97 protein-coding genes are annotated in these 86612 nt (G+C 50.7%); 85 read left to right on the top strand and 12 right to left on the bottom strand.

Features of this window, described 5'->3' with window-relative positions; genetic code table 11:
• From tuf to rplQ, 31 genes are all read left to right on the top strand, one after another.
• A partial coding sequence (tuf, locus tag J7L64_02475) for an elongation factor Tu (protein MCD6451220.1) occupies nt 1-127 on the top strand: 127 nt, incomplete at its 5' end.
• A 48-nt stretch (nt 128-175) separates the two neighbouring features.
• Nucleotides 176-502, top strand: a complete 327-nt coding sequence (gene rpsJ / locus J7L64_02470) for a 30S ribosomal protein S10 (protein ID MCD6451219.1) — start codon at nt 176-178, stop codon at nt 500-502.
• 12 nt (nt 503-514) lie between these two features.
• On the top strand, nt 515-1156 hold the full coding sequence (gene rplC / locus J7L64_02465; protein MCD6451218.1) for a 50S ribosomal protein L3: 642 nt from the start codon (nt 515-517) through the stop codon (nt 1154-1156).
• Between the two features lie 17 nt (nt 1157-1173).
• A complete protein-coding gene (rplD, locus tag J7L64_02460; GenBank protein MCD6451217.1) occupies nt 1174-1800 on the top strand; it encodes a 50S ribosomal protein L4 in 627 nt (208 codons plus the stop codon).
• On the top strand, nt 1797-2090 hold the full coding sequence (locus tag J7L64_02455) for a 50S ribosomal protein L23 (GenBank protein MCD6451216.1): 294 nt from the start codon (nt 1797-1799) through the stop codon (nt 2088-2090). The genes rplD and J7L64_02455 overlap by 4 nt, the downstream gene beginning before the upstream one ends.
• A gap of 27 nt (nt 2091-2117) precedes the next feature.
• A complete protein-coding gene (rplB, locus tag J7L64_02450) occupies nt 2118-2939 on the top strand; it encodes a 50S ribosomal protein L2 (GenBank protein ID MCD6451215.1) in 822 nt (273 codons plus the stop codon).
• 4 nt (nt 2940-2943) lie between these two features.
• On the top strand, nt 2944-3228 hold the full coding sequence (gene rpsS / locus J7L64_02445; protein MCD6451214.1) for a 30S ribosomal protein S19: 285 nt from the start codon (nt 2944-2946) through the stop codon (nt 3226-3228).
• 5 nt (nt 3229-3233) lie between these two features.
• Nucleotides 3234-3608 carry a 50S ribosomal protein L22 gene (gene rplV / locus J7L64_02440; protein ID MCD6451213.1) on the top strand — a complete coding sequence of 125 codons (375 nt, stop codon included), beginning with the start codon at nt 3234-3236 and terminating at the stop codon, nt 3606-3608.
• Nucleotides 3609-3625: 17 nt separating this feature from the next.
• Nucleotides 3626-4294, top strand: coding sequence for a 30S ribosomal protein S3 (gene rpsC / locus J7L64_02435; GenBank protein MCD6451212.1), 669 nt, complete (start codon nt 3626-3628; stop codon nt 4292-4294).
• 15 nt (nt 4295-4309) lie between these two features.
• A complete protein-coding gene (gene rplP / locus J7L64_02430) occupies nt 4310-4726 on the top strand; it encodes a 50S ribosomal protein L16 (GenBank protein MCD6451211.1) in 417 nt (138 codons plus the stop codon).
• Nucleotides 4727-4728: 2 nt separating this feature from the next.
• Nucleotides 4729-4935 (top strand): 50S ribosomal protein L29, encoded by a 207-nt coding sequence (rpmC, locus tag J7L64_02425; GenBank protein MCD6451210.1) that lies wholly within the window; start codon nt 4729-4731, stop codon nt 4933-4935.
• A gap of 3 nt (nt 4936-4938) precedes the next feature.
• Nucleotides 4939-5247 carry a 30S ribosomal protein S17 gene (gene rpsQ / locus J7L64_02420; GenBank protein ID MCD6451209.1) on the top strand — a complete coding sequence of 103 codons (309 nt, stop codon included), beginning with the start codon at nt 4939-4941 and terminating at the stop codon, nt 5245-5247.
• 3 nt (nt 5248-5250) lie between these two features.
• Nucleotides 5251-5619 (top strand): 50S ribosomal protein L14, encoded by a 369-nt coding sequence (rplN, locus tag J7L64_02415; protein ID MCD6451208.1) that lies wholly within the window; start codon nt 5251-5253, stop codon nt 5617-5619.
• A 14-nt stretch (nt 5620-5633) separates the two neighbouring features.
• Nucleotides 5634-5960, top strand: coding sequence for a 50S ribosomal protein L24 (gene rplX, locus J7L64_02410; GenBank protein MCD6451207.1), 327 nt, complete (start codon nt 5634-5636; stop codon nt 5958-5960).
• Nucleotides 5961-5977: 17 nt separating this feature from the next.
• Nucleotides 5978-6520, top strand: a complete 543-nt coding sequence (gene rplE / locus J7L64_02405; GenBank protein MCD6451206.1) for a 50S ribosomal protein L5 — start codon at nt 5978-5980, stop codon at nt 6518-6520.
• Between the two features lie 14 nt (nt 6521-6534).
• Nucleotides 6535-6720, top strand: a complete 186-nt coding sequence (locus J7L64_02400) for a type Z 30S ribosomal protein S14 (GenBank protein MCD6451205.1) — start codon at nt 6535-6537, stop codon at nt 6718-6720.
• A 32-nt stretch (nt 6721-6752) separates the two neighbouring features.
• Nucleotides 6753-7145 (top strand): 30S ribosomal protein S8, encoded by a 393-nt coding sequence (rpsH, locus tag J7L64_02395; protein MCD6451204.1) that lies wholly within the window; start codon nt 6753-6755, stop codon nt 7143-7145.
• 16 nt (nt 7146-7161) lie between these two features.
• Nucleotides 7162-7707, top strand: a complete 546-nt coding sequence (gene rplF / locus J7L64_02390) for a 50S ribosomal protein L6 (protein MCD6451203.1) — start codon at nt 7162-7164, stop codon at nt 7705-7707.
• Between the two features lie 23 nt (nt 7708-7730).
• On the top strand, nt 7731-8093 hold the full coding sequence (locus J7L64_02385; protein MCD6451202.1) for a 50S ribosomal protein L18: 363 nt from the start codon (nt 7731-7733) through the stop codon (nt 8091-8093).
• A gap of 22 nt (nt 8094-8115) precedes the next feature.
• Nucleotides 8116-8622: a 30S ribosomal protein S5 gene (gene rpsE, locus J7L64_02380; protein MCD6451201.1), complete on the top strand. Its 507-nt coding sequence runs from the start codon at nt 8116-8118 to the stop codon at nt 8620-8622.
• A 20-nt stretch (nt 8623-8642) separates the two neighbouring features.
• Nucleotides 8643-8843, top strand: coding sequence for a 50S ribosomal protein L30 (rpmD, locus tag J7L64_02375; protein ID MCD6451200.1), 201 nt, complete (start codon nt 8643-8645; stop codon nt 8841-8843).
• Between the two features lie 13 nt (nt 8844-8856).
• Entirely contained in the window at nt 8857-9303 is a 447-nt protein-coding gene (gene rplO, locus J7L64_02370; protein ID MCD6451199.1) for a 50S ribosomal protein L15, read from the top strand.
• Nucleotides 9300-10685: a preprotein translocase subunit SecY gene (gene secY, locus J7L64_02365; protein ID MCD6451198.1), complete on the top strand. Its 1386-nt coding sequence runs from the start codon at nt 9300-9302 to the stop codon at nt 10683-10685. Before rplO ends, secY begins: the two co-directional genes overlap by 4 nt.
• Nucleotides 10686-11354 (top strand): adenylate kinase, encoded by a 669-nt coding sequence (locus tag J7L64_02360; GenBank protein ID MCD6451197.1) that lies wholly within the window; start codon nt 10686-10688, stop codon nt 11352-11354.
• Between the two features lie 3 nt (nt 11355-11357).
• Complete coding sequence (infA, locus tag J7L64_02355; GenBank protein MCD6451196.1) at nt 11358-11576, top strand: translation initiation factor IF-1; 219 nt, start codon at nt 11358-11360, stop codon at nt 11574-11576.
• Between the two features lie 33 nt (nt 11577-11609).
• Nucleotides 11610-11723 (top strand): 50S ribosomal protein L36, encoded by a 114-nt coding sequence (gene rpmJ / locus J7L64_02350; GenBank protein ID MCD6451195.1) that lies wholly within the window; start codon nt 11610-11612, stop codon nt 11721-11723.
• Between the two features lie 20 nt (nt 11724-11743).
• Nucleotides 11744-12118: a 30S ribosomal protein S13 gene (gene rpsM, locus J7L64_02345; protein ID MCD6451194.1), complete on the top strand. Its 375-nt coding sequence runs from the start codon at nt 11744-11746 to the stop codon at nt 12116-12118.
• An 11-nt stretch (nt 12119-12129) separates the two neighbouring features.
• Nucleotides 12130-12525, top strand: a complete 396-nt coding sequence (gene rpsK, locus J7L64_02340; GenBank protein ID MCD6451193.1) for a 30S ribosomal protein S11 — start codon at nt 12130-12132, stop codon at nt 12523-12525.
• 39 nt (nt 12526-12564) lie between these two features.
• The gene (gene rpsD / locus J7L64_02335) at nt 12565-13194 is read left to right on the top strand and encodes a 30S ribosomal protein S4 (protein ID MCD6451192.1); all 630 of its coding nucleotides are present in this window, start codon (nt 12565-12567) and stop codon (nt 13192-13194) included.
• 36 nt (nt 13195-13230) lie between these two features.
• The gene (locus J7L64_02330) at nt 13231-14229 is read left to right on the top strand and encodes a DNA-directed RNA polymerase subunit alpha (protein ID MCD6451191.1); all 999 of its coding nucleotides are present in this window, start codon (nt 13231-13233) and stop codon (nt 14227-14229) included.
• 24 nt (nt 14230-14253) lie between these two features.
• Entirely contained in the window at nt 14254-14682 is a 429-nt protein-coding gene (rplQ, locus tag J7L64_02325) for a 50S ribosomal protein L17 (GenBank protein MCD6451190.1), read from the top strand.
• A 93-nt stretch (nt 14683-14775) separates the two neighbouring features.
• On the opposite strand, the gene fusA is transcribed toward rplQ, so the two are convergent.
• Both fusA and J7L64_02315 read right to left on the bottom strand, forming a co-directional pair.
• The gene (gene fusA, locus J7L64_02320; GenBank protein MCD6451189.1) at nt 14776-16869 is read right to left on the bottom strand and encodes an elongation factor G; all 2094 of its coding nucleotides are present in this window, start codon (nt 16867-16869) and stop codon (nt 14776-14778) included.
• Nucleotides 16870-16946: 77 nt separating this feature from the next.
• Nucleotides 16947-17900: an RluA family pseudouridine synthase gene (locus tag J7L64_02315; protein ID MCD6451188.1), complete on the bottom strand. Its 954-nt coding sequence runs from the start codon at nt 17898-17900 to the stop codon at nt 16947-16949.
• Between the two features lie 153 nt (nt 17901-18053).
• Here J7L64_02315 and J7L64_02310 point away from each other — a divergent pair, with 153 nt between their 5' ends.
• Nucleotides 18054-19436 carry a sodium:alanine symporter family protein gene (locus tag J7L64_02310; GenBank protein ID MCD6451187.1) on the top strand — a complete coding sequence of 461 codons (1383 nt, stop codon included), beginning with the start codon at nt 18054-18056 and terminating at the stop codon, nt 19434-19436.
• Nucleotides 19437-19451: 15 nt separating this feature from the next.
• Here J7L64_02310 and lgt read toward each other — a convergent pair whose 3' ends face one another.
• Genes lgt through ileS form a run of 3 tightly spaced genes read right to left on the bottom strand, consistent with a single transcriptional unit; the run spans nt 19452 to nt 23613 of the window.
• Nucleotides 19452-20312, bottom strand: a complete 861-nt coding sequence (lgt, locus tag J7L64_02305; protein MCD6451186.1) for a prolipoprotein diacylglyceryl transferase — start codon at nt 20310-20312, stop codon at nt 19452-19454.
• Nucleotides 20293-20802: a signal peptidase II gene (gene lspA, locus J7L64_02300; GenBank protein ID MCD6451185.1), complete on the bottom strand. Its 510-nt coding sequence runs from the start codon at nt 20800-20802 to the stop codon at nt 20293-20295. Before lspA ends, lgt begins: the two co-directional genes overlap by 20 nt.
• 12 nt (nt 20803-20814) lie before the next feature.
• Nucleotides 20815-23613: an isoleucine--tRNA ligase gene (ileS, locus tag J7L64_02295; protein ID MCD6451184.1), complete on the bottom strand. Its 2799-nt coding sequence runs from the start codon at nt 23611-23613 to the stop codon at nt 20815-20817.
• 121 nt (nt 23614-23734) lie between these two features.
• On the opposite strand from ileS, the gene J7L64_02290 reads away from it, so the two are divergent.
• Genes J7L64_02290 through J7L64_02275 form a run of 4 tightly spaced genes read left to right on the top strand, consistent with a single transcriptional unit; the run spans nt 23735 to nt 28422 of the window.
• On the top strand, nt 23735-24865 hold the full coding sequence (locus J7L64_02290) for a VanZ family protein (protein MCD6451183.1): 1131 nt from the start codon (nt 23735-23737) through the stop codon (nt 24863-24865).
• Nucleotides 24855-26033 (top strand): phosphopentomutase, encoded by a 1179-nt coding sequence (locus J7L64_02285; protein MCD6451182.1) that lies wholly within the window; start codon nt 24855-24857, stop codon nt 26031-26033. The genes J7L64_02290 and J7L64_02285 overlap by 11 nt, the downstream gene beginning before the upstream one ends.
• A 12-nt stretch (nt 26034-26045) precedes the next feature.
• Nucleotides 26046-27368, top strand: coding sequence for a thymidine phosphorylase (locus J7L64_02280; protein ID MCD6451181.1), 1323 nt, complete (start codon nt 26046-26048; stop codon nt 27366-27368).
• 16 nt (nt 27369-27384) lie between these two features.
• A complete protein-coding gene (locus J7L64_02275; GenBank protein MCD6451180.1) occupies nt 27385-28422 on the top strand; it encodes a deoxyguanosinetriphosphate triphosphohydrolase in 1038 nt (345 codons plus the stop codon).
• Here J7L64_02275 and J7L64_02270 read toward each other — a convergent pair.
• Entirely contained in the window at nt 28419-29156 is a 738-nt protein-coding gene (locus J7L64_02270; protein ID MCD6451179.1) for a sulfite exporter TauE/SafE family protein, read from the bottom strand. The two genes, J7L64_02275 and J7L64_02270, sit on opposite strands and share 4 nt — an antisense overlap.
• Before the next feature lie 37 nt (nt 29157-29193).
• Nucleotides 29194-29697, bottom strand: a complete 504-nt coding sequence (locus J7L64_02265) for a TlpA family protein disulfide reductase (protein ID MCD6451178.1) — start codon at nt 29695-29697, stop codon at nt 29194-29196.
• Nucleotides 29698-29832: 135 nt separating this feature from the next.
• On the opposite strand from J7L64_02265, the gene J7L64_02260 reads away from it, so the two are divergent.
• Nucleotides 29833-30960, top strand: a complete 1128-nt coding sequence (locus tag J7L64_02260; protein ID MCD6451177.1) for an alanine--glyoxylate aminotransferase family protein — start codon at nt 29833-29835, stop codon at nt 30958-30960.
• Here the strand turns inward: J7L64_02260 and J7L64_02255 are convergent.
• On the bottom strand, nt 30936-32171 hold the full coding sequence (locus J7L64_02255) for a DUF2029 domain-containing protein (GenBank protein ID MCD6451176.1): 1236 nt from the start codon (nt 32169-32171) through the stop codon (nt 30936-30938). The genes J7L64_02260 and J7L64_02255 overlap by 25 nt on opposite strands.
• A gap of 148 nt (nt 32172-32319) precedes the next feature.
• On the opposite strand from J7L64_02255, the gene J7L64_02250 reads away from it, so the two are divergent.
• Genes J7L64_02250 through uvrC form a run of 6 tightly spaced genes read left to right on the top strand, consistent with a single transcriptional unit; the run spans nt 32320 to nt 39413 of the window.
• On the top strand, nt 32320-32766 hold the full coding sequence (locus tag J7L64_02250; GenBank protein MCD6451175.1) for a hypothetical protein: 447 nt from the start codon (nt 32320-32322) through the stop codon (nt 32764-32766).
• Between the two features lie 17 nt (nt 32767-32783).
• Nucleotides 32784-33200: a Holliday junction resolvase RuvX gene (ruvX, locus tag J7L64_02245; protein ID MCD6451174.1), complete on the top strand. Its 417-nt coding sequence runs from the start codon at nt 32784-32786 to the stop codon at nt 33198-33200.
• Nucleotides 33197-34243: an endolytic transglycosylase MltG gene (mltG, locus tag J7L64_02240; GenBank protein ID MCD6451173.1), complete on the top strand. Its 1047-nt coding sequence runs from the start codon at nt 33197-33199 to the stop codon at nt 34241-34243. The genes ruvX and mltG overlap by 4 nt, the downstream gene beginning before the upstream one ends.
• The gene (locus tag J7L64_02235) at nt 34189-35556 is read left to right on the top strand and encodes a hypothetical protein (GenBank protein ID MCD6451172.1); all 1368 of its coding nucleotides are present in this window, start codon (nt 34189-34191) and stop codon (nt 35554-35556) included. Before mltG ends, J7L64_02235 begins: the two co-directional genes overlap by 55 nt.
• Nucleotides 35557-35614: 58 nt before the next feature.
• Nucleotides 35615-37615, top strand: a complete 2001-nt coding sequence (gene uvrB / locus J7L64_02230; GenBank protein ID MCD6451171.1) for an excinuclease ABC subunit UvrB — start codon at nt 35615-35617, stop codon at nt 37613-37615.
• Nucleotides 37616-37619: 4 nt separating this feature from the next.
• Nucleotides 37620-39413: an excinuclease ABC subunit UvrC gene (uvrC, locus tag J7L64_02225; protein ID MCD6451170.1), complete on the top strand. Its 1794-nt coding sequence runs from the start codon at nt 37620-37622 to the stop codon at nt 39411-39413.
• A gap of 69 nt (nt 39414-39482) precedes the next feature.
• On the opposite strand, the gene J7L64_02220 is transcribed toward uvrC, so the two are convergent.
• Nucleotides 39483-39896 (bottom strand): hypothetical protein, encoded by a 414-nt coding sequence (locus tag J7L64_02220; GenBank protein ID MCD6451169.1) that lies wholly within the window; start codon nt 39894-39896, stop codon nt 39483-39485.
• Nucleotides 39897-40165: 269 nt separating this feature from the next.
• Nucleotides 40166-40795, bottom strand: coding sequence for a hypothetical protein (locus tag J7L64_02215; GenBank protein MCD6451168.1), 630 nt, complete (start codon nt 40793-40795; stop codon nt 40166-40168).
• 394 nt (nt 40796-41189) lie between these two features.
• Between J7L64_02215 and J7L64_02210 the strand changes: the two genes are divergently transcribed.
• The 40 genes from J7L64_02210 to mutL all read left to right on the top strand — a co-directional run bounded on the left by J7L64_02210 (nt 41190) and on the right by mutL (nt 81261).
• On the top strand, nt 41190-41852 hold the full coding sequence (locus J7L64_02210; protein ID MCD6451167.1) for a site-2 protease family protein: 663 nt from the start codon (nt 41190-41192) through the stop codon (nt 41850-41852).
• Nucleotides 41853-41863: 11 nt separating this feature from the next.
• A complete protein-coding gene (gene trpS, locus J7L64_02205; GenBank protein ID MCD6451166.1) occupies nt 41864-42856 on the top strand; it encodes a tryptophan--tRNA ligase in 993 nt (330 codons plus the stop codon).
• Complete coding sequence (locus J7L64_02200; protein ID MCD6451165.1) at nt 42853-43584, top strand: segregation/condensation protein A; 732 nt, start codon at nt 42853-42855, stop codon at nt 43582-43584. Before trpS ends, J7L64_02200 begins: the two co-directional genes overlap by 4 nt.
• On the top strand, nt 43584-44168 hold the full coding sequence (gene scpB, locus J7L64_02195) for an SMC-Scp complex subunit ScpB (protein ID MCD6451164.1): 585 nt from the start codon (nt 43584-43586) through the stop codon (nt 44166-44168). Before J7L64_02200 ends, scpB begins: the two co-directional genes overlap by 1 nt.
• Complete coding sequence (locus tag J7L64_02190; protein ID MCD6451163.1) at nt 44149-44883, top strand: rRNA pseudouridine synthase; 735 nt, start codon at nt 44149-44151, stop codon at nt 44881-44883. Before scpB ends, J7L64_02190 begins: the two co-directional genes overlap by 20 nt.
• Nucleotides 44870-45955 carry a histidinol-phosphate transaminase gene (locus J7L64_02185; protein ID MCD6451162.1) on the top strand — a complete coding sequence of 362 codons (1086 nt, stop codon included), beginning with the start codon at nt 44870-44872 and terminating at the stop codon, nt 45953-45955. The genes J7L64_02190 and J7L64_02185 overlap by 14 nt, the downstream gene beginning before the upstream one ends.
• Entirely contained in the window at nt 45952-46644 is a 693-nt protein-coding gene (locus J7L64_02180) for a (d)CMP kinase (protein ID MCD6451161.1), read from the top strand. The genes J7L64_02185 and J7L64_02180 overlap by 4 nt, the downstream gene beginning before the upstream one ends.
• Nucleotides 46645-46793: 149 nt before the next feature.
• Nucleotides 46794-48746, top strand: a complete 1953-nt coding sequence (locus J7L64_02175) for a 30S ribosomal protein S1 (GenBank protein ID MCD6451160.1) — start codon at nt 46794-46796, stop codon at nt 48744-48746.
• Between the two features lie 16 nt (nt 48747-48762).
• The gene (locus J7L64_02170; protein ID MCD6451159.1) at nt 48763-49041 is read left to right on the top strand and encodes an integration host factor subunit beta; all 279 of its coding nucleotides are present in this window, start codon (nt 48763-48765) and stop codon (nt 49039-49041) included.
• 73 nt (nt 49042-49114) lie between these two features.
• Entirely contained in the window at nt 49115-49624 is a 510-nt protein-coding gene (locus J7L64_02165) for an HIT domain-containing protein (protein MCD6451158.1), read from the top strand.
• A 36-nt stretch (nt 49625-49660) separates the two neighbouring features.
• Nucleotides 49661-49987: a thioredoxin gene (gene trxA, locus J7L64_02160; protein MCD6451157.1), complete on the top strand. Its 327-nt coding sequence runs from the start codon at nt 49661-49663 to the stop codon at nt 49985-49987.
• A gap of 48 nt (nt 49988-50035) precedes the next feature.
• The gene (locus J7L64_02155; GenBank protein ID MCD6451156.1) at nt 50036-50572 is read left to right on the top strand and encodes a DUF177 domain-containing protein; all 537 of its coding nucleotides are present in this window, start codon (nt 50036-50038) and stop codon (nt 50570-50572) included.
• Nucleotides 50573-50582: 10 nt separating this feature from the next.
• Nucleotides 50583-50765 (top strand): 50S ribosomal protein L32, encoded by a 183-nt coding sequence (gene rpmF, locus J7L64_02150; protein ID MCD6451155.1) that lies wholly within the window; start codon nt 50583-50585, stop codon nt 50763-50765.
• A gap of 20 nt (nt 50766-50785) precedes the next feature.
• The gene (plsX, locus tag J7L64_02145) at nt 50786-51787 is read left to right on the top strand and encodes a phosphate acyltransferase PlsX (GenBank protein ID MCD6451154.1); all 1002 of its coding nucleotides are present in this window, start codon (nt 50786-50788) and stop codon (nt 51785-51787) included.
• Complete coding sequence (locus J7L64_02140; GenBank protein ID MCD6451153.1) at nt 51780-52763, top strand: ketoacyl-ACP synthase III; 984 nt, start codon at nt 51780-51782, stop codon at nt 52761-52763. The genes plsX and J7L64_02140 overlap by 8 nt, the downstream gene beginning before the upstream one ends.
• A 10-nt stretch (nt 52764-52773) precedes the next feature.
• On the top strand, nt 52774-53712 hold the full coding sequence (gene fabD, locus J7L64_02135) for an ACP S-malonyltransferase (GenBank protein ID MCD6451152.1): 939 nt from the start codon (nt 52774-52776) through the stop codon (nt 53710-53712).
• A gap of 15 nt (nt 53713-53727) precedes the next feature.
• Complete coding sequence (gene fabG, locus J7L64_02130; GenBank protein MCD6451151.1) at nt 53728-54465, top strand: 3-oxoacyl-[acyl-carrier-protein] reductase; 738 nt, start codon at nt 53728-53730, stop codon at nt 54463-54465.
• A gap of 64 nt (nt 54466-54529) precedes the next feature.
• Nucleotides 54530-54766, top strand: coding sequence for an acyl carrier protein (gene acpP / locus J7L64_02125; protein ID MCD6451150.1), 237 nt, complete (start codon nt 54530-54532; stop codon nt 54764-54766).
• A gap of 69 nt (nt 54767-54835) precedes the next feature.
• Entirely contained in the window at nt 54836-56080 is a 1245-nt protein-coding gene (gene fabF / locus J7L64_02120) for a beta-ketoacyl-ACP synthase II (GenBank protein MCD6451149.1), read from the top strand.
• Nucleotides 56081-56100: 20 nt separating this feature from the next.
• Entirely contained in the window at nt 56101-56868 is a 768-nt protein-coding gene (locus tag J7L64_02115; GenBank protein ID MCD6451148.1) for an electron transfer flavoprotein subunit beta/FixA family protein, read from the top strand.
• Nucleotides 56869-56878: 10 nt separating this feature from the next.
• Nucleotides 56879-57868, top strand: coding sequence for an electron transfer flavoprotein subunit alpha/FixB family protein (locus J7L64_02110; GenBank protein ID MCD6451147.1), 990 nt, complete (start codon nt 56879-56881; stop codon nt 57866-57868).
• A gap of 122 nt (nt 57869-57990) precedes the next feature.
• A complete protein-coding gene (gene lysS / locus J7L64_02105; protein ID MCD6451146.1) occupies nt 57991-59478 on the top strand; it encodes a lysine--tRNA ligase in 1488 nt (495 codons plus the stop codon).
• A 40-nt stretch (nt 59479-59518) separates the two neighbouring features.
• Nucleotides 59519-60751, top strand: a complete 1233-nt coding sequence (locus J7L64_02100; GenBank protein ID MCD6451145.1) for a lipoprotein-releasing ABC transporter permease subunit — start codon at nt 59519-59521, stop codon at nt 60749-60751.
• Nucleotides 60744-61427 carry an ABC transporter ATP-binding protein gene (locus J7L64_02095; protein MCD6451144.1) on the top strand — a complete coding sequence of 228 codons (684 nt, stop codon included), beginning with the start codon at nt 60744-60746 and terminating at the stop codon, nt 61425-61427. The genes J7L64_02100 and J7L64_02095 overlap by 8 nt, the downstream gene beginning before the upstream one ends.
• 64 nt (nt 61428-61491) lie before the next feature.
• Nucleotides 61492-63921, top strand: coding sequence for an ATP-dependent Clp protease ATP-binding subunit (locus J7L64_02090; protein MCD6451143.1), 2430 nt, complete (start codon nt 61492-61494; stop codon nt 63919-63921).
• Between the two features lie 35 nt (nt 63922-63956).
• On the top strand, nt 63957-66263 hold the full coding sequence (gene bamA / locus J7L64_02085; GenBank protein ID MCD6451142.1) for an outer membrane protein assembly factor BamA: 2307 nt from the start codon (nt 63957-63959) through the stop codon (nt 66261-66263).
• Nucleotides 66264-66311: 48 nt separating this feature from the next.
• Nucleotides 66312-66872, top strand: coding sequence for an OmpH family outer membrane protein (locus J7L64_02080; GenBank protein MCD6451141.1), 561 nt, complete (start codon nt 66312-66314; stop codon nt 66870-66872).
• An 18-nt stretch (nt 66873-66890) separates the two neighbouring features.
• A complete protein-coding gene (lpxD, locus tag J7L64_02075; protein MCD6451140.1) occupies nt 66891-67949 on the top strand; it encodes a UDP-3-O-(3-hydroxymyristoyl)glucosamine N-acyltransferase in 1059 nt (352 codons plus the stop codon).
• A 12-nt stretch (nt 67950-67961) separates the two neighbouring features.
• On the top strand, nt 67962-68423 hold the full coding sequence (gene fabZ, locus J7L64_02070; GenBank protein ID MCD6451139.1) for a 3-hydroxyacyl-ACP dehydratase FabZ: 462 nt from the start codon (nt 67962-67964) through the stop codon (nt 68421-68423).
• Complete coding sequence (gene lpxA, locus J7L64_02065; protein ID MCD6451138.1) at nt 68416-69228, top strand: acyl-ACP--UDP-N-acetylglucosamine O-acyltransferase; 813 nt, start codon at nt 68416-68418, stop codon at nt 69226-69228. Before fabZ ends, lpxA begins: the two co-directional genes overlap by 8 nt.
• A 3-nt stretch (nt 69229-69231) precedes the next feature.
• Entirely contained in the window at nt 69232-70041 is an 810-nt protein-coding gene (gene lpxI / locus J7L64_02060; protein ID MCD6451137.1) for a UDP-2,3-diacylglucosamine diphosphatase LpxI, read from the top strand.
• 10 nt (nt 70042-70051) lie between these two features.
• Complete coding sequence (locus J7L64_02055) at nt 70052-70990, top strand: Gfo/Idh/MocA family oxidoreductase (protein MCD6451136.1); 939 nt, start codon at nt 70052-70054, stop codon at nt 70988-70990.
• On the top strand, nt 70990-72102 hold the full coding sequence (locus J7L64_02050; protein MCD6451135.1) for a beta-lactamase family protein: 1113 nt from the start codon (nt 70990-70992) through the stop codon (nt 72100-72102). The genes J7L64_02055 and J7L64_02050 overlap by 1 nt, the downstream gene beginning before the upstream one ends.
• Nucleotides 72103-72205: 103 nt before the next feature.
• Entirely contained in the window at nt 72206-74230 is a 2025-nt protein-coding gene (gene ligA, locus J7L64_02045; protein ID MCD6451134.1) for an NAD-dependent DNA ligase LigA, read from the top strand.
• A 26-nt stretch (nt 74231-74256) separates the two neighbouring features.
• Complete coding sequence (locus J7L64_02040; protein MCD6451133.1) at nt 74257-74568, top strand: hypothetical protein; 312 nt, start codon at nt 74257-74259, stop codon at nt 74566-74568.
• 3 nt (nt 74569-74571) lie between these two features.
• Complete coding sequence (locus J7L64_02035) at nt 74572-75459, top strand: radical SAM protein (protein MCD6451132.1); 888 nt, start codon at nt 74572-74574, stop codon at nt 75457-75459.
• Nucleotides 75443-75934, top strand: coding sequence for a Mut7-C RNAse domain-containing protein (locus J7L64_02030; protein ID MCD6451131.1), 492 nt, complete (start codon nt 75443-75445; stop codon nt 75932-75934). The genes J7L64_02035 and J7L64_02030 overlap by 17 nt, the downstream gene beginning before the upstream one ends.
• On the top strand, nt 75934-76767 hold the full coding sequence (recO, locus tag J7L64_02025) for a DNA repair protein RecO (protein MCD6451130.1): 834 nt from the start codon (nt 75934-75936) through the stop codon (nt 76765-76767). Before J7L64_02030 ends, recO begins: the two co-directional genes overlap by 1 nt.
• On the top strand, nt 76767-79433 hold the full coding sequence (locus tag J7L64_02020) for a pyruvate, phosphate dikinase (GenBank protein ID MCD6451129.1): 2667 nt from the start codon (nt 76767-76769) through the stop codon (nt 79431-79433). Before recO ends, J7L64_02020 begins: the two co-directional genes overlap by 1 nt.
• A gap of 70 nt (nt 79434-79503) precedes the next feature.
• Complete coding sequence (mutL, locus tag J7L64_02015) at nt 79504-81261, top strand: DNA mismatch repair endonuclease MutL (protein ID MCD6451128.1); 1758 nt, start codon at nt 79504-79506, stop codon at nt 81259-81261.
• On the opposite strand, the gene J7L64_02010 is transcribed toward mutL, so the two are convergent.
• Entirely contained in the window at nt 81258-83060 is a 1803-nt protein-coding gene (locus J7L64_02010) for a DUF3352 domain-containing protein (protein ID MCD6451127.1), read from the bottom strand. The genes mutL and J7L64_02010 overlap by 4 nt on opposite strands.
• A gap of 16 nt (nt 83061-83076) precedes the next feature.
• Nucleotides 83077-83655 (bottom strand): orotate phosphoribosyltransferase, encoded by a 579-nt coding sequence (gene pyrE, locus J7L64_02005; GenBank protein ID MCD6451126.1) that lies wholly within the window; start codon nt 83653-83655, stop codon nt 83077-83079.
• Between the two features lie 227 nt (nt 83656-83882).
• Between pyrE and J7L64_02000 the strand changes: the two genes are divergently transcribed.
• Together J7L64_02000 and J7L64_01995 are read left to right on the top strand one after the other, a co-directional pair.
• Complete coding sequence (locus J7L64_02000) at nt 83883-85457, top strand: TolC family protein (protein MCD6451125.1); 1575 nt, start codon at nt 83883-83885, stop codon at nt 85455-85457.
• A 102-nt stretch (nt 85458-85559) separates the two neighbouring features.
• The coding region (locus tag J7L64_01995; protein MCD6451124.1) for an acetate--CoA ligase family protein at nt 85560-86612 on the top strand (1053 nt) is incomplete at its 3' end.

Here is an 86612-nt window from a genome sequence, read left to right as displayed (position 1 = left end):
GGGAGATAATGTGAATTTACGGATAGACCTGATCACGCCGATAGCGATGGAGAAGGGGTTACGGTTTGCTATTCGTGAGGGTGGAAGGACGATAGGTGCTGGCACCGTCACCGAAATAATCAAGTAGTTTTGGTTTTTAGGTAAAAGCTATATTAGTGGAAAGGCAGAGGAAGCGATGATTGGCGAGAAGATACGAATACGATTGAGGGCTTATGATCACCGGATCCTTGATCAGTCTACCTCTGAGATAGTGAAGACAGCGAAGAGGACCGGGGCGAAGGTGGTGGGTCCTATTCCTCTTCCCACCAAGATCACCAAGATCTGCGTCAATCGTTCTCCCCATGTGGATAAGAAGTCGCGGGAGCAGTTCGAGATCAGGACCCACAAGCGTCTTCTTGAGATATTGGAGCCCAATGCTCAGACGGTGGATGAGCTGATGAAGCTCGATCTCCCTGCGGGGGTGGATGTGGAGATCAAGGCTTACGGACCAGAGCGGGAATAAGGAGAGCGAGAGATGATAGGTGGTATTTTGGGGAAAAAGGTAGGTATGACCCAGATCTATACCCCTGAGGGGGAGGCGATCCCGGTGACCGTGATAAAGGCAGGTCCCTGTGTCGTCCTTCAGGTGAAAACGGAGGAGAGGGATGGCTACCGGGCGGTGCAGATCGGGCTCATCGAGGATAAGGTGAAGGAGAAGAGGCTTACCAAGCCACTGGCAGGCCATCTGGCTAAGGCGGGAGCTCCTCCGGTCAAGTTTATCCGTGAGGTGGAACTCCTCAATAAAGGTGAGGAGGTAAAGCCTGGGGACAAGATCTCGGTGGCCATCTTTGCTGAGGAAAAGGCGGTTGATGTCATCGGAACGAGCAAGGGACGTGGTTTTGCCGGGGTGTTCAAGCGGTGGAACTTCCGAGGGGGGAGAAATTCCCATGGCTCGATGTTTCATCGGGCACCTGGTTCCATCGGTGCTTCTGCTTTCCCCTCGCGGGTTTTTAAGGGGAAAAAGCTTCCAGGAAGAATGGGAGGCAGAAGGGTCACGGTGAAGAACCTGAAGATAGTCAAGGTGGATGAGGAAAAGAACCTCTTGTTGGTGAAGGGGGCTGTCCCTGGGGCTCCTGGTGGTTATCTGATAATCAGGAAGCCGAAAGGAAGAGAGTAAGGAAGGGTGAGAAGAAGATGGCTACGCTTACCGTGAAGAACTTAGAGAATAAAGAGGTGGGGAAGGTAGAGGTATCGGACAAGGTGTTTGCCGCCGAGGTGAAGCCTCATCTCATTTACGAGGCGGTGAAGCATTATCTGGCTAAACTGCGTCGAGGAACCGCTTCCACCAAGACCCGAGCTGAGGTCGCTGGTGGAGGGAAGAAGCCTTGGAGGCAGAAAGGAACGGGGCGCGCCCGCCATGGGAGCATTCGTTCCCCCATTTGGCGAGGAGGGGGGGTTGTTTTTGGTCCCAAACCGCGGAGTTATTATTATCGTTTGCCGAAGAAGGTTATAAAGGCTGCCCTTTGTTCTGCGCTCTCTCAGAAGAACAAGCTGAATAAGATCGTGGTCATCGATGAGTTTGCTCTCCCCTCGCCCAAGACGAAGGAGTTCGTAGCGGCGATTGAACGGCTTTCGATAGACTCCAAGGCATTGGTGGTTGATTTTCGCGATAATATTAATCTTATCCTTTCATCGAGGAATGTTCCTTATGTGAAGTTCCTCGACTCGACGCAGGTGAATGTATATGAGCTTCTGAAGCACGATACCCTGTTGATCTCGAAGAGGGCGGTGCTTAAACTTTCAGAGGAGTTGAGCAAGTGAGTGAGGAGTATAGGGTAATTCTTCATCCGATCATTACTGAGAAATCGACCGAGCTTAAAGACAGGGATAATATCCTTTGTTTTGCAGTTGATCCTCGGGCGAACAAGATAGAGATAAAGAAAGCAGTGGAGAAGTTGTTCAAAGTGCGGGTAGAGGAGGTGCGGATAGTGAATGTAAAGGGTAAGAAGAAGAGGCTCGGTCGGTTTGAGGGGAAAAGGCCTGATTGGAAGAAGGCTTATGTCAAATTGGTGAAGGGTGAAAAACGGGTGGAGTATGTCGAAGGGGTATAGGACAAGTAAACCATTGGGGTGGATGAGATGCCGATAATTAAGTACAAGCCAACCTCTCCGGCGAGACGGTTTATGACGGTGCTCAAGTCGGAGGAAATCACCACGGAGAAGCCCTATAAGCCGTTGGTTAAGGGGCTTACCAGGACTGGGGGGAGGAACAACTATGGTGAGATCACTGCCTGGCACCGGGGAGGAGGGCATAAGAGGAGATATCGGATAATAGATTTTAGGCGGGATAAGATAGGTGTTCCAGGAAAGGTGGTTTCGATAGAGTACGATCCAAACCGTTCCGCCAATATTGCCCTCATCTCCTACCGGGATGGGGAATGGCGTTATATCATCGCTCCCCTTGGTCTTAAGGTAGGGGATGAGGTTATGTCGGGACCCGATGCCGAGATCGCAGTGGGGAATGCCCTTCCTCTGAAGAGGATCCCCCTCGGTACATTTATTCATAATATCGAGCTCAAAAGGGGTAAGGGAGGGCAGTTGGTTAGGGCAGCCGGCACCGCCGCCCAGGTTGTTGCCAAAGAGGGGAAATATGTTCAGGTGAAGCTTCCTTCGGGTGAGGTGCGGATGGTCCATGAGGAGTGCTACGCTACTATCGGCCAGGTGGGGAACCTGGATCATGAGAATGTAGTTATCGGAAAAGCGGGGAGGATGCGCTGGCTCGGCTTTAAACCTCATGTTCGGGGGACGGCGATGAACCCGGTGGATCATCCGTTAGGTGGTGGTGAAGGACGGTCCCATGGCGGAAGGCATCCCTGTACTCCCTGGGGTAAGCCCACCAAGGGGTATAGGACGCGGAGGAAGAAACCATCGGATAAGTTCATCCTGAAGAGGAGAAAGTAGGAAGATGGCTCGGTCAATTAAAAAAGGTCCGTATGTAGACCCAAAGCTTCTTGAGAAAGTGCGCAAGATGAACGAAACCGGGGAGAAGAAGGTAATCAAAACCTGGTCCCGGCGTTCCACCATAGTGCCCGAGATGGTGGGTTATACATTCGCTGTTCACAATGGTATGAAGTTTCTTCCGGTTTACATTACGGAGAATATGGTTGGTCACAAGCTGGGTGAGTTTGCTCCTACTCGTACCTTTCGGGGGCATCCGGTTAAGTCGGGTAAGACCAAGGTGAGGAGGTAGGTGCTATGGTGGTAGCTAAGGCAAGCGGTCGTTATATCCGGATCTCTCCCCAGAAGACGCGGTTGGTTATAGATCTGATAAAGGGGAAGAGGGTATCCGAGGCGCTTACCATCCTCCGTTTCAGCAAGAAGCGGGCGGCAAAGGAGATAGAGCAGGTGCTCCTTTCAGCGATAGCCAATGCGGAGCAGAAGTTGGAGAATGTGGATGTGGATAACTTGGTGGTCTCTCGTGCCTATGTGGATCAGGGTCCTACGATGAAGAGGTACCGTTTTCGGGCGATGGGCAGAGTGTATCGGATACTGAAGAGGATGTCCCATATCACGGTGGAGCTTTCGGAATTGGTTCCCGCAACTGTCGCTAAGGGTAAGTCCAAGGAATAAAAACTGGAGGTAGCAAATTGGGTCAGAAAACTCATCCTCATGGGTTCCGGCTGGGATATACCAAAACCTGGCATTCAAGGTGGTTCGCCACTAAGGAGTATAAGGATCTCCTCTATGAGGACGTTCTTCTCCGGAGGGATCTGAAAAAACGGTTCGCCCATGCCGGGGTCTCGCGCATCGAGATCGAGAGAGCGGCAGACAAGTTGAAGATCAATATCCTTGCCGCAAAGCCCGGCATAATCATTGGAAGGAAGGGGGCTGAAGTGGAACGGCTGAATCAGGAGCTTCAGGAGAGGACGGGCCGTGATGTCTTTATAAATATTCAAGAGGTTGAAACCCCGGAGGTTGATGCCCAGCTCGTTGCCGAGTCGGTTGCTATCCAGCTGGAAAAGAGGGTTGCTTTTCGTCGAGCGATGAGGAAGGCGGTTGATTCCGCTCTCAGGTTTGGTGCTAAAGGGATAAAGATCCGCTGTTCCGGGAGATTGAACGGGGCGGAGATCGCTCGTTCTGAATGGTATCTCTACGGCAGGCTTCCTTTGCAGACGCTTCGGGCTGATATAGATTATGGATTTGCTGAAGCGTTCACCACTTACGGGGTTATCGGAGTGAAGGTTTGGATCTATCATGGCGACATCCTTGATGTCAGGAAGGCTATTCTGGATAAGTTCTATTCCGGTCGGCGATAGAAGGGGGGAGTTCCAATGTTAATGCCGAAGAAGGTTAAATATAGGAAGCAACAGCGGGGCAGAATGAAGGGGAAGGCGATTGCTGGTTCCACCGTCTCCTTCGGTGAGTATGGGCTGAAGGCACTTGAGCCGGGTTGGATCACTGCCCGTCAGATAGAGGCGGCGAGGATCGCTATTACCCGCTGCGTAAGACGAGGTGCCAAGCTGTGGATAAGGATTTTTCCCGACAAGCCGATCACCAAGAAACCAGCGGAGACCCGGATGGGTAAGGGTAAGGGATCCCCTGAGGCTTGGGTGGCGGTGGTGAAGCCGGGAAGGATCCTTTATGAGATCGAAGGGGTGTCCGAGGAACTCGCCCGGGAGGCGATGCGGCTCGCTTCCCATAAACTGCCGATAAGGACGAAGTTTGTAACCCGGTTTGAGGAGGTCTGAGGATGAAGCCAGCTGAGATCCGCGAACTTTCCGATGAAGAGCTCCTTCATAAGGAGCGGGAGCTTGCTGAACAGATATATAAACTTCGTTTCCAGTTGGCGGCGGGTCAGTTGGACAACCCGATGAAGCTCAGGTTGCTCAAGAGGGATCTTGCTCGCGTGAAGACGGTTATGAGGGAACGCGAGCTTCAGAGAGAAGTCAAAAAGTGAGGGATTATTATGAGGAGGAGGCAGACGAGAACGGGCACCGTCATCAGCTCCAAGATGGATAAGACGGTGGTAGTTCGCGTGGACACCTTGGTTCAGCATCCCCTCTATAAGAGGACGATGCGGAAGATCAGGAGGTTTATGGCTCACGATGAGGGAAATAGATGTCAGGAAGGGGATGTCGTCCTCATCGAGGAAACAAGACCATTAAGTCGGCATAAGCGCTGGGTGGTGAAGAAAATATTGATGAGAGGCGGCGAGAGATTTTCTCCCGGTGAGGAGACGGATTTGGTTCCTGAAGAGAAGGAGGGATGATCGATGATTCAGATGCGGACGATCTTGGAGGTGGCTGATAACTCGGGGGCGAAGAGGATCGCCTGTATCCTTCCGGTGGGTTCTGGGGTAGGAAGGACCGCTACGGTAGGAGATGTGATAACCGCTTCGGTAAAGGAGGCAGTGCCGAACTCCAACATAAAGAAAGGTCAGGTTGTACGAGCGGTGATCGTGAGGACGAAGAAAGAGGTGAGGAGGAAGGACGGGACCTATATTAGGTTTGACCAGAATGCTGCGGTGCTTATAAACAAGTATGGGGAGCCCTTGGGAACTCGTGTTTTCGGACCGGTAGCTCGTGAGCTCAGGGAGAAGAAGTTCACCAAGATCGTTTCCTTAGCCCCCGAGGTGTTATAGGAGGTATGGTGGAGATGGCTAAGGTCTCTATCAAGAAGAACGATATAGTGCTCGTTATTCAGGGAAAGGATCGGGGGAAGCAAGGGAAGGTGCTCCGTGTCTTTCCCAAGCGGGAGAGAGCGCTTGTTGAGAAGGTAAATATGGTCAAGCGTCATACCCGAGCCAATCCTCAGAAGAACATAAAAGGTGGAATAGTGGAGCGAGAGGCTCCGATTCATATCTCCAACCTGATGGTTATCTGTCCCGAGTGTGGTGAGCCCACCCGGGTAGGTCATATCTTTCTCGAGGACGGGAAGAAGGTTCGGGTGTGCAAGAAATGCCAAGGGGTGTTGGATAGATGATAGCCAAGGCGAAGATAATACCGAGATTGAAGGAGCTTTATGAAAAGGAGATAGTCCCCAAGTTGATGAAGGAGTTTGGCTATAAGAACAAGCTGGCTGTGCCTCGGTTGGAGAAGATTGTGGTCAATATGGGGGTAGGTGAGGCGACGCAGGACATTCGTATCCTTGATGGGGTGATGAACGATCTGGCGTTGATCACGGGACAGCGTCCTGCCATAAGGCGGGCGAAGAAGTCGATCGCTGCCTTCAAATTACGGGCAGGGCAACCAGTGGGTTGCACCGTGACCATCAGGGGGACACGGATGTGGGAATTCTTCGATCGGCTGGTCAATATCGCTCTCCCCAGGGTGCGCGACTTTAGGGGTCTTCCCACCCGTTCTTTTGATGGGAGGGGCAATTATACCTTAGGTCTTAGGGACCAGTCGATCTTTCCTGAGGTCGATTACTCCAAGATAGTGAAGATAAAGGGGATGAATGTGACCATATGCACCACCGCTAATACTGACGAAGAGGCAAGAAGGCTCCTTGAGCTCCTTGGCTTCCCCTTCAGGAGAAGATAGGAGGTTATAAGAAGGTGGCGAGAAAGGCGTTAATTGAGAAAGCTAAGCGTCCCCCAAAGTTCAAGGTGAGGCAGCGGAATCGGTGTAGGCTATGCGGTAGGCCCCGTGGATATCTGAGGAAGTTTGGCATTTGCCGTATTTGCTTCAGAAGCCTCGCCTTAAGGGGGGAGGTACCTGGAGTGATAAAGTCGAGCTGGTAGTTTTTAATTAGGAAAGGAGTAGCGGAAAGATGATGACCGATCCCATTGCTGATATGCTGACCCGGATCAGAAACGCACTTATGGCGAAGAAGGAGGAGGTATCCCTCCCCTCTTCCAAGATGAAGCTCGAGATAGCGAGGATTTTGAAGGAAGAGGGTTATGTGGAGAACTTCCGGTTTGAGGATGACGGAAAGCAGGGTATTCTGACCCTCAGGCTCAAATATACCCCGGAAGGGGAACCGGCTATTACCGGTCTCAAGCGGGTGAGTAAACCGGGGCGAAGGGTCTATTGTGGGAAGGAGGAGGTCCCCAGGGTACTGAACGGGTTGGGCATTGCCATCCTTTCTACCTCCAAAGGGATCCTTACCGATGCTGAAGCGCGGAAGAAGGGGGTAGGAGGGGAAGTTCTCTGTGAGGTGTGGTAGGGGAAGGAGGCTGCAAATGTCGAGGATAGGAAGGAAACCGATATCCATTCCCGCTGGGGTTAATTTAGAGATAGGCAGGAGTGAGGTGGTAGTCAAGGGTCCTAAGGGGGAGCTTCGTACCCCCCTTCCTGAGGGGATCACGGTGCGGGCGGAGAATTCGGTGGCGGTTGTTGAGCGTTCCGGTGATTCTCGGAGCCAACGGATGTTTCATGGTCTCACAAGGAGTTTGCTTGCCAACGCGATAAAGGGGGTTAGTGAAGGGTTTTCTAAGGAGCTTGAGATCGTTGGGGTGGGTTATAAAGCGGAGCATAAGGGAGATAAAGTGATCTTCCAGCTCGGTTATTCTCATCCCATCGAATTCTCCATTCCAAAAGGCATCTCCATTCAGGTAGAGGGAGGAACGAAACTCACCGTATCCGGTATCGATAAGCAGTTAGTTGGTCAGGTAGCGGCGAACATAAGGAGTTTAAGGAAACCCGATGTTTACAAAGGTAAGGGGATAAGGTACAAAGGTGAGGTCCTTCGAAGGAAGGTTGGTAAAGCCGGAGTTGGTGGTCAGTGATGATTCTTGGAGGGCGATGATCGATGAAGTTAACTAAGGAAGAGGCGAGAAAGCGGAGACATTTAAGGGTAAGAAAAAAGGTTAAGGGTACCAAAGAGCGTCCTCGGGTTTGTGTTTTTCGAAGTCTTAAACACATTTATCTTCAGGCAATAGACGATACCCGAGGGGTTACCATAGCTTCGGTTTCGTCGCTCGATCCCTTATTCAAATCGAAGATGACTTATGGAGGCAACATAGCAGCGGCGAAGCTGGCGGGTGAGCTTATGGCAGCGAAGCTTAAGGAGAAGGGAATCACGAAGATAGTGTTTGATCGAGGAGGTTATAAGTATCACGGCAGGGTGAAGGCGGCTGCCGAAGCGATGAGAGAAGAAGGTATTGAGTTCTAAGTGAGGGAGAAAGGAGGAAGTGTTGCTTAAGAGGAAACGGATAGACGCCAACGAGCTTGAGCTTACCGATCAGGTTATTTATATAAACCGAGTCACTAAAGTAGTCAAAGGGGGTAAGAACCTGAGCTTTACCGCCTTGGTGGTGGTGGGTGATGGCAAGGGTCATGTTGGTTATGGTTTGGGTAAGGCTCGGGAAGTACCTCAGGCGATAAATAAAGGGATCCAAATCGCCAAGAAGAACCTCATTGAGGTTCCTCTTAATAATACTACCCTTCATCACGCTGTGCTGGGGGAATTTGGTGCTAGTAAGGTGCTTATGAAGCCTGCCTCTCCGGGTACTGGCATCATTGCTGGTGGCGCGGTGCGGGTGGTGCTTGAGCTCTGTGGGGTTAAGGATGTGCTTGCCAAGTCGCTTGGCAGTAATAATCCTCACAATGTGGTCAAGGCCACTTTTGATGGCTTACTCAAGCTCAAGGATCCGGAGAGGGTGGCTCGGATAAGAGGTAAGGATATAGTTAACAGAGAGTAGCAGAAAGAGGGTGAAGGAAAGTGGTCACCAAGCAGAAAAAGGGGAAGACGATAAAGATTAAGCAGGTAAAGAGTGCCATAGGTTATCCAAAGAAACAGCGAGAGGTATTACGGGGTTTGGGTCTTAGAAGGCTCAATCAGGTAGTGGTTCGTCTTGATACCCCGGAGATAAGGGGTATGGTGAAGAAAATACCTCATTTGGTGAGGATCATTGAGGAGTAAAGGGATGGAGGAGATTACTTTAGCCAATTTGAAACCGCCTAAGGGAGCATTAAAGAGGAAGAAGCGAGTAGGTAGGGGGATAGGTTCGGGTCATGGAAGGAGCTCCTGCCGGGGTAGGGATGGACAGAAGTCCCGTTCCGGTTTTCATCAGTCGCTTGGTTTTGAGGGAGGGCAGATGCCCCTCCATCGCCGGGTGCCCAAGCGGGGGTTCACCAACATATTCCGCAAGGAGTATGCGGAGGTAAATGTTGAGCGGTTGGCGGATTTCCCCCCGAATACCGAGGTCACTCCGGAGTTGCTCCTCGAGCGGGGTATAATAAAGAAGGTGAAGGATGGGGTTAAGATATTGGGTGATGGTGAAATAGACCGGCCCCTGAAGGTGGTTGCCCACAAGTTCAGTCGGGGAGCCATAGAGAAGATAAAGGGAGCCGGGGGAGAGGTTGAGGTCATAGAACGATGATTGAGAGTCTGAGAAACATCTTTAGTATTCCTGACTTAAGGAAGAGGTTGATCTTTACCTTTCTCCTCCTTGCGGTTTATCGGGTAGGGGCGCACATACCTACCCCTGGGGTTAATGGAGAGGCGGTAGCTGAGTTCTTTGAGCGGTTTAAGGGAGGTGTGTTTGGGCTAATGGATCTTTTCTCCGGGGGAGCTCTGAGGAATTTCACCATCTTCTCCCTCGGTATTATGCCGTATATCAGCGCATCGATCATCCTTCAATTGCTAACCGTAGTTTGGCCCTATCTCGAGCGTCTTTCCAAGGAGGGGGAACTGGGACGGAAGAAAATTAATCAGTACACCCGTTATGGCACCGTCCTCATATCCGCCATTCAGGCTTTGGGCATAAGCATTGGGTTGGAGAAGATGCGCGCTCCTATTTCCGGTGCTCCTATTGTTTCTCATCCCGGTTGGTCATTCCGATTAATGACGGTGCTCACCCTTACCACCGGTACCATATTCATTATGTGGCTTGGAGAGCAGATATCGGCAAGGGGTATAGGAAACGGTATCTCTCTTATTATATTTGCTGGTATCGTTGCCCGGGTGCCCAACGCCGTTATAACCACCTTTGGCGATCTCCGTTCAGGAAACCTTTCCCTGCTCAAGTTCCTTTTTATTGGTCTCTTTATGGTATTGGTGATCGCCTTCATTGTTTTCGTTGAACGGGGGCAACGCCGGATACCGGTTTCCTATGCCAAGAGGGTTATGGGGCGAAGGGTCTATGGCGGACAGAGCACCCACCTTCCTCTAAGGGTGAATACCGGTGGCGTCATCCCCATCATCTTCGCCGTTTCCATCGTTATGCTTCCTCAGATGGTGGTTACCTTCATAAAGAAGCCCTGGGCGCAGACGATAGCCAGCTATTTCCGGACTGGAGAGCCTCTTTATGAGCTCATTTATGTTATCGCAATAATCTTCTTCTGCTATTTCTATACCGCCATTATCTTCAACCCTGTCGATGTCGCCGACAACCTTAGGAAATACGGGGGTTTTATCCCTGGGATCCGTCCCGGGAGGCGGACGGCGGAATACATCGATTTCATCCTGAGCAGGATAACCTTTGGCGGGGCGTTGTATCTATCGGCGGTAGCGGTTCTTCCCACATTTCTGATGTATGGGTTCAAGGTGGGTTCCATTCCCGTGATCGGTCCTTGGCTTGATGCTCATCTGCCGATGTGGGTAACTGAGGGGTTGGGGGTGAGGTTCTATTTCGGCGGCACCTCCCTTCTCATTGTGATTGGGGTAGCGATGGACTTTATGCAACAGGTAGAATCTCAGCTCCTTATGCGACATTATGAAGGATTTATGAGGAAGACGAGGATCAGGGGAAGGAGGGGATAGATGATAGTGGTGCTTTTAGGTCCACCGGGCACAGGAAAGGGAACGCAGGCGAAGCTTATCGAGGAGAGATTTTCTCTTGCTCATATATCCACTGGCGATATGTTGCGAGCTGAGGTTGCTTCAGGGAGCGATCTGGGAGAGAAAGTTAAAGGGTATCTCGATGCTGGGGAGCTGGTACCTGATGATTTGATCGTCGAGATGATTGCAGAACGGATTGAGAACCCTGATGCCAAGAAGGGCTTCATCCTCGATGGTTTCCCCCGCACGGTGCCCCAGGCGGAGATGCTTGATAAGATGCTTGAAAATCGGGGTTTGGCGGTCGATGTGGTTTTGAACCTCATTGTTTCCGAGGATAAGATCGTCTCCCGGCTTTCTAATCGACTCTATTGCCCCTCCTGCGGTAGATGTTATAATCTATCTACTACCCCCCCAAAAAGAGAGGGGATCTGTGATGGCTGCGGAACCAGGTTGGTGCGAAGGAGTGATGATAGTGAAGAGGTGATGAGGCATAGGCTTCAGGTAGCGGCGGAGAGGACAGCACCGGTTATCAAATACTATCGGAATCAAGGCAAACTGGTGGATATAGATGGTGAGGGATCGATAGAGGAAGTATTCAGCTCGATCATTTCTGTCCTAGAAAGAGTTAAGGGAAAAGAAGGAAGAGGTTAGTGTATGCCTAAGGAGGAGCCGATCGAGGTAATAGGTACGGTGATTGAGCCCCTACCGAATGCTATGTTCCGGGTGGAGCTGGAGAATAAGCTCCAGGTCCTTGCCCACATCTCTGGGCGGATGAGGAAGAATTTCATCCGCATTCTGCCCGGGGACAAGGTGAAGGTGGAGCTCTCCCCCTACGATCTTACTCGGGGGAGGATAGTCTACCGGTATAAGTAAGGTAGGGAAGAAGAAGGGAGGAAGGAGTTTCCGATGAAGGTCAGAGCATCGGTAAAGAAGATCTGTGATAAGTGTAGGATTATAAAGAGAAAAGGCGTGGTAAGGGTTATCTGTAAGAACCCAAGACATAAACAACGTCAGGGTTAATCTCTTAAGGAGGTAGGGAAGTGGCGCGAATTGTTGGTGTTGACCTTCCCCGAGAAAAACGGATCGATGTGGGCTTAACCTATATCTATGGGATAGGTCCTACTCTTTCCAAGATGATTTTAGCCAAGGCAGGGGTGGATCCGAGCAAGAGGGTCAAGAACCTTTCCGAAGAGGAGATAAGCCGGATACGGAAGGTCATTGATAACAGTGGGATAAAGGTGGAAGGGGAATTGCGGAAAGAGGTTTCCTTAAGCATTAAGCGGTTGATAGAGATCGGCTGCTATCGGGGATTGAGGCACAAGCGGGGGTTACCTGTTCGTGGCCAAAGGACCCACACCAATGCCCGTACTTGGAAGGGTCCACGACTCAGCTCTATGAGAAGAAAGAAAAGATGAGGTGGTGAGCAATGGCGGGAAAAAAGAGGAGAAGAAGAGGTCCCAAGAAGGTCAAGAAGAATGTTCCCGAAGCGATCGCCTATATTCAGGCGACCTTTAACAATACGATAGTTACCATAACCGATCCGCAGGGAAATGTCCTTTGCTGGTCGAGTGCGGGAACGGTGGGCTTTAAGGGATCGCGTAAAGGAACCCCTTTCGCTGCTCAGCAGGCAGCGATAGCGGCGGGGAATAAGGCAAAGGAGCATGGGGTAAAGAGTGTGGATGTTCGGGTAAAGGGTCCTGGTTCTGGTAGGGAAACGGCTATTCGGGCGCTTCAGTCGGTGGGGCTCCAGATAAAGTCGATCAAGGATGTCACTCCTATTCCCCATAACGGTTGTCGCCCACCGAAGAGGCGTCGGGTCTAATCTCTATGGGTTATAAGTTATTTTAAGGAGGTATGAGGAGTGGCGAGATATAGAGGGGCGGTTTGTCGTCTTTGCAGACGTGAGGGAACGAAGCTTTTCCTTAAAGGGGAAAGGTGTTTCTCAGATAAGTGTGCCCTTGAAAAGAGACCTTATCCTCCTGGCGAGCATGGCAGAGCCAGGAGGCTGAGGATAATCGGTTATGGCCTTCAGCTAAGGGAAAAGCAGAAAGTAAGACGGATCTACGGGGTGCTTGAGCGACAGTTCCGCATCTATTTCAAGAAGGCGGAGCGAAAACGGGGTATCACTGGCGAGAACCTTCTTTCCCTTCTGGAGCGGAGACTGGATAATGTGGTCTTTCGGCTGGGGTTTGCCAGCTCTCGGCCTCAGGCAAGGCAGATGGTTCGTCACGGACACATCGAGGTGAATGGGAAGAAGGTGGATATCCCCTCCTATCTGGTGAAGAAAGGAGATACGATCGCGGTGAGGGAAAAAAGCAAAAAGCTCGAAGCGATTACCCAGGCGATGCAGCTCACCCAGAATAGGCCAGTACCCAAATGGCTGGAGGTGGATTACGATAACCTGGTAGGGAAGGTGGTAGAGTATCCCTCTCGGGAGGATATCGACTTTCCGGTCCAGGAGCAGCTCATCGTGGAGCTTTACTCCAAGTAAGCTCTCAATGAAATTTAACCTTAAGGTGAGGTAAAAATGCTACTTTGGAAGGGCTTTCAGCGTCCAAAGAGGTTGGATTTTGACCCCAATGAACTTAGCTCCACCTATGGGCGTTTCATCGCCCAGCCCCTGGAGCGGGGTTTTGGGGTTACCCTCGGTAATGCCCTTCGCCGGGTGCTTCTTTCCTCCATCGAAGGGGCAGCGATTACCGCTGTTAGGATAGAGGGGGCGCCCCACGAATTTTGCTCCCTTCCTGGGGTGGTGGAGGATGTGATCGACATCATCCTCAATCTGAAACAGATACCTCTCAAGCTCAAGTCGGAAGGACCGAAGACAATATACCTCGAAGCGGACAAGCCGGGAGAGATCCGCTCCGGGGATATAGAGACTGGAAACGATGTTGAGATAGTGGATAAGGATATCTACATCGCTACCCTTAGCAAGGGAGGGAGCCTCCGCATTGAGATGCGGGTAAAATGGGGCAGAGGGTATGTTCCCGCCGATCGCAACTTCGATGAGGATTTAGAGCCGGGGTTCATCCCGATAGATTCCATCCATTCCCCGGTGAAGAAGGTCCGTTATCTGGTGGAGGACGCTCGTTTAGGGCAGACCACCGATTATGACCGACTGATCCTCGAGATCTGGACCAATGGCTGTTTAGATCCTAAGGACGCGTTGGCGCAGGCGGCGATGCTTTTGAGAAAGCATCTCAATATATTCATTGACTTTGAGGAACCTGCTGAAGAGGAGGAAGGGGAAGAGGACAAGGAAGGGGATCGGATCCTGCAATATCTTATGAAACCAGTGGATGAACTTGAACTATCGGTAAGGTCCTATAACTGCTTGAAGAGCGCTAATATCAAGACCATAGCAGATCTCGTTCAGAAGACGGAGCAGGAGATGCTCAAGACGAAGAACTTCGGCAGGAAGTCGCTGAGCGAGATAAAGGAGATCCTGGCGAGTATGGGGTTGCAATTGGGGATGAAGATCGATCCGGAGAAGCTCAAGGGGTTGAAGAAAAAGGCAGTTTCGTAATTTTAAGGAAAGGAGTATGGGACGATGCGGCACCGAGTAGCCCGGAGGAAGCTGGGGCGAACCACTGCCCATAGGATGGCGATGCTTCGCAATCTGGTCACCTCCTTGTTTGAGCACGAGCGGATCCTGACCACGGTAGCCAAGGCTAAAGAGGCTCGCTCCATTGCAGAGAAGATGATCACCTTGGCGAAGAGGGATGATCTTCACTCTCGGCGGTTGGCGCTTCGCTTCGTACGGAAGAAGGAAGTGGTGGCTAAGTTGTTTGATACCATTGCCCCCCGGTTCGCCGAGAGAAACGGAGGATATACTCGGATCCTTCGTGCCGAGCCAAGGAAGGGTGATCGGGCGGAGATGGCGGTTTTGGAGATCTTAGGGAGTAATTGGAAGGAAAAGTTGGAAGAGAAGAAGAAAAAACGGGAGGAGAAAGAGAAAAAGAAGAAAACCTCCACTTAGAGTTGTCTTTATCCGTTTAAACACAACACAAACAAAAAAGGGAGTGAAAAACACTCCCTTTTTTCTTTTTTTATACTCTCTCTACCTGAGATTCTATTCCTTTTCCTCTTCCTTTGCTTTTTGGGCTTCCTCTATTATCTTCTGAGCGATGTGGGCGGGAACCTCGTCGTAATGCGAGAACTCCATCTCGAACACTCCCCTTCCACCAGTAAGCGAGTTTAGGTCTTGCACATAGGAGAGCATCTCCGCCATCGGTACCTGAGCCCTTATGACTTGATATTCTCCCTCTGCCTCCACTCCCATTATCTTACCTCGCCTGCTGTTTAGATCTCCCATTACATCGCCGAGCGCATCCTCAGGGACGGTTATCTCCACATTCATTATCGGCTCGAGGAGCACGGGTTTTGCTTGTTCCATCGCCTTCTTGAAGGCTAAAGAGCCAGCGATCTTGAAGGCGAGCTCTGAGGAATCGACCACATGGTATGACCCATCGAAGAGGGTTACTTTGAAGTCAACCACCGGGTATCCCGCCAATACTCCGGTCTGTCTTGCTTCCTGGATCCCTTTCTCAATAGCGGGAATAAAGTTCTTGGGTATAGCGCCACCGAATATCTTGTCCACGAATTCGAAATCCTTGCCCCGGGGAAGTGGCTCGATCTCGATCCAGCAATCGCCATATTGCCCCCTACCGCCGGTCTGCTTTTTGTATTTCCCTTGGGCTTTCGCCTTGGCGGTGATGGTTTCCCGATAGGGAACCTTGGGCTGGGCGAGGAGGACATCCACCCCGAATTTCTTCTTTAGCTTGGCAACGATCACCTCCACATGAAGCTGTCCCTGTCCTGAGATGATGAGCTCCTTGGTTTGCGGGTCGCGCTCCAAGGTAAATGTTTGATCCTCCTCGAGGAGTCGGTTCAAGGCATTGCTTATCTTCTCCTCGTCCCCCCGAGCTTTCGGTTTGATGGCGAACGATATCGATGGCTTGAGGAAGGGAATCGGGGGGTAGATGATGGGGGAATTGGGATCAGCTAAGGTGTCGTTGGTGGCTGTTTCCTTCAGTTTCGCCACCCCTGCTATCTCCCCTGCTTTTACCATCGCAGTTGCCACCTGGTTCTTCCCCTGAAGGAAGAAGAGGGAGCCGAGCTTTTCGTTCTTCTTCTTGTTCACATTATAGATGGTGGAATCCGCTTTTATCGTTCCCGAGTACACCCGGAAAAGGGTTATCTTCCCGGCAAAAGGATCAGCCATCGTCTTGAAGACGAAAGCTGAATACGGTTCATCCGGGGACGGCTTCCTTGTCATTTCCGAGCCGTCTTCGGGATTCTTCCCCTTTGCCTCACCCCGATCAGCGGGAGAAGGTAGATAGTCGATCACCGCGGAAAGAAGCTGTTCCACCCCGATGTTTTTGGTGGCGGAAAGGGGTAACACGGGGAAGATCTTCCCCTCAAGAACTGCCTTCTTTAACCCGGCGATAAGTTCCTCTTCGCTCAGGGTGCCAGCGTCAAAGAACTTCTCCATCAGCTCTTCATCCATCTCGGCGACCATCTCGATTAAATTCTCCCGCTTTTCCTCAACCAGAGAAGCAAGCTCGTCCGGAATCTCTTTCTCTTCGAACTTCCCCGAAGCATCATCAGAGTAAAGATATGCTTTGTTCTTTATGAGGTCCACCACTCCCCGGAATTCCTTCTCCTCCCCAATGGGAAGAGCAATGGGAACCACCCCTCGACCGAATCTCTTCGTCACCGATTCCAGCGCCCGGGAGAAGCTTGCCCTCTCCCGGTCCAGCTTGTTTATCACGATGAGACGGGGAAGCCCCTCCTTATCGGCGAATTTCCATACCTTCTCCGTCTGGACCTCTACCCCGGCAACGCCACAGATGAGAACCACCGCGGAGTCGGCTACCCTGATGCCTGCATAGGCATCGGAGATAAAGTTGGCATAACCGGGGGTGTCGATGATGGTTATCTTATGGTTTTTCCACTCGCTGAAGCATAAGGCGGTGCTTAGCGAGATCCCTCGTTCTATCTCTTCCGGGTCGTAGTCGGTTACCGTATTTCCCTCTTCGACCCGCCCCAAGCGATTCACCGCCCCGGTGTCGAACAGTATAGCCGAGGCGAGAGAGGTTTTTCCCGATGCACCGTGTCCTATTAGAGCGACATTCCTCAAATTCTTGATGTCGTAATCCTTCATCACTCCATCCCCTTCTTTCCATTAGTTTTAAACGGAAAAAATAATACCATAATTGCGAGGTTATGGCAACGAAAAATTCAAATGCCTCGTCCTTCCCTAAGGTAGTCGAGCAATCCTTTCATATCGTCTGGTAGGGGTTGGTAGAATTCTAAATACTCCCCGCTTTCCGGATGATAGAAGCCGAGTTTGGCTGAGTGGAGAGCAGGGCGGTTGAGGTCCTTTATTATCTGAGCAAGCTCCTCTTCCACCTTGCCCTTGATGCGCGCTCCACCATAGAGGGGATCCCCTACTAAGGGATGGCCGATATGAGAAAGATGAACTCGGATCTGATGCGTTCTCCCGGTGAGGGGTGAGGCGGAGACTAAGGTAAAACCGGAGAAACGCTCCTTCACCTTAACGATAGTTATCGCCTCTTTCCCCTCGGGAATGACAGCGTATTTCTTTCGGTTTTTCTTGTTTCTCCCTATTGGTGCCTCTATTTTCCTTTCGTCGTCCTTAAGTTCACCCCAACAGAGGGCGAAGTACTCCTTCTTTATCAGGTGTTGCTGGAACTGTTCCCCAAGGATCTTGTGGGCGAAGTTGTTCTTCGCCACCACCATAAGCCCAGATGTTCCCTTGTCGAGCCGATGGACGATACCCGGTCTTACAGGATCACTTCCCTCAGAGAGCGTTGTGCAATGGTGAAGCAAGGCATTTACCAGGGTGCTTTTGAAATGGCCTGATGAAGGGTGAACCACCATTCCCGGAGGTTTGTTCACCACCACCAATTCGTCGTCCTCATAGACGATATGGAGAGGGATCTCCTCCGGCTCGAGTTTTATAGCTGGCGGAGGTTTAAGGGTTCCTTTTACCCGCTCCCCCTCCTTTACGCGGTAGCTCCGCTTTTTCACCTCTCCATCGACTAGGATCAGCCCCTCATCTATCAGTCGCTGTATTTGTGCCCTGGTGTGCTTCCTGCAATAACGCATAAGAAAGATATCGAGCCTCGTCCCCGTTTCTCCAGGACCGACCACCACCTCTATTTCTTCCATCTTTCTCAAGCTCATCTTCTTTTCTCTTAAATTAAGTGCAAGATTCGCAATTGACAACCTTTTCCTCCTTACTATAACATTAAATTCGTGTTTGTTCCTAATTGAGTTTTAGGTCATCAGTTAAACTCATAAAACCAGACGAGGGTGAGGCATATGCTTCAAAAATTGGTTGAGTTGACCAATGCGGGAAGTGCTTATGCCTGGGGGACCTGGATGCTTGCTCTTCTCCTCGGGACAGGTATTCTCCTTACCATCAGAACCAAGCTCGTTCAGATAAAGAGGTTCCCTCTGGCTTTCCGTTTGATGTTGCGCGGGGCGATGGGGAAGGATCGGTTTGAGAAGGAGACGGGAGATCTATCCCCCTTCCAGGCGCTTACCACCGCGTTAGCTGCTACTGTCGGCAATGGAAATATCGCTGGAGTAGCCACTGCTATTTACTGGGGAGGACCAGGAGCTCCCTTCTGGATGTTCCTCGCTGCTATCTTAGGAATGGCGACCAAGTATGCAGAGGCGACCTTGGGTGTTAAGTTTAGAAGGAAGGCGGAAGATGGCACCATAGCGAGTGGTCCAATGTATTACATCGAGCAGGGAATCGGCGGATCGTTTGGAAAGACACTGGCTATTACCTTTGCTGTGGCTGGGGCTATTGCCTCCCTTTTCAGTACCGGTAATATGATGCAGTCGAATTCGGTGGCTTTAGCCTTTAATACTCAGTTCAAGATCCCCTTCTGGCTTACCGGTGTGGTGATGACCTTTCTCGCTGGGTTGGTGGTTATCGGTGGGATAAAGCGAATAGGCACGGTGGCGGAGAGGTTGGTTCCCACTATGGTTCTCCTCTATATCGGTGGAGGGTTGTTCATTATCTTGGCGCATTTTACCGCTATACCTCAGGCGATCTGGTTGATGATAAAAAGTGCATTTACTGCCAAGGCGGCGATGGGTGGGTTTATCGGTGCCACCGTGAGACAAGCGATAAGAAGAGGGGTTTCCCGGGGGCTGCTTTCAAACGAGGCAGGACTTGGTTCCGCACCCATTGCCCATGGAACTGCCAAGACCCGCGATCCTGTTCGTCAGGGATTGATCGGTATAATGGAGGTCTTCATCGACACCATTGTCGTCTGTATGATGACCGCTCTCGTTATTATCCTTACCGGCCGTTGGACTTCGGGGTTGGACAGTACCGCCCTCACTATATCTGCTTTTAACAGTACCATTCCCTTTGGCGGGGTGATTGTTGCTTTGAGTTCAGCGCTCTTCGGTTTCAGTACAGTTATTGGCTGGTGTTATTACGGTGAGCAGTGTCTCGAGTATCTCTTCGGTCTCAAGATAACCAAACCCTATCGGGTGGTCTATCTCTTCCTGACATTTATTGGGGCGATCCTTCAGAAGGAGAACCTGATAATAGTGTGGAATGTTGGCGATATGGCAAACGCCCTTATGTCGGTGCCCAATCTGATTGGGCTTATTCTCTTAAGCGGGGTGGTAGGAAAGGTCACCAAGGATTATTTCACCAAGGAGCGAACCTTTATCGAATAATTTTTCTTACCGCAATTATTTATTGGGAGCCGCGTTTGAAGCGGCTCTTTTTTTGTAAATGAAGATGGCGAGGGAGATCGGTCCTACGATCAAAGCGATGAATTGAGAGGTGGAAAGAGCCCCACCGAAGAGCGCGCCACGCGGATCGCCCCTCATATACTCAATGAAAAACCTAGAGGCAGAATAAAGAATGAGGTAGAGCAAGAATAGCGCTCCGGAAAAAGGCTTTCTTCGCTTCATAAGAATGAGGATGAGAAGTATCATCAGCCCAGCCAAGGAGTGAAGTATCTCAGTGGGGTAAAGAGGAATATTTAGAGGTGTTCCTATCGTCCTATGGGTATAGGGGTTGGTAAAGGTAAGTCCCCAGGGAACCCTCGCCGGTTTTTCATACCAGTAGCTCAAGTAGGAGGGTATGTTGGTTACTACCTTGAACAGGGGGAAGGTAAGGGGTTTTCCATAGCAACAACCAGCGGAAAAACAACCCCACCTGCCGATGAACTGTCCCAGGGCGATCCCTGGAGCGAGCGCATCGACCGTTTTCCCGACGGGTAATGAAGCACGCTTGATATACCAGATGCCTAAGGCAGTGGCAAGAAGAAGCCCTCCGTAATAGACTCCGCCGTAGCGAAGGCTCTCCAATATCTCGCCAGGGTGTCTGAAGTAATACCTCAGGTTGACCAGGATGAGGAGAAGTTTTCCACCAAGAAGGGCGCCCACCACGATTATCAGCCCGAGGTCAAGGATGCGAGCAGGGGGAAGGTTCTCCCTCTTCGCCTCGTGCATCGCATAGAGGATGCCCAATAGAAAGGCAGTGGCGATTAAAACGCCATAGGTATGGATGGTTAGAGGACCTATCTTAAATAATATCGGATGCATCCTCTTTTTTCTCCTCCGAAGGAGCGGTTATCATCTTGTAGATTAGTATTCCTACCCCTATACAGATGACGCTGTCTGCTATGTTGAAGGTGGGCCAATGGTAGCCCTTGAGATGGATGTCGATAAAGTCGATGACATATCCCAGCCGCAACCGGTCGAGGAAGTTCCCCAAAGCCCCAGCGAAGATGAGGGCGAGGGCGAGCTGAATCCCCCTTTCCCTCGCGGGAAACCTTAGGATGTAGTAAATGATCACCGCAATGGCAACGATTGAGAAGAGGTAGAAAAGTATCGGCTTTAGGGGAGAAATTGACTGAGAAAAGAGCCCGAAAGCGGCTCCAGTGTTTTTTGCGTAAGTGATATCCAAAAAGCCATTGATTATTACCCGCGATTCCCCGGGGAATAGAGAACGATCTATAAGGAGTTTACTCACCTGGTCGAGGATAAAGGAGAAAAAGGCTATCAAAATGAAGCTTCCTTTGCCCTTGAGCATCTTGAAATTAAGCTATCCTTTAAGTTCTTCAAGCACCTGGTGGCAACGAGGGCATACATCCTCGTATTTCGCCCCCTTACCCACCTCCTCTGAATACTTCCAACAGCGGTGGCATTTTTCCCCTGGTGCCTTCCGGACATCGATCTTAAGACCAGCTATCTCCTCCGAAGAATAGAGGGCTTCCTTGAGAGGAGCGAAGGTGAGCTTGGAGATGATGAAGATATCCTCAAGTTCCGGGGTAGATAGCGAAAGCGAGCTGATCAACCCTTCTGGAGCGGAGATCACCACTTCGGCATCGAGGGAGTGGTTGATCATCTTCTTATCTTTCCTCGCTATCTCGAGCGCCTTTAATACCTCATCTCTAAGCGCGAGCACCCGTTCCCAGCGGGCGATGAAATCAGCATCCGGTTTTTCCTGCTCCTTGGGAAATGAAGATAGATGGACACTTTCCTCCTTTTCGCCCGGAAGATATTGCCAGACCTCATCAGCGGTGAACGAGAGGACAGGAGCCATTATCTGGGATAACCCTTTGGTGATCTCGTAGATCGTGGTCTGTGCCGCTCGTCTTTTCCTGTCGTTGGGATGGGAGACATAGAGCCTGTCCTTTATGATATCGAGATAGAAGGCAGAAAGATCGACGGTGCAGAGGTTGACCAGGGAGTGGTAGACGATGTGAAAATCGTAATCCTTATAAGCCTTTACCACCCTCCCTGCCACCTTGTAGAACCGATAAAGGACGAATCTATCGAGCTCCGTAAGCTCAGAGTAGGGGAGGCTATCTTTTTTCGGATCGAAATCGTAGAGGTTCCCCAGCATAAAACGGCAGGTATTTCTTATCTTGCGATAGGCTTCGGCGATCCGCTCCACTATCTCGGTTGAGATCTTGATGTCATCCCGATAGTCCATCATCGCCACCCACAGCCTGAGAACCTCGGCGCCGTATTTATTGATTATCTCCTCGGGAAAGATGATGTTGCCGAGTGATTTGGACATCTTCCTCCCCTCGGCGTCAACCACGAAGCCGTGGGTGATGACCGTGCGATATGGCGCTTCGCCCCGGCCCTCTACTGAGGTAAGTAGTGAACTCTGGAACCATCCTCGGTACTGATCCGTTCCCTCCAGGTAGAGGTCCGAGGGCCAGGGGAGGTCCCCTCTTTTCCCCAATACCGCCTCATGGCTTACCCCGGATTCGAACCAGACATCGAGGATATCAAGCTCTTTGGTGAAGCTCTTCCCGCCACAGTTGGGACAACGGGTTTCCGGAGGAAGGAGTTCATCCGCTTCCCGGGCGAACCAGGCATCGGAACCCTCCTTCGAGAATACATCGGCAACGAAATCAACGACATCCTTGCTAAGCAGAGGTTTGTTACAGCTTTGGCAGTAGAAAACAGGGATGGGTACCCCCCAGCTCCTTTGCCGGGAGATACACCAATCGGGCCTATTCACGATCATATTCCTTATCCGCTCTTCACCCCAGGCAGGGATCCAACGCACCCGGGAGACCTCCGCAGCTGCCTTATCCCGAAGTTTGTTCTTGTCCATCGAGATGAACCACTGCTCGGTAGCCCGAAAGATGACCGGGTTCTTGCACCGCCAGCAGTGGGGGTAGGAGTGGGTGATCTCTCCTTCGGAAAGGAGCATTCCTTTTTCCTTAAGGAGCTTCACGATCTTCGGATTCGCCTCGAATACATTGAGCCCGGCGAAGTGTTCTACATCGGAGGTGAATCTCCCCTCGTCATCTACTGGAGCGTAGATCTTGAGCCCGTATTTCGTCCCCACCACATAGTCCTCGGCGCCGTGCCCCGGAGCGGTATGGACACATCCAGTACCCTGCTCCAGGGTGACATAATCACCGAGCACGATGAGCGAATCTCGCTCAATGAAGGGATGGCGGCAAACGGTCCCCTCGAGCTCCTTTCCTTTGAAAGAGACGATCTCCTTGATGTCGGTAAAACCGCATTCGCTCGTGACCGTTGGCAACAGTTCCTTGGCAACTATATAGACCTCATCGCCCACCTCAAAGGCGACATAATCGTAATTTGGGTGGAAGGCAATGGCTAAATTAGCGGGAAGGGTCCAGGGGGTAGTGGTCCAGATGAGGACGAATACCCTTTTGCCCTCGAGGGCGGGTATCCTCTTTTTAACATCCTCCCCTGCTTCGAATTTGACGAATATTGACGGGGAGGTATGATCATGGTACTCCACCTCCGCTTCGGCTAAAGCGGTTTTGCAGTGGGAGCACCAGTGGACCGGTTTGTATCCTTTATATACATCTCCCCGGGCGACGAATTCCCCGAACTGACGGATGATAGTTGCCTCGTAATCGGGGTCTATGGTGAGATAGGGAGTTTCCCACTCTCCAAGAACGCCCAGCCGTTTGAATTCCTCTCTTTGGATGGCTACGAACTTCTCAGCGAACTTCCGACATTCCCTTCTTACCTCAAGTTGGGATAGCTCTTTCTTCTTCTCTCCCAGAAGCTTATCCACCTGATGTTCGATGGGAAGGCCATGGCAGTCCCAACCGGGCCGGAATGGGGAGTTGAAGCCAAGCATCGTCTTTGACTTTACTACAAAATCCTTGAGTATCTTGTTGAGCGCTGTTCCCAAGTGGATGTGCCCGTTAGCATAAGGAGGTCCATCGTGAAGGATGAAGGTTGGAGCATCTTTTCTTTTTTCCCGTATCTTCTCGTATAAACGATCTCGATCCCAACGCTCTATGAGCAAAGGTTCCCTCTTCGGAAGGTCTGCCTTCATTGGAAATTCGGTCTTTGGTAAATTGAGTGTTTCCTTGTAATCCTTTTTCTTACCCATCTTCGTCGCCTTTCCCGCTTTTGAAAACAAGCTAATTTAGCACGCCCCTTTTTCCTTGTCAAGAAGGTGAGTTTTTATCTTCTGGCTTACCCTATAATAGGGTAAAATGAAAAAAGAGGCAATGAATAAACGAAGAAAGAGCGTTTTTGTGCTTTATATTGCCCTTTTCTTCTCCCTTTTTCTACCCCTTTCAGCCCCTTACATCTCCCTTATCCGGAGCTATCTCCGCTTTCATCTCGGTGGTTATTTTGACCTTTTTCTCCTCGTTTTTCTCTCCATCGCCGGAGCGGTAGTTTCCTATTTGTTGGTTAGAGGCTTCAAGAGAAGTTTTCGCTTTTCCCTAATCGGGCTTAGCCTGATGGCGGGGGCGCTTATTTTATCTTTCTATTTTATCCCTCATATCGGGTTGATCGAGGGGGTTCATTTCATCGAATATGGGGTGCTAACCCTTTTGTTTGTCATTGGCCTTAAGCCTGATGAAAGGGGGATTTTCTCAATAGTAGCAGCTGTTTCCCTGTCGCTTCTCGTCTCTTTAGCTGATGAAACCGTTCAATTCCTCGTCTCTTCGCGGGTGGGAGAGCTTCGTGATCTTCTCCTCAATTTCTTTGCCGTCGTTGCTGGGTGTGGTTTGACTTTGGTGGCGACCTCCTCTTCCTTTCGAGGAAAGGGAAGCTCCCGCTTTCTCCTTTTCATCAGCTTACTCATCTCGATCCTTCTCTTATCTTTTTTCCTCTTCGCCTTTTTTGCTGAGCGAGGCTATGTAGTGAGGGGTGATGGCTATCTCTTTCGTTCCCGTTTCCCCAAAGAGAGGTTGGTTCTTTTGGCAAAAGAGAGAGGAAGGTTGTGGCTTTCCGCAAAGGAGAGATTCAAACCGAGGCTTCTCGGTAAGAGGAGATCGGTCTGGGAAAGGGAGGACTATTACCTAACTGAGGCTCAGGCACATACCAGGATAAGAAACGAGTTTAAGAAGAAGGGGGACCTTTATTCCGCCTATTTCGAGGATCGGATCCTTATGGATTTCTACCTCCCCTACCTTCTCGCAACAGATCAGTCCTGGGGAAGGGCGGAGAGGCTGGCTATTGAGAAGAAGGTCAAACTTGGAGGACTTCCCTATCGGAGCAAGGCATTTCCTCATCTAATAGTAGGTGCCGATTGGTTCTTCCTTTTCTTTTTCCTTATCGGTGTTATCATAGTGGTGAAGTTTCTGTTTATATGGGTGCTCCCAAGGAGGTTGAAGATCATTGGGACATAAGCCATTTTCCCGGGTTATCCTCATCGTATTGGATAGTGTGGGGGTAGGGGAACTTCCCGATGCCCACCTCTTCGGTGATGAGGGAAGCAATACCTTGCTTCATATCGCAGAGAGTGTAGGGCTTCATCTCCCCAACCTTGCCAGACGGGGTTTAGGGAATATAATTCCTCTCCCCGGCGTACCGCCAGAGAGGGAACCGATAGCTGCCTATGGGAAGATGGCGGAGTTGGCACCGGGCAAGGATACCACATCCGGCCATTGGGAGATGGTCGGTATCGAGCTTAAAAAGCCCTTCCCCACCTATCCCTCCGGTTTTCCCCGTAGGGTGATCGAGGAGTTTGAGGAGAGAATAGGAAGAAGGGTGCTTGGGAACTTCCCTGCCTCGGGAACGGTGATAATCGAAGAGATAGGAGAGATTCATTTAAAAACGGGTTTCCCCATCATCTATACCTCTGCCGACTCCGTTTTTCAGATCGCCGCTCATGAGGAGGTCATCCCGGTTCCCGAGCTCTATGAGATGTGTCGGGAAGCGAGAAAGATACTTCGTGGTGATGACGAGGTGGTCCGGGTCATCGCTCGCCCCTTTATTGGGAAACCAGGTTCCTTCAGGAGAACGGAGAGAAGGGAGGACTTCTCCATTGCTCCTCCTGAGCCCAACCTCCTTGGTCTCCTTTCGAAGGCTGGTTTTCCGGTGGTGGGTGTCGGTAAGATAAAGGATATCTTTGCTGGTTGTGGGATTACCAAGGCGGTCCATACGGGTAATAACCGGGAGGGGATGGAGACAGTGCTCAAGGTGATGGGGGAGGTGGATAGGGGACTTATCTTTACAAATCTGGTCGATTTTGATATGCTTTATGGGCATAGGAACGATCCCAGAGGATACGCCAAGGCGCTTGAAGAGTTTGACGCCTTTCTTCCGAGACTTGAGGAAAGAAAGGAGGAGGGTGATCTTTTGGTTATAACCGCTGATCATGGTTGCGATCCTACTACTGAGAGCACCGATCACTCGCGGGAATATGTCCCCCTCCTTATATGGGGGGAAAGGGTTAAGCAAGGCGTTAATCTCGGAGTACGAAGGAGTTTTGCCGATTTGGGACAGACCATCGCGGAGAATTTCGGTCTCACTCCCCTTCCTCTTGGGGAGAGTTTTCTTTCAAAGGTGATCTAAGGAGGAAAAGCCTTGTTGATATTGAAGGCGATAGAGAAGAAGAAGGCGGGACAGGAGCTTTCCCCGGCAGAGATAAAGCGGGTTATAAAGAGTTATGTTGCCGGAGCGATACCCGATTATCAGATGGCAGCTCTCCTGATGGCGATCTACTTTAGAGGGCTTTCCGAGGAGGAGACCTTTCGTCTCACCAAGGAGATGATGGATTCAGGAAAGGTGCTCGACCTTTCTTTCCTTCCTCGACCTGCGGTGGATAAACACTCAACAGGAGGGGTGGGGGACAAGATATCCTTAGTCTTAGCGCCCTTGGTTGCCTCGGTGGGTATCTTCGTGCCTATGGTGGCGGGAAGGAGCTTGGGCCATACCGGGGGGACGCTTGACAAGCTGGAGTCCATCCCCGGTTTTAGAACCAATCTCTCGGCGAAGGAGTTCGTCAATCAATTGGAAAAGGTGGGAGCGGTAATAGCGGGGCAGACCGAGGAGATCGCTCCCGCCGACAAGAAGCTATACGCCCTTCGGGACGCCACCCGAACTGTGGACAGTATCCCTTTGATCACTGCGAGCATCCTTAGCAAGAAGCTGGCAGAGGGAGCTTATGGTTATGTGTTCGATGTGAAGCAGGGCAGGGGAGCGTTTATGAAGACATTGGAGGAGGCAAGGGTGCTTGCCTACTCTTTGGTTTCCGTTTCCGAAAGGATGGGGAAAAGGGCGACCGCCCTGATAACCGCGATGGATCAGCCAATAGGGATGACCATTGGGAACGCGGTTGAGGTGATCGAGGCGTTTGAGACGCTTAAAGGGCGAGGTGCCTCCGATGTGGTGGAACTCACCCTTGCCTTAGGATCGGAGATGCTTTTCCTTGCCGGTGCTGTCGAGAATAAAGAGGATGCCAAGTTGATCCTTGAGGAGAAGCTTACCTCTGGGGAGGCTCTTTCTAAGATGCGGGAGATCATCGCCGCCCAGGGTGGAGATGAAACGGCGGTGGACGATTATTCTCTCCTCCCCAAGCCAAAAGCGGGGAGAGAGATAGTGAGCCCCACTGATGGTTATATCTCGGGGATAGATTCTTACCGTTTGGCAGTGGTGGTCAATAAATTAGGGGCAGGGAGAGCCGATACCGATGCCCCGATAGACCGCTCGGTGGGGATAGTTCTCAAGAAGAAAGTGGGGACTTACGCCAGTAAGGGAGAGCCGTTGATGGAGATCCTGTATAACGAGATAGAGCCTACCCCCGAGCTTGTAGGTATGGCACTTGCCAGTTTCGCCTTTTCTGAGGAGCGTCCTTCGTTGACCCCTCTTGTTCGAGAACGGATAGCAACGAGGGAAGGAGGGGGTTAAAGTGGAGGAGAACAAGATGAGGCTTAGGGAGGAATTCGAGGCGATTGAGAGGAAAATTCTCTCTCCTAAAGCGGCTTTCAGCAGTGCGAGTAAGGGGCGGTTGCGACCGGAACCGGAATGTGATATAAGGACTGCCTTCCAGCGAGATCGAGATAGGATAATCCACAGTAAGGCGTTTCGTCGTCTCAAGCATAAGACCCAGGTTTTTCTCGCTCCCACGGGCGATCATTATCGTACCCGTCTCACCCATACCTTGGAGGTGTCTCAGATAGCCCGGACGATCGCCCGCGCTCTCAGATTGAACGAGGATCTCACCGAAGCGATCGCCTTGGGACATGACTTAGGACATACTCCATTTGGCCATAGCGGGGAAGCGGTTCTCAATGAGCTCGTTCCTGATGGGTTCAGGCACTACGAGCAAAGCCTTCGAGTGGTGGACTTCTTGGAGAAGGACGGCGAGGGGTTAAATCTTACCTTCGAGGTGCGTGATGGGATCCTCAAGCATTCGATAGGGGAGGGGGATATAATCCCCATCAAGGAGGAGGAGAGAGCGGAGACACTTGAGGGAAGGATCGTTCGTGTATCCGACATCGTTGCCTATGTGAACCACGATATAGACGACGCTATAAGGGCAGGGGTGCTCAAAAGGGGAGATATCCCTAAAGATATCCTAAGGGTTCTCGGAGATACCCATTCTCAACGGATAAACACGATGGTCTCCGATATCGTTCGGGAGACGAAAAAGGTGGAACTCGAAGATATAAGGATGAGTGAGGAGGTTTACGGTGCCCTCATCGACCTTCGCGATTTCCTCTATGAGAGGGTTTATGAAAATGAGTACGCCAAGGGCGAATTCGCCAAATCGCGGAAGGTGATTTCAGACCTCTACCGTTATTTTCTCGAGCACCCGGATAAGATCCCTTTGAAGAACAAAAGAGGGAAGAAGGATCCTCCCTATCGAAGGGTTGCCGATTACATAGCGGGGATGACTGACCGCTATGCGATAATGGTTTATGAGGAGTTATTCATCCCCAAACCCTGGGCAAAGATTTAGCCAACTTCGAGTGAGGGCATTATCTGGCTTAGATAGGCGCTAAGCCAGCCAAAATAATTGCTTATAAGAAGGATCCCTACCGCAACCAGCAATATCCCGCTTATTATCGATATCACCCGGATATGCTTCAGCAAAGAACGGGAGTAGCTCATAAAGGTATTGAAAGCGAGGGAGGAGAGAATAAACGGTAGCCCTAATCCGACGGAGTAGGCGGTGAGAAGGATGATACCGGTGAAAAGTTGTTCCTTGGTTGAGGCGTAGACCAGGATAGCCCCGAGGATGGGACCGATACAAGGTGTCCAGCCAGCAGCGAAGGTGATTCCGACGATTATCGTGCCGAGATAGCCCAAGGGTTTTTTCTCTAAGTGAAGTCTCTTTTCCCTCTCGAGGAAGCGGAGGTTGATAACCCCGGCGATATGGAGTCCGAGGATAGTGATGATTATTCCTCCACCGACGGTGATCAATCGCTGGTATTTACGGAATATCCCCCCAATATATGTGGCTGAAGCTCCCATCAGGATGAAAACGAGGGAAAACCCGGCGACGAAGAGGAGGGAATGGATCAGTGTCCTTCTCCTTATTTCCCGGCGGTTTTCCAATTCTGCGAGTTCATCGAAGGATACTCCGGTAATGAAGGAAAGATAAGAGGGAATAAGGGGAAGAACACAGGGTGAAACGAAGGATAAAATTCCAGCAATAAAGGCGATGAAGACAGAAATCTCCTCTCCTCCCATAGTCGATTTCCTTTCCTTTAATAATTAATTTAAAAGGTTATTTACTTAAGAGGTCTTTTACTAATTTTTCGAATTCCTTCTCCAATCCCCTGCGGTATCCCACATACTTCTTCACGATGTTCCCCTGCTTATCGATGAAGAAGGTGGTGGGAACCCCCACAATGCCGCCGAAGTCGTTGGCTACCTTCTCATTTCCCATCAGTACGATGTAGTTGATACCGAGCTTTTTCACCTCTTTCGCTACCTTCTCCGTAGTTCCGGAGCTGAGCACTATTCCTATTATCTCGAGCCCTTTTTCGTGATATTTATTGTAAAGCTCGACAAAGTGGGGTATCTCCACTTTGCAGGGGGGGCACCAGGTAGCCCAGAAGTCAACGATCACCACCTTTCCCGCAAAGTCGGAGAGGGATAGCTGCTTCCCAGTGAGATCGGGAAGGGTGAAATTGGGTGCCTTCTTCTCCTTGCCAAACAAGGGAAGGGCGATAAGGATGAGAATGATGGAGAGACCTATGATAGTTTTTCCAGTTCTTCCTTTTCTCATAAGGACCTCCTTTAATTTTTATTTAAAAAAATTATACACGAATATTAACTCAAATGGCAGTCCTTTTTTATTTTAAAGGTGCTTTCCATCTATGCTATTATTTTTCTTGGAATGGGAGCAGAAGAAAGAAGAAAGTTGTTTACCCCTGGCCCAGTAGAGCCTTATCCTCTTTCCCGGATTGATCTTTTTCATCATCGTACGAGCGATTTTAGGAAGCTTCTCTCCTCGGTCGAGGAGAAGCTCAAGCTGGTCTTCGGAACCAAGGAGCCGGTGTTCATCCTCACCTCTTCTGGTACCGGGGCGATGGAGGCGGTGGTGGTCAACCTTTTTTCTCCCGGGGAGAGGGTATTGGTGATCGATTCCGGGAAGTTTGGAAGAAGATGGGCGGAGTTAGCGAGGGTCTTCGGGCTTGAGGTGAGCGTCATTTCCCTTCCGCGGGGAGCGGCAGTATCCCCTGAGGAGCTGAGAGAGAGGCTTGAGGCTGAACGGGATATCTCAGGGGTTCTCTTTGCCGCGGTGGAGACCGCCACCGGTGCCTATACCGATCCCCGGATGGTGGCGGATGTGGTTTCCCATTTTCCCGATGTGCTTCTCGTGGTCGATGCCATTTCCTCGCTCGCCCTCCATCCTATGAGGATGGACGAGTGGGGGCTCGATGTGGTTATCGGCTGTTCTCAGAAGGGTTTTATGGGCTATCCCGGTCTTTCTTTTATTTCTTTATCATCACGAGCTTGGGAGCGGGTTAAACGAGGAAAGCTCCCCCGGTACTACTTCGATCTCGAAAGGGCGCGCTCCCTCATTCAAAGGGGTTTCACCCCTTTCACCCCAGCAAGCTCCCTCATCTTTCACCTCGACCGGGCGCTTTCCTACATCCTCGAGGAGGTGGGGCTTGATCGGATGATCGAAGAGCGAGCCCGTCTTTCCGCCTCCTTCAGATCGGCGCTTCCTCATCTTTTCCTCTCTCCATTGGCTAAAGAAGCCCCGAGCAACGCCCTTACTGCGGTAGTACCACCGCCGAGGGTAGATCCCGACCAGGTGGTTTCCCTGCTTGATCGGGAGTTCGGCTTTGTCGTGGCAAGAGGGCAGGAAGAGCTTGCAGGCAAGATCTTCCGGGTGGGACATATGGGCTACCTCTCCTTTTCCGACACCTTTGAACTTATAAAGGCTCTTTCCCTCATTCTTTCCCAGCTTGGCGTTTCCGTCGATGGGGAGAAGGCTCTTAGGGAGGCGGAGAAAACCTATCGAGCTTGCTCCTCAGATTGAAGCTTTCTTTCCCTTATCAGCACAAAGAGGAAGGAGGAGAAGAGGATAATCGTCCCCAAAAAGAGTGGGGAGTAGGACTGAAGCCTTCGGCTTACCCCGAGCGAGGATAAAAGAAAGCAGGTAAAAAGGGAAGAAAGGATGAGGCTCCCCATCCTTCCCTTCAGCTTGAGAGCATACCAGCTACCTACGATATAGGGGATGGTGAGGAGGATAAAATGGCTGATCCAGGAGATGGGAGAGATAAGGAGCATCGCCATCACGATTAAGGAGTACTCAAAGAAGGGGATGAAAGCGCCCTCTTTCAAGCTGGTGCGCTGGCGGAGGAAGATGGCGAGCAGGGCGATAATTATCAGGTCAGCTATCTTTATTATTAGGGAGATTGTCTCCTCGCTGAGATCGGCGATGTTGGCGTAAACGGTTTTCCCTGAGATGGTGTCAGCCGGTGTTCTGGCAAGCAAGCGGAAGAGGAAGGCAGCAAGCGATTGATTGGTATGGCGGTAGGCACCTATCGAATATCCGATCCCGCCGCTTACGGTCGGTTTTATCACCTGTTGATAGAAGGAAGAGAGGAGTTCGAAATTCCGCTCCCAGCCGAGGAAGGGAATGGGAAGCAGGGATAGGAGGATGATAAGGCTTATTATGGTAGCCAGGGTCAGTTTGACCCTTCGCCGATAGATGAAATAGAGAAGGAGAAGAAGGGGAGTGAGCTTTAATGCTATCCCCAGGGCAAGAGTAAAGCCGGCTGCGAACTCTTTTCCCCTTTGATGGAGGAGCAAGGTTAGCCCGATGAGAAAGAGAAGGAGGATGTTCATCTGTCCCAGATATAGATTGTCCGCCAATATCCCCAATATGAGGATCAACGGGAGGATCTTCCATATAGGTTTTCCTCCTGGCGTTTCTTGTGGAAGCGAGTTTATGAGGAGGTAATATGACCAGCCGAAGAGAGCAAGGTTCAAGAGATACCAGATTATGACCGCAGTGGGGAGGGACAATCTGCTGAGGGGGGCAATTAAGAGGAATAAGAAGACCGGGTAGCGATTGTTCAAGAACTTGGTATAAGGGTTTTCCCCGGCAAAGAGGGCGGAAGCGATGCGGTACTGGATGGCGAAGTCAGAGCTTCCTTCCTTTGCCCGGAGATAGGTATAGCCGCCAAGCAGGGCAAAGAGAACGATGCCAGCGATAGTAATAGCGATCTTTCCCTTTTTCTTCATCTTCAGCGAACTATTTATGCGAGGAGATTATACCATCCTTCGTCTTCATCTCTAAAATTTTAATGAGTGAGGGAGCTAAACCAAAACGGTTGAGGGAGGTCGAAAGGTATGGTAAAATTTAAAAAATGGAGATTTTAAGAGGAGGAAGATGCGAAGAAGGGCTATTTTAATTGGACTGATTTTTTTGGTGTTTCTCCTTCCCGCTTGTTCCAAAGAGAAGAGGAAGGAGAAAAACCCTTACGGATACAGCGAGAAGGAGCTGAGCATCATAAACACCAGGAACCAGTTCAAGGTGGAGGTGACTAACTGTATTATTAAGCGAGAGGAAGGGGAGATTCTTCTCAACCTCCATATAGTGAATAACTCCCGGAAGAAGCTGAACTATTTGACCCTGAAGCTTGTTCAATACGATAAGGATGAGAAGCCGATAGCCGAGGGAAGGATAACGGTGGATGTCTCCGATCTCGATCCTGGTATCGGAAAGACCGAACTCCTAAAGTACACTCCGGCTGATCCTCGGGCAATAGGCATTTCGGTGGAGGTGGAACAGCTTCCTCCAAAGGAAAAGCTCTCCCAATATAAGGAGTTTATGTGACCGAGAGAAAAAGGATAATGGGTCTCGATATCGGGGAGAAGAGGATCGGGGTTGCTGTAAGCGATGAGCTTGGTATCACCGCCCAGGGGATAGCCACCATTGAGCGGAAGAATTGGCGGGAGGATGTGAGGAGGCTTTCCGCACTCATCGAGGAATATGGGATATCCAAACTGGTGGTAGGGTTTCCCAGAAGGATGGACGGTACTCTGGGAAGGAAGGCAGAGGAAATTAAAGAGGTTATTGAGAAGCTGAAGAAGGCGCTCAAAATAAAGGTTGTTCCCTGGGATGAACGGCTCACCACGGTGGAGGCGGAGAGGGTGTTGATAGATGGAGGGTTGAGGAGAGAGAAGAGGCGAAAGGTGATCGACAAGTTGGCGGCGGTGATCATCCTTAAGGGGTATCTCGAATATCTAAGAGCAAAGGAGGAGGGGTGAGAAAGGTTTGGCTTATAGCGTTTATTGTTTATTTTTTGGCAAGAGGAGGGGCTGTTTATATTTACAACCATCCAATTGATAAAGAGGGTTTCCTTTTTATCCCTTACGGCTCTTCCGGAGAGAAAGTCTCCCTCCTTCTTTATGAGAAGGGGTTCATTCTTCACCCTGTTTTCTTCAAATTTCTCCTCCGTGCTGGTGGGAGAGAGAAAGGGATCAAGGCGGGCGAGTATTTCATAAGCAGGGGGAGTAGCCTTATCGATATCTACGAGAAACTGATGAGGGGCAAGGTTTATCTCCGTCAGGTAACTATCCCTGAGGGGAAGGATATCTTCGAGATCGCTCGCATCTTTGAGGAGAAGGGATTTTTCCCCGCCTCGGAGTTCCTCTCTGCCTGTCGGGATACTAAGCCCATCGCCGATCTTGCTCCCGGGGCGAAGACGGTGGAGGGGTATCTCTTTCCCGATACCTATCAGCTTTCCCATGGGACCCCACCACGAGAGATTATTCGCCTTATGGTAGAAAATCTTAAGCGAGTTCTAACGCCAGAGCTGAAAAAGCGGGCAAAAGAGCTTGGTCTTTCCATTCATCAGCTGATAACGCTTGCTTCCCTTATCGAGAAGGAAACCTCGACTCCCGATGAGCGTCCCTTGATCTCGGCGGTCTTTCATCGTCGGCTTAAGCGGGGGATGCTCCTTCAATGCGATCCCACCCTGATCTACGCTCTGAAGCTCGCCGGAAGGTATGATGGTAATATAAGAAGGAGAGACCTCAGGTTCGAATCCCCCTATAACACCTATATTCATCCAGGGCTCCCCCCAGGACCAGTGGCAAACCCGGGGAAGGATTCCATCATCGCCGCCCTTTATCCGGCGGATGTCCCCTATCTCTATTTCGTCTCGATGAATAACGGAAGGCATTACTTTTCGAGAACGCTTGCCGAGCATAATCGGGCGGTGTATAAATACCAGAAACTATATTGGCGGTTGAAATGGAGAAAGGAAAGGGCAAAAAAGGTGGTAAAGCCCGGTTTTCCCCATCGGTAGATCTACTTAAAATAGCAAGGGAGAAACCGGAGAAGAGAAGGCCCATCTTCGAGCTCTCTATGTGGGTGAAGAGCTTAGAGAGCTTTACCCGGGATGAGTACCTCGCCCTTTTTGCTGCAGAATCAAAGGAGCCGTTCACCCGGAACTATGCCGGGGAGGTTAAGATCCTAAGCAACCTCCTTGTCCGGATCACCAATCTGTTGATCATCATTTTAGGGAAGGAACAGTGGAATATTGCTCAGTTCAAGCAATATATAGAACGGCTTATAGCGGAACATACCCCGCCTATGGTAAAGCTATCGGAGACATTTCCCTATCTCACCGATGAATGCTCCGATCTCTTCGATGCTTTAGTGAATTTGCGGATGATAGTATTCGATTTTATGCGGATGAAGTGGGTCTCATACCCCAGTTTCTCCTCCTTAGGGAGGATGATAAATCAGAATATAAACCGGTTTCCCTTTTTGCTTAAGCTGAAAGATCTCCGGTTCAATCCATATTACGATCAGGTGGTGAATAAGAAGATTAAGGGGATAATACGAAATGCGGTTCCTTCTACGATGAGACAGGATGTGGCTCAGCTCTTTCTCGAGCTCTTCCGGCTCCTGAGCTATTTGAACTTCATCCACCTTGAAGAATGGAACCTCGATTTGATGAAGTTATCGCTCCCCATTCTATCCCTGTTCTACTTTGAGGCAGAAATCCTCTTTTCCTATCTTGATGCCAAGTATGGGGGGAAGGGGGAGGAGATAGAGCCCTTTGCTCGCACCGTGGATAATTTTGTCTTTGCCTCGAAGCTTGAGCTGAGGAAGGTGTATAATCTTGAGCTGTCAGATCTGGCTATGGTGAACGACCCTGAGGTGGTATACACCAAACTGGATAACAGCCGAGGCATTCTCAGCAATCATCTCAAGCAATGGATCGTCATCTTCGCCCAGCTTTTCGAGCCGGATATCTCAGGCTCGGATATATTCCTCGATTTTATCACCCGGGTAGAGGAATCCCTCAAATTGAGGGAGGACCTTTGGTCTCTTATCCGCTATACTGATGAGTTTCAGGAGAAGAAGGACGAAGCCTCATACAATAAACTGCTCGACTTTATAAACAGGTTTGAGCGGACCACGATGAAGTATCTGATGTACCGCGATTGGCGCGATTTCCGACTTATGGTGCAGAATTTCAACAATGCGGAGAGTATGGAGCATAAACTATTTGCCGCTCATAAGTTCGCTACTTACCTTGCTCTGCTCTTCGAGCAGGTGGGAAAGCGGGCAGCACTTTCCGGACATCCCTTCAACCCGACGGAAGAGTAGCCCTCCTTGACCCTTTTCTTTAAAAAGCGTAGATTCATAGTGAATAGAGGGAGAAAGAATGGAGCGGTTTAAGCTTGTCTCCGAGTTTACCCCTAAGGGGGATCAGCCCAAGGCAATAGAGGCGTTGGTCAGGGGGTTGAATGAGGGGAAGAAGCATCAAGTCCTCCTCGGGGTTACCGGCTCGGGGAAGACCTTCACTATGGCTAAGGTGATCGAACAGGTGAACCGCCCGACGCTGGTCATCTCCCATAATAAGACTCTGGCTGCCCAGCTCTATCAGGAGTTTAAGAGCTTCTTTCCCGAGAATGCGGTGGAGTATTTCGTGAGCTACTACGACTATTACCAGCCCGAAGCATACATCCCCCAGAGCGATACCTACATAGAGAAGGAGGCGGATATAAATGAGGAGCTCGATCGAATGAGGCATTCTGCTACCCGTTCCCTCTTTGAACGGCGGGATGTGATCATCGTCGCCTCGGTTTCCTGTATCTATGGGCTTGGTTCTCCGGAAGCCTACTACGGGATGCTCCTTTTGCTTGAGCGGGGGGATAGGATGTCCCGTGAGGAGATCCTGCGGAAGCTCGTTCGTATCCAGTATGAGAGGAACGATTACGATTTTAAACGAGGCGCCTTTCGCGTTCGCGGTGATGTTATCGAGGTATTTCCCCCATATGATGAAAATGGGTTCCGTATTGAGCTCTTCGGTGATGAAGTAGTTGAGCTATCGCAGATAGACCCGCTTACCGGGAGGGTATTAAGGGAATATCATCGATTGCCCATCTACCCCAATTCCCATTATGTTACCCCGGAAGAACAGCTCGCCCGGGCGATCGCCTCGATAAAGGAGGAGCTCCATCAATATCACGCTAAGCTCCTCAAGGAAGGGAAGCTGCTCGAAGCACAACGGATATACGAGCGGACGATGTACGATCTCGAGATGATCCAGGCGGTAGGCTATTGCCACGGGATTGAGAACTACTCCCGCCACCTCACCGGGAGGAAGCCAGGAGAGCCTCCGCCCTGTCTTCTCGATTACCTCCCCAAGGACGCCATCATCTTCATTGATGAGAGCCATCAGACGATACCCCAGCTTCGCGGGATGTACGAGGGGGACCATTCGCGGAAGCTCACCTTGGTGAAGTACGGCTTCCGTCTTCCCTCTGCTTTGGACAACCGGCCTCTCACCTTCGATGAGTTTATGGAGCGGGTGACCCAGGTCATCTATGTCTCCGCCACCCCTGGTCCTTTTGAGCTCGAGATGTCTGGAGGGGAGGTGGTAGAGCAGATAATAAGGCCTACTGGCTTGATGGATCCGGAGATAATCGTTCGTCCGGTTAAGAACCAGGTCGATGATCTACTTGAAAGGATAAGGGAGAGAATCGAGAGAGAAGAGCGGGTGCTCGTCACCACCCTCACCAAGAGGATGGCAGAGGAGCTCACCGATTATTATCAGGAGCTCGGGATAAAGGTCAAATACCTCCATTCGGAGATCGACACCTTGGAGCGGGTGAAGATAATAAGGGAACTGAGACGAGGGGATTTTGATGTCTTGATCGGGGTAAACCTGCTTCGTGAGGGGCTCGATCTTCCCGAGGTGTCGTTGGTCGCCATCCTCGATGGGGACAAGGAGGGTTTTCTCCGTTCCACCACTTCTCTTATCCAGACAGCGGGTAGGGCAGCGCGGAATGTGAATGGCCAGGTGGTGATCTATGCGGATAGAATAACCGGGGCGATAAAGGAGGCGATCGCCGAGACCAATAGGCGCCGTGAGCTCCAACGGCGGTATAACGAGGAACACGGTATCACCCCGGAGACGATAAAGAAGTCCATCCGCGATGTCTTAAGCTCCGTCTACGAGGCGGACTACTTCACCGTTCCTCTCGAGGAGCGGGGCACCGAATTTCCACTTTCTCCCTCTGAGCGCAGGGACCTGATAAAGAAACTGGAACGGGAGATGAGGGAGGCGGCGAGAAGACTCGAGTTTGAGCGGGCAGCAGAGCTCCGCGATCAGATAAAGGAGCTCAAACTCCGGGACCTTGAGCTCACCGCCAAGAGGTGAACCGATGCCCTCCCGGCTAAAGGCAAAGTTGGCGAGCCTTCCTAAAGAGCCAGGCGTTTATCTCTTCAAAAACGAGAGAGGGGAGATCATCTATATCGGGAAGGCGAAATCCTTGAAAAATCGGGTCCCTTCCTATTTCCATCAACCGGCGGACCCGAAGCAGGCATCCCTTGCCTCTGAGATCGCCGATATTGATTTCATCGTCACCGGAAGCGAGGTCGAAGCGCTTATCCTGGAGAATAACCTGATCAAGAAGGAGAAGCCCCGATATAATGTACTCCTTAGAGACGATAAGAATTACCCCTACTTGAAGCTTACGGTGAACGAGGATTATCCCCGGGTGATGCTCGTCCGCCGGGTGAGAAACGATGGAGCGCTTTATTTCGGTCCCTATGTTCCCGGTGGATTGGCGAGGAAAACGCTCAAATTAATTTCCCGCTACTTTATGATAAGGCAGTGTAATCGGGAGATCGGGAAGAAGAGGTATCAACCCTGCCTCAATTACCAGATAAAAAGATGTCTCGCCCCTTGTGCTGGTCTGGTTAGCCGTGAGGAGTACGCCGAGGCGGTGGAGGATGTCAAGCTCCTCCTTCGAGGGAAGAATAGGGAACTCATTGATAAACTGAAGGAAAAGATGGAGAGGGCATCAGCCAACCTCGAGTTCGAAAAGGCGGCGCGGTTTCGGGATGCGATAGCGCTCATCGAGCGGATCTCGGAACGCCAGCGGATGGCAATGACCTCATTCGACGAGGAGGATTACTTCGGCTACTATGAGCAGGAGGGGATGCTTTCGCTTGAGGTTTTCCATGTACGGCGAGGTTTGGTTGTTGGGCGGAGGGAGTTTTTCTTCGAGGAGCTCCCGATGGCCGATTATGCTCGTTTCCTCTCCTCGGTGATCGAGCAGTATTACCTGGAGCAGCACTTCATACCGAGGAGGATCTATGTCCCCTTAGAGCCGGAGGGAAAGGAGCTCCTTGAGGAGTGGCTCTCGGAAAGAAGGGAAGGGAAGGTGGTGATAACCGTCCCTCAAAGGGGGAAGAAGCGGGGGATAATGGAGCTCGCTATCGAAAATGCCCGGATAGCCCTCGCCAACCGCATAGGAGGGGAAGAAGGGGAGCTCGCCCATTTGAAGCGTGATCTCTCCCTGCCCAAGCTTCCGAGGAGAATAGAGGCGTTCGATATCTCCACCGTCTTTGGAGCGGACACAGTTGCTTCCCTCGTTGTTTTCATCGGAGGAAAGCCGGCGAAGGAGGAATATCGTCATTTCAAGATAGAACCGTCAGGCAAGCCTGATGATTATAAGGCGATGGCGGAGGTGGTTTTAAGGAGGTATCGTCGGGTGCTTGAAGAGGGAGGAGAGCTTCCCGATCTCATCCTTATCGATGGTGGGAGGGGCCAGGTGAACGCTGCTTGCTCCTCCTTAACCACCCTCGATATCGATTTCATTCCGGTAATTGGACTCGCCAAAGAGGAGGAGTTGATCTATAAACTCGAGGAGAAGGAACCGATCAGGCTTATGGATAATTCCCCTTCGCTTAAACTCCTTCAGCGGATAAGGGACGAAGCCCACCGTTTTGCCATCACCTTCCATCGGAGAAAGAGACGGGAGCGGACGATAACGAGCGAGCTTATGAAGATCCCCGGTGTAGGTAAGAAAAGGATGGAGGACCTCCTTACTTATTTCGGCAGCGTGGATAGGGTGCGTGAGGCATCGCTCGAGGAGCTTGCCCCTATTGTAGGGAGGAGACAGGCAGAGAAGATCATCGCCTATTTCGCTTCCTTAGATAACTTTTTGTAATTTATAAGGTGAAATTTCCCTTCTCTCAAATACCGCTACCGTCTGGAGAGATAGTATATCTTCGGTTTCCTAAAACCGATAGCTTAAACCGAGAAGAATCCGGTGTAGAAGCGGTTTTCCACCTCTGAAAAGGTAATAATAGAAATCCCCCATTCGCCATTCCGCTTTGAGGGAATATCGATCGTTAAACTTACGCTTATATCCCAAACCCACATCTAAACGGGAGTATTCAGAGAACGAAAGGGAATAACTCTCCGTAAGGGATGATTTATTGTCGAGCATTTTATGGTGGTCACGCAGTCGATAGTAACTGCTGCCGAGGTAGAGAAGTAACTCATCGCTCTTATTTGGATGGGTAAAATAGATATAAACTCCAAAATCCAAAATTAACACAAATCCTCCGGAGGAGATCTGGGTAAAGTTGTCACCAACTTTGTTGTGAAACTCGTACCAGGCTAAGTTTTCCAGATCGGGACGTATCATAGGTGCATATCCCATCGATACTGCTAAAGCAAAACGATTTGAGACTCTTCTCTCGTACTCGATGTTGAAAGAAAGACGACTATAGAAGTCTCTATTCATATAGGTACCCAAGTAACAGGTTATTCTGTTCTCTTTTTTCACATCACCACCAAATGCCGACACTGAGAAGAAAAGAAAAAAGAGGATAAAAGTCAGGAGAGAAAGTTTTAACCCCTTTTTTCTGTATGGATCGGGCGTAATTCCCATCTAAACGCCTCCTTGAGGTTATCTCAAAAACAAAAGCCCCAGCCGGCAATAAATTGATAGGTGGTAAAATCACCACCGGGATCCAGTAGCCGTACTGTAACTCTTAAAACCTCATTCTTCCTGACATAGTACCTGAGTCCACCACCCACAAGGAAGAGAGGAAACCTGCTACTCCGATATCTTTCCTGGGCTATAGAGAATTCGCCGGGAGCAGGGTAACTCCAGGTGTTAACTGTGAGGTCAGCATGATCCCAGCACCAGCCAACGCCAGCGGTAACAAAGGGCTTCAATCGAGGAGAGGTAGCGAAATGATACTCGGCACTGAGAAAGGAAAATAAGCGGTAGTGGTTTCTTACACTTACTCTAATTTCTTGCTCTCCTTCTCCCACCGTTATCCCAAACTGGCGAAAGTCGAGATCTGGAAGATGATAGGCTGCGCCAAAATCGAGTGAAAGGGTGAGATTACTCCTAAGGTAATAAGAAAAGCTCACCCCGGGTGAGAAGCCGAAACAGGAAGTGGCATACGAGACACCACCACAGAATAGAACCTCAAACCGCTTCTCCTCCTCCGCATAGGCGGAAAAAGAACTAACCAGAAGAGAAGAGAGGAAGATAAGGGTAACCATCCTTTTCTGTGATTTGGAGCCCATCATTTATCCTCCAGCACAATCCTTAACCCCTCGACCTTCTCTCCAGGGCTGAGAGAAAGGAGCGTAGATTTGAATGGCTTATAGTTATTATGGGTTACTCTAAGTATAAACCACCTTCCCGATTGGATGTTACCTATATAGAGAAATCCAATTGATGAAGGAATATGTTGAATATTTAGACGAAAAGGCAACTTCGTCCTGTTATCAGAAGATCTAAATAATTTCATAATTCTACTCCTTAATTTTTATCTTTTGGTCAGATTATAACATATTTGAACCAAGTATGAATATCTCGTGGTCATCTTCCTGATTGAAGTTATTTATTAAGATTATCTTGAGATATCATTGTGTACAGCGATGGCTGTTGAAGTTGACTCGCCCATCCTGCTGTGTTAGGATGAAAAGACTATTTTTCACCTTGAGGAAGGAGGCTAAGGTGGCTGATTTTGTTCTTCAGTATGTTGTTCTTTTGTTTTCCTTGACCGTCCATGAAAGCGCTCATGCCTATTTCGCCGATAGGTTGGGTGATCCGACCGCCCGCCGGTTGGGACGGATCTCACTTAATCCTCTCGTCCATATCGATATCATCGGCACAGTTATTCTTCCCATCTTGGCTGCGATCTCCGGTTGGGCACTTATTGGATGGGCGAAGCCGGTTCCGGTTAATCCTTACAATCTGAGGAATCCCAGGCGGGACAATATGATAATCTCCGGATTCGGTCCATTAAGCAACATTGCCTTAGCGGTCATCTTCGCCTTAGTTTTCCGGGTGCTCATATTGATTCTGCCGGCAGGTGGTGTCTTCGTTCCCCTTTTTAGACTGCTCCAGTTCGGGGTGCTGATAAACCTGATCCTCGCTTTTTTCAATTTGATCCCTATTCCCCCTCTTGATGGAGGCGGGGTGCTCGCCGGTCTTCTTCCCGAGCATACTGCCGAGGCTTTTGAGCGGATGGGCATCTATGGTATCGTTATCATCTATATCCTTCTTTTTATCGGTTTCTTTTCCCGGGTGATCTTCCCTATCAGCTTTGGTTTTTATCATCTTCTCATCGGCTTTTAAAGGAGGGATAAATGAAGAGGAAGCGGGTTTTAAGTGGGATGCGACCTACAGGAAAGCTCCACCTTGGTCATCTGATCGGTGCTTTGAACAACTGGGTCAAGCTCCAGGATGAATATGACTGCTTCTACACAATCGTCCCCTGGCACGCTCTCACCACCGAATATGCCGATCCTTCTAAGATACGGGAGTATACCCTTGAGGTAGCCCGCGATTGGCTTGCTGTGGGGCTCGATCCGGAGCGGAGCGTGATCTTCGTCCAGTCCGATGTACCACAACATGCGGAGCTCCATCTCCTTCTTTCGATGATCGTACCTATCCCCTGGCTTGAGCGCGTTCCCTCTTACAAGGAACAGCAGCGGGAGCTTCCGGATAAGGACCTTTCCACCTACGGTTTTTTGGGCTATCCCCTCCTTCAGACTGCTGACATAATAATCTATAAGGCGGAGTGTGTGCCGGTAGGGGAGGATCAGGTTCCCCATATCGAGCTTGCCCGGGAGATCGTTCGCCGATTCAACCATCTCTATCGCCCGGTCTTTCCCGAACCGCAGGCGCTTCTCACCAAGTTTCCCCGTCTTCTTGGCCTCGACGGGAGGAAGATGAGTAAGAGTTATGGTAATGTGATAAACCTTGCCGATCCTCCTCAGGAGATAGAGGAAAAGGTTAAGACGATGTTCACCGACCCGAATAGAGTGAGGAGAAGCGATCCCGGGCGCCCTGAGGTGTGCAACCTCTTCCCCTATCATCGGCTATTTACCGACCCGAAAAAGACGGCGGAGATAGAAAACGCCTGCAGGAAAGCGGAGATAGGATGCACCGATTGCAAAAGGGTTCTCTCCTCATCGCTCGTCGAGTTCCTCGCCCCGATAAGGGAGAAAAGGAGGGAGTACGAGGAAAAGCCGGATCTGGTGCGGGATATCCTTGCCGAAGGAGCTAAGAAGGCGAGGGCGGTAGCCGAGGAAACGATGAGTGAAGTGAGAGAAGCGATGGGACTGGCAGGGATATGACATCATCCGAGGTCCCCTACAAGGTAAGAATACCGGTATTTGAGGGACCGCTTGATCTCCTCCTCCACCTGGTCAGGAAGAGGGAGATAGAAGTCTGGGAGATACCGATAGCGGAGATAACGAAGGAGTATCTCGAGTACCTTGATCTGATGCGGGAGTTGAACCTTGAGGTTGCAAGTGAATTTCTTCTGATGGCAGCAACCCTTGTTTACATCAAATCCAAGATGCTCCTTCCGGCAACGAGCGAAGAGAAGGAAGAGATAGAGGAACTGAAGGAGGAGCTTGTCTCTCAGCTCATCGAGCATCAGCGTTTCCGCGAGGCGGCTTCTTTCCTCAAGGAGAGGGAGGAGTTCTGGTCCAAGTGCTGGCAGAGGGAGACCGAAGCTACCCCTGAGAGTGAAGTCCTTTTAGAGGCAGATCTATTCGATCTCCTTTCCGCCTTCAAGAGACTCCTTGCTCCGAAGGAAGAAGTGGAAGCCGAGGTGATCGAGCGTGATGAGCTGACGGTGGAGGAAAGGCTGAAGGAGATCCTCAGTCTTCTTTCTGAGCTTGCTCCTCTCACTTTCAGTGAGCTATTCAAGAGTGAGGGAAGAAAGGCGATGTTCGTCACCTTCCTTGCCATACTCGAGGCGATAAGGCTCAAGTTGATAGTGGCATATCAGAAAGAGCCATTTGGGGAGATATTCATCTACCCGAGCTCGGTCAAGCCGGAGGAATTGAGCTGGTGATGGAAAAAGGAGAGCTTAAGGGGATAATTGAAGCGCTTATCTTTGTATCCCCAAAGCCCGTTTCCCTTAAGGAGATATCCGAGGTCCTTCCCGATGAGGGGATAAAAGAGATAAGGAGTGCTATCGAGGAGCTTTCCGCCGAGTATAAGGAAAGGGGTGGAGGTCTTCTCCTCGTCGAGGTAGCCGGGGGATATCAGTTGATCACCCGTCCTGAGTACGATCCTTATATAAGGAAGCTCCTCACCGAGAGGAGGGAGGTTAGGCTTTCCCAGGCAGCACTTGAAACGCTCGCGGTGATCGCCTATCGTCAGCCGATATCCACCCCCGAGATATCGGCTATCCGGGGAGTCGATGTGAGCGGCCCTCTGAAAAGCCTATTGGCGAAGAAGCTCATCAGGATAATTGGAAGGAAGGATGCACCGGGAAGGCCCTTTTTATATGGCACTACCAAGGAGTTTCTCCTCCGCTTTGGGCTCCGCGATCTCTCCGAGCTCCCCCGGTTAGAGGAGTTTGAGGAGTTTTTACCTGAGGATGAGAGGGAAAGTGAGGCTACATCTTCTCCCGATGAAGGAAAGACTGAATAAGCTGATAGCGGAGGCGGGCATATGTTCCCGGAGAAAGGCTGATGAGCTGATCCGGGAAGGGAGGGTGTCGGTGAACGGTGAGGTGGTGACCAAGCTCGGCATCAAAGCGGATAAGCTGAAGGACATAATAGAGGTTGACGGCGTAAGGCTGTCCTTCAGCGAGAGGAAGCGATACTTCCTTTTTTACAAACCCCGAAATTGTCTTTCTACGGTTTACGATCCTTTGGGGCGTCCTACGGTGCTCGATTTCATCCCTGAGGTGAAAGAGCGGATCTATCCTGCAGGGAGACTTGACTGGGATGCTGAGGGACTTCTCATCCTCACCAACGATGGCGAGTTTGCCGAGCGAATAATCCATCCTCGTTATCGTTCCCCCAAGGTGTATTTGGTGAAGGTAAAGGGGGTTCCTCAGTCGAAGGAGATAGAAAAGCTACGGCGGGGGATAGTGATCGATGGATATAAGACAGTGCCCGCCAAGATCACCCTACTTAGGAAGGAGAGGAACTCCTGGTTTCGGGTGATCCTTTTTGAAGGGAGGAAGAATCAGATAAAGGAGATGTTTTTTCGGATAGGTCATCCGGTAATAAGGTTAAAGCGGGTGGCTATCTCTTTCTTTAATATAAAAGGACTAAAGCCCGGCGATTTTCGAGAACTTACCCCCGCTGAAGTGGAACGATTCGTAAAACAAAGCGAGGTGAAAAATGCTGGTACCTGATTACATCAAAGGAGTTAAACCCTATGTACCCGGAAAACCGTTGGAGGAGGTTAAGAGGGAACTCGGTCTTTCCTCGGTGGTGAAGCTCGCCTCGAATGAGAACCCCCTTGGTCCCTCACCCAGGGCGGTAGAGGCGATTCAGAAAGAAGCTTCTGAAATAGCTCGCTATCCCGACACCACCGCTTATTATCTCAGAAAGAAACTTTCTCATAGGCTTAATATCCCTGCCGAGCAGATAATCGTTGCCCGAGGTTCCTCTGAGATCATCGATTTTGCCGTTCGTGCTTTTGTCGCTCCTAAGGAGAAGGTGGTGATATCGGAGGGGACATTCATTATGTATCCCATTTCCGCTAAGCTGGTTGATGCCGATATCACCTTCGTTCCTCTCCGGAACTACCGCTACGATCTGGTAAGGATGGCTGAGGTGATCGATGATAAGACAAAGCTCGTCTTTATCGCCAATCCTAATAACCCTACGGGAACGATGATAACGGCGGATGAACTCGATAGATTTTTATCTCAGGTGCCGGAAGAAGTGGTGGTGGTTCTCGATGAGGCATATTATGAGTACATCGATGATCCCGCTTATCCCGATTCCTTGGCTTATGTAAGGGAGGGAAGGAGGGTTATTATCCTTCGGACCTTCTCCAAGATCTACGGTTTGGCTGGTCTTAGGATAGGCTACGGCATCACCACTCCGGAGCTTATGGAGTGGTTATTGCGGGTAATGCCCCCGTTCAACACCGGTACCCTTGCCCAGAAGGCGGCGATGGCAGCACTCGATGATGAGGATTATGTGCGTAAGACGGTGGAGGCGAACGACGAGGGAAAGAGATATCTCGGAGAGGAGTTCAGGAAGCTGGGGATATCGTTTGTCCCCTCACATACCAACTTTATGCTTTTCTTCACCCCGGTCGATGGTGATGAGTTGACACAGAGGCTCCTTAGGGAAGGAGTGATCGTAAGGGGAATGAAGGGCTGGGGCTTTGAGAATGGGGTGCGGGTGAGCATTGGTGAGATGAAGGAATTAGAAAGGTTCGTTGCCTCCTTGCGGAAGGTTCTTGGGAGATGAGGAAGAGGAGTAGAGGGATAGTAATAGCCATTGATGGTCCTGCTGGTGCTGGGAAGAGCACGGTGGGGAAGGCTCTTGCTGCCAAGCTCGGCTATTTTTATCTCGATACCGGTGCTATGTATCGGGCGATAGCGCTCAAGGTGGTTGAAACGGGGATCGATCCCTCCTCCGAGGAGGAGGTTGTTTCGCTGGCGGAAAGTTCTCAGGTGGAGTTTCGAAAATCATCCTCTTCTTATCGGGTTCTCCTCGATGGGCGTGATGTGACTGAGGAGATAAGGAAGCCCGGGATCGGGGAGGTAGCCTCGGTCATCTCGGTCTATCCTGGGGTGAGACGGCGGTTAGTTGCCCTCCAGCGTGAGGTAGGTAAGGAGGGAGGGGTGGTGGTAGAGGGAAGGGATATAGGGACCAAGGTCTTTCCCGATGCCGAGGTCAAGTTTTTCCTCGATGCCACCCTCGAAGAGAGGGCGAGGAGGAGGTTCAAGGAGCTCAAGGAGAAGGGGATATCCCTCAGTTTTTCCGAGGTGCTTGAGGAGACGAGAAAGAGGGACAGACGGGATAGTACCCGCCCCGATTCTCCACTTTGTAGGGCGGATGATGCCATCTACCTTGATTCCACTTCTCTCAGTTTGGAGGAGGTAATAGAATTTATGCTTAAGAAGGTAAAGGAGCTTACTTTACCCTTGACATAAAGATATAACCTACCATATAATTTAAACTTACAAATACGACCTACTCTTTGTGCTCGCGGAGAGGGGAATTCACCAATTTTTTCTGCACCAAAGCGGGACTGAAGAGAGGAAGAGAGGTCGTAAATTGGGAAAAGGAGGTATCGAGGCTAATGAATTATGATGAGTTAAACGAGAAAGAGAAAACAAGAGGAGGTGAGCTCGAGGGAAACAATGCTTTCTCCTTAGAAAAAGAGAAGGATGGCTCATTTGATATTCCTGAATCCCCAGAGGAGATTGATCGGGAAAAGTTGGCGGAGCTTTACGAGCAAAGCTTTAAAGGGCTTGAGGTGGGGGATGTAGTTGAGGGGACGGTGGTGAAGATATCTGAGGCGGAGGTGTTGGTTGATATCGGGTACAAGTCGGAAGGGATAGTAGATATCGCTGAGTTCAAGGATGCCAAAGGGGAGCTCAAGGTAAAGGTAGGGGACAAGGTGAAGGTTATGGTGGAGATACCTGAGGATCAGGAAGGGCGGGTGCTTCTCTCCTATGAGAAGGCGGAGCGGATGAAGATCTGGGATGATATTGAGAATGCTTACAGAAACAACGAGACGATCACCGGTAAGGTCATTGACCGGGTGAAAGGAGGACTTTCGGTCGATATTGGGGTGAAGGCGTTCCTCCCTGGCTCGCAGATAGATGTTCGTCCAGTTCGTGATCTCGATAGCTTCAAGGGAAAAGAGATAAAGGTCAAGGTGATAAAGCTCAACAAGAGGCGAGGTAATATCGTGGTCTCGCGGAAGATGGTGGTAGAGGAGGAGAGTGTTGAGAGAAGAAAAAAGACCTTGGCTAGTCTTGAAGAAGGGAAGATAGTAAAGGGAGTGGTGAAGAATATCACCGAGTACGGCGCCTTTATCGACCTCGGAGGGATAGATGGTCTCCTTCATATCACCGATATGTCCTGGGGGAGGATAAGTCATCCCTCGGAGTTGTTTGCTGTGGGGGATGAAGTCGAGGTGGTCGTTCTAAAGTTCGACCGGGAGAAGGAGCGTGTCTCCTTGGGTTATAAGCAGAAGACGCCCGACCCTTGGGAGAAGGTAGCGGATAAATACCCTGTAGGAAGCAGGGTTCGGGGTAGAGTAGTTAGCCTCACTGATTACGGTGCCTTCGTGGAAATAGAGGAGGGTGTAGAGGGATTGATCCATATCTCCGAGATGTCGTGGAATAAGAGGATCAAACAGCCCTCCCGAATACTGACTGTAGGTGATACGGTGGAGGCGGTTGTTCTCAGTATAGACCCGGAGCAGAGGAGGATATCCCTGGGGCTTAAGCAGACCGAGCCCAACCCTTGGCAACTTATTGCTGAGAGGTACAATGTCGGTGATGTGATAAGGGGACGAGTGCGAAACATAACCGATTTTGGCGCTTTCATCGAGGTGGAGGAGGGGATTGACGGCCTTGTTCATATCTCTGATATGTCTTGGACAAAGAAGATAAAACATCCCTCTGAGGTTCTGAAGAAGGGGGAGGAGGTAGAGGCGGTCATCCTCCATATCGACCCTGAGAATCAAAGGCTTTCTTTAGGGCTTAAACAGCTCAGCCCCAATATTTGGGAGAAGTTCTTTAGCGAACATAAGATCGGCGATGTGGTGACTGGGAAGATCGTCCGGCTCACCAATTTCGGCGCCTTTGTGGAGCTTGAGGAGGGGATAGAAGGTTTGGTTCATGTCTCTGAGCTCAGTCGGAAGAAGGTGAAGGATCCGGAGAAGGAGTTCTCAATCGGGCAGATGCTCACGATGAAGATCACCAAGATGGATTTTGCTCAGCGAAAGATCGGGCTCAGCGTAGCTGCCTATGAGGCTGAAGAGGAGAAAAAGAAGCGGAAGGCTGAGGAGGAGAAGAGGAAGAAGGAGAAGAAAGAGAAAAAAGAGAAGAAAGAGGAGAGAAAGGAGAAGAAGGAGCGGAAAAAGGTAGAGGAGAGGGCAGGGACGATAAATCTCGGCGAGGTTGCTAAAATAGAGAATGTTGAGCTTTTGGGTTCTCATATAGCGAAGAAGTTCGCCGCAAAGAAAAAGGAGAAGGAGAAACCCTCCTCCGAGAAAGGGAAAAAGGAAGAAGATTATTAAATTAAGGAGTTTTGCTATGACCAAGGCAGAGTTAATAGAAGAGGTGGCAAAGGCTGCCAATCTAACGAAAAAGCACTCTGAGATCGTGGTAGATACCGTGTTTCAGAGTATTATCGAGGCTCTTCATCGAGGGGAGAAGGTGGAACTTAGGGGATTCGGTAGTTTCCGACTGCGTCAGCGGAGGGCTCGTGAGGCGCGGAACCCCAAGACTGGGGAGAAGGTGAGTGTTCCGGCGAAGAAGGTTCCCTATTTCAAAGCAGGCAAGGGCTTAAAGGAACTCATTAACTCTGGGTGAAGCCCTCAAAGGGTTTACGGCAGGCAGGGTTTTGATAAGAGGAGGTGCCCTGCCTTTTTATTAGGGCAAAGTGATGGAAATTCTCTGGACGCCGTGGCGTTACCCTTATATAAAAAAGGCGGGTAAAGAAAAAGGAGGTTGTATCTTCTGCGAGGCGCTTTCTTTGGCGGATGATAGGAAAGCCCTTATCCTTGCTCGCGGAAGATATAACTTTCTGATATTGAACCTTTACCCTTACAACAGTGGTCATATAATGGTGGCGCCAATGGAGCATATCGCCTCCTTTTACCAATATGGAAAGGAGGAGAGTGAGGAATTTATTGAGCTTGTCAAGTTGAGCGTGAAGGTTCTGGAGGAGGTTTATCATCCAGAGGGATTCAACATAGGGATGAACTTGGGGAGACCGGCAGGTGCTGGGGTGGTGGATCATTTTCATCTTCACATTGTGCCTCGGTGGAACGGAGACACCAATTTTATGTCAATTGTAGGTGGAGTAAGGTTGATACCAGAGGATATAACTGCTACCTATGAGAAGCTTCATCCACGTTTCAAAAATGAGGTGGATAGACTCCTCTCAAGATAGGTTTGTTTGGTAAAATGAGAGAAAGGAGTGAGGCAGATGTCAGAGATATTCACTTTTAACAGTGAGAATTTCGAGCGGGAGGTCATAAAATCCGATATCCCGGTGCTCGTTGACTTCTGGGCGGAGTGGTGTGTTCCCTGCAAGATGATAACTCCGATAGTGGAGAAGTTAGCCGAGGAGTATAAGGGGAGACTCAAGGTAGGGAAGGTAAATGTAGATGAGGAGGGAGCGATAGCTGCCCGGTATCGTATTCGTTCCATCCCCACCCTCCTTCTATTTGACCGGGGGGAGGTGAGGGAGCAGATTATTGGAGTTCAATCGAAGGAGGCGATTGACAAGAGGATATCCCCTTATGTAAGCTGATGGCTGACCAACCCTCGAAGGGTTTTTCCCTTCGAGGAAGGAGATGAGATGCTAATTGAGGTAAGCAAGGTTCCCAAGAAGGGGCTTTTTGTTAAGCATTCATTTTCGCCATCCGAGTTAGGACTGGTACGGAATGGGGAATTTTCCCTTAAGAAACCAGCCCCGGCTAAGCTCGAGATAGTGGTGAAAGGGAGAAGATGTGAGATAAAGGGAGAGGTCTCCTTTGAGCTTGAGCTTATCTGTTCCCGATGTCTCGAGGAATTTCCCTTCCTTTCCTCCTCATCGTTTGAGCTTGTTTATCTACCGCGGGATGAGATGCCAACAGAGCCGGATTTAGAGCTTACCCCCAACGATCTCAAGGTTTCCTTCTATCAGGATGATGAAATCGATCTTTCTGAGGTGGTGCGGGAGCAGATCATCTTGGCTATTCCGATGAAGCCTATCTGTTCTCCCAATTGTAAGGGGCTTTGCCCGATGTGTGGTGCCAATTTAAATCAGGCGCCCTGTAATTGTCAACGAGAGGCGATTGACCCGAGACTTGCTCCTTTAAAAGATCTCAAGGCGAGATTGAAGATAAAAGGATAGGAGGTGGAAGATGGCGAACCCAAAACGAAGGCATTCGAAGGCGAGGAGGGATAAGAGGCGTGCCCATGATGCACTTAAGGTTCCCTCCTTCTCCAGATGTCCTCAGTGCGGGCATGAGAAGTTACCCCACCGGGTGTGCCCCTATTGTGGGTATTACAAAGGCGAAGAGGTTATGGAAGGCGAGGAGGTTTAGGTAAGCGGGAGAAGCGAGAGATGAAGATAGCGGTAGATGTAATGGGGGGAGATTACGCCCCTGATAGTCCGATCGAGGGAGCGATCGAGGCGGTCTCTGAGTATGGGGTAGAGGTGATTTTGGTGGGGAAGGAGGAGGTTATCAAGGAGAAGTTGGGGAGTAGGCTTCACGATCTTTCCGGGGTAGAGATAGTCAATGCTCTTGAACAGGTGGAGATGGCTGATCCACCTACTATTGCTTTCCGCAAGAAGAAAAATTCGTCTATTAGGATTGCCACCGATTTGGTAAAGGAAGGAAGAGCTCAAGGGTTGGTGAGTGCGGGGAATACTGGGGCGGTGATGGCGACCGCCAAGTTTGTCCTTGGTACCTTAGAGGGGGTTGATCGTCCTGCTTTGGCGATGGCTATTCCCACCCCTGAGGGTAGTGCGGTTCTCCTCGATGTGGGTGCCAATGTAGATTGTAAGCCGGAGCATCTCGTTCAATTTGCCATAATGGGTTCTACCTTCGCTTCGGAGGTTTTGGGGAAGGAGAACCCGAAGGTGGGCCTCCTCAATATTGGGGAGGAGGAGACCAAGGGAAATGAGTTGACTCGGAAGACCTACCAAAGTCTCCTTCGGGCGCCCATTAATTTTTATGGCAATGTAGAGGGGCGGGATGTCTTCGCTGGCAGAGTGGAGGTGATCGTCTGCGATGGGTTTACCGGTAATGTCATTCTGAAGGTGAGTGAGAGCATAGCGGAGACGATGGCTTCCATTCTTAAGGAGGAGCTTTCTCGGGACTTTTTTGCCCGGATTGGTTATATCTTTCTTAAGAAGGCGTTCGCCCATTTTAAGAAGAAGGCAGATTATGCCGAGTATGGGGGAGCCCCCTTGCTTGGGATAAAGGAGGTTTGTGTGATCTGCCATGGCAGATCCTCCCCCAAGGCGATAAAGAACGCCATAAGGATCGTGAAGAATTATTACGAAAACAGGGTTAACGAAAGGATCCGTAAGCGATTAGTGGAGTTCAACAAAAATGGATAGTAAAGCAGGCATATTGGGCATTGGATCATCGCTACCCAAAAAGGTGGTTACCAATTTTGACCTGGAGAAGATAGTTGATACCTCGGACGAGTGGATAAGGACGAGGACGGGGATAAGGGAGAGGAGGATAGCTGAGGAGGGGGAATATCTTTCCACCTTTATGACCGAGGCGGCGAGGAAGGCGCTTCTTCGTGCCGAACTTGAACCGAAGGATATCGATATAATAATCTGTGCTACGGTTACCCCGGATCATCCCCTTCCTGCTACCGCCTGTTTTGTTCAGGCGAACCTGGGGGCAAAGAAAGCGGCTGCTTTTGATATTTCTGCTGCCTGTTCCGGTTTTATTTATGGCCTCTCGATAGGGGAGAAATTTATCCATTCTGGAGAGGCGGAGAGGGTACTTGTAATCGGGGGGGAGGTGCTCAGTCGGGTTATTGATTGGACTGACAGGAGTACCTGTGTTATCTTCGCCGATGGTGCTGGAGCAGCTGTTTTAGGAAGGGTTCCGGAGCCTCGAGGGATCCTCGCTACCAAACTGAGGAGTGACGGGGAATTCGCCGACTTTCTTCTCATACCGGCAGGGGGTACCAAGATGCCCGCTTCCCACGAGACGATAGAGAAGAGGCTCCATTTCGTCAAAATGAGAGGTAATGAGCTGTTCAAAGTGGCGGTTCGGGCGATGGCGGATATAGCTCTCGAGGTCCTTGAGGAGGCAGGGGTTAAGAGGGAGGAGGTGAGTGTATTGATACCTCATCAGGCAAATCAACGGATAACCGATGCGGTTGCCTCTCGACTCAAGATTCCAAGGGAAAAGGTCTATTCCAATATAGCCTGGACGGGTAATACCTCCTCCGGTTCCATACCTATTGCCCTCAACGAGTTGGTTGAGCAGGGAAGATTGAAGGAAGGCGATCTCGTTCTCCTTACTGCATTCGGCGGGGGAGTTACTTGGGCAGCAAGTTTGATCAGATGGTAAGGAGGTAGAGGTGGGGAAAAAGGCGTTTGTCTTTCCTGGGCAGGCTTCTCAATATCCCGGGATGGGAAAGGATTTATATGATAAGTTTTCCGAAGCAAAGGCGGTATTCGAGAGACTCGAGGAGGCGGTCGGTTTCCCCTTGAGGAGGCTTTGTTTCGAGGGGAGCAAGGAGGAACTCTCCCTCACTGAGAACACCCAGCCGGCGGTCTTCGCGGTAAGCATTGCTTCCTTCGAGGTTTTGAAGAGCCGAGGGGTTCACCCCGATTTCGTCGCTGGTCATAGTTTGGGGGAGTATTCCGCACTTGCCTCCGCCTCCGCTTTTTCCTACGAAGACGGTATTCGTTTGGTGAGGAAGCGGGGTAGATTTATGCAAGAGGGGGTTCCCGTTGGTGAGGGGGCGATGGCGGCGATAATTGGCCTTCCCTCTAATAAGGTAGAGGCGATCTGTAATGAGGAGAGCAGAGGAGATGTGTTGGTAGCAGCTAATTTCAACTCCCCGGTGCAGACGGTTATTTCTGGGAGAAGAGAGGCGGTGGAGCGGGCGATAGTAAAGGCTAAGGAGAAGGGAGCGAAGCGAGCACTACTCCTTCCGGTAAGCGCTCCTTTTCACTCCCCGCTGATGGAGCCGGCTAAGGAGAAGCTCGCTTCTGAGCTCGATAGGATCGAGTTTTCCGATCTTTCCTGCCCTCTTGTTGCCAATGTCTCTGCTGGTCTTATCGAGAAGGGGGAAGAGGCGAAGAAAGCCCTAATAGAGCAAATGGTATCTCCGGTCCGCTTTGTGGAGGTGATAGAGAAGCTCTCCTCTTTAGGTTGTGATACCTTTGTCGAGGTAGGACCAGGGAAGGTTCTTACTGGTCTTATCAAGCGTATTCTACCTGGGGCGAAGATATTCAATGTGGAGGACGAGCCATCCCTTAATAGATTTTTAGCTGAAACGGGGGAGGAATAACAAATGGGGGAGAAGATGTTTCCTGGAAAAGTAGCCCTTATCACCGGGGCTTCTCAGGGGATAGGGCGGGAGATAGCTCTTACCTTTGCCGATCAAGGGGCGGATTTGGCGCTTGTCGATGTCAAGTTTCCTACGCTCACCGAGGTAGCGAAGGAGGTAGAGAAGAAGGGGGTTAAAGCCCTCCCCTTGGAGGTGGATGTATCGGATTACGAAAAGGTGAAGGCGGCAGTGGAAAAGGTACTCTCTGAGTTCGGGAAGGTGGATATATTGGTCAACAATGCGGGGATAACGAGGGATAATCTTATCTTAAGGATGAAGCCCGATGAGTGGCAGAAGGTGATCGATGTTAACCTATCTGGGGCGTTCAATTTCACCCAAGTGGTGATCAAGGCGATGGTGAAGAAGCGTTATGGGAGGATAATAAACATCGCCTCAGTAGTGGGGTTGATGGGCAATGTGGGGCAGGCAAATTATTCTGCTTCCAAGGCGGGTCTCATCGGGTTCACTAAGTCAGTGGCGAGGGAGGTTGCCTCTCGGGGGATAACCGTAAACGCCATTGCCCCCGGTTTCATCGACACCCCGATGACCCAGGCACTTTCCCCTGAGGCAAGGGAGAAACTTATCAGCCAGATACCTACGCCCCGGTTGGGCACTCCAAAGGATATAGCAAACGGGGTGAAATTCCTGGCGTCTGAAGAGGCGAGCTATATCACGGGTCATGTGCTCAATATAAGCGGTGGGCTCTATATGTAAAGTTGACTTTGGTGATTTTCCCTTTTATAATTACTCGAAAATTTAAGAAAGGAGGTATAGTAAGATGACCGTTGAGGAAAGGGTAAAGAAGATAATCGTGGAGCAGCTTGGAGTAAGCGAGGAGGAGGTTGTTCCTGAGGCGAAGTTCGTTGATGATCTCGGTGCGGATTCTCTTGATCAGGTGGAGTTGGTTATGGCTTTTGAGGAGGAGTTCGACATCGAGATCCCGGAGGAGGATGCGGAGAAGATCGTGAGCGTCCAGGACGCGGTTAATTACCTTTCTTCCCGCATCTCATCTTAATCTTTGGGTGTCTTTTTAATCTTTCCTACACTGCCATCCCAATAGGTAAGGGATGACGGAGGAGGTAACTTGGAAGGAAGAAGGGTTGTAATTACGGGTATTGGACTCATTTCTCCATTAGGGGTGGGCACTGAAGAGAATTGGAAGGGGATGCTCTCCGGTAAGAGTGGTATTGGACCGATCACCAGGTTTGATGCCACCGATTATCCGGTGCGGATAGCCGGAGAGGTGAGAGGTTTCGATCCGCTTGAGTTCATCGAGAAGAGGGAGTTGAGGAAGATGGACCTCTTTTCTCAGTACGCCTTGGCAGCCACTGAGCTCGCCATAAGGGATGCTGAGCTCAAGATAGAGGGGGTTGATGCCGAGCGGATCGGGGTTTTGGTTGGCTCTGGGATCGGGGGGATCCTCTTTCTAGAATGGCAACATTCGGTTCTATTGGAGAAGGGACCCCGTAAGATCTCCCCCTTCTTCATCCCGGGCCTTATCGTCAATATGGCAGCGGGCCTCATCTCAATGAAGTATGGGGCAAAAGGTCCCAATTCCGCTACTTGCACTGCCTGTTCCAGTGGAGCGCATGCCATCGGCGATTCTTACGAGATAATCCTTCGTGGTGATGCGGATGTGATGATCGCTGGGGGGACCGAGGAGGCAGTGGCACCGCTTGCGGTGGCTGGTTTCGCCTCTATGCGTGCCCTTTCCACCAGGAATGAAGAGCCGACCAAGGCGAGCCGTCCTTTCGAGAAGGACAGGGATGGTTTCGTCATCGGTGAAGGGGCGGGTATCCTCATTCTCGAGGAGTTGTCCTATGCTCTTAAGCGGAATGCCAAGATATATGCTGAGGTAGTGGGCTATGGGATGAGCGCCGATGCCTACCATATCTCAGCCCCACCCGAGGACGGGGATGGCGCCTACCGAGCGATGAAGATGGCGCTGGATAAGGCTAAGGTCTCGCCCGAGGAGGTGAGCTATATAAATGCTCATGGCACCGCTACCCTTGCTGGTGATGTGGCGGAGACAGTAGCGATCAAACGGCTCTTTGGTGATCAGGCAAGGAGGGTGGCGGTTAGCTCGACCAAATCGATGATCGGACATCTCCTTGGCGCTGCTGGAGGGGTGGAGGCGGCAGCCACCGTACTTTCTATTCGAGATCAGAAGGTTCATCCCACCATAAATTACGATACGCCAGACCCAGCCTGCGATCTTGACTATGTGCCCAATAAATCGCGGGAACTCTCCATCGACTATGCCATCTCCAACTCCTTTGGATTCGGTGGGACCAACGCCTGTCTCGTCTTTAAGAGGTATGAGGAGTAGGCGTTAGGAGGGAGGTGAAGATGAAGATCATTACCTGTGTGAAGCAGGTTCCGGACACCGAAGCTCAGATAAAGATAGGTCCGGATGGGAAGTCCATCGTGGAATCGGAAATCAACTTTATCCTTAATCCCTATGATGAGTATGCGGTGGAGGAGGCGCTCAAAATAAAGGAAAAAAGTGGCGAGGGAGAAGTTACCGCGATAAGCGTAGGTCCCGAACGGGTGGTCTCTGCCTTGAGGACAGCGTTGGCAATGGGAGTGGATAAGGCGGTGCATATCAGGACGGAGGGGGAGGGTGATTCCCTTTTCGTGGCTTCGCTTCTTGCTTCTGCCATCTCTAAAAGGGACTATGACCTTATCCTCTGTGGTTATATGGGTATCGGCACCGATAACTGCCAGGTTGGGGCGATGCTTGCGGAACTTCTTGATCTCCCTCAGATCACCAATGTCTCTAAGCTCGAGCTTGATGGGGGGAAGATCGTTGCCCATCGCGAGGTGGAGGGATTGACTGAGGTGGTGGAGTCGTCACTTCCCGCGGTGATCACTGCAGGTAAGGGGCTTAATACCCCGCGTTATCCCTCCCTTCGGGGGATTATGATGGCGAAGAAGAAGGAGATAGAGACGATAGATGGTGCCTCTCTCCTTTCCGATCCCCCCTCGTCCAAGGTAGAGCTGGTTGAGCTTAAGCTCCCCCCGATGCGGAGCGGTGGTAAGGTGGTGACCGGCACCTCGGAGGAGGTTGCTAAGGAGTTTGTGGAATGGCTGACTAAAGAGGTGAAGATCTTCTGAGGAGGAGAAAATGGCGGAAGGGGTTCTTGTTTTCATAGAGCATCGGGATGGCAAGCTGAAAAAGGCGTCGCTTGAGGCGGCTTCTGAGGGGAGAAGGCTTGCGGATAGGCTATCCGCTCCTCTTACTGCCCTTATCCTCGGGAATAATTTGGAACCCGTTCCCGAGGAGTTGAAGAAGGTGGGGGTGGATAAGGTGGTTCTTGGTGAAAGTGAAGCTCTTGCCAGCTACTCCACTGAGGGCTACACCTTTGCCCTTGCCAAGGCGATAGATGAGGTGTCTCCACTCATCGTCCTTCTTTCGGCTACCGCAATGGGCAAGGACCTTGCTCCTCGAGTGGCGGCGAGATTGAAGGCTGGTCTTGCCTCCGATTGCACCAAATTGATCCTCGCCGATTCTGGTGAGCTCAAGGCGGTGAAACCGCTTTATTTGGGTAAGATAATCGCCACCTTCGGTTTTAGTTCTCCTCCTTATATCGCTACCCTGCGCCCCAAGGCGTTTGAAGTGGAGATGAGGGATGGCTCCTCCGAGCCTGAGGTAATGAAGCTCGATCTTGCAGGGGTTGAGGAGAAGATAAGGGCGAAGGCGGTTGATTACCTCGTTCCTGAATCCGGTACGGCGGATATAACCGAAGCAGAGGTGATCGTCTCTGGAGGGAGGGGGCTTGGGTGTGCCGATAACTTTAATGTATTAAAAGAACTGGCAGACCTTCTGAACGGTGCGGTTGGCGCCTCACGGGCAGCGGTAGACTCCGGTTGGGTTGACCATCAGATCCAGGTAGGGCAGACAGGAAAGACGGTATCTCCCACCCTTTATCTCGCCTGTGGCATATCGGGAGCGATCCAGCATCTCGCCGGGATGTCCTCATCTCGGTTTATCGCCGCCATTAATAAGGATCCCGATGCCCCCATTTTCAAGGTTGCCGATTTCGGCATCGTGGGGGATGTGCTGGAGGTGGTTCCGGCGATCGCTAAAGAGCTTAAGAAGGTGAAGGGGGCATAGGGGAGATTTTTCTCCCCTGCCCGGCTTTAGGGAGCCGGGCTTTTTATTTTTCCCCTTTCCTTGACAGCGATTTCCCCCTTCACTTATAATTGAGGGACTTTTCAGAAAGAAGGGGAGTGAAAGTGTCACAGGAAGATGCCATTTATCGAGCACGAAGGGAGAAGCTTGAACGGATCATCCAGCTTGGGATAGAGCCTTATCCCAATCGTTTCGATCGAACCCATGAGATCAGCGAGGTTCCGGAGAAATTTGGAAACCTCTCTGCTGAGGAGCTTGAGAGAAGAGGGATAGAGGTTCGAGTAGCGGGCAGGATAATTTCCTTTAGACCCCATGGGAAGGCGGGTTTCGCTCACCTTTTCGATGGTAAGGGGAGACTGCAGGTATATTTCAAGAAGGATGAGCTTTCTGAACGAGATTTTAAGCTCTTCAAGTTACTCGATATCGGTGATTTCATTGGTGTTTCTGGTCCTCTATTCCGCACCAAGACCGGCGAGCTTACGGTGATGGTGAAGGAGGTTTCCTTCCTCGCCAAATCCCTCCGTCCCCTGCCCGAGAAATGGCATGGACTTACCGATGTGGAACTCCGCTACCGCCAGCGTTACCTTGATCTAATTGCTAATCCCGAGGTGAGGAGAAAGTTCGAGATCCGAGCGAAGATCATCCAGGCGTTCCGCGATTTCTTGAACAAGGAGGGCTTCCTCGAGGTGGAAACCCCGATGATGCAACCTATCCCGGGAGGAGCAACCGCTCGCCCCTTTAAGACATTTCACAATGCTTTAGGGATCTATCTTTATCTCCGGATAGCGCCAGAGCTCTATCTTAAGCGGTTGGTAGTAGGTGGGATAGAGCGGGTTTATGAGATCAACAAAAACTTTAGGAACGAGGGCATCTCCACCCAGCACAATCCGGAATTCACGATGCTTGAGTTCTATATGGCTTATGTCGATTACCAGATGGTGATGGATTTCACCGAAAGGATGTTTTCCTATGTGGCGGAAAGGGCGCTCGGCAAGAAGGAGATAACCTACAACGGGGAGACCATCTCCCTTGAGCCACCCTGGCGTAGGATAACCTTGAAGGACGCCTTGACCAAATGGGCTAATATAGAGCCGGAAGACCTCTCCGATGAGAATAGGTTGGCGAAGATAGCCTCTGAGAGGAACATAGACATCTCCGATTGTAAAACCAAGGGGAAGATCATCGCCAAGCTGTTTGATGAACTGGTCCAACCGCTTCTCATCAAGCCGACCTTCATCATCGATTACCCCCGGGATATCTCCCCCCTATCCAAAAGCAAGCCGGACGATCCGAATACGGTGGAGCGGTTTGAGCTCTTTATCGGGGGGCTCGAGGTGGCTAATGGGTATAGTGAGCTCAACGACCCGGAGGATCAGAGGCGGAGGTTCGAGGAGCAGGTCAAAGAACGGGCTAAGGGTGATGTTGAAGCCCACACGATGGATAAGGATTATGTCCGCGCCCTTGAATATGGAATGCCTCCGACCACTGGTGAGGGGGTGGGTATAGATCGGGTGGCTATGCTCTTTACCGATTCCCGTTCTATCCGTGAGGTCATCCTCTTCCCCCAGTTAAAGCCGAAGGAAACAGATTGATTATGTCCCTTTATCTTTCAGCCTCTCTCGGAAGGAGATAATGCGTTACGAACTTTTTCTCGCCCTTCGTTATCTCCGTCCAAAGAAAAAGGGTGCGTTCGTCTCGGTTATCACCATCATCGCCATTATCGGGGTGGCGGTGGGGGTCGCCGCCCTTATCATTGCCTTATCCCTTATGACCGGTTTTCATGAGAATATTCAGGAGAAGATACTCGGGGCGAACTCCCACATCTTAATCTTCAACGCCTACCCCAACCGGGCGATACGGGATTATCCCGAACTGATAAAGAGGGTTAGGAGGGTTCCCGGGGTAGTGGCGGCGACCCCCACCGCCTTCTCCAAAGGGATGATCGCAAGTAGCTTGGGGACCGAGGGGGCGGTCATCTACGGGGTCTCTCCTTCGTCCATAACCAAGGTGAGTACCGTTTTCTCTAAGATGAAGGTGGGCGATGTCAGCGAGCTTTCGACGAAAAAGGGGAGACCTGGCATCATCTTGGGGAAGGAGCTCGCCTTCCGCCTTGGCGTAACCAGGGGCGATATTGTTCGGGTGATATCGATAGCTGCTACCTCACTTTCCCCACTGGGCCTCCTTCCCAAGCCGAAGAGTTTCGAGGTGGTGGGGGTATTCGATTCTGGAATGTGGGAGGCAGACCTTCAATGGGCGTTTGTCTTTCTCCCCATTGCTCAACGCTTCTTTGGGCTTCAAGACAAGGTTAATGTGATCCAGGTTAAGGTTGATGATATCTTTAAGGTCAAGGCGATCGCCGAGGGCGTTCGTCGGACCCTCGGTCCGGGCTATGTGGTTGAGGACTGGATGCAGATGAACTCCTCGTTTTTCTCTGCCCTGAAACTTGAGAAATTGGTCCTCTTCATCACCATAAGCCTTATCGTCTGCGTTGCCGCCTTGAATATAATCACCACCTTAGTGCTGCTGGTGGTGGAGAAAAGGAGGGATATCGGTGTGCTCATATCAATGGGAGCCACCTCTCGTTCTATTATGATCACCTTTATGACCCAGGGGGTGATCATTGGGCTTATCGGCACGGTGATCGGCGCCACCCTTGGAATTTTAACCTCCTGGTTTCTTGATGCCTATAAGATCATCTCCCTTCCCCCAGATGTCTATACCATATCCTATCTACCGTTTAAGATAAGGATCGTCGATGTGGCGCTGGTGGTGGGGATGACGGTTCTGATAAGTTTTCTCGCTACCATCTACCCCTCGTTCAAGGCGTCCAAATTGAGTCCGGTGGAGGCGCTCCGTTATGAGTAAGCTGATCGAGGTCTCTCATCTCCATAAGTCCTATTTTTCTGGAGGGAGAAGGATAGAGGTGCTTAAAGGGGTGGATTTTGTTCTTGGTGATGGGGAATCGTTAGCCATCGTCGGGGCTTCTGGTGTTGGCAAGAGTACCCTTCTCAACCTTATCGGAGCCCTTGACCATCCGGATGCCGGGAGCATAAGGTTTGATGGGAGAGAGCTTTCCTCCCTTTCTCCGGAGGAGCTTGCTCGGTTCCGTAATTTCGAGATAGGGTTCATCTTTCAGTTCTTCCATCTTCTTCCCGAATTTTCCGCTTTGGAGAATGTGACAATGCCTTTCCTAATTCGAGGGATGGATGAAGAAGTGGCGAAAAAGAGAGCGGAGGAGCTTCTTTCCGAGGTGGGGCTTCTTGATCGTAAGGATCATCACCCTTCCGAGCTCTCGGGCGGGGAGCAGCAACGGGTAGCTATTGCCCGTGCTTTGATGGGGAACCCCAAGGTGTTGCTCGCGGATGAACCCACGGGCAACCTGGATGAAGAAACAGGGGAGCGGGTTTTTTCCCTTCTTTTCTCACTGATGGAGAGGCATGGGCTGGGGCTCGTTTTAGCCACCCATAACTTGAAATTGGCGGAAAGATGCGATCGGATATTGCGTCTCGAAAATGGGAGGTTGCATCCTCTTTCCCCTTGAAAAAGGGGTTTGTCAATTGTTATTATATTAGAGAAGAAAAGGCAGGAATTGGCTGGGAGGAATAATGTTTGAGAAATATACTGAGAAGGCGCGTCGGGTAATATTCTTTGCCAGGTACGAGGCGAGCCAGTTGGGAAGTAGCACCATTGGAACGGAGCATATCCTTTTGGGGATACTTCGGGAGTGCGATGGGGTGACGGAGCAGTTGTTTGCTCGTTCCCATATTAAGCCGGAGCTTCTGAGGAAGGAGATAGAGAGTAAGGCGGCGGCGAAAAGGGGAAAGATATCGACTTCAGTGGAGATCCCTTTGAGCGAAGAGACGAAGAGGGCTTTGATCTATGCTGCGGAGGAGGCGGAGAAGCTCTTCCACAACTATATCGGGACGGAGCATATCCTTTTAGGGATACTTCGGGAGCGTAAGTCTCTTGCTGCCAAGATATTGGCGGAAAAGGGGATGAAGTTCGCCTCCGTAAGGGAGGATCTGATAACCCTTTTGAGGGATAAGGTGAACGAGGAAAGGAAAAAGGAAACCCCCCTCCTTTCCGAGTTTAGTCGGGACCTCACCAGCCTCGCCATAATGGGAAAGCTCGACCCATTAATCGGCAGAGAACGGGAGATGAAGCGGTTGATCCAGATACTTTGTCGGCGGACGAAGAACAATCCGGTATTGATTGGAGAACCTGGGGTAGGGAAGACGGCGATAGTGGAAGGACTGGCGCAGAAGATCGTCAAGGGGGATGTTCCTCCCTTCCTTTATAATAAGCGGATCCTCTCCCTCGACCTCTCGGCAGTAGTGGCGGGTACCAAGTATCGAGGGCAATTTGAGGAACGGCTTAAGGCTATCCTGAAGGAGCTCAAGGAGAATGAGGATGTCATCCTATTTATTGATGAGCTCCATACCTTGGTAGGAGCGGGTTCTGCAGAGGGTTCGCTCGATGCTGCCGGTATTTTGAAGCCCGCTTTATCTCGGGGTGAGATAAAGTGTATCGGCGCTGCTACTCCCAAGGAGTATCGGAAATTTATAGAGAAAGACCGGGCACTTGAACGAAGGTTTCAGGGAATAAAGGTGCCACCTCCCACAGAGGAGGAGACCCTGAGCATCCTTATGGGGGTAAAGGAGCGGTATGAAGCTTATCATAGTGTGAAATATACCGATGAGGCGATCAAGGCGGCGGTTTACCTCTCTAATCGGTATATCACCGACCGTTTCCTTCCCGATAAGGCGATAGACATAATTGATGAGGCGGGTGCCAGAGCGAAGCTCCGAAGGTCGAGCGTAGCCAAGGAGCTGAAGCAGTTAGAGGAACAGCTCAAGGGAACGCTGGCTGAGATAGACCGTTCCCTCTTCCTCCGCGATTTCGATCGGGCAGTGTTCTACGGAGAGCGGGAGACGAAGGAGCGGGAACGGCTTCTCGCTATCCAACAGGAACTCAAGGAGCAAACCCGGGAGCCAATCGTGGTGGATAAGAAGGATATTGAAGAGGTTGTTTCCGACTGGACAGGGATTCCCCTCGCCACGGTACAAGAAGGGGAGCAGGATAAGCTACTGAATATGGAGAAGGAGCTCCACCGACGGATCGTAGGACAGGAAGAGGCGATAGAGGCGCTTGCCCGAGCGATCCGGCGTTCCCGAGCAGGGTTGAAGAGCCCAACGAGGCCTGTAGGGTCGTTTCTCTTCCTCGGTCCCACCGGAGTGGGGAAGACCGAGGTGGCGAGGACCTTGGCTCGGGTCCTCTTTGGTAGTGAGCGTGCTCTCATTCGGTTTGATATGTCAGAGTATATGGAGAAGCATTCGGTCTCCAAGCTCATCGGATCGCCTCCTGGTTATGTCGGTTATGAAGAGGGGGGGCAGCTCACCGAGAAGGTAAAGCAAACTCCATATTCCGTAGTGCTACTCGACGAGATTGAGAAGGCGCATCCCAACATATTTAATATCCTCCTTCAAGTGTTCGAGGAAGGGGAGCTAACCGACGGTTTAGGCACCACGGTTGACTTCCGGAATACGATAATGATTATGACCTCGAATCTGGGGGCGCGGTTCATCCAGAAGAAGGGGGGGTTCGGTTTTTCTCCCACTGATGAGGAACTCAACTTTAAGCGAATGAAGGAGATGGTGCTTGCTGAGGTAAAGAAGCTGTTCAATCCGGAGTTCCTCAATCGGATCGATGAGATCATCGTATTCCGTTCCCTCACCGATGAGGATCTGGTTAATATCGTCAAGTTGTTGATAAAGGATATAAATGAGTATCTCGTTCATTCTAAGATCACCCTTGAAATTACCGATGATGCCTGTCGTTGGCTGATCGAAAAGACCTGCAAGGATAGAAGCTATGGAGCGAGACCATTGAGGAGGGCGATCCAGAAGTATATTGAGGACCCACTGGCTGAGGAGATGATAAAGGGTAAGTTTAAGGAGAGCGGGGTGGTAGTTGTCCAAGCTGAGGGGGACAAGCTGGTCTTAAGGGAAAAGGAACTAAAGAATATCATTGCCTAACCGATGGTGAACCTTATTGACTTGATTGTAAGCCGATGAAAAAGAGACCTTCTTTTGGTGTATTTCTTTTCTTACTTTTCTTCTTTGCTCCTCTATTGCTGGGAAGTGAGGGGACAAAAATAGCCGAGATAAAGATAGTAGGAAACCATCGGATATCCACTGAGACCATATTCTATTACATCTCCTCGAGGGTTGGCGGTCCTTACGACGAGGAGCGTTTAGCGCGAGATTTTGAGGTCCTCTGGAGAACCGGTTTCTTTGATGATATTCGTGTTCTCTCTCAAGACAGTCCTAAGGGTAAGATCGTCATATTCGAGGTTAAGGAGAAAAAGGAGATAGTGAATGTTCAATATAAAGGGCTCAAGTCCGTTTCCCAATCGGATATAGAGGATAAGTTGGAGAAAGAAAACATAAGTTTAAAGCCGGGGAACTATCTCGACATCCCCACTGTTTATCGGGTGATGAATGTGATAAAGGGGCTCCTTGGGGAGAAGGGGAGGAAGTTCGCCCAGGTGAAGTATAAGGTAGAACCGGTATCCAGCTCTACTGTTCGGCTTCTTTTCGATGTGGATGAGGGGGATAAGCTGAGGATCGGGAAGATAGAGTTTGTGGGCAACAAGGTTTTCTCTGACTGGGAGCTCAAGCGAACGATGAAGGATACCAGGGAGCACTGGTTCTTTTCTTTCCTTTCCTCTCACGATGTATATAAGGAGGAGAAGTTTCAGGACGATCTGAACCGGTTGAGGCAGTTGTACTGGAGTCATGGTTATATGGCGTTCAAGATAGACACCCCCAAGTTGGAGATAAAGGAGGTGGGAAAAGGGAAGAGACGACTCTTCATTACTATTCCTGTGGAGGAAGGAGATCAATATCGAGTAGGGGAGGTTAAGGTCTCTGGAAACAAGCTTCTGCCGACGAAGTTGATCACCTTAATACTTCAACTTAAGAAGGGAGAGGTGTTCAATAATAAGAAACTCTGGGATGGGCTTAAGGATCTTCAAGAGTTATATGGTAATCGGGGTTATATTATGATAAACATCCTCCCCCGTTATAATTTCGACGAGGAGAAGAAGCTGATCAACCTCAACATCGAGGTTCAGGAGAACGGGGTTTATTATGTAAATAGAATAGAGTTTGAAGGGAACACGATTACCCATGATAAGGTGATAAGGAGACAGTTGATGCTCCAGGAGGGGATGGTGTTCAGTCAGCGGAGGTTGAAGTTGAGCTTAGATCTGATCAAACAGCTTGGTTATTTCGATATTGTGGAGCCATCTTGGGAGGTGAACAAGGAGAAGAAGACGGTCGACCTAAAGATAAAGTTGCACGAGATGGGAAGGAACTCCATTCTCTTTGGAGGTGGTTATTCTGAGTTCGAGGGGGTTTTTGGGAATTTCTCTTTCCAGACGAGGAACCTTTTCGGTAAGGGGATTACCCTTGGTGTTGGGGGACAGGTGGGCAAGCGAGCCACCTATTTTAATCTCTCCTACTATGATCCCTGGGTCTTCGACCGCCATCTTGGTTTGGGTATTTCTGCTTTCAAACGGAGGATAAGCTTCATCGATTTCTATCAGAATAGTGTAGGGGTGAACTTTCGCTTCAGCTGGCCCTTCAATCGGTTCACCAGCGGTTTTTTGACCTATCGCTACGAGATAATCGATATAAAGAATCCCGATCCAACTAACCCCTATTACATCAACTTCTTTATGATCCCTACCCTCTTTCCCGAGGGGAAAACGGTCACCAGTAGTATTACTCCCTCCATCATCTGGAATACGGTAGATCATCCCATCTTTCCCACCCATGGGAATCGTCTTACCGTGTCGGTGGAGCTTGCTGGAGGGCCACTTCAGGGGGAGCGGAAATTTGCAAGGTTCTTTGGGGAATATGTGAAGCATTTTCACCTTTTCCCGCGCCAGGTGTTTTCATTCCGCACCCAAGTAGGGTATGCCAAGGCGTGGGGTGGGCAATCCCTTCTCATCTTTGAGCGTTATTTCCTCGGTGGGGAGTATACCATACGAGGCCTCAGGCTCCGTTCGGTAAGCCCGAGGGACGAATATGGGTATTACATCGGCGGGAATAAGATGCTCCTTTTCAACGCTGAATATGTCTTCATCCTTACCCCAGAGACTCGCCTTGCTCTATTCTTCGATGCGGGAAACGCTTTCAACAACGATGAGCCTTACTCTCTTACTAATCTCCGTCGAACTACGGGAGCGGAGTTTCGAGTGTTTGTGCCATTTTTACAGGTGCCGTTGAGGTTTATCTGGGCTATTAACCTGTCCCCCATCGGTAACGAACCCCGTTCTATCTTTACCTTCGGTGTGGGGACGATGTTCTAAAGGTTTAGTTTTTGGGCGATACTTCAACAAGAGATGGGAGTGTGAAGGATGAAGAGAAAGGAGATTTACTTTCTGCTTGCGTTTATTCTGGCTCTTCCTTTGGTAGCGGTTAACCAGAAGCCGACATCTGGAGCTAAGATCGGCGTTCTGAATACCAATCGAGTGGTTAGAGAATCGATAGAGGGAAAGGCATTCCTGGCTAAGCTTAAGAAGAAAAAACAGGAAAAAGAGGCGGAGATCCAGGCGCGTCAGAACGCAATCCTTAAAGAGCAACAGCTCTTACAGCGGCAGGCGGGTTCACTGAGTGAGGAAGCCCGTTTGAGGAAGCAGAGGGAGCTGGAGCAGAAAATCCGGGATCTTAACCGGTTTAAAGAGGACGCTCAGGCAGAATTAAATGCTTATTCTCAGGAGCAGTTTGCCAAGTTCGGAAGTAGGATTATGCCTATAATAAATCAGCTAGCGAAGGAGGAAGGTTACAGTCTCATCCTTGAGGCTTCTCCGGGAATGCTTTATGTCGATCCAAAGATTGATATTACCGATAAGGTGATTGTTCGGTTCAATAAGCTGAGCCAGCAGAGGAAGGTGAAGCCGACACCGAAGAAAAAATAATAACACCAGGGCGAGGAAGTGAGTGAGGGGGAGGAAAAGCGTAGGGTAACCCTTGAAGAACTCGCTCGGCTGGTAGGGGGGGAAGTTTCCGGAGATAAAAGTTACATTATCTATGAGGTGAAACCGTTAGCGGAAGCAGGAGAGGGTTCTCTTTCCTTTATCGCCAACGAGAGATATCTCCCTGAAGCAGAGCGGTCGAAGGCAGGGGCTTTTATCATCAGGAGGGGGTCTTCCCTCAGGGGGAGGAACCTCATAAGGGTTGATAACCCACATCTTGCTTTGGCTAAGATCCTCAATTTCTTATACCCTAAGAAAGCCGAGCGAAGGGAGATAAGCCCTCTTGCCCATCTTGATGAAGGCGTATCTATAGGAGAGGGGGTGAGCATTTATCCTTTCGTCTATGTGGGTAGGAATTCTTGGTTGGGTGACCGGGTAGTCCTTCATCCTGGGGTGATCGTGGGTGATGATGTGGAGATCGGGGATGATTCGGTGATTTATCCCTTGGTCTCTATTTATCCCGGTACCAAGATAGGGGCGAGGGTGATAATCCATTCCGGGGCGGTGATCGGAGCGGATGGTTTTGGTTATGTGAAGGAAGGAGGGAAGAATGTCAAAATCCCTCAGGTGGGACGGGTGGTGATTGAGGACGATGTGGAGATAGGCGCTAATTCCTGTATTGATCGAGCCACTCTTGGAGAAACGAGGATCGGGAGGGGAGTGAAGATAGACAATCTGGTTCAGGTGGCTCATAATGTGGTAATTGGGGAAAATTCCATTTTGGTGGGGCAGGTGGGGATCTCAGGCAGCTCTCGGATCGGGAAGGATGTCCTTTTTGCGGGCCAATCAGCCACGGTGGATCATGTGGAGGTGGGTGATGGAGTGCAGATAGCGGGAAGGGGAGTGGTCACCAAGGATATCCCTCCGGGTTCCTCTATTGCCGGTTTTCCGGCGCGGGATCACAGGGAGTGGCTAAGGGCTACCGCTCTTTTCAGCCGTCTGCCTGAGTTGTTCCAACGGCTGAAGAGATTGGAGAGGATCGCTTATGAGAATAAGGGTTATCCCCCGAAGAAAAAGTAAGGAGGATGAGTGATGGAGGAGAGCAAACGGAGAGAGGAGCCTATCCTCGATGTCCGGGAGGTGATGAATATCCTTCCCCATCGGTATCCCTTTCTGCTTGTCGATAGGATTCTCGAACTCGAGGAGAACAAGCGGATAGTGGGGATAAAAAATGTAACCGTGAACGAAGCCTTCTTCACTGGCCATTTTCCAGGGAGGCCCGTTATGCCAGGGGTGCTTATCGTCGAGGCGATGGCTCAGGTGGGAGGGGTGCTCCTGCTCCGGTCGATCCCCAATCTCAGCAATAAGATCGTTTACTTTATGGGGATCGATAAGGCGAAATTCCGTAAGCCGGTGGTGCCGGGGGACCAGCTCCGGTTTGAAGTTGAGGTATTACGCCTTCGGGAGCGGACCTGCAAGATGCAGGGGAAGGCGTATGTTGGGGATAAGTTGGTAGCGGAAGCGATTATCCTCACCGCTCTTACTGATGAGTAAGACTTTTGTTCTTTTCACAAGGAGGAGGAAGGTGAAGTTTCATCCTACAGCTGTCATAAGTCCTAAGGCAGAGATTGATGAGGGGGTGAAGATAGGTCCCTACTCGATAATTGGTGATAATGTAAAGATAGGAAGGGGGACGGTCATTGAGGCCAATGTCCACATAGTGGGTTATACCGAGATAGGGGAGGATTGTCATATCTACCCTTTTTGTTCTATAGGAACCCCAGCTCAAGATCTGAAGTATAAGGGGGAGAAGACCTATGTCCGGATCGGGGCAAGGAATGTCTTTCGTGAGTTCACCACAGTGAATGCGGGGACCGCCTGTGGTAGGGGGGAGACGGTTATTGGCAGTGATAACTACTTTATGGCTTATTCCCATATTGCCCATGACTGTGTAGTGGGTAATGGAATTATATTCGGGAATGCTGGGACATTGGCGGGCCATGTGTTAGTGGAGGATTATGCGGTAGTAGGGGCTTTTTCTGGCGTTCATCAATTCTGCCGGGTAGGTAAGTATAGTTTTATTGGGGGGTATTCTGTTATTACCAAAGATGTGCTTCCCTTTTCCAAGACGGTGGGAAACCGAGCAAAGGCTTATGGGATAAACTATATTGGTCTTAAAAGAAGGAATTTCCCTCCTCAGGTGATCGAAAAATTGAGGAAGGCATTTCGTCTCCTTCTTAACTCAAATTTGAATACCTCCCAGGCGATAGCGGAAATAGAGAGGACGATAACCGGTTGCGAGGAGGTCTCGTACCTCGTTAAGTTTATAAAGACTTCCAAACGAGGGGTTATCAAATAAGCAATGGAAAGGTTGGGCATTATTGCTGGGGGAGGGAAGCTACCCCTTGTAGTAGCCAAGGAGGCGGTGAAAAGGGGGCGAGAACTTTTCACCGCTTTAATCACCAAAGACGAGAGGGAGGAACTTGTCGCTCTTTCTCGATCTGTCATCGAGGTAGGGGTGGGGGAGTTAAGTAAGGTTATCTCCTTTTTTAAAAAGGAAAGGGTGAAAGAGGCGGTAATAGTGGGCAGGGTTGCCCACGAGGAGGTGTTCAACACCGCCTCGTTCGATCCTAAACTTTCCTCTTTTATTGAGACCCTTGAGGATCGGAGGGCAGACACCCTTTTGAAAGGTATTCTTGATCTCATCGAACAAAAAGGGATAAGGATTGTTGAGTATCTCCCCTTCGTTCGTTCTTATCTCGCCCCGCGGGGAGTACTTACTAAAAGGTTCCCTACCCCGAGGGAGATGGCGGATGTGGAACTCGGGTTCAAATTGGCTAAGGAGATCGCTCGCCTTGATGTAGGTCAAACGGTGATGGTGAAAAAGGGAGTGGTGGTGGCGATTGAAGCACTTGAGGGTACGGATCAGATGATTATCCGAGGAGGTAAGCTCGCGGGAGCCTCCGGAGTGGTAGTCAAAGTGAGCAAGCCAGAGCAGGACTTCAGGTTTGATATACCTGTAGTGGGGGAGGATACGATAGAAACCCTGATAAAGGTAAAGGCCTCTGTCTTGGCAGTTGAAGCGGGAGGTACAATAATACTCGATCAGGAAAAGGTGGTTTCTTTGGCAGACGAGGTAGAGCTTTCCATTATTTCTCTTGGTGAGGTATAGGGGGAGGAAATTGGCAAAGCTGAAGATAGGAGTTGTTGGAGTTGGTAATTTTGGTGAGCACCATGTCCGGGTGCTGAAGGAGATCTCTGGGGTAAAATTGGTTGGGGTGGTGGATAAGGATCCGAACAGGGCAGAGTACATAGGAAAGAAATACCGGGTTCCCTTCTACACCCATTGTGCCGATCTTTTTAATAAGAAGATAGACGCAGTCACTATAGCCGTACCCACCGAAGATCACTACTCGGTTGCCAGGCAGTTCATCGAGCGGGGAATAGATGTCCTTCTTGAGAAGCCAATGACGAGGAATCTGGAGGAGGCGGATGAGTTGATAGAGCTTGCGGATAGAAATGGAGTGGTTCTCCAAGTCGGTTATGTTGAGCGGTATAATCCAGCGGTCGAAGCAGCAATGAAGTTTATCCGCTCTCCATTGGTTATCGAGGCGGAGCGGATAGGGCGTTTCGTCCCGAGAAGTCTTGATATCGATGTTGTTCTCGATCTGATGATCCACGATATCGATATAGCCTTGATGATGGCGAGATCCCCGGTTGTCTCGGTAAATGCTCGGGGGGCTTCAGTGATAACCGGGAGGGTGGATGTGGCGAATGCTCGGGTTACCTTTGAGTCTGGCTGTATTGGTGAATTTATGGCGAGTAGGGTGAGCACCTCCAAACTGAGGAAGGTGAGGATATTCGAGCGGGATGCGGTTATCACCCTTGATTACATCGCCCAAGAGGTAGAGGTGGAGATGATCAGCCGTCCCAAAGGAAATGGAAGCCCTAAGCGAGTTAAGAAACGGCTGAAGGTAAAGCGAGAGGAACCACTGAAGAAGGAACTTGCTTCCTTCGTCGAGGTAGTTAAGAAAAAAGACCTCCCTGAGGTTACTGGTAAGGATGCAAGGGATTCCCTTGCAGTTGCTTTCAGGATAGTTGAGGGGCTCAGTATCCTTTGATGTCTTCCCCCCTTAAGGCTTTGGATATACCTTCCTTTCTTAAAGAGGCTGTCTCTTCCGGTGAGTTTCCTGGCGGGGTGGTTCTCATAGCCGATGGTCCTGCAAGCTACCGGATGTGGGCGTATGGAGAGAGGGTCTCCTCTCCTCGTAGTCTACCTGTGGTGGAAGATACCATCTTTGATCTCGCCTCGCTCACCAAGCCGTTGATCACCTCGTTGTTATTCGTTCTCCTTATGAGGAGGGGTTTTTTCTCCCTTGATGAGACCATTTCCCGTTTTTTGCCTCAATTTGGAGGGGGGGAGAAGGGGAAGATTACCTTACAGCAACTGCTCACTCATACTGGAGGCTTCGCCCCTTGGCTTCCCTTGTACTTGCTTGCCCCTAGCCGAGAGGAGGCGGTTTCTGTAATAAGGAGCCATCCCCTTTCCTCGCCTCCGGGAGAAAAGGTGATATATTCCTGCCTCGGCTACATCCTCTTGGGATTTATAATCGAAAAGGCGAGTGGTTCTTCCCTTTCCCAGCTTGCCTCAGAACTTATATTCCACCCCCTTTCCTTAAAACGCACCTTCTTTCCCCCCCCTCGAGTGATAAGGGAGGAGATAGCAGCAACCGAGATTGGCAGAACCTACGAGCGGGAGAAATCGAGCAAGTTCTTAAGCGACGATAGCGTTTTTCCCTTTCCCAACGAGCTTGTTTGGGGTGAGGTGCACGACGGAAATGCCCGTTTCCTCGGCGGGGTAGCAGGAAACGCCGGTCTCTTTTCCACTGCCTATGAGGTCTTTTTGATAGCGAGGGAATTCCTTGGTTGGGGGAAGCTTCTTTCCCCTTGGGAGCGAGATCTATTCTTCACCGATCTTACCCCGGAGTTGAACGAGGCGCGCTCCCTTGGTTTTCGATTGACGAGGGGAGAGGATGATCTTCCTTTCTCCATCCTCAGCCCTCTTTCCGCCTATCACACGGGGTTTACCGGAACATCTCTGTTCATCGACCAGAGCAATCGCTTTATAGTAGTATTCCTCACCAACCGGATCCATCCCAGGGTTCCTGAGAGATCGTTTGAGCAGATGAGGAGGAAGTTACTCAGGCTTGCCCGAGATTATCTTGCTCACTAAGGGGATAGATCCACCCCCCATTGAAGAAGAGGGGAGTATCTGTTATAATCAGAAGCACTTAGGAGAGGAGAAAATTTACCTATTAAAAGTAGGGTGAGGGAAAATGGTGCCGGATGAGATTAGAAAAAGGGTGGAGGAACTTCGTAAGGAGATACATTACCATAATTACCGCTACTATGTTCTCAACCAACCGGTAATATCGGATGCGGAGTATGACAGGCTTCTTCGCGAGTTAGAGGAGCTTGAGAGGAAGTACCCCGAGCTTTATGATCCGAATTCTCCCACTCAGCGGGTAGGAGCGGAGCCAGTGGAGAAGTTCGGTACCGTCCCCCACACCATCCCTATGCTCAGTCTTTCTAACGCCTTCACCGAAGAGGAGGTTGTCGAATTCGATCAAAGGATAAAGAGGATGCTCGGGACGAGCGAGGATATAGAGTATGTTGCCGAGCCGAAGCTCGATGGCTTGGCTATCGAGGTGATCTACGAGAAAGGAAGACTCGTCGTCGGTTCCACTCGGGGTGATGGTTTCGTGGGAGAGGATGTTACCCAGAATATAAAAACGATAAAATCGATACCATTGATCCTTATGGAAGATGAAGAGCCGATCCCGGAGAGGATCGCTGTCCGCGGTGAGGTGATTATGCATCTCGACGATTTCCGGGAGCTGAACAGAAGGAGGGAGGAGGAAGGGGAGGCGCCATTCGCCAACCCCCGGAACGCTGCCGCAGGTTCCCTTCGTCAGCTCGATCCCAGGATCACTGCTTCTCGTCCTCTCGATGCCTTCTTTTACGCAGTGGGCGAGGTGGTAGGGAGAGAATTTAAAAGCCAGTGGGAGCTACTCACCACTCTCCCCAAGTGGGGGCTAAAGACCCAGCCCTATTCGCGACTGTGCAAGAACATCAACGAGGCTATAGAGTTCCACAGGAAGATGGAGGAAGAGAGGGAGAAGCTAACCTATGACATCGATGGGGTGGTGATAAAGGTAAACGACTTTGGGCTTCAGGAACGACTGGGCACTATCTCCCGTAGCCCGAGATGGGCGGTCGCCTATAAGTTTGCTCCTCGTCAGATGACGACCAAGGTGATAGATATCGTTGCCAATGTGGGGAGGACGGGTGCGATAACCCCGGTGGCGATTTTGGAACCGGTTCCCATCTCCGGGGTGACGGTGAGCCGTGCCACCTTGCACAACGAGGATGAGATAAAGAGAAAGGATGTTCGCATCGGGGATACGGTAGTGGTCCAGCGGGCAGGGGATGTTATACCTGAGGTGGTAATGGTGGTAAAGGAGAAGAGGACGGGTAGGGAGCGGGAGTTTAAGTTTCCTGAGCGTTGCCCGGTATGCGGTGGCAAAGTGGTTCGCCTCCCCGATGAGGCGATACATCGCTGTATCAATATCTCCTGTCCCGCCAAGCTCAAAGGTGGTATTGAGCATTTTGCCTCCAAGCTGGCTATGGATATCGACGGATTGGGAGAGAAGTTGGTGGAGCAATTGGTGGATAAGGGGTTGGTGAAGAGCGTTGCCGATCTTTACTATCTTAGGAAAGACGAGGTCTCCGCTCTCGAGAGAATGGGGGACAAGTCAGCGGAGAACCTGATAAATGCGATAGAGGCGAGCAAGGATAGGAGCCTCGACCGGGTTATCTACGCCCTCGGTATCCGCCATGTGGGGGAGCATTTAGCCCGGGTTCTTGCCAAGAGGTTCAAGAGCATAGATCGGTTGAGGGAGGCAAGTTATGAGGAGCTCCTTGAGATACCCGAGATCGGTCCCAAGGTTGCGGAGAGCATCGTCGATTTCTTCTCCGAGAGGAGGAATATCGAGGTTATCGAGCGGTTGAGAAAGGCGGGGGTGAGGATGGAGGAAGAGAGAAAGGAGGAGGTGGCGGTAGAAAGCCCCCTTTCCGGGAAGACGGTTGTCTTCACCGGGGCGTTGAAGCATTTCACCCGGGATGAGGCGGAACGGAAGGTGGAGGAACTCGGCGGCAGAGCCTCCTCCTCCGTTAGCAGGAAGACCGACTTTGTGGTGGTTGGGGAAAACCCGGGTTCGAAATACGATAAGGCGAAAAAACTTGGCGTAAAAACCATCTCCGAAGAGGAATTCCTCGAGCTAATTGGAGAAAAGCCTTGAAGATAGAAGCCTATTCCTTTGGGAGAATGGTGATCGAAGGGAAGGAGTATACCTCGGACCTCATAGTTTACCCCGATCGGGTGGATGCTGGCTGGTGGCGGGAGGAGGGGCATTTATTGAAACCCGTCGATCTGAAAGAAGTGCTTACCGTTTCCCCTCGCGTTCTGGTGGTGGGTACCGGCTGCTATGGGGTGATGAAGATATCCCCTGAGCTCCCCCGCTATCTTGAGGAGCGAGGGATTGAGCTTATCGCTCGTCCCACCAGCGAAGCGGTTCTCCTTTTCAACCAGCTTTCGGAGAAAAAACAGGTGGTGGGTGCCTTTCATCTGACCTGTTGAGAGATGGAAATTTCCCTTTCCGAACTTAAAAAGAAAGCGGAGGAGGCGTGGGAACTTCTCTCCTCTTGTTGTCTTTGTCCTCGTAAGTGCAGGGTGAATCGGCTGAAAGGGGAGAAGGGATCTTGTGGTCTTTCTGCTGGCACCTATATCTCGAGCTTTGGTCCTCACTTCGGAGAGGAACCACCCTTGGTAGGAAGGCACGGTTCGGGGACGATATTCTTCACCGGCTGTAATCTCCACTGTATTTATTGCCAGAATTATGACATAAGCCAGCTCCGGGTAGGATACGAGATAACCCCGGAGAGGCTTGCTGAGGTAATGCTCTCCCTCGCGAGGAGGGGATGCCACAATATAAATCTGGTCACTCCCACTCATCAGGTCCCTCAGATCCTGAAGTCGTTGGTGATAGCGGTAGAAGAGGGACTTAAGGTCCCCATCGTCTATAACTGTGGAGGCTATGAATCCCTTTCCCTGATCAAGCTCCTTTCCGGGGTGGTGGATATCTATATGCCCGATATCAAATACGCCGATCCCAAGGTGGCAGAAGAGCTTTCCAATGCCCCTGAATACCCTAAGGTGGTGAGAGAGGTGGTCAAGGAGATGCATAAACAGGTGGGAGATCTCGTAATTGATGATGAGGGGATCGCAAGAAGGGGCCTTCTCATCCGACACCTGGTGCTTCCCAACCGACTTGCTGGTACCGAGGAGATCGTTCGTTTCATCGCAAGGGAGATATCGAAGGACAGCTATGTGAACATAATGGATCAGTACCACCCTTGCTACCTTGCGGGAAGCGATAAAAGGATTGCCCGGAGGATAACCCGGGATGAATATAGGGAGGCGGTAGAGTGGGCGAGAAAGGAGGGGCTTCACCGTGGTTTTCCCAGCTGAGGGAGTAGAGCCAAGATTCATTCTCGATTGTATGTTGGGGAAACTTGCCAAGTGGCTTCGCATTCTGGGTTATGATACCCTCTATTTCTCCAAGATATCGGATGTCGATCTCCTCAGGATGGCGGAGAAGGAGGGAAGGGTCCTCCTCACCCGAGACACGAGGATAGGGGAACGGAGGAATTCAGCTACCATCGTTCTCGTCCACTCAGGGGAGCCTGAGGAGCAACTTAAGGAGATCGTCTCCCGGTTTAAGCTCAACCTTTCGCCGGAGCGGGTCTTCTCTCGCTGTCTCGTCTGCAACACCCCGATCACTTTGGTGGAGAAGAAGGAGGTAGCGGGAAGGGTTCCCCCCTATGTGTACCGGACACAACAGAGGTTTGCCTATTGTCCTACCTGCGACCGGATATATTGGCGAGGGACCCATATTAAGCGGGTTTTCGAGCGACTTCGCTTACTTATGGGAAAAGAGGTATAATGGTTGTAGGAGAAGGGAGCATATGTTATAAGATGTTTTCTAAAGGGATAGGGGTGATGGTCGAGGAAAGCGAGGCTATCGTTCTTCGTTATTACCACTTGGGAGAGAGGGATAAGATCGTCCTCTTCTTCACCCGGGATTTCGGGAAGATAAAAGGGGTGGTAAGGGACGCCTTCCTGATAAACTCGAGATATGGCTCGAGCCTTGAGCCCTTCTCCTATATTAGGCTTCGCTTTTCCGAACGGAGGGAGCTCGCCAGGGTGGAAGAGGTAAAACTGATCAAGCCGAGCCTGAAGCTGGAGCATAACCCTCTTCTTTTATGGCTTTTTTCCTACATTGCGGAGCTCACCGACCTCTTCACTGTGGAGCATGATGAGAACGAACCTCTCTTCCGGCTACTTCTTGCCATCCTTCAGGGGGTGGAGGGGGGGATACCCCCCCTCGTGGTGGCTCGCTATTTTGAGTTCTGGCTCCTTAAATTAACTGGGTTTATGCCTGAGATAAGGAGGAGATGTGCCAGATGTAACCTTCTCCTTTTCGATGAAAAAAGGGAGGCGTACTTTGGAAGGGAGGGATTGATCTGTAAAAATTGCCTTTCCGGGGAGGAACTGAGCCTTCCCCGGCTTTCTCGTGATGGTTTTCTTCTTCTTAGGCTCTTTTTTACCAAGGCCTTATCAGAATTTAAAGAGCTTAATATACCCGGAGAAAAGATAGCGGAGCTCCGGAGGATAACCATCTATCTCATACGGATGAACCTGGGGAAAGAGCCAAAATCGCTTTTATTCCTCTCTGAGCTCGCTTCCCCGACATTATCAGGTGGAGGGAATCGATAATGGCGAGAAAAAAATATGTCTACTTCTTCGGCGGAGGTAAGGCTGAGGGATCAGCAGAGATGAAGAACCTCCTCGGAGGAAAGGGGGCAAACTTAGCCGAGATGACCAACCTGGGGATACCGGTTCCTCCTGGTTTTACCATTACCACCGAGGCCTGTATCGAATATCAGAAAGGTGGCAACTTCCCTGAGGGGTTGATGGACGAGGTGGAGGAGAACCTGAAGAGGCTGGAGAAGACAAAGGGAGCTTCCTTTGGCGATCCGGGGAATCCACTTCTCGTCTCGGTGAGAAGTGGAGCCCCGATCTCGATGCCCGGGATGATGGATACGGTGCTCAACATTGGTCTTAATGATGAAACGGTAAAGGGGATGCTCAGGAAATTCGGTGACGAGAGGTTCCCCCTCGATAGCTACCGCCGGCTCATCGAGATGTTTGGCGATGTGGTTTCCAAGGTAAAACATTCCCTCTTTGAGGAGGCGCTCAATGAGGTAAAGAAAAAGAAGGGGGTGAAACTCGATACCGAACTCGCCGCTTCCGACCTTAAGGAGGTCATCGAGCGTTATAAGGAGATATACCGGCGGGAGAAGGGGGAGGATTTCCCCCAAGATCCGGTGGAACAGCTAACCCGGGCGATCAAGGCGGTATTCGAGTCCTGGAACAACCCCAGGGCGATCAAGTACCGTGAGCTCAACAATATCCCGGATGACTTGGGCACAGCGGTCAATGTCCAGGCGATGGTATTCGGGAACTTAAACGACCGCTCAGCAACCGGTGTCGCCTTTACCCGAGACCCGAGCACTGGGGAGCCGAAGTTCTTCGGGGAGTTCCTCCCCAATGCTCAGGGAGAGGATGTGGTAGCGGGCATCAGAACCCCTTATCCCATCAATAAGGAGCAGAAGGGAGAAAGCCCTCTTCCTTCGCTCGAGGAGATGATGCCCAAGGTCTACCAGGAGTTGGTTGAGGTTTATAAGAAGCTCGAGCGCCATTACCGGGATATGCAGGACATCGAATTCACCATCGAGGACGGAACGCTCTACCTCCTCCAGACGAGAACAGGGAAGAGAACGGCGCAGGCAGCAGTAAGGATAGCGGTGGATATGGTGAAGGAGGGACTTATCGATAAGGAAACCGCTCTGATGCGCGTTTCTACGAGTCAGGTGGATCAGCTCCTCCATCCGATGATCGATCCAAGCAAGAAGTACGAGGTGATCGCCAAGGGACTACCCGCCTCACCGGGAGCAGCAGTGGGAAGGGTTGTCTTTATCCCTGAGGAGGCTGAGGAGTGGGTGAAATCCGGGGAGCGGGTCATCCTGGTGAGACCAGAGACCTCGCCCGAGGACATCGCCGGCATCTCCGCTGCTGAAGGCATCCTCACTGCAAGAGGAGGGATGACCTCTCACGCAGCGGTGGTAGCCCGGGGGATGGGTAAGCCCTGTGTCGCTGGTTGTGGTGCTCTCGCCATTGATGAAGAAAAGAAGGTGATGGAGGTGAACTCCCTCACCATAAAGGAGGGGGATTATATCACCATAAACGGTAATACCGGTGAGGTCATCCTTGGTGAGGTTCCCTTGATCCTGCCGGAGCTCGGGACAGAGTTCTCTGAGTTCCTGAGCTGGGCGGACGAGGTGCGCCGTCTCGGCGTCCGTACCAATGCGGATACCCCAGCCGACTCCAAGGTCGCCCGCGATTTCGGCGCCGAGGGGATAGGTCTCTGCCGTACCGAGCATATGTTCTTCGGCGAGGATAGGATATTGGCGGTGCGGGAGATGATCCTTGCCAAGACCCCGGAGGAGAGGCGCCGGGCGATAAACAAGATTAGACCTATGCAGAGGAGCGATTTCCTCGAGATATTCAGGGTGATGGATGGATTACCGGTTACCATCAGGTTGCTCGACCCACCGCTTCACGAGTTCCTCCCCAGCGATGATGAGGAGATAGAGAAGTTAGCCTCCCAGATGGGGGTGCCGGCGGTGAAGCTGAAGCAAACGGTGAATTCACTCAAGGAGTTCAACCCGATGCTGGGGCATCGGGGATGCCGTCTCGGTATCTCTCATCCCGAGATATACGAGATGCAGGTCGAAGCGATATTCGAGGCAGCGGTAGAGGCGATAAAGCAAGGGATAAAGGCAATACCCGAGGTGATGATCCCCTTAGTCGGGCATGTCAAGGAGTTCTCCATCTTAAAGGAGATGGTCGAGAGGAAGGCAGAAGAAGTGTTTGAGAAGGCGGGCGTCCGTTGCGAGTATAAGGTAGGCACGATGATCGAGGTGCCCCGGGCATCGCTCACTGCCGATGAGATAGCCAAGGAGGCGGAGTTCTTCTCCTTCGGTACGAACGATCTTACCCAGATGGGCTTTGGCTTGAGCCGTGATGATGCGGGCACCTTCCTCCCCCGTTATGTGGAGCTTGGCATCCTGCCCGATGACCCATTCCAGTCGCTCGATGTCGAGGGGGTGGGGAAGCTGGTCGAGATGGGGGTCAAGCTTGGTCGTTCCACAAGGCCGGACCTCAAGGTAGGCATCTGTGGAGAGCATGGGGGAGATCCGAAATCGATCGAGTTCTTCCATAAATGTGGGCTCGACTATGTAAGTTGTTCCCCTTACCGGGTACCCATCGCTCGATTGGCAGCAGCCCAGGTGGTGATACGGGAAAAGAAGAAGGGATGATCTTGGTTAGAATTGGGTAATTTCATAGGGGGAAGGAGGATTTCTTCCCCCTTTATTTTTGAGGGGCAGAATGAGCCGTATTCGTATCCTTCCGGAAGAGGTGGCGAACAAGATAGCAGCGGGTGAGGTAGTGGAGCGCCCTTCATCGGTGGTTAAGGAGCTCGTTGAAAATGCCATCGATGCTGGGGCGAGAAATATAAGGATTTTCCTCGAAAAAGCGGGGAAGAAGCTCATCAGGGTGGAGGATGACGGTGAGGGGATGAATCACGACGATCTCCTCCTCGCCTTCGAACGGCATGCCACCTCAAAGATAAAGGATGTGACGGATCTTATGAGGATCGTCAGTCTCGGATTTCGGGGGGAGGCACTTCCCAGCATCGCTTCGGTCTCCCGTCTCCGCATCCGCTCCAAGACTGAAGAGGCGGTAGCGGGAGTAGAGGTCTATTTGATAGGAGGGGTGGTGAAAAAGGTCTCGGAGGTTCCTATGACCCGGGGGACATCGGTCGAGGTAGCCTCCCTTTTCTTTAATACTCCGGCGAGAAGGAAGTTCCTGAGAGGTGACGAGCGGGAGCTTGCCTATATCCTTGAGGTGGTGACCAATTACGCTCTTTCCTATCCCGAGATATCCTTTTCTCTTCATAATGAGGGAAGGGAACTAATTTTTGCTCCCAAGGTGGAGGATGTATCGCTTCGCATCCAATACCTTTTTGGGGGAGAGGTGGCGGATTCCTTGCTTACCTTTGACAGGGAGCGGAACGGCTTCCGGGTGTGGGGTTTCACCTCCCGTCCCGGTGTTTACCGCTCTTCTTCCCGGGACATTCGCCCCTTTGTTAACCGCCGTTCAGTCAAGGATAGGGTGATCCTTCGGGCGGTAATTTCCGCCTACGATACCTTTCTTCCCAAAGGGAGGTATCCCATCTCCTTTCTTTTCCTCGAGCTTCCTCCGGAAGAGGTGGATGTTAATGTGCATCCGACCAAGGCAGAGGTCAGGTTTCGCAATTCTTATTTTGTCTCCGAGCTCATCAAAGAAGGGCTGAGGGAAGCGCTTGTTGGGAGTGAGCCGGTCGGTTTATCAGAAGATTCTGAAAAGGAGATGGTGGCTTCTCAGGAGAAAAAGGAAGAAGGTGAATTCCCTGTTCCCCCGCCTTCCCCGGTTAGGGAAGATGCCCCTCCTTCTCTTCCTCTTGGTTTTTCTCAATCTATGGGGGAGGTTAAAGAGCGAAAGAGAGTGGAAGAAGAGAGGGAAGATGAGGGTGGTTTCCGAATTATAGGCCAGCATAAAAACTCTTACATTATAGCCAGTATGGGCGATGATATTGTAATCGTCGATCAACACGCTGCCCATGAACGGATCCTCTATACCCGTATCAGCAAGGAGCTTGAGGGGAAGGGAGTGACGAGGCAGGTGCTACTTCACCCCAAGGTGGTGGAGCTTTCTCCTGCTCAGGGGGCGCTTCTTTCTCGTTATCTGCCGTTGCTCCTCAAGATCGGTTTTTTGATCGAGCCGTTTGGAGGGCGGTCCTTCATAATAAAGGAGGTACCTGCTCTTCTCCCTTCTTCGGAGGTGGATTCAGCGTTTGACGAGATAATAGAGAGAATGGGGGAAGGGCGTTCTCTCCCTTCCCCCGAGGAATTGCTTTCCCACCTTTTGAAGACGGTAGCCTGCCATTCCGCAATACGGGCAGGTGATGCCCTTTCCCGAAAGGAGATGGAGGAACTCCTCTCATCCCTTCTCAGTGGTGAATATCCCCTTACCTGTCCTCATGGAAGACCCGTCATCTTCCGCATTGACTATAAGACGCTCCTTAAGAGGTTCGAACGCGATTAAGGTTTTTCTGGTACCGGGATAGGCGGTTTAACGAGGGATATCTGCTTTTCAATCATCGGTAAATAGGCGATCCCAAGGAAGAAACCGGTGGATGAGAACCCCTCACCGTATACGCCTCCTTTCTCCAACTTGGTGTAGTAAGCGGCACCAAAGAGCCTATCCGCGATCAGCGGCAAAATCTCAAGGATTTCTTTCAACTCCTCCTTTTTTATCTCCTCTTTTTTGACCATTTCCGCCATCTTTTTGAGGACCGGTGGGATGTTGGAGTAGGAAAGCTGATTCACCTTGCTGGGGAACCCCTTAGTGACCAGTTTGAAGTCAGAACTCCCTTCTATTCTACCTCTGTCCTTGTAGCTTTTTATCGCCCTTTTGATAAGTTCCGCATCGCTCGCTATCAAATAAAAGTCATCCACAGTGGAAATGGCAGGGGAGAGGTTGAGCTCAGGGTTTTTAAAGCAGTTTATAGTGTATCCCAAATATTCTTCGGTGGTGGGGGAGGTCTTTGAGCCGAGCGCGATGAGGGCAGTGAGCTGATCGATTAGTTTGTCTATCTTCTCTTTATCTTTCGCTTCGAAGTAGAAGAGGACCGGAGTTTTTGAGAGCATAGCGATCGGTGGCTTCCCCTTTGGGATAAATATCTCCTGCGGAGCGAGAGACGCCCAGCCGATTTCGTTTCCGAGTGGTGCCAGCACATCCTTTTCTAAGTTAATCCGGAACCCCTTCTCGAAGGTGGCGATCTTCTCCTCGAATTTGGCGTATTCCTCCTCGCTCAGGTTTTTCTTCAGCACCTCTTTTACTTTGCTCCAGAGTTTATCAGGATCATCGAAGAGGGCAATCCCCATACTGTCCACATCCTGGGGGATGAGCTTTATCCCTTTAGGTTCTCGAGGCTTCTGATCCATCATTACCCCAAGGATTCCCTTGGTCTTAGGGTCGAGAGAGAGGAAAAAGCGGTCATAGAACCCTTCTCTCTCTATGGTGGAGCAGAAGGCAGCTGCGGTTACTCCCTTAAGCCCAATGATGGCGAATATCCGATTCGCCTCTTCTTGGATTTTGGGATTATTGGCTTCTGCCTTTTCCTTAACCTTTGCTATCAAACTCCTCAGGTCGATGTAGGCAAATACCCCACGCTTATAGGAGAGCCGGGATTTCATCGCTTTTAGGATGTTGTTCTCCTTCAGGGAGGGGAGGTCGCCCTTCTTCACCATTATCGCCCGTCTCATCGCATCTTCAGAGTTGGCTAAGGCAAAAGCAGAGTCGATAAATCCATAGACGGACCTTACCTTATCCTCCTTTTTTACCAGGCGATAGGGATAACCCTTGTACTCCACCTCGGTTATTTTCATCCCTTTCTTCGCCAGCGCTGGCTCTATCTTCTTTGCAAACAGCTCCTTCATCTTCGATTTCGTCTTTCTTATATCGGCAGCGAAAAGGAGCTCCGGTTCTTTCCCCTTCTTCGGTAAAGCGACTATTCCTAAGGAGACCCGTCTCTCCATTAAATCGACCAACTCATTCAAATCAAAGCCGAGGTTTTTCTCCGCTTCGGCGAAGAACTTCTTCTTCAGGGATAGGAATTTGTCCTTTGTCTCCGAGGAGTTGAGGGCGCTCCACAATCTGGTCGTCTTTATGTTCTCCCGGGCAAATGAGAGATCGGATACCGAAAGATAGAAGATGGTATCGCGGGGGAATATCTTGTCCACTGGTGAGGCACTAACGCTTCTCACGATAAAGAGCACTGCGGAGAGAGCAACCGCTCCTATCCCCAATATCACCAAAGCGGTGAGCAGTTTTTCCTTCATTTTCTCCTCCTAAAATTTATCTAATTCCCTTGCTTCCCGGTTTTACTAAAGGTGTTTTACCCTCCTTGCAGAGAGGGCATTCGGAGGGGGGATAGGTAGGTATCTCCATTTTCAGGAGGAAACGGCTCTTAAGTCCTGGCTCGATCTCCTCGTTCCCTCGGTTGATTATTGCTCCCACTCCCACCACTTCTCCGCCCCGATTCCGGACGAGGCTCATTACCTCCCGGGTCGAGGTTCCGGTGGTGATCACATCCTCAATTATCAGAAGATGTTCCCCCTTTTCAATGCTGAAGCCACGGCGGAGGGTCATCTTTCCTTCCAACCGTTCCGCGAAGAACGCTCGAACACCAAGAGCCCTTCCCACCTCCTGTCCTATTACGATCCCACCAAGTGCTGGAGAGATCACCCCGTCTATAGTTATATCGGGGAAGAGTGAGGCGAGTTCCTTTCCCAGCCTCTCCGCTACATCAGGGTATTGGAGCACTAAAGCGCACTGGAGGTATTGTGGGCTATGAAGACCAGAACTCAGAAGAAAATGGCCTTCAAGAAGGGCATTATATCTCTTGAATATATCGAGCAGTTCGTTCCTATTGATCAACTTTTTCTCCTCCCTCCTTAGTGAATATACAGATATAATAGCATAAGTTGAGCTGAAATCAATAAAATTGATTTTTGAGGGGTTATTTTGAGATTGATTAAACAAAAGAGCGAGAAATGGCGTATTAGTATAAGAGGGTTGTTTTTCATTCTTTGATTTTAGGATAATGGAGCAGTGGAATCATCGATTTTTCGTAAAAGAATAGGAGGGAAAAGGTGAAAGGAATGAAGAAGAGAGGTTTTGTGCTTAGCCTGGTTTGTGTCTTTTCTCTTTTATTAGCTCTTCCCGGTTTGGCAGGAGGAGGAGCTAAAGGAAACAAGGTGATTAAGCTTTCCCTTGAGGATGCGTTGAAGGAGGCGCTTAGGAACAATCTTGACATAAAGATTGAAAGGTATAGCACCCGTGCCGCCAAGGAAGGAGTCACTGCAGCGGAAGGGTCCTTTGACTTCGTGACCTTCGCTACCACTGGCTATAACAGTAGCCGTACCGAGCCGTTCAATTACTTCAGCAACCTGAAGGTCAATATAAGCCAACGCTACTCCTTTAATGCAGGAATAAAGAAAAACCTCGCCTTCTCAGGTGGGAACTTCCAGATAAGCTTTGATGATAACCGTTCCTCCTCTAACAGCCCGTTTTCCCTTTATAATCCATACCATACAGCCAATTTGAGCTTCCAGTTAACCCAACCCCTTTTAAAGAACTTCGGTTCTCGGATCGCCAAGTATAACCTCATAATAGCGAGGAAGAATAGGGAACTCAGCCTTGCCCAATTTAAGAATAAGGTGATCTCCACCCTTGCTCAGGTTCAGGAGCTCTACTTCAACCTCGTTTTCCAAATGAGGGATCTTGAGGTGAAGAAAGGCTCTCTTAAGTTGGCTAAGGATCAGCTTGAGATGACCAAGACCAAGGTAGCAGTGGGAAGCCTTCCTCCGATTGAGATAACCCAGGCTGAAGCAGCGGTGGCTCAGCGAGAGGTGGACATTATATCTGCGGAGAGTGCAGTCCAATCCGCTAAGGATCAACTCCTCCGGGCGATGAAGGGGGAACTTTCTCCTTCATCTTGGGAGGTTGAGATCATCCCGATAACGGAACCGAGCTCAGAAAAAGAGGTGCCGGATCTCGAGGAGTGCATCAAGCAAGCGCTCAAGAATCGTCCCGACCTCATTCAGGAAAGGCTTAATGTAAAGATAAAGGAGGAAACGGTTTATTACAGACGAAACCAGTTAAAACCGGAACTCAACCTTCAGTTCACGGCGAGCCTGAACGGGCTTAATGGTAGAAAGCCCATAATCATCGGCAATCCCTTTACTAGGGAATACGAGATCATAGGTTATCAAGAGGGCGGTTTAGGAGGAGCGCTAAGGGATATCTTTACAGGAAACTTCCGCACCTTTAATGTGAACTTCAGTCTGAACCTACCGCTTGAGAATCGATCTGCCGAGGCAGCTTATGCCCAGGCTGAGATCGAGTTGGAGCAGGAGCGGGAGAGGTTGCGCAATTTGGAGCAGCAGGTGATCCTTGAGGTGAGGGATGCGGTGCGCAGGGTGATCTCCAGCTTGAAGCAGGTAGAGGCATCGCGTAAGGCGAGGGAGCTTGCGGAGAAACAGCTTAAAGCAGAGGAGGAAAAGTTCGCTGTTGGTGCGTCCACCAACTTCGAGGTACTAAGGCTTCAGGAGGATCTCGCTTCTGCCCAGAGTCAGGAGATAAAGGCGATCGTCGATTACAATATCGCCCTTTTCAATCTGAAGAAAGTGACCGGTACCCTTCTTAGCGATTTGAATATCACCGTTAAGGAGTAAACCCTAACAGCAAGCCATTTGGGGCTTGATTGACATACCCCCCTTTTCCAGTTACCATTAAGGGGAAAGGGGGGTTTTATTTAGTGAAAGGGGAGGTGAAGCTTGGCACGGCTTTATGAATACCAAGGTAAAGAGATACTCAAGAAGGAGGGGATAGATATCCCTCGGGGAGCACTTGCCAGGAACCAAAGGGAAGCGAGGAAGATAGCCGAGGACTTAGCCTGCGAGGTGGCGATAAAGGCTCAGGTCTGGACCACCGGACGCGCTTCGTTAGGGGGGATACTTTTCGCCAAGGATGGAAAGGAGGCGGGAGATAAAGCGGAGGAGATATTAAAGAAGAAGTTCAAAGGGGTGATGCCGGAGGGGGTTCTTGTTGAGGAGAAGCTCGCGATCGAGCGCGAGTTTTTCGTAAGTGTTATCATTGATGATACCGCGAGGAAACCGGTGATCCTCTTCAGCTCGGTTGGCGGTACGGGGATAGAGGAGATCGCTCGTCGTTTTCCAGACAAGGTAGCAAAGGAGGAGATAGTGGTAAGCGGTGGTTTCCCCGAGTATCGAGCGAGGGAGTTGGTGAGGAGAACCGGTATCTCAGGATCCCTTCTTCTCAAATTGGGAAAGCTCCTTTCGTCCCTTTACCGGGTGGCGAGGAAGTACGAGGCGCGATCTGCAGAGATAAATCCATTGGTGCTCACCAAGGATGGTAGGCTCATTGCCGCTGATTGCCGTCTCACCATCGATGATTACGCGGTCTTCCGTCATCCCGAGCTTGGCATCGATATCGCCCGTGAGTTCAGTCGTCCTGCTACCGAGCTCGAGCGGATTGCCTACAAGGTGGAGGAAGGGGATTATCGAGGGACCTTCTACTTCATCCAATTGGCGGAGGGGTTCAAGAAGGGTGAGGGCTATATCGGTTTCCATGGCGCTGGCGGTGGTGGGTCGATGATGTCGATGGATGCGGTGCTAAAGGAGGGGTTCAAACTGGCGAACTTCTGCGATACCTCGGGCAATCCTCCTGCTTCCAAGGTCTATCGAGCGGCGAAGATCATCCTCGCCCAAGGGGAGATAGACGGATATTTCGCCTCTGGATCCGGGGTTGCCTCTCAAGAGCAGTTCCACTCAGCCCGGGGGTTGGTGAAGGCGTTCCGTGAGGAGTGG

Source organism: Acidobacteriota bacterium (genome assembly GCA_021161905.1).
GTDB lineage: Bacteria > Acidobacteriota > B3-B38 > Guanabaribacteriales > JAGGZT01 > JAGGZT01.
The sequence above is the reverse complement of the archived record's forward strand: the minus strand, read 5'-3'. Positions and strand labels throughout refer to the sequence as shown.

Coding starts and splice junctions, on each gene's coding strand:
- J7L64_02080 (MCD6451141.1), top strand. CDS start 66,312: ATGAAGAGAAAGGAGATTTACTTTCTGCTTGCGTTTATTCTGGCTCTT.
- J7L64_02200 (MCD6451165.1), top strand. CDS start 42,853: ATGACATCATCCGAGGTCCCCTACAAGGTAAGAATACCGGTATTTGAG.
- rplQ (MCD6451190.1), top strand. CDS start 14,254: ATGCGGCACCGAGTAGCCCGGAGGAAGCTGGGGCGAACCACTGCCCAT.
- lspA (MCD6451185.1), bottom strand. CDS start 20,802: ATGCTCAAGGGCAAAGGAAGCTTCATTTTGATAGCCTTTTTCTCCTTT.
- J7L64_02140 (MCD6451153.1), top strand. CDS start 51,780: ATGGATAGTAAAGCAGGCATATTGGGCATTGGATCATCGCTACCCAAA.
- plsX (MCD6451154.1), top strand. CDS start 50,786: ATGAAGATAGCGGTAGATGTAATGGGGGGAGATTACGCCCCTGATAGT.
- acpP (MCD6451150.1), top strand. CDS start 54,530: ATGACCGTTGAGGAAAGGGTAAAGAAGATAATCGTGGAGCAGCTTGGA.
- lpxA (MCD6451138.1), top strand. CDS start 68,416: ATGAGTAAGACTTTTGTTCTTTTCACAAGGAGGAGGAAGGTGAAGTTT.
- J7L64_02310 (MCD6451187.1), top strand. CDS start 18,054: ATGCTTCAAAAATTGGTTGAGTTGACCAATGCGGGAAGTGCTTATGCC.
- J7L64_02330 (MCD6451191.1), top strand. CDS start 13,231: ATGCTACTTTGGAAGGGCTTTCAGCGTCCAAAGAGGTTGGATTTTGAC.
- J7L64_02270 (MCD6451179.1), bottom strand. CDS start 29,156: ATGGGAGGAGAGGAGATTTCTGTCTTCATCGCCTTTATTGCTGGAATT.
- J7L64_02385 (MCD6451202.1), top strand. CDS start 7,731: ATGAAGTTAACTAAGGAAGAGGCGAGAAAGCGGAGACATTTAAGGGTA.
- J7L64_02115 (MCD6451148.1), top strand. CDS start 56,101: ATGAAGATCATTACCTGTGTGAAGCAGGTTCCGGACACCGAAGCTCAG.
- rplF (MCD6451203.1), top strand. CDS start 7,162: ATGTCGAGGATAGGAAGGAAACCGATATCCATTCCCGCTGGGGTTAAT.
- mutL (MCD6451128.1), top strand. CDS start 79,504: ATGAGCCGTATTCGTATCCTTCCGGAAGAGGTGGCGAACAAGATAGCA.
- rplC (MCD6451218.1), top strand. CDS start 515: ATGATAGGTGGTATTTTGGGGAAAAAGGTAGGTATGACCCAGATCTAT.
- rplD (MCD6451217.1), top strand. CDS start 1,174: ATGGCTACGCTTACCGTGAAGAACTTAGAGAATAAAGAGGTGGGGAAG.
- J7L64_02175 (MCD6451160.1), top strand. CDS start 46,794: ATGAATTATGATGAGTTAAACGAGAAAGAGAAAACAAGAGGAGGTGAG.
- J7L64_02110 (MCD6451147.1), top strand. CDS start 56,879: ATGGCGGAAGGGGTTCTTGTTTTCATAGAGCATCGGGATGGCAAGCTG.
- rpmF (MCD6451155.1), top strand. CDS start 50,583: ATGGCGAACCCAAAACGAAGGCATTCGAAGGCGAGGAGGGATAAGAGG.
- fusA (MCD6451189.1), bottom strand. CDS start 16,869: ATGAAGGATTACGACATCAAGAATTTGAGGAATGTCGCTCTAATAGGA.
- J7L64_02250 (MCD6451175.1), top strand. CDS start 32,320: ATGCGAAGAAGGGCTATTTTAATTGGACTGATTTTTTTGGTGTTTCTC.
- fabG (MCD6451151.1), top strand. CDS start 53,728: ATGTTTCCTGGAAAAGTAGCCCTTATCACCGGGGCTTCTCAGGGGATA.
- J7L64_02255 (MCD6451176.1), bottom strand. CDS start 32,171: ATGAAGAAAAAGGGAAAGATCGCTATTACTATCGCTGGCATCGTTCTC.
- rpmJ (MCD6451195.1), top strand. CDS start 11,610: ATGAAGGTCAGAGCATCGGTAAAGAAGATCTGTGATAAGTGTAGGATT.
- J7L64_02035 (MCD6451132.1), top strand. CDS start 74,572: ATGGAAATTTCCCTTTCCGAACTTAAAAAGAAAGCGGAGGAGGCGTGG.
- rplN (MCD6451208.1), top strand. CDS start 5,251: ATGATTCAGATGCGGACGATCTTGGAGGTGGCTGATAACTCGGGGGCG.
- J7L64_02095 (MCD6451144.1), top strand. CDS start 60,744: ATGAGTAAGCTGATCGAGGTCTCTCATCTCCATAAGTCCTATTTTTCT.
- J7L64_02170 (MCD6451159.1), top strand. CDS start 48,763: ATGACCAAGGCAGAGTTAATAGAAGAGGTGGCAAAGGCTGCCAATCTA.
- J7L64_02290 (MCD6451183.1), top strand. CDS start 23,735: ATGAATAAACGAAGAAAGAGCGTTTTTGTGCTTTATATTGCCCTTTTC.
- J7L64_02040 (MCD6451133.1), top strand. CDS start 74,257: ATGGTGATCGAAGGGAAGGAGTATACCTCGGACCTCATAGTTTACCCC.
- trpS (MCD6451166.1), top strand. CDS start 41,864: ATGAAGAGGAAGCGGGTTTTAAGTGGGATGCGACCTACAGGAAAGCTC.
- J7L64_02180 (MCD6451161.1), top strand. CDS start 45,952: ATGAGGAAGAGGAGTAGAGGGATAGTAATAGCCATTGATGGTCCTGCT.
- J7L64_02020 (MCD6451129.1), top strand. CDS start 76,767: ATGGCGAGAAAAAAATATGTCTACTTCTTCGGCGGAGGTAAGGCTGAG.
- J7L64_02155 (MCD6451156.1), top strand. CDS start 50,036: ATGCTAATTGAGGTAAGCAAGGTTCCCAAGAAGGGGCTTTTTGTTAAG.
- ligA (MCD6451134.1), top strand. CDS start 72,206: ATGGTGCCGGATGAGATTAGAAAAAGGGTGGAGGAACTTCGTAAGGAG.
- ileS (MCD6451184.1), bottom strand. CDS start 23,613: ATGGGTAAGAAAAAGGATTACAAGGAAACACTCAATTTACCAAAGACC.
- uvrC (MCD6451170.1), top strand. CDS start 37,620: ATGCCCTCCCGGCTAAAGGCAAAGTTGGCGAGCCTTCCTAAAGAGCCA.
- rpsS (MCD6451214.1), top strand. CDS start 2,944: ATGGCTCGGTCAATTAAAAAAGGTCCGTATGTAGACCCAAAGCTTCTT.
- scpB (MCD6451164.1), top strand. CDS start 43,584: ATGGAAAAAGGAGAGCTTAAGGGGATAATTGAAGCGCTTATCTTTGTA.
- J7L64_02215 (MCD6451168.1), bottom strand. CDS start 40,795: ATGATGGGCTCCAAATCACAGAAAAGGATGGTTACCCTTATCTTCCTC.
- J7L64_02050 (MCD6451135.1), top strand. CDS start 70,990: ATGTCTTCCCCCCTTAAGGCTTTGGATATACCTTCCTTTCTTAAAGAG.
- fabZ (MCD6451139.1), top strand. CDS start 67,962: ATGGAGGAGAGCAAACGGAGAGAGGAGCCTATCCTCGATGTCCGGGAG.
- trxA (MCD6451157.1), top strand. CDS start 49,661: ATGTCAGAGATATTCACTTTTAACAGTGAGAATTTCGAGCGGGAGGTC.
- rplX (MCD6451207.1), top strand. CDS start 5,634: ATGGCTAAGGTCTCTATCAAGAAGAACGATATAGTGCTCGTTATTCAG.
- rplP (MCD6451211.1), top strand. CDS start 4,310: ATGTTAATGCCGAAGAAGGTTAAATATAGGAAGCAACAGCGGGGCAGA.
- J7L64_02165 (MCD6451158.1), top strand. CDS start 49,115: ATGGAAATTCTCTGGACGCCGTGGCGTTACCCTTATATAAAAAAGGCG.
- J7L64_02000 (MCD6451125.1), top strand. CDS start 83,883: ATGAAGAAGAGAGGTTTTGTGCTTAGCCTGGTTTGTGTCTTTTCTCTT.
- infA (MCD6451196.1), top strand. CDS start 11,358: ATGCCTAAGGAGGAGCCGATCGAGGTAATAGGTACGGTGATTGAGCCC.
- J7L64_02010 (MCD6451127.1), bottom strand. CDS start 83,060: ATGAAGGAAAAACTGCTCACCGCTTTGGTGATATTGGGGATAGGAGCG.
- uvrB (MCD6451171.1), top strand. CDS start 35,615: ATGGAGCGGTTTAAGCTTGTCTCCGAGTTTACCCCTAAGGGGGATCAG.
- secY (MCD6451198.1), top strand. CDS start 9,300: ATGATTGAGAGTCTGAGAAACATCTTTAGTATTCCTGACTTAAGGAAG.
- J7L64_02315 (MCD6451188.1), bottom strand. CDS start 17,900: ATGGAAGAAATAGAGGTGGTGGTCGGTCCTGGAGAAACGGGGACGAGG.
- rpsJ (MCD6451219.1), top strand. CDS start 176: ATGATTGGCGAGAAGATACGAATACGATTGAGGGCTTATGATCACCGG.
- J7L64_02265 (MCD6451178.1), bottom strand. CDS start 29,697: ATGAGAAAAGGAAGAACTGGAAAAACTATCATAGGTCTCTCCATCATT.
- rplB (MCD6451215.1), top strand. CDS start 2,118: ATGCCGATAATTAAGTACAAGCCAACCTCTCCGGCGAGACGGTTTATG.
- recO (MCD6451130.1), top strand. CDS start 75,934: ATGGTTGTAGGAGAAGGGAGCATATGTTATAAGATGTTTTCTAAAGGG.
- J7L64_02185 (MCD6451162.1), top strand. CDS start 44,870: ATGCTGGTACCTGATTACATCAAAGGAGTTAAACCCTATGTACCCGGA.
- J7L64_02275 (MCD6451180.1), top strand. CDS start 27,385: ATGAGGCTTAGGGAGGAATTCGAGGCGATTGAGAGGAAAATTCTCTCT.
- J7L64_02190 (MCD6451163.1), top strand. CDS start 44,149: ATGAAGGAAAGACTGAATAAGCTGATAGCGGAGGCGGGCATATGTTCC.
- J7L64_02235 (MCD6451172.1), top strand. CDS start 34,189: ATGGAGAAAGGAAAGGGCAAAAAAGGTGGTAAAGCCCGGTTTTCCCCA.
- ruvX (MCD6451174.1), top strand. CDS start 32,784: ATGGGTCTCGATATCGGGGAGAAGAGGATCGGGGTTGCTGTAAGCGAT.
- lpxI (MCD6451137.1), top strand. CDS start 69,232: ATGGAAAGGTTGGGCATTATTGCTGGGGGAGGGAAGCTACCCCTTGTA.
- lgt (MCD6451186.1), bottom strand. CDS start 20,312: ATGCATCCGATATTATTTAAGATAGGTCCTCTAACCATCCATACCTAT.
- J7L64_02090 (MCD6451143.1), top strand. CDS start 61,492: ATGTTTGAGAAATATACTGAGAAGGCGCGTCGGGTAATATTCTTTGCC.
- J7L64_02100 (MCD6451145.1), top strand. CDS start 59,519: ATGCGTTACGAACTTTTTCTCGCCCTTCGTTATCTCCGTCCAAAGAAA.
- J7L64_02360 (MCD6451197.1), top strand. CDS start 10,686: ATGATAGTGGTGCTTTTAGGTCCACCGGGCACAGGAAAGGGAACGCAG.
- bamA (MCD6451142.1), top strand. CDS start 63,957: ATGAAAAAGAGACCTTCTTTTGGTGTATTTCTTTTCTTACTTTTCTTC.
- J7L64_02210 (MCD6451167.1), top strand. CDS start 41,190: ATGAAAAGACTATTTTTCACCTTGAGGAAGGAGGCTAAGGTGGCTGAT.
- rpsH (MCD6451204.1), top strand. CDS start 6,753: ATGACCGATCCCATTGCTGATATGCTGACCCGGATCAGAAACGCACTT.
- rplV (MCD6451213.1), top strand. CDS start 3,234: ATGGTGGTAGCTAAGGCAAGCGGTCGTTATATCCGGATCTCTCCCCAG.
- J7L64_02220 (MCD6451169.1), bottom strand. CDS start 39,896: ATGATACGTCCCGATCTGGAAAACTTAGCCTGGTACGAGTTTCACAAC.
- rpmC (MCD6451210.1), top strand. CDS start 4,729: ATGAAGCCAGCTGAGATCCGCGAACTTTCCGATGAAGAGCTCCTTCAT.
- rpsK (MCD6451193.1), top strand. CDS start 12,130: ATGGCGGGAAAAAAGAGGAGAAGAAGAGGTCCCAAGAAGGTCAAGAAG.